Annotated in this window: 105 protein-coding genes and 1 pseudogene (1 of these 106 running past the window's edge); 44 read left to right on the top strand and 62 right to left on the bottom strand. The window is 59.6% G+C overall.

The window, feature by feature from the left end:
• The 7 genes from FHT97_RS09180 to FHT97_RS09210 all read right to left on the bottom strand — a co-directional run.
• A protein-coding gene (locus FHT97_RS09180; protein ID WP_183861524.1) for a D-glycerate dehydrogenase crosses the window boundary here: on the bottom strand, positions 1-118 show its 5' end (the start). It extends 854 nt beyond the left edge of the window; only the first 118 of its 972 coding nucleotides appear in the window; the start codon lies at positions 116-118; its stop codon lies beyond the left edge, outside the window.
• A 125-nt stretch (positions 119-243) separates the two neighbouring features.
• A complete protein-coding gene (locus FHT97_RS09185) occupies positions 244-1,368 on the bottom strand; it encodes a branched-chain amino acid ABC transporter substrate-binding protein (protein ID WP_016554923.1) in 1,125 nt (374 codons plus the stop codon).
• A 119-nt stretch (positions 1,369-1,487) separates the two neighbouring features.
• On the bottom strand, positions 1,488-1,841 hold the full coding sequence (locus FHT97_RS09190) for a DUF6867 family protein (RefSeq protein WP_114713530.1): 354 nt from the start codon (positions 1,839-1,841) through the stop codon (positions 1,488-1,490).
• A gap of 24 nt (positions 1,842-1,865) precedes the next feature.
• Positions 1,866-2,594: an ABC transporter ATP-binding protein gene (locus FHT97_RS09195; protein ID WP_016554925.1), complete on the bottom strand. Its 729-nt coding sequence runs from the start codon at positions 2,592-2,594 to the stop codon at positions 1,866-1,868.
• Entirely contained in the window at positions 2,594-3,469 is an 876-nt protein-coding gene (locus FHT97_RS09200) for an ABC transporter ATP-binding protein (protein WP_016554926.1), read from the bottom strand. Before FHT97_RS09200 ends, FHT97_RS09195 begins: the two co-directional genes overlap by 1 nt.
• Positions 3,469-4,863 carry a high-affinity branched-chain amino acid ABC transporter permease LivM gene (gene livM, locus FHT97_RS09205; protein ID WP_183861531.1) on the bottom strand — a complete coding sequence of 465 codons (1,395 nt, stop codon included), beginning with the start codon at positions 4,861-4,863 and terminating at the stop codon, positions 3,469-3,471. Before livM ends, FHT97_RS09200 begins: the two co-directional genes overlap by 1 nt.
• A gap of 4 nt (positions 4,864-4,867) precedes the next feature.
• The gene (locus FHT97_RS09210; RefSeq protein WP_016554928.1) at positions 4,868-5,770 is read right to left on the bottom strand and encodes a branched-chain amino acid ABC transporter permease; all 903 of its coding nucleotides are present in this window, start codon (positions 5,768-5,770) and stop codon (positions 4,868-4,870) included.
• A gap of 446 nt (positions 5,771-6,216) precedes the next feature.
• On the opposite strand from FHT97_RS09210, the gene cysQ reads away from it, so the two are divergent.
• Both cysQ and FHT97_RS09220 read left to right on the top strand, forming a co-directional pair.
• Positions 6,217-7,011, top strand: a complete 795-nt coding sequence (gene cysQ, locus FHT97_RS09215; protein ID WP_183861533.1) for a 3'(2'),5'-bisphosphate nucleotidase CysQ — start codon at positions 6,217-6,219, stop codon at positions 7,009-7,011.
• Between the two features lie 134 nt (positions 7,012-7,145).
• Entirely contained in the window at positions 7,146-8,183 is a 1,038-nt protein-coding gene (locus FHT97_RS09220) for a DUF2793 domain-containing protein (RefSeq protein ID WP_183861535.1), read from the top strand.
• A 17-nt stretch (positions 8,184-8,200) separates the two neighbouring features.
• Here FHT97_RS09220 and FHT97_RS09225 read toward each other — a convergent pair whose 3' ends face one another.
• The gene (locus tag FHT97_RS09225; protein ID WP_183861537.1) at positions 8,201-8,941 is read right to left on the bottom strand and encodes a LuxR family transcriptional regulator; all 741 of its coding nucleotides are present in this window, start codon (positions 8,939-8,941) and stop codon (positions 8,201-8,203) included.
• Between the two features lie 399 nt (positions 8,942-9,340).
• On the opposite strand from FHT97_RS09225, the gene FHT97_RS09230 reads away from it, so the two are divergent.
• Positions 9,341-9,616: a DUF1153 domain-containing protein gene (locus tag FHT97_RS09230; RefSeq protein WP_007533628.1), complete on the top strand. Its 276-nt coding sequence runs from the start codon at positions 9,341-9,343 to the stop codon at positions 9,614-9,616.
• A gap of 313 nt (positions 9,617-9,929) precedes the next feature.
• Positions 9,930-10,211, top strand: a complete 282-nt coding sequence (locus tag FHT97_RS09235; RefSeq protein WP_183861539.1) for a GNAT family N-acetyltransferase — start codon at positions 9,930-9,932, stop codon at positions 10,209-10,211.
• A gap of 101 nt (positions 10,212-10,312) precedes the next feature.
• On the opposite strand, the gene FHT97_RS09240 is transcribed toward FHT97_RS09235, so the two are convergent.
• Positions 10,313-10,663 carry a hypothetical protein gene (locus tag FHT97_RS09240; RefSeq protein WP_016554933.1) on the bottom strand — a complete coding sequence of 117 codons (351 nt, stop codon included), beginning with the start codon at positions 10,661-10,663 and terminating at the stop codon, positions 10,313-10,315.
• Positions 10,664-11,105: 442 nt separating this feature from the next.
• On the opposite strand from FHT97_RS09240, the gene ctrA reads away from it, so the two are divergent.
• On the top strand, positions 11,106-11,807 hold the full coding sequence (ctrA, locus tag FHT97_RS09245) for a cell cycle two-component system response regulator CtrA (protein ID WP_003542362.1): 702 nt from the start codon (positions 11,106-11,108) through the stop codon (positions 11,805-11,807).
• A 115-nt stretch (positions 11,808-11,922) separates the two neighbouring features.
• Here the strand turns inward: ctrA and FHT97_RS09250 are convergent, their stop codons facing one another.
• On the bottom strand, positions 11,923-12,285 hold the full coding sequence (locus tag FHT97_RS09250) for a response regulator (protein WP_183861542.1): 363 nt from the start codon (positions 12,283-12,285) through the stop codon (positions 11,923-11,925).
• A 112-nt stretch (positions 12,286-12,397) separates the two neighbouring features.
• A complete protein-coding gene (locus tag FHT97_RS09255) occupies positions 12,398-13,045 on the bottom strand; it encodes a histidine phosphotransferase family protein (RefSeq protein WP_183862006.1) in 648 nt (215 codons plus the stop codon).
• Between the two features lie 191 nt (positions 13,046-13,236).
• Between FHT97_RS09255 and FHT97_RS09260 the strand changes: the two genes are divergently transcribed.
• Both FHT97_RS09260 and FHT97_RS09265 read left to right on the top strand, forming a co-directional pair.
• Entirely contained in the window at positions 13,237-13,833 is a 597-nt protein-coding gene (locus tag FHT97_RS09260; protein WP_183861543.1) for an EipA family protein, read from the top strand.
• Between the two features lie 119 nt (positions 13,834-13,952).
• Positions 13,953-15,110 carry a hypothetical protein gene (locus tag FHT97_RS09265; RefSeq protein WP_183861545.1) on the top strand — a complete coding sequence of 386 codons (1,158 nt, stop codon included), beginning with the start codon at positions 13,953-13,955 and terminating at the stop codon, positions 15,108-15,110.
• Between the two features lie 2 nt (positions 15,111-15,112).
• Here the strand turns inward: FHT97_RS09265 and FHT97_RS09270 are convergent, their stop codons facing one another.
• On the bottom strand, positions 15,113-15,931 hold the full coding sequence (locus FHT97_RS09270; RefSeq protein WP_183861547.1) for an RNA methyltransferase: 819 nt from the start codon (positions 15,929-15,931) through the stop codon (positions 15,113-15,115).
• Between the two features lie 4 nt (positions 15,932-15,935).
• Positions 15,936-16,322 carry a hypothetical protein gene (locus FHT97_RS09275; RefSeq protein ID WP_183755591.1) on the bottom strand — a complete coding sequence of 129 codons (387 nt, stop codon included), beginning with the start codon at positions 16,320-16,322 and terminating at the stop codon, positions 15,936-15,938.
• A gap of 42 nt (positions 16,323-16,364) precedes the next feature.
• Between FHT97_RS09275 and FHT97_RS09280 the strand changes: the two genes are divergently transcribed.
• Both FHT97_RS09280 and rpoH read left to right on the top strand, forming a co-directional pair.
• The gene (locus FHT97_RS09280) at positions 16,365-17,399 is read left to right on the top strand and encodes an RluA family pseudouridine synthase (protein WP_183861549.1); all 1,035 of its coding nucleotides are present in this window, start codon (positions 16,365-16,367) and stop codon (positions 17,397-17,399) included.
• Between the two features lie 162 nt (positions 17,400-17,561).
• On the top strand, positions 17,562-18,470 hold the full coding sequence (rpoH, locus tag FHT97_RS09285) for an RNA polymerase sigma factor RpoH (RefSeq protein WP_016554940.1): 909 nt from the start codon (positions 17,562-17,564) through the stop codon (positions 18,468-18,470).
• A gap of 73 nt (positions 18,471-18,543) precedes the next feature.
• Here the strand turns inward: rpoH and FHT97_RS09290 are convergent, their stop codons facing one another.
• Both FHT97_RS09290 and FHT97_RS09295 read right to left on the bottom strand, forming a co-directional pair.
• The gene (locus tag FHT97_RS09290; protein ID WP_183861551.1) at positions 18,544-20,880 is read right to left on the bottom strand and encodes a hypothetical protein; all 2,337 of its coding nucleotides are present in this window, start codon (positions 20,878-20,880) and stop codon (positions 18,544-18,546) included.
• 60 nt (positions 20,881-20,940) lie between these two features.
• Positions 20,941-22,239 (bottom strand): adenylosuccinate synthase, encoded by a 1,299-nt coding sequence (locus tag FHT97_RS09295; protein WP_183861553.1) that lies wholly within the window; start codon positions 22,237-22,239, stop codon positions 20,941-20,943.
• Positions 22,240-22,435: 196 nt separating this feature from the next.
• On the opposite strand from FHT97_RS09295, the gene FHT97_RS09300 reads away from it, so the two are divergent.
• On the top strand, positions 22,436-23,353 hold the full coding sequence (locus FHT97_RS09300; protein ID WP_183861555.1) for a DMT family transporter: 918 nt from the start codon (positions 22,436-22,438) through the stop codon (positions 23,351-23,353).
• On the opposite strand, the gene FHT97_RS09305 is transcribed toward FHT97_RS09300, so the two are convergent.
• On the bottom strand, positions 23,350-24,195 hold the full coding sequence (locus FHT97_RS09305; protein ID WP_183861557.1) for a GNAT family N-acetyltransferase: 846 nt from the start codon (positions 24,193-24,195) through the stop codon (positions 23,350-23,352). The genes FHT97_RS09300 and FHT97_RS09305 overlap by 4 nt on opposite strands.
• Before the next feature lie 327 nt (positions 24,196-24,522).
• The gene (gene greA, locus FHT97_RS09310) at positions 24,523-25,005 is read right to left on the bottom strand and encodes a transcription elongation factor GreA (protein ID WP_183861559.1); all 483 of its coding nucleotides are present in this window, start codon (positions 25,003-25,005) and stop codon (positions 24,523-24,525) included.
• 290 nt (positions 25,006-25,295) lie between these two features.
• Between greA and FHT97_RS09315 the strand changes: the two genes are divergently transcribed.
• Entirely contained in the window at positions 25,296-27,149 is a 1,854-nt protein-coding gene (locus FHT97_RS09315) for an SGNH/GDSL hydrolase family protein (protein ID WP_183861561.1), read from the top strand.
• Here FHT97_RS09315 and FHT97_RS09320 read toward each other — a convergent pair.
• From FHT97_RS09320 to ung, 9 genes are all read right to left on the bottom strand, one after another.
• A complete protein-coding gene (locus FHT97_RS09320; protein ID WP_183861563.1) occupies positions 27,127-27,720 on the bottom strand; it encodes a DapH/DapD/GlmU-related protein in 594 nt (197 codons plus the stop codon). The genes FHT97_RS09315 and FHT97_RS09320 overlap by 23 nt on opposite strands.
• Positions 27,721-27,722: 2 nt before the next feature.
• Positions 27,723-29,054 carry a hypothetical protein gene (locus tag FHT97_RS09325; protein ID WP_183861565.1) on the bottom strand — a complete coding sequence of 444 codons (1,332 nt, stop codon included), beginning with the start codon at positions 29,052-29,054 and terminating at the stop codon, positions 27,723-27,725.
• Positions 29,054-30,352: an oligosaccharide flippase family protein gene (locus FHT97_RS09330; RefSeq protein ID WP_183861567.1), complete on the bottom strand. Its 1,299-nt coding sequence runs from the start codon at positions 30,350-30,352 to the stop codon at positions 29,054-29,056. Before FHT97_RS09330 ends, FHT97_RS09325 begins: the two co-directional genes overlap by 1 nt.
• The gene (locus FHT97_RS09335) at positions 30,349-31,323 is read right to left on the bottom strand and encodes an NAD-dependent epimerase/dehydratase family protein (protein ID WP_183861569.1); all 975 of its coding nucleotides are present in this window, start codon (positions 31,321-31,323) and stop codon (positions 30,349-30,351) included. The genes FHT97_RS09330 and FHT97_RS09335 overlap by 4 nt, the downstream gene beginning before the upstream one ends.
• Positions 31,324-31,339: 16 nt before the next feature.
• Entirely contained in the window at positions 31,340-32,605 is a 1,266-nt protein-coding gene (locus FHT97_RS09340) for a glycosyltransferase family 4 protein (protein ID WP_259127156.1), read from the bottom strand.
• A gap of 66 nt (positions 32,606-32,671) precedes the next feature.
• Positions 32,672-34,507, bottom strand: coding sequence for a GNVR domain-containing protein (locus FHT97_RS09345; protein ID WP_246712588.1), 1,836 nt, complete (start codon positions 34,505-34,507; stop codon positions 32,672-32,674).
• 169 nt (positions 34,508-34,676) lie between these two features.
• Positions 34,677-35,285: an alpha/beta hydrolase gene (locus FHT97_RS09350; protein ID WP_183861571.1), complete on the bottom strand. Its 609-nt coding sequence runs from the start codon at positions 35,283-35,285 to the stop codon at positions 34,677-34,679.
• 11 nt (positions 35,286-35,296) lie between these two features.
• Positions 35,297-36,229 (bottom strand): VOC family protein, encoded by a 933-nt coding sequence (locus FHT97_RS09355; protein ID WP_183755579.1) that lies wholly within the window; start codon positions 36,227-36,229, stop codon positions 35,297-35,299.
• Between the two features lie 139 nt (positions 36,230-36,368).
• Positions 36,369-37,070, bottom strand: coding sequence for a uracil-DNA glycosylase (ung, locus tag FHT97_RS09360; RefSeq protein WP_183861573.1), 702 nt, complete (start codon positions 37,068-37,070; stop codon positions 36,369-36,371).
• A 152-nt stretch (positions 37,071-37,222) separates the two neighbouring features.
• Between ung and FHT97_RS09365 the strand changes: the two genes are divergently transcribed.
• From FHT97_RS09365 to FHT97_RS09380, 4 genes are all read left to right on the top strand, one after another.
• On the top strand, positions 37,223-38,647 hold the full coding sequence (locus FHT97_RS09365; protein ID WP_183861575.1) for a phosphomannomutase: 1,425 nt from the start codon (positions 37,223-37,225) through the stop codon (positions 38,645-38,647).
• 34 nt (positions 38,648-38,681) lie between these two features.
• Complete coding sequence (locus FHT97_RS09370; RefSeq protein ID WP_183755576.1) at positions 38,682-40,109, top strand: mannose-1-phosphate guanylyltransferase/mannose-6-phosphate isomerase; 1,428 nt, start codon at positions 38,682-38,684, stop codon at positions 40,107-40,109.
• 95 nt (positions 40,110-40,204) lie between these two features.
• Positions 40,205-41,521 (top strand): UDP-glucose/GDP-mannose dehydrogenase family protein, encoded by a 1,317-nt coding sequence (locus tag FHT97_RS09375; RefSeq protein ID WP_183861577.1) that lies wholly within the window; start codon positions 40,205-40,207, stop codon positions 41,519-41,521.
• Positions 41,522-42,538: an NAD-dependent epimerase/dehydratase family protein gene (locus FHT97_RS09380; RefSeq protein WP_183861579.1), complete on the top strand. Its 1,017-nt coding sequence runs from the start codon at positions 41,522-41,524 to the stop codon at positions 42,536-42,538.
• A gap of 13 nt (positions 42,539-42,551) precedes the next feature.
• On the opposite strand, the gene FHT97_RS09385 is transcribed toward FHT97_RS09380, so the two are convergent.
• The 6 genes from FHT97_RS09385 to FHT97_RS09410 all read right to left on the bottom strand — a co-directional run bounded on the left by FHT97_RS09385 (position 42,552) and on the right by FHT97_RS09410 (position 51,912).
• Entirely contained in the window at positions 42,552-44,333 is a 1,782-nt protein-coding gene (locus tag FHT97_RS09385; RefSeq protein WP_183861581.1) for a GGDEF domain-containing phosphodiesterase, read from the bottom strand.
• Positions 44,334-44,517: 184 nt separating this feature from the next.
• Entirely contained in the window at positions 44,518-45,414 is an 897-nt protein-coding gene (locus tag FHT97_RS09390; protein ID WP_183861583.1) for an NAD(P)-dependent oxidoreductase, read from the bottom strand.
• Positions 45,411-46,394, bottom strand: coding sequence for a D-erythronate dehydrogenase (denD, locus tag FHT97_RS09395; RefSeq protein WP_183861585.1), 984 nt, complete (start codon positions 46,392-46,394; stop codon positions 45,411-45,413). The genes FHT97_RS09390 and denD overlap by 4 nt, the downstream gene beginning before the upstream one ends.
• Before the next feature lie 139 nt (positions 46,395-46,533).
• Positions 46,534-49,734: an efflux RND transporter permease subunit gene (locus tag FHT97_RS09400; RefSeq protein ID WP_183861587.1), complete on the bottom strand. Its 3,201-nt coding sequence runs from the start codon at positions 49,732-49,734 to the stop codon at positions 46,534-46,536.
• Positions 49,735-49,858: 124 nt separating this feature from the next.
• Positions 49,859-51,049, bottom strand: coding sequence for an efflux RND transporter periplasmic adaptor subunit (locus FHT97_RS09405; protein ID WP_183861589.1), 1,191 nt, complete (start codon positions 51,047-51,049; stop codon positions 49,859-49,861).
• Between the two features lie 41 nt (positions 51,050-51,090).
• Positions 51,091-51,912: an alpha/beta hydrolase gene (locus FHT97_RS09410; protein WP_183755569.1), complete on the bottom strand. Its 822-nt coding sequence runs from the start codon at positions 51,910-51,912 to the stop codon at positions 51,091-51,093.
• A 167-nt stretch (positions 51,913-52,079) separates the two neighbouring features.
• Between FHT97_RS09410 and FHT97_RS09415 the strand changes: the two genes are divergently transcribed.
• Positions 52,080-52,991: a LysR family transcriptional regulator gene (locus FHT97_RS09415; RefSeq protein ID WP_183861590.1), complete on the top strand. Its 912-nt coding sequence runs from the start codon at positions 52,080-52,082 to the stop codon at positions 52,989-52,991.
• A gap of 240 nt (positions 52,992-53,231) precedes the next feature.
• Here FHT97_RS09415 and FHT97_RS09420 read toward each other — a convergent pair whose 3' ends face one another.
• Both FHT97_RS09420 and FHT97_RS09425 read right to left on the bottom strand, forming a co-directional pair.
• Positions 53,232-54,131, bottom strand: coding sequence for an SDR family oxidoreductase (locus tag FHT97_RS09420; protein ID WP_183861592.1), 900 nt, complete (start codon positions 54,129-54,131; stop codon positions 53,232-53,234).
• 83 nt (positions 54,132-54,214) lie between these two features.
• Positions 54,215-54,955: an SDR family oxidoreductase gene (locus FHT97_RS09425; RefSeq protein WP_183861594.1), complete on the bottom strand. Its 741-nt coding sequence runs from the start codon at positions 54,953-54,955 to the stop codon at positions 54,215-54,217.
• Between the two features lie 122 nt (positions 54,956-55,077).
• Between FHT97_RS09425 and FHT97_RS09430 the strand changes: the two genes are divergently transcribed.
• From FHT97_RS09430 to FHT97_RS09440, 3 genes are read left to right on the top strand one after another with little or no spacing between them, the layout of a single operon-like run.
• Entirely contained in the window at positions 55,078-55,968 is an 891-nt protein-coding gene (locus FHT97_RS09430) for a LysR family transcriptional regulator (RefSeq protein WP_183861596.1), read from the top strand.
• A 46-nt stretch (positions 55,969-56,014) separates the two neighbouring features.
• On the top strand, positions 56,015-56,335 hold the full coding sequence (locus FHT97_RS09435; RefSeq protein WP_040674664.1) for a hypothetical protein: 321 nt from the start codon (positions 56,015-56,017) through the stop codon (positions 56,333-56,335).
• Positions 56,336-56,365: 30 nt separating this feature from the next.
• Positions 56,366-56,956, top strand: coding sequence for a DNA-3-methyladenine glycosylase (locus FHT97_RS09440; protein ID WP_183861598.1), 591 nt, complete (start codon positions 56,366-56,368; stop codon positions 56,954-56,956).
• Positions 56,957-56,959: 3 nt separating this feature from the next.
• Here the strand turns inward: FHT97_RS09440 and FHT97_RS09445 are convergent, their stop codons facing one another.
• The 3 genes from FHT97_RS09445 to FHT97_RS09455 are packed head-to-tail and all read right to left on the bottom strand — an operon-like array spanning position 56,960 to position 60,177.
• Positions 56,960-58,501 carry a DHA2 family efflux MFS transporter permease subunit gene (locus FHT97_RS09445; RefSeq protein WP_183861600.1) on the bottom strand — a complete coding sequence of 514 codons (1,542 nt, stop codon included), beginning with the start codon at positions 58,499-58,501 and terminating at the stop codon, positions 56,960-56,962.
• Positions 58,494-59,720 carry an HlyD family secretion protein gene (locus tag FHT97_RS09450; RefSeq protein WP_183861602.1) on the bottom strand — a complete coding sequence of 409 codons (1,227 nt, stop codon included), beginning with the start codon at positions 59,718-59,720 and terminating at the stop codon, positions 58,494-58,496. Before FHT97_RS09450 ends, FHT97_RS09445 begins: the two co-directional genes overlap by 8 nt.
• Positions 59,713-60,177 (bottom strand): MarR family transcriptional regulator, encoded by a 465-nt coding sequence (locus FHT97_RS09455; RefSeq protein WP_016554984.1) that lies wholly within the window; start codon positions 60,175-60,177, stop codon positions 59,713-59,715. Before FHT97_RS09455 ends, FHT97_RS09450 begins: the two co-directional genes overlap by 8 nt.
• Positions 60,178-60,580: 403 nt before the next feature.
• On the opposite strand from FHT97_RS09455, the gene FHT97_RS09460 reads away from it, so the two are divergent.
• Both FHT97_RS09460 and FHT97_RS09465 read left to right on the top strand, forming a co-directional pair.
• Complete coding sequence (locus FHT97_RS09460; protein WP_183861604.1) at positions 60,581-61,756, top strand: efflux RND transporter periplasmic adaptor subunit; 1,176 nt, start codon at positions 60,581-60,583, stop codon at positions 61,754-61,756.
• Positions 61,753-64,950, top strand: a complete 3,198-nt coding sequence (locus tag FHT97_RS09465) for a multidrug efflux RND transporter permease subunit (protein ID WP_183861606.1) — start codon at positions 61,753-61,755, stop codon at positions 64,948-64,950. Before FHT97_RS09460 ends, FHT97_RS09465 begins: the two co-directional genes overlap by 4 nt.
• Here FHT97_RS09465 and FHT97_RS09470 read toward each other — a convergent pair.
• From FHT97_RS09470 to FHT97_RS09485, 4 genes are all read right to left on the bottom strand, one after another.
• Complete coding sequence (locus FHT97_RS09470; RefSeq protein ID WP_183861608.1) at positions 64,945-65,952, bottom strand: acyltransferase; 1,008 nt, start codon at positions 65,950-65,952, stop codon at positions 64,945-64,947. The two genes, FHT97_RS09465 and FHT97_RS09470, sit on opposite strands and share 6 nt — an antisense overlap.
• Positions 65,953-65,997: 45 nt before the next feature.
• Positions 65,998-67,263 carry an O-antigen ligase gene (locus tag FHT97_RS09475; protein ID WP_183861610.1) on the bottom strand — a complete coding sequence of 422 codons (1,266 nt, stop codon included), beginning with the start codon at positions 67,261-67,263 and terminating at the stop codon, positions 65,998-66,000.
• A gap of 10 nt (positions 67,264-67,273) precedes the next feature.
• A complete protein-coding gene (locus FHT97_RS09480) occupies positions 67,274-68,545 on the bottom strand; it encodes a polysaccharide biosynthesis/export family protein (protein WP_183861612.1) in 1,272 nt (423 codons plus the stop codon).
• 74 nt (positions 68,546-68,619) lie between these two features.
• Positions 68,620-69,300, bottom strand: a complete 681-nt coding sequence (locus FHT97_RS09485; protein ID WP_114713575.1) for a sugar transferase — start codon at positions 69,298-69,300, stop codon at positions 68,620-68,622.
• 776 nt (positions 69,301-70,076) lie between these two features.
• On the opposite strand from FHT97_RS09485, the gene FHT97_RS09490 reads away from it, so the two are divergent.
• Positions 70,077-70,343, top strand: coding sequence for an exopolysaccharide production repressor protein (locus FHT97_RS09490; protein WP_183755555.1), 267 nt, complete (start codon positions 70,077-70,079; stop codon positions 70,341-70,343).
• Positions 70,344-70,477: 134 nt separating this feature from the next.
• Positions 70,478-71,479: a glycosyltransferase family 2 protein gene (locus FHT97_RS09495; RefSeq protein WP_183861614.1), complete on the top strand. Its 1,002-nt coding sequence runs from the start codon at positions 70,478-70,480 to the stop codon at positions 71,477-71,479.
• Between the two features lie 11 nt (positions 71,480-71,490).
• Here the strand turns inward: FHT97_RS09495 and FHT97_RS09500 are convergent, their stop codons facing one another.
• Positions 71,491-72,450, bottom strand: coding sequence for a glycosyltransferase family 2 protein (locus FHT97_RS09500; protein ID WP_183755553.1), 960 nt, complete (start codon positions 72,448-72,450; stop codon positions 71,491-71,493).
• Positions 72,451-72,997: 547 nt separating this feature from the next.
• Here FHT97_RS09500 and FHT97_RS09505 point away from each other — a divergent pair.
• The 7 genes and pseudogenes from FHT97_RS09505 (at position 72,998) to FHT97_RS09535 (ending at position 81,446) form a co-directional block, all read left to right on the top strand.
• Positions 72,998-74,116, top strand: coding sequence for an acyltransferase (locus FHT97_RS09505; protein ID WP_183861616.1), 1,119 nt, complete (start codon positions 72,998-73,000; stop codon positions 74,114-74,116).
• A 3-nt stretch (positions 74,117-74,119) separates the two neighbouring features.
• On the top strand, positions 74,120-74,914 hold the full coding sequence (locus FHT97_RS09510; RefSeq protein ID WP_183861618.1) for a glycoside hydrolase family 16 protein: 795 nt from the start codon (positions 74,120-74,122) through the stop codon (positions 74,912-74,914).
• Positions 74,915-74,952: 38 nt separating this feature from the next.
• A pseudogene (locus FHT97_RS31540) lies at positions 74,953-76,086 on the top strand (glycosyl transferase); the annotation flags it as partial.
• A 75-nt stretch (positions 76,087-76,161) separates the two neighbouring features.
• Positions 76,162-77,160, top strand: coding sequence for a glycosyltransferase family 2 protein (locus FHT97_RS09520; RefSeq protein WP_183862011.1), 999 nt, complete (start codon positions 76,162-76,164; stop codon positions 77,158-77,160).
• Positions 77,157-78,083 (top strand): glycosyltransferase, encoded by a 927-nt coding sequence (locus FHT97_RS09525; RefSeq protein ID WP_183861620.1) that lies wholly within the window; start codon positions 77,157-77,159, stop codon positions 78,081-78,083. The genes FHT97_RS09520 and FHT97_RS09525 overlap by 4 nt, the downstream gene beginning before the upstream one ends.
• Positions 78,080-79,087, top strand: a complete 1,008-nt coding sequence (locus FHT97_RS09530) for a glycosyltransferase family 2 protein (protein ID WP_183861622.1) — start codon at positions 78,080-78,082, stop codon at positions 79,085-79,087. Before FHT97_RS09525 ends, FHT97_RS09530 begins: the two co-directional genes overlap by 4 nt.
• Before the next feature lie 4 nt (positions 79,088-79,091).
• Positions 79,092-81,446 carry a polysaccharide biosynthesis tyrosine autokinase gene (locus FHT97_RS09535; RefSeq protein WP_183861624.1) on the top strand — a complete coding sequence of 785 codons (2,355 nt, stop codon included), beginning with the start codon at positions 79,092-79,094 and terminating at the stop codon, positions 81,444-81,446.
• On the opposite strand, the gene FHT97_RS09540 is transcribed toward FHT97_RS09535, so the two are convergent.
• Positions 81,447-82,184 (bottom strand): metallophosphoesterase, encoded by a 738-nt coding sequence (locus FHT97_RS09540; RefSeq protein WP_183861626.1) that lies wholly within the window; start codon positions 82,182-82,184, stop codon positions 81,447-81,449.
• A gap of 160 nt (positions 82,185-82,344) precedes the next feature.
• On the opposite strand from FHT97_RS09540, the gene FHT97_RS09545 reads away from it, so the two are divergent.
• Complete coding sequence (locus FHT97_RS09545; protein WP_183861628.1) at positions 82,345-83,430, top strand: monooxygenase; 1,086 nt, start codon at positions 82,345-82,347, stop codon at positions 83,428-83,430.
• Between the two features lie 4 nt (positions 83,431-83,434).
• Here FHT97_RS09545 and FHT97_RS09550 read toward each other — a convergent pair whose 3' ends face one another.
• The 4 genes from FHT97_RS09550 to FHT97_RS09565 form a co-directional block, all read right to left on the bottom strand.
• Positions 83,435-83,899 carry an Rrf2 family transcriptional regulator gene (locus tag FHT97_RS09550; RefSeq protein WP_183861630.1) on the bottom strand — a complete coding sequence of 155 codons (465 nt, stop codon included), beginning with the start codon at positions 83,897-83,899 and terminating at the stop codon, positions 83,435-83,437.
• Positions 83,900-84,161: 262 nt separating this feature from the next.
• Positions 84,162-85,328 (bottom strand): adenylate/guanylate cyclase domain-containing protein, encoded by a 1,167-nt coding sequence (locus FHT97_RS09555; RefSeq protein WP_246712599.1) that lies wholly within the window; start codon positions 85,326-85,328, stop codon positions 84,162-84,164.
• A gap of 69 nt (positions 85,329-85,397) precedes the next feature.
• Positions 85,398-87,005, bottom strand: a complete 1,608-nt coding sequence (locus FHT97_RS09560; RefSeq protein WP_183861632.1) for an MDR family MFS transporter — start codon at positions 87,003-87,005, stop codon at positions 85,398-85,400.
• Between the two features lie 114 nt (positions 87,006-87,119).
• Entirely contained in the window at positions 87,120-88,280 is a 1,161-nt protein-coding gene (locus FHT97_RS09565; RefSeq protein ID WP_183861634.1) for an HlyD family secretion protein, read from the bottom strand.
• A gap of 135 nt (positions 88,281-88,415) precedes the next feature.
• On the opposite strand from FHT97_RS09565, the gene FHT97_RS09570 reads away from it, so the two are divergent.
• On the top strand, positions 88,416-89,318 hold the full coding sequence (locus FHT97_RS09570) for a LysR family transcriptional regulator (RefSeq protein ID WP_183755541.1): 903 nt from the start codon (positions 88,416-88,418) through the stop codon (positions 89,316-89,318).
• Positions 89,319-89,327: 9 nt separating this feature from the next.
• Here the strand turns inward: FHT97_RS09570 and FHT97_RS09575 are convergent, their stop codons facing one another.
• From FHT97_RS09575 to FHT97_RS09585, 3 genes are all read right to left on the bottom strand, one after another.
• The gene (locus tag FHT97_RS09575) at positions 89,328-89,585 is read right to left on the bottom strand and encodes a hypothetical protein (protein ID WP_183755540.1); all 258 of its coding nucleotides are present in this window, start codon (positions 89,583-89,585) and stop codon (positions 89,328-89,330) included.
• A gap of 59 nt (positions 89,586-89,644) precedes the next feature.
• Positions 89,645-89,854, bottom strand: coding sequence for a hypothetical protein (locus FHT97_RS09580; RefSeq protein ID WP_183861636.1), 210 nt, complete (start codon positions 89,852-89,854; stop codon positions 89,645-89,647).
• A 73-nt stretch (positions 89,855-89,927) separates the two neighbouring features.
• Positions 89,928-91,979, bottom strand: coding sequence for an NAD(+) synthase (locus FHT97_RS09585; RefSeq protein ID WP_183861638.1), 2,052 nt, complete (start codon positions 91,977-91,979; stop codon positions 89,928-89,930).
• 279 nt (positions 91,980-92,258) lie between these two features.
• On the opposite strand from FHT97_RS09585, the gene FHT97_RS09590 reads away from it, so the two are divergent.
• Positions 92,259-93,326 (top strand): NAD/NADP transhydrogenase subunit alpha, encoded by a 1,068-nt coding sequence (locus FHT97_RS09590; RefSeq protein WP_183861640.1) that lies wholly within the window; start codon positions 92,259-92,261, stop codon positions 93,324-93,326.
• Positions 93,327-93,688: 362 nt separating this feature from the next.
• Positions 93,689-94,735: a porin gene (locus tag FHT97_RS09595; protein WP_183861642.1), complete on the top strand. Its 1,047-nt coding sequence runs from the start codon at positions 93,689-93,691 to the stop codon at positions 94,733-94,735.
• Between the two features lie 158 nt (positions 94,736-94,893).
• Here the strand turns inward: FHT97_RS09595 and FHT97_RS09600 are convergent, their stop codons facing one another.
• The gene (locus tag FHT97_RS09600; protein ID WP_183861644.1) at positions 94,894-95,388 is read right to left on the bottom strand and encodes an Rrf2 family transcriptional regulator; all 495 of its coding nucleotides are present in this window, start codon (positions 95,386-95,388) and stop codon (positions 94,894-94,896) included.
• A 118-nt stretch (positions 95,389-95,506) separates the two neighbouring features.
• Positions 95,507-95,995, bottom strand: coding sequence for an Lrp/AsnC family transcriptional regulator (locus FHT97_RS09605; RefSeq protein ID WP_246712589.1), 489 nt, complete (start codon positions 95,993-95,995; stop codon positions 95,507-95,509).
• Positions 95,996-96,121: 126 nt separating this feature from the next.
• On the opposite strand from FHT97_RS09605, the gene FHT97_RS09610 reads away from it, so the two are divergent.
• The gene (locus tag FHT97_RS09610) at positions 96,122-96,874 is read left to right on the top strand and encodes a tryptophan 2,3-dioxygenase family protein (protein WP_183861646.1); all 753 of its coding nucleotides are present in this window, start codon (positions 96,122-96,124) and stop codon (positions 96,872-96,874) included.
• A gap of 153 nt (positions 96,875-97,027) precedes the next feature.
• Positions 97,028-97,654 carry a hypothetical protein gene (locus FHT97_RS09615; protein WP_183755533.1) on the top strand — a complete coding sequence of 209 codons (627 nt, stop codon included), beginning with the start codon at positions 97,028-97,030 and terminating at the stop codon, positions 97,652-97,654.
• Positions 97,655-97,723: 69 nt separating this feature from the next.
• Here FHT97_RS09615 and FHT97_RS09620 read toward each other — a convergent pair whose 3' ends face one another.
• Entirely contained in the window at positions 97,724-98,752 is a 1,029-nt protein-coding gene (locus FHT97_RS09620; protein ID WP_183755532.1) for a CorA family divalent cation transporter, read from the bottom strand.
• Between the two features lie 244 nt (positions 98,753-98,996).
• Between FHT97_RS09620 and FHT97_RS09625 the strand changes: the two genes are divergently transcribed.
• The 4 genes from FHT97_RS09625 to FHT97_RS09640 all read left to right on the top strand — a co-directional run bounded on the left by FHT97_RS09625 (position 98,997) and on the right by FHT97_RS09640 (position 103,387).
• The gene (locus FHT97_RS09625) at positions 98,997-99,899 is read left to right on the top strand and encodes a universal stress protein (protein ID WP_183861648.1); all 903 of its coding nucleotides are present in this window, start codon (positions 98,997-98,999) and stop codon (positions 99,897-99,899) included.
• Positions 99,900-100,084: 185 nt separating this feature from the next.
• On the top strand, positions 100,085-101,134 hold the full coding sequence (locus FHT97_RS09630) for a nitronate monooxygenase (RefSeq protein ID WP_183861650.1): 1,050 nt from the start codon (positions 100,085-100,087) through the stop codon (positions 101,132-101,134).
• A gap of 193 nt (positions 101,135-101,327) precedes the next feature.
• Positions 101,328-102,065 carry a response regulator gene (locus tag FHT97_RS09635; RefSeq protein ID WP_183861652.1) on the top strand — a complete coding sequence of 246 codons (738 nt, stop codon included), beginning with the start codon at positions 101,328-101,330 and terminating at the stop codon, positions 102,063-102,065.
• A complete protein-coding gene (locus FHT97_RS09640) occupies positions 102,065-103,387 on the top strand; it encodes an ATP-binding protein (RefSeq protein ID WP_183861654.1) in 1,323 nt (440 codons plus the stop codon). Before FHT97_RS09635 ends, FHT97_RS09640 begins: the two co-directional genes overlap by 1 nt.
• 126 nt (positions 103,388-103,513) lie before the next feature.
• Here the strand turns inward: FHT97_RS09640 and FHT97_RS09645 are convergent, their stop codons facing one another.
• The 8 genes from FHT97_RS09645 to FHT97_RS09680 all read right to left on the bottom strand — a co-directional run bounded on the left by FHT97_RS09645 (position 103,514) and on the right by FHT97_RS09680 (position 111,298).
• Positions 103,514-103,930 carry an organic hydroperoxide resistance protein gene (locus FHT97_RS09645; RefSeq protein ID WP_183861655.1) on the bottom strand — a complete coding sequence of 139 codons (417 nt, stop codon included), beginning with the start codon at positions 103,928-103,930 and terminating at the stop codon, positions 103,514-103,516.
• A gap of 281 nt (positions 103,931-104,211) precedes the next feature.
• Positions 104,212-105,264 carry an alpha/beta hydrolase gene (locus tag FHT97_RS09650; protein WP_183755526.1) on the bottom strand — a complete coding sequence of 351 codons (1,053 nt, stop codon included), beginning with the start codon at positions 105,262-105,264 and terminating at the stop codon, positions 104,212-104,214.
• A 255-nt stretch (positions 105,265-105,519) separates the two neighbouring features.
• Entirely contained in the window at positions 105,520-106,860 is a 1,341-nt protein-coding gene (locus FHT97_RS09655) for an acetamidase/formamidase family protein (RefSeq protein WP_183861657.1), read from the bottom strand.
• 65 nt (positions 106,861-106,925) lie between these two features.
• Entirely contained in the window at positions 106,926-107,558 is a 633-nt protein-coding gene (maiA, locus tag FHT97_RS09660; RefSeq protein ID WP_183861659.1) for a maleylacetoacetate isomerase, read from the bottom strand.
• A complete protein-coding gene (locus FHT97_RS09665) occupies positions 107,555-107,770 on the bottom strand; it encodes a hypothetical protein (protein ID WP_183861661.1) in 216 nt (71 codons plus the stop codon). Before FHT97_RS09665 ends, maiA begins: the two co-directional genes overlap by 4 nt.
• A gap of 207 nt (positions 107,771-107,977) precedes the next feature.
• The gene (gene msrA, locus FHT97_RS09670) at positions 107,978-108,718 is read right to left on the bottom strand and encodes a peptide-methionine (S)-S-oxide reductase MsrA (protein WP_183861663.1); all 741 of its coding nucleotides are present in this window, start codon (positions 108,716-108,718) and stop codon (positions 107,978-107,980) included.
• A 12-nt stretch (positions 108,719-108,730) separates the two neighbouring features.
• On the bottom strand, positions 108,731-110,491 hold the full coding sequence (locus FHT97_RS09675) for a cytochrome c biogenesis protein DipZ (RefSeq protein ID WP_183861665.1): 1,761 nt from the start codon (positions 110,489-110,491) through the stop codon (positions 108,731-108,733).
• A gap of 129 nt (positions 110,492-110,620) precedes the next feature.
• Positions 110,621-111,298: a type 1 glutamine amidotransferase domain-containing protein gene (locus FHT97_RS09680; RefSeq protein ID WP_183861667.1), complete on the bottom strand. Its 678-nt coding sequence runs from the start codon at positions 111,296-111,298 to the stop codon at positions 110,621-110,623.
• 241 nt (positions 111,299-111,539) lie between these two features.
• Between FHT97_RS09680 and FHT97_RS09685 the strand changes: the two genes are divergently transcribed.
• The 4 genes from FHT97_RS09685 (at position 111,540) to FHT97_RS09700 (ending at position 114,327) form a co-directional block, all read left to right on the top strand.
• On the top strand, positions 111,540-112,472 hold the full coding sequence (locus FHT97_RS09685) for a LysR family transcriptional regulator (RefSeq protein ID WP_183755519.1): 933 nt from the start codon (positions 111,540-111,542) through the stop codon (positions 112,470-112,472).
• 140 nt (positions 112,473-112,612) lie between these two features.
• Positions 112,613-113,326 (top strand): SDR family oxidoreductase, encoded by a 714-nt coding sequence (locus tag FHT97_RS09690; protein WP_183861669.1) that lies wholly within the window; start codon positions 112,613-112,615, stop codon positions 113,324-113,326.
• 95 nt (positions 113,327-113,421) lie between these two features.
• On the top strand, positions 113,422-114,057 hold the full coding sequence (locus tag FHT97_RS09695) for a DsbA family protein (protein WP_183861671.1): 636 nt from the start codon (positions 113,422-113,424) through the stop codon (positions 114,055-114,057).
• A 36-nt stretch (positions 114,058-114,093) separates the two neighbouring features.
• Positions 114,094-114,327, top strand: coding sequence for a 4-oxalocrotonate tautomerase family protein (locus FHT97_RS09700; protein WP_183755517.1), 234 nt, complete (start codon positions 114,094-114,096; stop codon positions 114,325-114,327).
• Between the two features lie 109 nt (positions 114,328-114,436).
• On the opposite strand, the gene FHT97_RS09705 is transcribed toward FHT97_RS09700, so the two are convergent.
• Positions 114,437-114,766, bottom strand: coding sequence for a hypothetical protein (locus FHT97_RS09705; protein WP_183861673.1), 330 nt, complete (start codon positions 114,764-114,766; stop codon positions 114,437-114,439).
• Positions 114,767-114,789: the final 23 nt, after the last annotated feature.

Genomic DNA, 114,789 nt, shown 5'->3' on the forward strand with positions numbered 1-114,789 from the left:
GTGCCTCCCCACTCATGGCGATATCATCCGCATTCAGCGTCGTGTCAAAACGGTCCGAGAGGATCTTTTCTACCGTTGCAGGCCAGCGACGCGTGACGAGAATGCGTGGTTTGGACATGAGAACCGTTCCGATTGCCGTGATTGACTTCCTACCCAGTAGCGCAAAAAAACGCCGAGGGCCAAACGGAAGAAGCCCGGTCTTGCGACCGGGCTTCCAAAATCCGCACAAGCGGGGATGAACCCTTACTTGGCTTCCTGCGGGAAGTAGCTGTACTTGCCGTCCGGACCCTTCTTCCACTCGTACATGATGTAGCCAGGAAGCTTCGGGTCGCCCTTTTCGTCGAACGACATGTCGCCGAGAACGGTCGGGAACGGGCCCTTTGCCTTCATTGCCGCAGCAACGGCTTCAGCGTCGTTGGAACCGGCAGCCTTTGCGCCACCAGCGATCGACTGCAGCGCAGCGTAGGAGTAGAGCGTGTAAGCTTCCGGGTTGAAGCCAGCAGCCTTGAACTTCGCAACGAGGTCCTTGTTGGCCGGGTTCAGCGTCGGATCGGGGCCGAAGGTGTTCAGCGTACCGGCGACTGCGTCGCCAGCGATCGATGCCAGTTCGTTCGAAACGATACCATCACCGGAAACCAGCGTAGCCTTGAGGCCCTGGTCGGCAGCCTGACGGATGATCAGACCAGCTTCGGTGTGAAGTCCACCCCAGTAGATGATCGAGACGCCGGCTTCCTTCATCTTAGCGATGAGGGCCGAGAAGTCCTTGTCACCAACGTTGATGCCTTCGTAGACGACTTCGGTAACACCGGCAGCGTTCAGAGACTTCTTGGTTTCGTCAGCGAGACCCTGGCCGTAAGGCGTCTTGTCGTGAACGACGGCGATCTTGGCGTCCTTGAAGTGGTCAGCAAGATACTTGCCGGCGATTGCACCCTGCTGGTCGTCACGGCCGCAAGTACGGAACGTGTTCCAGAGACCGCGCTCGGTGAACTTCGGGTTCGTAGCAGCCGGGGTGATTTCGAGCATGCCGTTTTCAGCGTAGACTTCGGAAGCCGGGATCGAAACGCCCGAGTTGAAGTGGCCGATAACGAACTTGACGCCGTCAGCAGCGAACTTGTTCGCAACCGAGATGCCCTGCTTCGGGTCGGAGACGTCGTCGCCGAGTACGACCTTGATCTGCTCGCCGTTGATGCCGCCGGCAGCGTTGATGTCAGCGGCCGCCTGCTCTGCGCCCTTCTGGAGCTGAGCCCCGAACGCAGCGTTCGGGCCGGTCAGCGGACCAGCAACGCCAACGATGATGTCGGCCCATGCGTTGCCGCTGAAGGCGACCATCGCCGTCAGAGCTACAGCCGACAGGAGAGACTTTTTCATTCTATTACTCCCAATTTTTTAGCGGGTTCTGTTCCACCACCCAGCGCATTACCCACTTTACTGCGCCAGGAAACTTGTTCCACTCGAAGGGGCAATCTGTCCCTAGATTCAACCGGCTGTCAATGTTTTGCCTTCCAGGAGAAGGGGGAAGTCTTTTCGTATAGCCAGTAGTAGTTGTTGACCATCTGGTTGGTCCGGCGATAGCGATAGCCGGCCGTCGAGAAGATCGAGAGAAGGACGAGGTCGATCACATAGTAAAAGAGGCTGAGGACCGGTCCATCAAACAGTGCGTGATGCAGAAACTGCATCGCAGCGGCGAGCAGAACCGTGTAGGCGATCACCAGCGGATAGTCGCTCCAGCTGTCCGCCGCAGCCTTGCCTGCTCGCCAAGCGGTCCAGAATCCGATCAGCACGACGAAAAGCCGAATGGCACTGCGAACGCCGGTATCGCCCTCAAAGAAAAGTCCCTGCATATCAAAGTCTCCCCTTCGTCATGCTCAATGCCGTCCGCCTTCGAGATAGGCGGCACGCACTTCCGGATTCGCCAGCAGTTCCGCGCCGGAACCGCTCATGGTCACTTTGCCGTTGACCATGACATAAGCACGGTCGGACAGGCGAAGTGCCGCGAAGGCGTTCTGCTCTACGAGGAAGACAGTGAGCCCCTCCTCCTTGTTCAACTTCTTGATCGCCTCGAAAATGCCCTTGACGATCAGCGGCGCGAGACCGAGTGACGGTTCGTCGAGAAGCAGCAGTTTCGGACGCGCCATCAGCGCGCGACCGATCGACAGCATCTGCTGCTCGCCGCCAGACAGCGTGCCGCCGCGCTGGGTCTGGCGTTCCTTCAACCGCGGGAACATCGTAAAGACCTTTTCGACGTCCTCGTTGAAGTACTTCAGGTTATCCAGGCCGGCACCCATCTGGAGGTTTTCCATGACGGTCATGCGCGGGAATATCCGACGTCCTTCGGGCGACTGCGCGATGCGAAGCCGGGCGATCTCGTGTGTCGGCATACGCGTGATGTCGCGACCGTCGAAAACCACCGAACCGTTGCGCGCCTGCGGGCTGCCGCAAATTGTCATCATCAACGTCGACTTGCCGGCACCGTTGGCGCCGATCAAGCTGACGATCTCGCCGCGATGGACTTCGACATCGATTCCGGCCAGAGCCCGAATGTTGCCGTAATAGGTTTCGACGCCCTGGACTTTGAGAAGTGGCTGACCAGTCATCAGTGCGAGCCTCCTTCGAGGTTCTCTACGGCTGCAATCACTTCTTCCACTTCCTCGTCTTCGACGCCGAGATAGGCTGCGATAACCTTCGGGTCATTCTTCACCTCATCAGGCGTGCCGTCGGAGATCTTCTGGCCATATTCCAGAACGACGACATGGTCGGAAATTTCCATAACCACCGACATATCGTGTTCGATCAGAAGAATCGACGTGCCGCTGTCAGTACGAATGCTGCGCAGCAGCGCATTCAGCGCAGCCGACTCTCTTGGATTGAGTCCAGCGGCAGGCTCATCCAGGCACAGAAGTTCCGGTTCCGTGCACATTGCGCGCGCGATCTCAAGCCGGCGCTGTGCGCCGTAGGGCAGATCACCAGCCGGGTCATCGGCCCGATCCATAAGATCGGCCTTTTCAAGCCAATGGCGCGCCAGTTCGATGGCATTCTTCGCCTCGGCCCGATACGGTCCGATGCCCACCAGCCCCATCACCGTGTAGCCGGACGCCTTCATCAACTTGTTGTGCTGGGCGACGAGCAGGTTTTCGAGAACGGTCAGGCCGGAAAACAGCCGGATGTTCTGGAAGGTACGGGCAACCCTGGCCTCTTTGGTGATCCGGAAGTCCGGAAGCCGTTCCAGCAGGAACTCCTTGCCGCTCTTCTGCTTCAGCGTGATCATCCCCATCGTCGGCTTGTAGAAGCCTGTGATGCAGTTGAAGACCGTCGTCTTGCCGGCGCCGTTCGGGCCGATGAGCGCGGTAATGTCGCCGCGCTTGGCTTCGAACGAAAAGTCGTTGATCGCCATCAGGCCGCCGAACTTCATCGACAGGTGCTCGACCTTGAGCAAAGTATCGCTGGTCATGTTTGTTTCCTGAGGGCTCATCAACCGTGGCCCTCCTTGGTAAAGCTGCCGGAAACTGCCTTGCGCTCCTTGAGGAAGGCCGTCGGTTCACGCGATCCCACGAAGCCACGCGGCTTGATCAACATCACAACGACCATCGCCAGACCGAACAACAGCATGCGGTAGAGCTCTGGCGTGAAGTCCGGTCCGAAAATCATCTTCAGGAAAGCCATCTCACGCAACAATTCCGTGCCGCCAACCATGACGATTGCCGCAATCGCGATGCCCGTCAGTGACCCCATGCCGCCCAGAACGACGATGGCCAGAATGACCGCCGATTCCAGGAAGACGAACGATTCCGGAGAAACAAAGCCTTGGCGAGCGGCAAAGAACGAGCCGGCGAAACCACCGAACATCGCACCCGTCGCAAAGGCCGTGAGTTTCGTTGTCACGGTATTGATCCCAAGCGAGCGGCAGGCGATTTCGTCTTCGCGCATCGCCTCCCACGCACGGCCGATCGGCATCCGGCGCAGACGGATCGTCACATAGGCGGTCAGCATGCAAAGCGCCAAAATCAGGTAGAAAAGGAAGATCTTGTAGTAGGCCGATGAAATTGGCAGGTGGAAAAGCTTCGCAAAGCCGCCGGCACTTGCATCGAACGGAATGCCGAAAAGCGTCGCCTTCGGAATGCCCGAGATCCCAAACGTCCCCTTGGTGAGATCCGTCCAGTTGATGATCACCAGGCGAATGATTTCACCGAAAGCCAGCGTTACGATCGCGAGATAGTCACCGCGCAGTCGCAGAACCGGGAAGCCCAGAATGACACCCCACAGTGCAGCCAGAATACCGGACAGAGGCAGCAGCACCCAGAACGAGAGGCCGAAATAGCTGGATAGAAGCGCGTAAGAATACGCCCCAATCGCGTAGAAGGCGACGTAACCGAGATCGAGCAGGCCGGCGAGACCGACGACGATGTTCAATCCCCAGGCCAGCATCACGTAGATCAGGATCTGGATACCAAAGTTGTCCACCCACTTCAGCGAGCCCTGTGGACCGGCAACGGCATAGATAAACACCGGATAGAGCAGCAGCGCGATGAGCGCGATCTTCAAGAAGTGCGTGTGAAAAAAGCCCTTCTCGGTCGAGATATCAAGCTCGCCGCTACGAGCCTTCGCCAACTTGCGCGCATCGAGATGTGGCCTCAAGAAGACCACCGTCAAGAAACGACCGACGGCAGCAATTGCCACGAAGATGGCCAGGAGGCCCCAGCGCTGAACGATGATGAGTTCGTTGCTGATGTTCTGGTCGGTCTTCAGGCCGACGTAGAGCACGAACATGCCGAACGAGATGAGAGCCGCGAACAGAGCTTCTTTAATACCCTTCTGAACAAGTCCGGCGTTTGCGGACTTGTCAGCGGAACGTACAGCATTTTCCATGACGTTATACCTTCTCGACTTCCGGCCGGCCCAGGATACCTGTCGGCTTGAAGATCAGCACGAAAGCGAGGATGGCGAATGTCGCCACATCCTTGTACGCGATGGTGAAGTAAGCCGACCACAGCGACTCGATGAGACCGATCATCAGCCCGCCGAGAACAGCACCCGGCAAGGAGCCGATGCCGCCAAGAACAGCCGCGGTGAACGCCTTCACACCCGGTACGAAGCCGTCGTTGAAGTTCACGACACCATAATACATCAGATACATCGTACCTGCGACGGCAGCGAGCGCCGCACCCATGATGAAGGTAACGGAAATCGTCTGATCGACATTGACGCCCAGCAGCGCTGCCATCTTGCGGTCCTGCTCGGTTGCGCGTTGGGCGCGCCCGAGGGACGTGTGATTGACGAGATACCAGAACACCGTCAGCAGCACGACCGTGATGAGGATGATTACGATCTGCTTCAGCGAAATCGAAATGCCCGCAACGTTGTAAACGGTGCTGACAAGCGGCGGGATCGGCTTGTTGCGCGGACCTTGCGTCACCTGAATGAAGTTCGACAGCGTGATCGACATGCCGATCGCGGTGATCAGAGGCGCGAGGCGGAAAGATCCACGCAGCGGACGATACGCAACGCGCTCGATCGTCCAGTTCCACAAGCTCGTCATCAGCATCGCAATGAGCAGCATTACCAACAGCAGAACCGCTACCGGAAGGCCCGCGAACATGGATGTGAGAACGAGAAAGACAATAAGGCCGGCAAAGCCGCCGAGCATGAAGATATCGCCGTGGGCGAAGTTGATCATGCCGATAATGCCGTAAACCATCGTATAGCCAATAGCCACAAGGCCATAGATGGATCCAAGAGTCAGCCCATTAACGAGCTGCTGGACAAAATATTCCATATGTCATTTCCCCTGGATGCAAGCCAGTTCAGCCAGCATCTCTTGTTATTAGGACCTTAAATGAGCCCTTGATTAAGGATTTCATACCGCTTTCAAACCAAAAGGGAAGTGCAAAATCGCAAAGCCCCAAAGTTCTTTGCCGTTTTGGTGAAAATGACTTTTTTGCGGTCAGGAATTCGCTTTTTTTAGCATGCTAAGCCTAAGAAAGCGCTTTTTGACTTTTAACGGCGCAAGCAACCGAAATTTTTCGCTCGGCGCCAGGCGATGCAGCATATGAAGACGACCGCAGAGATTCTTTTCCGGGAGTGCTGCGCGCATTCGATACATGATTGCACGCATTCGACGGCAACCCGTTGCGCTGATACGATTCACATCGTCGAGGGAATTCCCTATATAAGAAAAGGCGCTCGAGGTGAGCGCAGTGCGGAAGATCCGGAAGGCGAGCAATGCTCGAAACATTTGAGCGCGCCGCTCTCGAAGCGGGCAAGGCAATTATGCAGGTCTATCTGGAGGGGTGCCCGTCCGCCAGGAAAGCAGACAACAGCCCGGTCACCATCGCCGACGAGCGCGCCGAGCGCATCATCATTGCACAGCTTGAAGCAGCCTTCCCCGATACCCCGATCATTGCGGAAGAGTCGGTGGCCGCCGGCAACGTTCCCGCGATCGGCGCGTCTTTCTTCCTTGTGGATCCGCTCGACGGCACTCGGGAATTCATCGACAAGCGTCGCGAGTTCACGGTGAACATCGCCTACATCGGAGACGGGCGGCCCCTCGCCGGGATCGTCTATGCCCCTGCCCTCGGCATCGCGTTTTCTGCAGAGAACGACAAGGCCGAGAAGCTTCTTGTCAACGAGCATTTTCAAGTGATCCGGCGAACCGCCATCCGTGTGCGGCCGCAACCGGCCGACCGGACGGCTTTGGCGAGCCGATCGCACAACAGCCCTGAGACGGATGTCTTTCTGAGCGCGAATGCGATCTCCCGCTGTACCAACATCGGTTCATCGCTAAAGTTCTGCATGCTGGCTGAAGGGCTGGCCGACGTCTATCCGCGCTTCACGCGGACGATGGAGTGGGATACGGCCGCCGGCGACGCCGTGCTACGCGCCGCAGGCGGCTCGACCGTAACGCTGGACGGACTGCCGCTCACCTATGGCAAGACGTCACAGCCGCATGACAGCGACTTCGCCAACCCTAATTTCATATCCTGGGGCGGCGCGAGATCCGCGCTCGAGCGGGCATAACCTTTTCGAAAAGACACGGAAAATCAGCGAAGCGCGGCTTCCACCGTCCACGCCCCATTAGCAGCATCTAGGATTTTCGGCGAAATTAATCCGTGCCGGGCGCAAGCTCCGGCCAATCCGGGAGCCGCAAAACCGTGTCTGACCAGACCAACAATCTCGCCCTGCCCTATATCCTGCCATCCCAGGCACAAAAGCACGTTACCCACAACGAAGCGCTGCAGCGTCTCGATGCCATTGTCCAACTGAGCGTCACCGGAGAATCCTCCCTTCCTCCACCCGACGTCTCCGAAGGACAATGCTATCTGGTCTCCGAAGGGGCCGGCGGTGCTTGGTCCGGCCGGGACGGAATGCTGGCACTCCGCCAGGACGCCGCCTGGATCTATATCGAGCCGAGGCCGGGCTGGCGCGCCTTCTTCATGGCGCAGGGCCAACTCCGCGCATTGAGCACCGACGGGTGGCATGCGATAGCGCTGGATAACGATAATTCTCTACCGATGGTCGGCATCAATACCTCGCCGGATGCCTTCAACCGCCTCTCGGTGGCGTCCGACGCAAGCCTCTTCAGTCACTCCGGCCACGGGCACCAATTGAAGATCAACAAGTCTGCCGCCGGCGAGACGGGAACGCTGCTCTTCCAGACAGCATGGTCCGGCCGGGCGGAACTAGGCCTCGCCGGCAACGACGATTTCTCGATCAAGATCAGCGGCAACGGCAGCGATTGGCTGACGGCTCTGACAATTTCGCCGCGAGGGATTGTAAGAACGCCAGCCAAACCCGCCGCTCGTGTCTCCTTGGCGGCGGGAGCATCCACGCCGGCATCCGGCAGCCGAACTGGCTTCAACGAATTCCATCTGCTGCAAGGCGGCTTCTCTCTTGGCCCGGTCATTTCACCCGGCATTGGCAACCGCCTGCTCATCCCCGAGACCGGCCTATATCTCCTGCTGCTCACAGCAAGCACGCTGTCTTCGTCCGGACATGAGGCCGTCCTCGAGGCAAATGGCACGGTGGCGCTTGCGGCCGCTGTCGGTCCTGCTTCGACCGGCGCGGCACGTCATACTGCCTGCACTTTAGCATCGCTGAATGAGGGAGACTCGCTGGCGCTGCTGCACCACGGCAACGCACAGTATGAGTTCGGATCTGCGAAAACCGAGCTTTCGGTCGTGATGCTTTAGATCAAAGCAACAACCGTCTAGAGCAACCTGTAGCGAAACGCGCGGGCGATGGCCTGCATGCGATTGACGGAATTGAGCTTTCGCATCGCGCTCTTCAAGTAGCCGACCACGGTATGCGCGGAGAGATCAAGGATGATCGCGATCTCTTCGCTGCTCTTTCCAGCGGCCGACCAACGCAAGCATTCGATTTCGCGACTGCTGAGGCTTTCCGCGGGCTGCTCTACAGGGTTCTGATGGCCGAGTTGCTGCAGGAGTTCCATCGCGCGGAAGACCAGCCTCATCGCCTCATCGCGAGCAGGTGACTCGCGCTCACCCGAAAATGCGAACACATAGTGGCGCAGGTGCACATCATGCAGCGCAAAGGCAAATGTATTTTTCAGGCCATATCTTTTGAAGACGGCCGTCTGGAGCTGGCCGCCCTGGTTGGTCGCCGCACTCTCGAAGGCCGCAATGTCATGGAAGACCGGCATCGTCGTCGTCTTCAAAGCTACAAGAAGCTTGCAGCAGTAGAAGAAATCAACCTCTTCGTAGATATCAAGTAGCTCTTGCGGCCAGTTGCTTGCCAGATGGTTGCTGAGGAAGCCACTGCGGTCGCCGCGTGGAAACTCCGCCAGCAAGTAGTGGTTGAAGTCCGCCTCACTCGCCATCTCGGCCATGCCATCGCTGAATCGCTGTACAGACATGTTCTGCCCAGACGCGATCCGCGAAAAAACAGCATGCTCCGCGCCATCGCGACTGGCGCGCTCTTGTTTCTTCATTGTCTTATCCCCGGCTCGCTCCGACCCCACCTGCTGCGTTTGTCGACCCATAAAAGGCCGCGCGGCACCGAGCGAAAAGCAAAGGGCGTCGTATCAAAAGGACACGAAGCAAACAGCTTTAGTCATTCCGGGCGCCACAAGAAGAACGGAGACGGGATCTTGCGCTCACATATGTTGCGCCGCTTATAAATTGGCGAATATCAATTGCCCATCAACCATTACGCATGGCTCCTATGCGCCAGTTACAAATTAACGTTGCGGAAGGCAGCTAAAGCGCAAATCGCTTCTTAGGGCTCCGACGCCTAAATTTCTTATCAAAGTGTTACGATGCGCTTAGGCAATTCTTAAATGTGACAAGCTAGAGTGACTGCCGTGGTCTTGAGTTGTGTAGAGAGTCCAATGACCGAAATGATACGTCCCCGAGTAAAATATGTCATCGGCCCCGATGGCAGCCCGCTGACGATTGCTGATCTGCCGCCGCCGAATACACGGCGCTGGGTGATCCGCCGCAAAGCTGAGGTTGTAGCGGCGGTTCGCGGTGGCCTGCTGAGCTTGGAAGAAGCCTGCGAGCGTTACACGCTGACTGTTGAAGAGTTCCTCTCCTGGCAGTCTTCGATCAACAGCCATGGTCTTGCCGGTTTGCGCACGACCCGCATCCAGCAGTATCGCCACTGACTAGCCCTTTTTGGGCAACGAATTTTACAAGTCGGGCCGCTTGCATGTCCTGAGGGGGATATACAGACGGCCCGAATTCGCGACGCAGCGAACTTGCTTCGTCTCGCCATCACCGACAAGCTTCACCGCGAATTCCCGCTTCATGGACCACTCAGCTGGAAACTCGATCGGTGACGCTGGAACCGCTGCCGGCCCATACCGGCAGCCCTCTCCCCGCCGACCTCATCGAACACTGTGTTCTCGTCTACCGTCTTGGCGTATGCAATGTGACATGCCACTTTCCCGAACAGCACACTGTTGATGAGGAATGGCAATGAACATCAAGAACGAAGCAACGACTTCCGGCGGTCGCTACGTTGCAGAGCTAGAGGGCCATCAGGCCGAGATGACCTACTCCCGCACGTCGCCTAAGCTCGTCATCATCGACCACACCGGGGTACCCGATGCACTGCGCGGCAAGGGCGTCGGCCAGGCACTGGCTCTGCACGCCGTCGAGGAAGCGCGCAAGGGCGGATGGAAGATCTTCCCGCTCTGCCCGTTCTTCAAAGCCCAATCCCAACGCCACGCGGAATGGGCAGATGTCATCAACAGCTGACATCGCAACGCCAAAAGCCATGTATGACGGACGCGGCAGCCCATCATGCATGGCTTTTTCGAGGCGATGTCGAGGCGCCCTAGCGGCGCCCGATTCCTGCCTTAGGCTCTTGCCCGGACCGCGCTGTCGCGCTCTTCCAGCGCGGCCGCACGTGCGTACTCCGCCTGCATCTCTTCGAGCGCCTGTTCCAGCGACTCTTCCTGCATCTTCAGCTCCTTGATCGAAACCTGAAGATTGTCCGCCCGCTGGCGCGCTGCCTTTGCGAAAGTCGGATAGGCGAAGTGATTCGGATCGGAAATGCCGGATTTCTTTTCTTCAACGAGGATCTGGCTCTCCAAATCCTTCGTCATCCGTTCAAATTCGGACATCATCATCTGCAATTGCTGCAGTTGGCGACGTTTTTCGTTCACCTGAAACTCCTTCAGGCGAGTTAGGCTCTCACGCGACTTCATACGCATTACTCCAGTGATGCGAGACCCCTGCTCCACTCAAAACCGCCCCTGCGAGCCGCTTTGAAACGGCCTGCCCAAAAAATTTCCGTCGGTATTAACAAAAACCTACCGCTGGTAACCTTTCGTTTACGGGCATCGTTAATGATAGTGCCGATGATTTAAGGGTCGGTAAACACAACTACGCGATTTCCGATACCGCTTCATTGGTGAGTCGAATGAATCGCTTACCGGCCATTCTTAATGTAAAAGTTAAGAAGTAGGCTTTGCGGATTCTCGTTGGAAAACAGCGGAATGGACAAAATATTTAATAAATTGATTACCTCTTGCCAGAGTGAATCAGAATTTGTTAACCATTTCGTGGCAGCTTCCAAATCACGCAGTGACATATTCGGTATCGTGTAGGGGGCCAGACCACCTTTCGGCGGCGGTAAAGGGGATAAGAATGCGGGTACTACTCATCGAAGATGATAGCGCGACAGCGCAGAGCATCGAATTGATGCTCAAATCAGAAAGTTTTAACGTCTACACCACCGATCTGGGTGAAGAAGGCGTGGATCTCGGGAAGTTGTATGATTACGACATCATCCTTCTCGATTTGAACCTTCCCGACATGTCCGGATATGAAGTGCTCCGCACTCTCCGTCTGTCCAAGGTCAAGACACCGATCCTGATTCTCTCCGGCATGGCCGGCATTGAGGACAAGGTTCGCGGCCTCGGTTTCGGCGCCGACGACTACATGACCAAGCCGTTCCACAAGGACGAACTGGTTGCCCGCATTCATGCGATCGTGCGCCGCTCCAAGGGTCATGCCCAGTCCGTCATCATGACCGGCGAACTGATCGTCAACCTCGACGCCAAGACCGTCGAAGTCGGTGGCCAGCGCGTTCACCTGACCGGCAAGGAATACCAGATGCTGGAGCTGCTCTCGCTCCGCAAGGGCACCACCCTTACCAAGGAAATGTTCCTGAACCACCTCTATGGCGGCATGGACGAACCGGAACTGAAGATCATCGACGTCTTCATTTGCAAGCTGCGCAAGAAGCTGGCCAACGCCGCTGGCGGCGCGAACTACATCGAAACCGTCTGGGGCCGGGGCTATGTTCTGCGCGAGCCGGATGGCGCTGAGTACGCCGAGACTGCCTGAGTTTTCATCCCCTTTGCCAAATAGAAAAAGTCCCGTCCTTGTGGCGGGATTTTTTTCGTTTCCGGCATAAAAAAGCCGCCCAGGGCGGCCTTGATTGGTGAAAGGAGGTTCGCAATTATGCGGCGATAGCGCGATTGCCGAAAACGGCAGTCAAAATCTTGCGGTCGAACGGCTTGAGCAGAAAATCCGTCGCCCCTGCCCGTTTCCCCATCATCAGCTTCTTGAGATCGGCTTCGACCACGCAGTAGTAGATCTTGACCTCGTTGCCGCCTTCCATACCGCGGATGGTGGAGATCAGTTCAAGCGCACCGTCCATTCCGGAATCGACAATCAGGTAGTCCGGAAGTTCGACCTGGCAATTGGAAAGGGCTTCATAGACATTCGAGGCTTCGCTGACGAGGAAATCCAGCTCAGACAGGATACGCTTCCCGACCTTGCGAACAACGTCCGACGAGTCGGCGATCATAAACCTCTGCATGGCTGCTCCTTGCCCCAGCTTCTGTCCCGGCTGGCGAATTACTAGCCAAGGATAAAAACATTAGGCTAAGGATTTATTACCTCGGGGTGCCGAATCGCCGTCGAGGCTTGTATCAAGCCGCGATAACGTCAGCGGTGAAGGTCAGTTCTTCGGTGGTTGCACCATGGCCCAGCGTCATGCCGCATTCATCGGCAAGCAGCACCGTATAGTACGGCTGAATCGTATGGGCATCGATTGCCTCCTCGACTTCCCCGGTCGAAATTTCCACGAACTTCGGCGGCAGGCGCATCAACTTGCCCTTTGCGACAATCTTGAATTTTGCGTCCAGCTCCGGGTTTTCCAGTGTGACTTCAATGGTGCCGCCACGCGGAATGGACGAATAGGCCACGAGAAACAGATTGAGCAGCAGCTTGACGCGGTTTTTGGCGATGATCGCACGCGGGCCACTCCAAGTAACCTCGGTCTTCTTCTCGGCAGCCGCAAAATCCTTCGCCGCGCGTTCGGCTTCACCGGTATCGATCGAGGCGCCGACCGAGCCTGAGGCGCCGAAGGCAAGCCGGGCGAACTTCAGGCGCACAGACGCGTTGAGCGCGCTTGTCCTGATAAGATCCATCGCATCGGCGTCGGCGCCGCCCTCGTCCAGAAGCTCCAGACCATTGTTGATTGCGCCGACCGGCGAAATGACATCATGGCAGACGCGGCTGCACAGAAGCGCGGCCAAGTCGGGACCGGTCAGGGTGAGGTTTGGATTCTTCGACATCATCGTCTCCAGGGGCGGCAGGGTCATTCCGCCGTCTATCTTGCGTCATCAAAATTGCGCGAAGTTTGCGGCCGTACTCGGCGCCATAATGACACCATATTTGGTAAACCGATTGTTAAGACCATACGCGCAAAATGAATCAAACGCCGGAAACGGCTCATCGTACCGACCATGATGAACGGATGACACCCATGCGCGCCCATTTCCTCGGAAGACTCCCGGTCCTCTGCCGGCTTCTCGTTGCGCTGATATTCTCGCCCCTCGTGCTTATCCCCATGCAGGCGGCGGCGCAGCAGGCCAACAATGGCCAGTACACGATGCAGGAGATCGTTGACGCCGGACACTCGTTTTTCGGCTCAACCAGCGGCGGGCTCGCAAAGGTGGTCGAAGCGGCCTTTCAGAAATACGGCCTTCCGAACGGCTACATCCTCGGCCAGGAAGGCTCCGGTGCCTTCATCGCCGGACTTACCTATGGCGAAGGTCAGCTGAACACCAAGAATGCCGGCGAGCATCCGCTCTACTGGCAAGGCCCGTCGCTCGGCATCGACTATGGTGGCCAGGGCACACGCGTCATGATGCTGGTCTATGACCTGCCCTCGACCGACGCCATCTATGCCCGTTTCGGCGGCGTCAGCGGTCAGGCCTTCGTCATCGCCGGCTTCGGTATGACGCTTCTCAAGAATGAAAACGTCCTAGTGGTGCCGATCCGCACCGGTGTCGGGGCGCGCCTTGGACTGAATGTCGGATACCTCAAGGTCACGCCGAATCCGACCTGGAATCCCTTCTGATTCTATCGGCGCTGTCGAACTCTCGCTCGCCGTTACCTTTCCGCCACTTGCTCTACGCGTCAGGTCCGCTTAATCATTGGTCCTGACGCAAATCAACTTTTGGAAGCCGTGGCAACTCCGTGATCGAATATGCTCTCTTGTTCGGACTGGGCTTCCTGACGGCAGCGTTCCTCGTTTTCCTGGTGTCGCCCGCTGTCCACCGTCGCATCGTCTGGTATACAGAAAATCGGATGCGCGCGACCATGCCGCTCAGCCCGCAGGAGGTGCGGGCGCAGAAGGACATGGTCCGAGCCTTCTATGCCGCGGAAAACGCCAAAACGACGCAACAGCTGGTGCGCGAGCGCGAGAAGTCGCTGGCGCTGCAGTTGAAACACGATTCACTGGCGCTCGACGCCGGACGATTTGCGGCTGAAATCGGCGGATTGCAGGCGCAGATCAGCGACATGAGTGTCGAAGCAGCGGAACAGCGCTCGCATCTGCGCAAGGATGAAAACTACATCAGCCAGCTGAAGACGAGCCTCCACATCGCGGAGCAGGCAAGTGCGGCCAAGGAAGGCGAACTTGAAGCGCTTCGCACGCGCCTCAACAGACTTGCGGAACAGAGCGACAATTTGAAGATCGATTTGGCGGCGCGCGAGACCGAAATCGAAAGCATGAGCTTCAAGGCGAATGCGGTCCGCATCGAGCGCGACACGCTTCGCCAGGACGTGAGCTTGCTGCAGAAGCGCGCAAAGGATGCGGAGCAGACCCTCGCCCAGCACGAGCACGCGGTCATCAGGCTGGAAGATCAGGCAGACCGCGATGCGGCGTCGGTGGCCGACAAGGATACGCTACTCGGACGCCGCCAGCAGGAAATTGCGAAGCTGAAAGAACAGATCAAGGCGGCGAACGCCGAACTGCGCAAGGCAAACCGTGCACTGCGCAATGCCGGTCTTCAACCCGTAGCCGCAGATGCGGTTTCAGAGGAGCGGGCAACCGAGGAAACGATGGCAGCCGAACTCGATACCGCGGCGATCGCGGCACGCCTGAGCGAAGAAGTGCGCAAGCGCAGCGCCGCCGTTTCGGAACAGTTGAAAGCAAAGTCGGACACGTATCAGGATGAAGCCGCACGCGAAGAGATCGCCGACATAGCCGCAAGAATGGTCGCGTTGACAGCGATCAATGAAGGCCCCACGTCGCCGATCCGAGACCTTCTGCCGGATGCCGCAGACCATCAGGATGGTGAGCGCATCAACCTTGCGCAGCGCGCAGCGACGATCCTGTCGGAACCAGGCTGAGATCAGATCCGCTTCACTGCTGACGCCATGGCGAAAAGAGCGATGCCCGTGGCCGTCGCCACATTGAGGCTGTCCAATCCCTCCGATTGCGGAATGCGCGCGCTGTTGAAGCGCTCAAGGACAACAGGCGGCAATCCCTCGCCTTCCGTGCCTACGACCAACGCCATCCTGCCGGCTGGCGGTATCGCCCGGATGTCGGTCTCGCCGCGCGGCGAGAGTGTCCAGATGGCGAAGCCGTTCGCGGCAAGCCGCGCCAGTATATCAAGTCCAGTGCCCTTCCGCTGGTAAGGCACACTGAGGACGGAGCCGACGGAGACGCGCAATGCCTTGCGATACAGCGGATCGCAGGACGTTTCATCGAGGAAGATGGCATCGGCCTTGAAGGCGGCCGCGTTGCGGAACATGGATCCGGCATTGTCATGATTGGAAATGCCGCAACCGACAAGGACCAGCGAACGCTTAGACAATCGGTCGACGAGATCGACTTCCGCTACCTCGCGCCTGCCGAGGGCCAATACGCCGCGATGGAGATGAAATCCGACGATCCGGTCCAGAACTTCGGCCTCGGCAACATAGACGGGCACCTCGATCGGCAGCCGCTCGAGAATGGGAGCGACGCCATCGACGCGGTTCCTGAGCAACAGCACCTTTTCGGTTGTAAAGCTGCCGCTGTGGCTGGCTTCCGCCAACATGCGAAGCACGACCGTACCCTCCGCAATGAAGCGGTTCTGCCGACCGGTCAGATCCCGTTCGCGGATATCGCGGAACTCAGCGATGCGAGCATCGTCCGCGCTCTCGATCGCAACGAGCCGAGAAGCCATCGCCCTAGCCGCCGTTGATGGTCACATCGGCGACAATGCGTCCTGCCTTGATATCGAAGACGAGCGACTTCATGATCCCGTCGGCCGTGGCCCCAAAGAACATGATCTGCCCTCCCGAGAACGACGACGACTGAATGATGAAGCCCGGCGGCAACACGGCCGTCACGGATATAGGCGCATCCGACGGTACGCCGGCCGATGTCACGGCTGTTGGTTCGCTCGCGGGAGTCCGCATCGTCTTGTAGACAATGGCGCCGAAGACCGCCATAAGGCTCACGAACATGATGATGCCTGAAACAATCTGCAGGCGGATCATCTTGCGCCGGACACGTTCCATCACCGGATCAAGGGGCTTTTCGTCCTGATCACCTTCTGGCTGGATATTCGTCATATGTGGCGTTCCGTTCTATAAATCATTCGGAGAAGAAGCGTCTTGAGCGACCCCTTTAAACAAGCATCCGGCATTAGAAAAGTCCTCACGGCCGACGAGAGTGCCGAAGGCCGTCTCGATGCGTGGATGACGGCACAGCTTGGGGAAGAGTTTTCGCGCAGTCGCGTGAAGGTGCTGATCAAGGAAGGCCAGGTCTCGGCGGGCGGCAAGGTCGTCGCCGATCCGCAGAAAAAAGTGCGTCCAGGCGATGTCTTCGAGATAGTCCTACCGGAACCGCAAGACCCGACGCCCCAGGGCGAAAACATTCCGCTCGATATTCTGTTCGAAGACGACGATGTCATCGTCATCTCCAAGCCTGCGGGCCTCGTCGTCCATCCAGCGGCAGGGAACTGGACCGGTACGCTCGTCAATGCGCTGATCTACCATTGTGGCGACAGTCTTTCCGGTATCGGCGGCGTCCGTCGTCCGGGGATCGTTCACCGCCTGGACAAAGACACCACAGGTGTAATGGTCGTCGCCAAGAACGACATCTCTCATCGCCACCTCTCGCTGCAGTTTGCCGATCACGGGCGCACCATGCCCTTGGAGCGCGCCTATCAGGCAATCGTCTGGGGGCGTCCTCGCGCGCTGACGGGGACGATCAATGCCCCGCTGGGGCGCTCCGTCGGCGACCGTACGCGTCGTGCCGTCAAACGGCCCGAGACGCAGGATGCCGACGAGGCGATCACACATTATGAAGTGCTCGAGCGCTTTCATGAGAATCCCGACGCGACTTCGCTCGCCTCACTCATCGAGTGTCATCTCGAAACCGGCCGCACGCATCAAATCCGCGTGCACATGGCACATATCGGCCACCCGCTGCTCGGTGACACGGTCTACGGCGCAGGTTTCAAGACAAAGGCAAATCTCCTTCCGGATGCTGCCAGGAAGACTGTGAATGCCTTTGGCAGGCAGGCCCTCCATGCCTATATGCTGCAATTCGAGCACCCCCGCACCAACGAGGTGATGCACTTTGAAGTGCCTCTGCCTGAGGACATGGAAGAGTTGGCAAGCGCCCTGCGGGCCAAGGCGGAGTAACGCCTTCGTGAAACGGTGTGCGGCCTTGAACCCCTGTTCGGCCATACTTATCTGTACATTGACTTAGTGCGGGCTCCGATAAAGCCGCACGTCCCCGGTTCGCCTTTTTAACGCAGGGGCGCGTTCCATCGGGAACCGGAATTCAGATAGGAGGGTGCTTTTATGGCCCGAAATAACTTGCCGTCCATTACCGCCGGCGAAGCCGGTCTCAATCGCTATCTCGACGAGATCCGCAAGTTCCCGATGTTGGAACCGCAGCAGGAATATATGCTTGCGAAGCGCTATGCGGAACATGGCGATCGCGAAGCCGCTCACAAACTCGTCACCAGTCACCTGCGCCTCGTTGCGAAGATCGCGATGGGATACCGCGGCTATGGCCTGCCGATCGGCGAAGTCGTATCCGAAGGGAACGTCGGCCTGATGCAGGCCGTCAAAAAGTTTGATCCGGAACGCGGCTTCCGTCTTGCCACCTATGCCATGTGGTGGATCAAGGCGTCGATCCAGGAGTACATCCTGCGTTCGTGGTCTCTGGTGAAAATGGGCACGACCGCCAACCAGAAGCGACTGTTCTTCAACTTGCGTCGTCTCAAGGGCCGCATTCAGGCCATTGACGACGGTGACTTGAAGCCGGAACACGTCGCTGAGATTGCCACGAAGCTGAACGTCTCCGAGGAGGAGGTCGTCTCGATGAACCGTCGCCTGTCGGGCGACGCGTCGCTGAACGCACCGATCAAGGCCTCGGAAGGCGAATCCGGGCAATGGCAGGATTGGCTCGTCGACGACCACGATAGCCAAGAGGCGGTTCTGATCGAGCAGGACGAACTCGACACGCGTCGCCGTATGCTGGCGAAGGCGATGAGCGTTCTGAACGATCGCGAACGCCGTATCTTCGAGGCGCGTCGTCTCGCTGAAGATCCGGTAACGCTGGAGGACCTCTCGTCAGAGTTCGACATCAGCCGCGAACGCGTTCGTCAGATCGAAGTCCGCGCCTTCGAAAAAGTCCAGGATGCCGTGCGCAAGGAAGCTCTGGAGCGCGCCAAGGCCGTTCGGGTCGTGGAAGCGACAGCCTAAAGCGCAAGTTTCCTCAAATGAAAAAGGGCGGGACCGTTTGGTCTCGCCCTTTTTTATTTACTCCAACCAGTGATTATTGGCTGGTCGATACGTCGCCAAATGCGGCCCATTCCTTGATCGCGGCGTTGAACGCCTCCGCGCCCGTCGAGCCTTTCTGCATCGTCAGAAGGGCACGGCGGCCGTTGCGATAGGTGATCGGGATATCGATCCAGTCGCGGCTTCCGAGGAGATCGAGGTTCGCCTTGCGCGCATCCGGATAGTCATTCAGCGCGATCATATGGAAATCGTCCGTGATCTTTGCGGGAACGGCAATCAACGCGTCGCCGCGATCCTGCTCGGTCCGCTTCATCGAAATGCGCTGAACGCTCTCGATGGCGCCGCCTTCGAAGTTTGGCGGCAACGAGAAGACGACTTCGACGATGTGGCTTGCAGGCAGCGACGGATCCGAATTGCGTTTGAAGGTGAGCTGCGCCGACAGGTTGCGTTCCGGAACGGTCACGGTCGCCTGCACGGATGCTTCCTGCCTGCCGTCCGAGCCTGCCTCGTGCTGGAGGCTCCAAACCACCGACCCCTGGATAGCAGTCGGCGAACTCTGCCCGATACGCTCTTCATAGAGGAACATTTTCTCATTTGACCCGACCGGCGCGGTTTGTGCTGCACCGTCCGCCGGCGGCGTCGCCGCTGACGTGGCTGCCGGAGGGGTAGCGCTCGTCGAGGGCGGCGTCGTCGAGGTCGCAGGCGGCGTCGGATCGGCCGCAGCAACGTTCTGCTCGGCTACCGACTTTCCTTCGGCCGTCGGCGTTCCTGGAACAGCAGCGGGGCCGCTGTCGACCTCGGTGCCGTCGGCACGAAGCCGCTGGTTGAACTTGTTGTTGACGGCAGCGCCGTCATTCAACGAGGCGACTTCCTTGTTTGCGTCTGCCGGCTTGGCGTCGCTGGTCTGTGGCGCCGCGGCTGGCGTCGAAGCATCCGGCTTGGCCGGCGCCTGCTCGTTCTTCGCACTCTGCGACGGAGCGGCGCTGACAAGGTTCTTCAACATCGTCGACAGCGCATCCTGATGGGTCCAGGCGGCATACCCGCCGCCGCCAACAACGCCCAGCGCAATGAGGATGGTTACGATGGAGCCGATGCCGAACCGGCGGCGCTTCGGCTCCATGCGCAGATTCTTGCCCTGGAACTTCGCGGCAACGGCGCTGTCGAGATCGGGCGGCGCAGTGCCGTCGTCGTCTTCGGCAACAACGCCGCGGTTGTCGTAGCCACGAAGCGGCCGTGCCTCCTGCCACGCAGGATTGGTTTCCGGCGCAGCTTTCGCGGTGCCATGGATCTCCGAGAAGAGATCGCCATCGTCGAAATGCGCGTTGATCGGAACCTTCTTGCCGCTTTCGATCGGTGGGAGATCGTCGAAGGCTGCTGCCTCCCAGGAGAACCCCTCGTTGGCGGCAGGCATCTTCACGCTAGCCGGTGCATGGTCGATGCCGGCGATGACGTCCTCGAACGCGCGCGCGGCTTCGTTTGCCGGAGCAACGGGCGCTGCCTCGGAAAACTGCCTCAATTCCTCGAGCGCCCAGTCTGTCGGGGCATCCTTGGCCGGCGGCGCCGGCGTTTCCTCGACGGGCTCAGCCCATACCGGATCGAAATGCCCGGCGGCGTCCGCATGGAGCGGCTCTTCCTGGCTGCGATCCACGAATTCTTCCGGCGAGCGATCCAAGCCATAGACTGGTTCGACCAGACGGTTGGTCAGATCGTAGTCGCGCGCCGCTGGCTGCAAAGCCGGCTCCACGTACGGAGGCTCGGTGGGCTCGGCAACAGGCTCTTCTATGCCCACATGCTCGTCAGAGCCCTGCCGTTCCTCGTGAGCGACCTCTTCGGAAGGAGCGGAGCGCAGGTGCTCGACGGGTTCGACTTCTTCAGCGGGAGCCGACGGCTCTTCATGCGGCCAATGCGTGTCGTGCTGGGCAGCATATTCCGGCTCGGCAGCGGCAGGCTCTTCGTGATAATGCGCAGGCTCTTCGCGCGGCTCCTGATAGGCAGGCGCAGGCTCTTCAGCTTCTACATGCTCTTGGTGAACCGATGTCTCGTCTGCCGGCTCGTCAACAGTGGGTTCGGCGGCGACCGGTTCAGGAGCGGTGGCCTCCGGCTCATGGGCGGTCTCGACTTCGGGCGCAGCCGCCGCGGCAACATCGTCCGCGGACGGAACGGCTTCGGCGTGTTCCGCTTCGACTTCGCGGATTGCAGCCTCGAGCTTTTCAAGCTGCCGTTGCAGCATCGCTTCCGGCGGACGCGGCTTCATGTTCTCGAGCTGCCGCTGCACAGCACCGCGAGCGCGCTCGTAGACTTTCACCCGCATCTCGGGAGTATTTTCAGACAGGCCGTCAACCGCCCGCCGGATAACTGCGATAAAATCCGCCATTCGTACTTTCTCTAAGAGTGCGGTCCGCCACGCGAACCGCACAAATAATGACCCGCGACCTTAGTCCTCAAAAGGATCGGTCACAAGTATCGTGTCGTCTCGCTCAGGACTTGTAGACAGGAGAGCGACGGGCGCCCCGATCAACTCTTCAACCTGGCGAACATACTTGATTGCCTGGGCCGGCAGATCGGCCCAACTGCGCGCGCCGACCGTCGATTCTTTCCAGCCTTCGAGCGTCACATAGATCGGCTCGACGCGAGCTTGCGCGCCCTGGCTGGCAGGAAGATGATCGATCTCTTCGCCGTCCAGCTTGTAGCCGACGCAGATCTTCAGTTCGTCGAGGCCGTCGAGAACATCAAGCTTCGTCAGCGCAATGCCGGTAATGCCGTTGGTGGCAACCGACTGGCGCACCAGCGCTGCATCGAACCAGCCGCAACGACGCTTGCGGCCCGTCACCGTACCGAATTCGTGACCTTTTTCACCGAGGAACTGGCCGATCTCGTCATGCAGCTCGGTCGGGAACGGTCCCTCGCCAACGCGCGTCGTATAGGCCTTGGTGATGCCGAGGATATAGCCGAGCGATCCCGGGCCCATGCCAGAACCAGCCGCGGCCTGGCCGGCGACGGTGTTCGAAGACGTGACGAACGGATACGTGCCATGATCGATGTCGAGCAGGCTGCCCTGCGCACCTTCAAAGAGGATACGAGCGCCCTTGCGGCGTTCCTTGTCGAGGAAGAGCCAAACCGTATCGCGGTACGGAAGCACGCGGTCGGCGATCGACGTCAGTTCCGTCATGATCGTATCATGGCTGACCTCGGCAACGCCAAGGCCGCGACGCAGTGCATTGTGGTGCGTCAGGATGCGGTCGACCTTGCCCGGCAGCGTGTCGAGATCGGCGAGGTCCATCACACGGATCGCACGGCGGCCAACCTTGTCTTCATAGGCCGGGCCGATGCCACGGCGCGTGGTGCCGATCTTCGTACCGCTGTTGGACGCAGCGTCTTCACGGTAGGCGTCGAGCTCGCGGTGCAGTGAGAGAATAAGCGTCGCGTTGTCGGCGATGCGCAAGTTCTCGGGGGAAATCTTGACGCCCTGCTTTCCCAGCTTCTCGATTTCGGCAATCAGTGCGTGCGGATCGACGACGACGCCGTTGCCGATCACAGCCATCTTGCCGGGACGCACGACGCCGGATGGCAACAGCGAGAGCTTGTAGCTGGTTCCATCGATTACCAGCGTATGGCCTGCATTGTGTCCGCCCTGATAGCGCACAACGATGTCCGCACGTTCCGAAAGCCAATCGACAATCTTGCCCTTGCCTTCGTCACCCCATTGCGAACCGACCACGACTACGTTCGTCATTCACGTCTTCCTGTTAAAGGCGGATTTAACCGCACCCTTCTCAAACCCGCGCATCTATAAAGCTTTGTCACGGGGAAAGCGACCCTGTTATGCCGCCGGAATCGGCTTTTTACGTGACAAATCAGCCATCATCGGGCTATTGGCCAATCATATCCTGGGGTTGAGAACGCATCGCCGTCATCTGGAAGAATCGCCTGTGCAGGTTGCCGCTTATATTTCTCTCGTCGTCGCGGCATTGTGCTGGGGCGGAAACGCGGTAGCGGGCAAGCTCGCGCTCGGGCACGTCAGCCCGATGACGTTGACATTTCTGCGCTGGTTCCTTGCAACAGCGCTCATTGCCGCCGTTTCGGTCCCGCAATTGAAGCGCGACTGGCCGATCGTTCGCAAGAACCTGCCGCTTCTCTTCTTCTACGGCGTCGTCGGCTACACGCTTTTCAACGCGATGCTCTACTCCGCCGTCCAGTATACGACCGTGATCAATGTTGCGATCGAGCAGGCCGGCATCCCGATGCTGATCTTCCTCTTGAACTTTGTTTTCTTCCGCACAGGCGTTTCTACGGCGCAAGTCGTCGGCTTCGCGATGACCTTGGTCGGGGTCGCATTGACCGCCGCGCACGGCGACCTGAGGACGCTGCTACAGCTCGGCCTCAACCGCGGCGACGGACTCATGCTGATCGCCGTCGCCGCCTATTCGGTCTATACGATTTTTCTTCGCTGGAAGCCGCCACTCGATTGGCGCACGCTGATGGCCGTTCCCGCACTCGGCGCGACGCTCACTGCCGTGCCGCTACTCATCTGGGAGGGCAGTCAAGGCGCCATTCAACTGCCCGACAACAGCGGCTGGCTGATCGCCTTTTACACCGCGATCTTCGCCTCACTCCTCGCGCAAATCCTCTACATCAAAGGCGTTGAGGCGATCGGCGCAAACCGGGCCGGTCTCTTCATCAATCTCGTGCCAGTTTTCGGAACGCTGTTGTCGGTCGCCCTGCTTGGCGAGCATTTGCAGGCCTTTCACATCGTTGCGTTGGCGCTTGCATTGGGCGGCATCGCCATTGCCGAAAAGGGCCGCCCCCAGACAGCCGTCTCCACCGCCCCTGCATCACCAATGGATTAGCCGAGTTCCAGCGTCGTTACACCAAAGACGTTCTTCAGCGGAACGACCGGCGCGGCGCCGCGATACATTCGAGCCGTTTCGAAGACGGGCGCCAAGCCCATCTCCTCTGCAAGCGCAATCGCCTCGCCGTTGCTGGCGGGGATGTCGATGAAGACCCTCGCTCCTTTTGCCTGCGGTGCCAGCAACGAAAGCAACGCTGCGGCGCTATCCTTGTCGGCAGCAAACAGCGGGCCGAGCTTGTAGCCGTCGTAACAACGACGGATCGTGCCATACCCGCGGATCTTGCCGCTCCTGCGCACCACGGCCGAGTGCCTGTCCCTGCGGGCCGCACACCACGACGCCACAAATGCTGGCCGCGGGGCGGGAAAGATGGTCGCGTCATAGCGCAACAATCCGTCAAGTTTGTCGGAGACAGCCTGCGCGACAAGCGTCGAGGCCGGCAGGGCTGATATCACGCCGCCGTAGCGAACCGTCCGATAGGCCTCTTCGAAGCCGGCCTTGCGGTAGTTACCCTGCTGAGCGGCGACGCCATCCAGGCCGATGCTGCGGCCCTCCGCGGACGCCATGCCGGCATTCCAGATGGCTTTGCCGTAGCCGCGGCCGCGAAAATCCGGATGCACGATATAGAGTCCGAGGAAAGCAAAGTCGTCGCCATACTTGACGACCGAAATCGAGGCGACCGGCACCTCCCCGAGCACGCCAACGAAAAATCCGGAGGGGTCCGCATCGTGAAAGGCAATCGAGTCGTCGAGGCCAGGATTCCAGCCCTCCTGACGCGCCCATTCGAGCACTAGCTCCAACTCACCGGGTCGCATCGGGCGAACGGCAAACTCCGAATTCATGCAACGTCCTTAAATCAGATCGACCGCAAGCCTATACCCGCGGCAAAAGACAAGAATGAAAGTCTAACGGCGCAAAGTCGGCCGGGAGCGAAGAAACATGTTCATGGCCGAGGCGATCTACATCGATCGTCATGAGGCACGACCCGAAATTCTTCGCATCGCAATCATCATGGAACAGGGAGAATACAATCTCAAGGGAATTACTTAAGAGAACATAAAGACATGGTAAGTTCTCAGTAACGACCATCAGACGAGCAACTGGATTTTATATCGTGCCAGGATGCCCATCTTCGATAAAAACGCTCCGCAGGACGCGGAAGCGACGCCCTACGCGATCGCGATAACCTCGAGTTCCTGGCCACCGACAGTGGCGACATCTCCAATCGACTTGCCGATTAGGGACCTTGCCACTGGGGACACGAAGGATATCGATCCCGCTTTGGGATCAGCCTCGTCCTCTCCAACAACGCGATATGTCTGCACACGCCCGTCGTCGCGGCTGAACGTCACGGTGCTTCCAAAGGCCACTTGATCGAACGAAGACGGGTCGGGAATAACCTCGGCGGTGCGAACGCGAGTCGCGAGGTAGCGTAGGTCTCGCAAGGGATTCGCAGCCTGCCGCCGTCGCTCATTGATGTCCTCGATAGTGCTTGCGGCATCGAATGCGTCGCGCGCCTGCTGGAGCTGCAATTCCAGAGCCTTCAATCCCGCTTCGGTCACAAGGTTCGGATGCGGCGAAATTGGACGATCCGGCAGCAAAGTTTCAGATGCGGCTTCAGCACTTTCTTCTTTGACGAAAGCAACACTCAATTTCGCAACTCCGTTTGGGCGCCTCGTGGTCTCCCGGCGCACCGGCGACAGGTCATCCCGACTGATGGAACGACAATACCCTGTCCATGTTATAGCATCTCTTCCAGTGGTCCCAGCGGGAAGAACGCCGGCTCGGACAAAACCACACCTCCCAACTTGAGCACCGCCGGCGACCACCGCAATGCGCGGCAAATGCCCGCCGACGCAATCTGGTCATGTGCGCGAACGTCCCCGCCCGCCCAACATGAAATAGGATCATAGTCCCATTTACTGTTGTGGAGGTCTCAATAATGTTTCTCGGTCTCGATATCAGTGCCGGCTGCCCCGCCCATCGCGACGGGACCAGGCCGCGCTCCATCGTCGCCTTCGGCGACAGTCTGACGGCAGGCGCGGGCGCGTCTTCGTCAGACCACTCCTATCCCGCTCTGGCAGCTTCGCTATTCAACCCACCTCGCACTGTCATTAATCGCGGGGTCGGCGGCCAGACCTCGACCCAGATCGCTTCCCGTCAGGGAGGCACGCCCCTGCTGCTCGCCGTCCAGGGTACTGAAACCAAGAACCTCTATCCCCGCAGCCGAGACTGGATGACCTCGTTTGATGCAGGCGTCATCAACGGACTCACTCACGAATTGGTAGCGGCAGGGGTTGATGAAAACGGACTTCCCTATGGCGACGTTCGCGTTCACGGAATGGCAACCGGATCGTTCACGGATGTCGGTCGACAGATATACAGCTCCATCGCCGCAAACCTGAAAGTCGAAGCTGGCAGCCGCTGGACTATCTCTGGCGAGGCTCAACTGGTTGGCGGCTCCACCAGCGGCGTGAACGGTTTCAATCTCCTGCTCATTCAAGCTGACGAGGCCGGCGGCTACCTCAACGAAATCGCGTCGCCAGGTTTTCCACTCGATGGTGCGCGCAATTCCGTATCGGAAAGCGGTGAAGCAACCCACGCCTTTATTCGCTCGACCTTCCTGCTGAATGTTGCCGTCGGCAGCACTATCGACATCACGCTTCGCATCTTTCCGGGCCAGTTCGAGGCCGGCCCGCTGCGAACCTCCCTGCAACTCACACCTGGCGACGGAACGATCAACCTCTACAATCCGACCTTCTCTACGACATCCCGCTTCGGCACCAGCGCGAACGGCTGGACCCCGCGCGTCCAGGATGGCCACACAACCCCGCTACGGGTGGAAAGCAGCAAACTACTGGTCAGCAACGACGACGCCGGAATCCTTCGCGGCTGCGAGATCGCCCTGGCGGCGGTGCCACAGGGCAAAACCATTCGCGTCGGCTTCGATCTCGACTTCATCGAGGGTGGCGGCCTTGTCCAGATCGGCGGCCTCAATGCACCCGGTGGCAGTTGGGCGGCGGAAACCGCCGAAGGAAATGCAACCTCGGTTATCAGCTACCGTGGCCACCACGAAGTGATCTTAACCAGTGGCAACAGCACTTTCGGTAACGAGTCGTGCGGTGCGATCGCGTTTGTCAGCAGCGACAGCTATGTCACCTGGTCGCTTGACAACATCTCCATCGAGTGGGGCGATAGCAGCCCGCAAATTCCCGTCACCTACAAATCCGCGGACATCTTCATCGATTCCGGCGCTCACCGCGGCAGCGCTTCCGGCACGCTGGTCGGCATCAAAGGATCGATCTCCGCCGATGCCGCAGGCAATTGGAGCTTTACGCGAAGGTCCGCAGGCGACAGCGCCGGCGTGCCCTATTCCGCAACCTTCCTTTTGGACGACGCCATCGCGACACGAGGAGACGTCCAGTGGATCTGGGCCGGCCGCAACAACGCCAGCGCTCCAGCTACGGTTATGTCCGATATCGCAGCAATGGCAAATCGGGTAGCACGCGGGCGATATCTCGTTGGCTCGATCCTGCCTGCGGCAAGCGACACACCCGAGGCGATGCAGCAGATATCGGAGCTGAATGCGGCTCTCAAGACCGTCTACCAAAACCACTTTGTCGATCTTCAAGCTGCCCTTCAGTCCGCAGCCAACCAGACTTCTGGCGATCAGGAGGACGTGGCGGCCGGCCTGGTGCCACGATCGCTGCGGGCTGATGCAATCCACCTCAATGATCTAGGCTATGCGGTCGTCGCCGCCGCCTGGGCTGGCGCTACGATCGTCCAGGGCTGGTAAACAGCACGCGCTTGCGCAGGAAACGCGCCGGGTTGCCGGCAAAGATCGTCCAGGCCGGGATGTTGCTGAAGGCGACGCCACGCGCACCGAGGACAGAGCCCTCTTCTAAAATTACGCCGGGGCCGACAAAGGCCTCGGCCGCCACCCAGGCATTGGCCCCGATCGTGATCGGATGTGCCTCCAGCTGGAAATAGGGATCGTCCACTACATGACTACCGGCGCAAAGATGCGCGCCTTGTGAGATCACGGCATTCCGGCAGATGCGGATCGGCGCCATCGCATAGCAAATGACACGCGGGCCAATCAGTGCGTTCTCTTCCATCACCAGGTTCGGTGGATACCAGATCCTTGCCGAACCATGAACGCGGGCGTTGGCCGCCAGTTGTGCGCCGAACATGCGGAGCAGCATCGCCCGCCATCGATGCAAGGGGGCCGGCGTCCAACCAGCGAGAAGCATCCACGCGACCGCCCACGCGGCCCGTAACATCCTGTGCTGCAGCGAAAAGCTTGGGCCGCCGGTGCGCGAGCCGCTTTTCCTTGCGTCGAGGATGCCCAAGGCATGCTGTTCCATTATCATCGCCTCCAAGCTCGAACGGCGGCTAACTGTGCCGGTGGCTGGACGAACCGCCGGAGCGAGACCGAAAGCAGCTTCGCGACAAACAGTTGACAGACGAAAAGCGGAAGCACCGCACCCACCGGCCCACGCAGAAGAATGGGCAAGGACGCTGCGATGAAGAATTGGAGTACGCGAACCCCGAAGAACCTGTCCTGGTTGAACCGGATCATCGCTCCCAGCAGAAATGCACATGCGAAGCCGCCAAGCACGACGCCCACAAACCCGAAATCCATGTAGAAATCGCAGCCGAGAAAGAGGGAGAGGTTTGGCGTCCCGTACATGCCGGCGGCAAAGAGATCATTGCCGATATCAAGCCCGCCGACGATCGGTTTACCCGGCCAGACGGCGCGGGGAACGAAGAACAGTACGACAGCGGTCAGCTTTTCGCCCCACATGAGATCATGCGTCGACATGTAGCGGACGGAGTGGACAGCCATGTCAAACACATCGACGGAAGGGATGTCAAAGAAGTTCCCGACAACCGAGACCTGCGACAGATCCTGCAATCCCTCCAATCCTGAGCGTGTCGTTATATTGAGGATCGGAAACAGGATCGTCAGCGCCACCAGGCCACAAAGGTAGAATTTCGCCGCCGATAGCTTGCCACCAGCGAGTGCCAGGAACACGGGTCCCCACACCGCCAGCAGCACGAAGCGTGGTGCATTGAACGGGTTTCTGGCGACCGCCAGCAAAACCAGAACGAGCAGCAGCATCGACACCGCGGTAAGCCTACGCGGCGATAAGCGACAGTATGCTGCCACCAGGCAAGCACTCGCAGATTGAACGGCCAGAAATAGCATGCTCGCGATGAAGGGCTGCGAGCCATCCTGCTCCAAGCGCGATGAAAGCAGCCTTTCGAAGCCACCTTCGGACATGGCGAACAGGATGAAGGCAACGACGTTGAGGAAGAGGATGAAAGGTATAGCAGGTCGGACATCGGTCGCCGCCGGCTGTTCATCGGATTGCATCGACACGAAGAGGAATGGGAAGGCAAAGACAACGACGACCAGCATCGCCAGAGCGTACTCGGCCGGATCGTAGGCGTAGGCCGTTATCGCAGTCGCGCCACCGATCCGGTCCCCATGAATTCGCTGCAACGGCGAGATCACAAAATAGATAAACAGACAGAACCAGAAAATGTCGCCAATCTCGAAATCGCGCGATCGCAGGCGCCCCAAACCGACGATCACAATGGCGAACAGCGGCAAGCTCAGGCCGACCACGAAAAGACTGTCGGCGAAAGGCAAGTTGAGGAGGTAGAGTGCCAGCACCGTCCCGAGCCTGATCATCACTTCCCTCGCCATGCCGGTAGACCACGACGAAAGAGCAGATACCAAAGGCCCAACGCGCCCGCGGCATGCGAGACCACCTCGGCAACCGCAAGCCCAGCAAGACCAAGCCAGTAGCCGAGCGCGGCAGTTGCGACGAAACAGATCAGCATGGCGCCATTGGCCGACAAGGCGACCGCGCGGTAGTGCCCCAGTGCCTGTGCCGCCTGGGATAGCGTCGACACCAATGCACCGCTCAGTATCCCAAACGAGAAAAGACTGACAACACCGGCCGCTGCGGCGATCGCAGCATGTGTCGATCCGGCGATCAGCAAACCGGCTATCAAAAGGCCAGATGAACCAGATACGGAAATCCATGTGGCCAAGCGCTGAACGCCGAATGCTGTCCAAACCGGGCTGACGCTCGTGGCAATCCTGTGTACGAGCAGAGGAAAATGCGCTCGGCGGACAGATTCCAGGACCTGCGAGCCCGCTGCCGTAATCTGCCGACCGTAGAGAAAAATCGCCGTCGGTCCCTGGCCAAAAAGCAGTGAGCAGATAATGAGCTGGAATCGAAACGACAGCTGCCCCGGCAGTAGCGCAAGCAAGACCGACACTCCTTCGCGGACAAGGTCCGTGCAGCGTCGCCATGTCACCGATATCCTCCCAGGAGGGCGGCCGACATGGCAAAGGGTCAACAACTGCATGGTGACGGCGATGCCGCATCCCATCGACAAGGCCGCCCCGAGAATCAGACCAGACTGGTTGGCCGAAAGACCGCTCGCAGGCAGCAGCGCTGCCCCAGAGCAGAGGTACGTCGCCATGCCGGTCACCCCGCTCAGTCCACTCAGCTTCAGTCCATCAAGAATGCCGCCGGCGTTGAAAGCCCAGAATATGAGGGCCGGAGTGGCCGCTGTGAGGTAGGCGCAGCTGAAGTCATCCCACGACCACAGCGCGTACGACAAACCAATCAATGCGACAGCAATGGCCACGCAAAGCCGCACCATGCTTCCGGACCAGAAGCAGTGTCGGATCTCCGCACCGTCACCCTTGACATCTGCTAAGGCAACTCTGCGGGCGACCGAGGTCATGCATCCAAAATCGACAATCATCAGCGCGAGAACAGCAAAGGAAAAACATGTCCCGAAGCGCGCCAGTAGCTCGAGTTCCCCCCGACTGACCAGCAGGGTCTGCGCGAGAAAGATCGATCCCTGCCCTATCCCGAAGCTCGCAATCAACAGCGCTGCGTTGCCGGTTCCCCGCCACGACAGGCCTCGCTCACCACGTACCTTTGCCTGGTGAGCACCGATCGCCGTCATGCGGCCACTCGGATCAACTGGCTCTCGATCCAGGCATAAGTTGCCTCCAAACCGGTAATGAGGCTTTGCGCTGGTCGCCAGCCCAGCTTCTCCTCGATCAAACGATTATCGGAGTTCCGCCCGCGGACACCAAGGGGACCGGGAATATGTCGCTTCTGAAGCCGCTTGCCGGCGATGGCACAGACCATGTCAACGAGCTGGTTGATAGTCACCATCTCGTCCGACCCGATGTTGACCGGTCCCTCGAAACCGGAGCGCATCAGGCGTGTCGTTCCCTCCAGACATTCGTCTATGTAGAGGAAAGAGCGGGTCTGCAGGCCATCACCCCAGATCTCGATTTCATCGCCATGCGAGGCGATCGCAACCTTGCGGCAGATTGCAGCTGGCGCTTTTTCCTTGCCGCCTTGCCATGTACCGGAAGGTCCGAAGATGTTGTGGTATCGCGCAACGCGGTTCTTCATTCCATGGTTGCGGTTGTAGGCGAGAAAGAGGCGCTCGGAGATGAGTTTCTCCCACCCATATTCGCTGTCTGGCGCGGCGGGATAGGCCGATGATTCCGCGCAATTGGGATTGTCCGGATCTTCCTGATTGTACGCAGGATAGATGCAGGCCGAAGAGGAGTAGAAAATTCGCTCGACATTCTGACGGCGGCAGATTTCGGCGACATTGAGGTTGATGGTTGCAGAATTGTGGATGATGTCGGCGTCGTGCTCGCCGGTGAAGATATACCCAGCCCCGCCCATGTCAGCGGCCATCTGGTAGACCTCGTCGAAGCGACCGTCGATGACCCTCTCGCAAACATCCTGCCGGCGAAGGTCACCCGCAATGAATTCGTCGGCTACCGTCGCTTCATATTCCGGATACTTGAGATCGACGCCGCGAACCCAGAACCCCTCATGCTTCAACCGTCGGACAAGGTGGCTGCCGATGAAGCCTCCGGCACCACAGACAAGAGCAGTTTTCCCCAGCACCTTACGCCCCCCAGCGCTATTTTGCCTGCAACTCCATCAAGAACAGCCGTTCAAGAATTCCCTCAAATCGATCCGCAATCCGATCAATCCCGAAACTTCTCTCGGCATACGCGCGACCATTTGCGCCAAGCTTCGCCCGGACCTCCGCACGCTCAGCCAACTGACGAAAATTGGTCACGAAATCTGCGTGATTGCCGGGTTCCGAAACGAGCCCGGCTTGCTCCCGCTCGAGGATTCTCCGAGCGAGATTTCCTGCGGGGATGGCGGCGAGTACTGGCTTCCCGGAGCAGAGGTAAGTGAGTACCTTCGACGGCACCGAAAAGATCCCAGCATCGGCTTCGATCATGGCGATCAGTATGTCGGCATCAGCCAACACCCCCGGCAGATCCGAGAATCGAACCCACGGTCGGACCACGAGGTTGGTTATGCCTTCGGTCTTTGCACGATGCGCGAGCTCGTCTGCCGCGCGGCCCTCGGAGAGGACGTCAATCGTCACGGTCAGCGCTTTCGCCGCAGAAAGAAGAACCTCGGGATTGTGCTTGTAGCCCAACGTTCCCGCGTAAACGGCGTGTATCGTTCCATTTCCCGGCTTCGCTCGCCCTTGCGCGCTCACATCATTCAGCGGCGCCCAATTTTCAATGACGGAAATATCGTGAGTTGAGACGCCGTTGTTGCAAAGAAACGGGACAAAGTCGTCCGTGATCGCGACGATATGGTCGCTTCCCCTCAAGAGGTCGTATTCGAGCTTGCGATAGCGCTTGGCGACAAGGCTGCCGAGCACCGGAAGCTTACGGGGCAAGATGCGGCCGATCGCTTCGCTATAGATATCCTGAAGCCAGAAGACGAATTTTGCTCCGATCGCCCGTGTCGCTTTGTAGATCACGGCTTGGGTATCCAGCGGGGCGTTGGAGGAAATAACGACCTCCGGCCGAAATTGCTGGATTTGAACTGCAACCAACCGTCCGGTTTCGATCTCTTGGGACCTTCGCCTGAGGAAACTGTTCTTGTGAAAGACTCCGTCCAGACGAACACCTGCGATCTGCAAGCTCGTGGGATCATCCGAACGGTTCGTCAGGTCGCCCTTAGGGGTTTGAAAGCTCTCTGAATGGACGTGGAAAACCTGATGGCCGCGTTCTGCAAGACAGCGCGACAGCTCGACCTGAAAAGGGTGACCCGAGTAATCATGAATAAGTATACGCCGTCGGCAATTCATGTCTTTTCTCAGATGAAATGAAGAAAAAGATGCCGCAAATTGACCGCCCCAGCAGAAAGCCGCCGCCACTGCTGTATTCCAACCACCCCCGCGCAGCCTGCTGCTCGGCTGAAGCCTACGCCACGCACGCAGTTCTTAGGCACTTGCAAGAACATAATGCCCTCCAACCGCGAACCACTTGCGTTGATCCCGTCTGTTCAGCACCGCGATGATTGGCGCTGCATCTCTCGTATGGCCCCTTAGGGCGGTGACTGCCTTTCGCGCGGCCTTTTGAGGCGTAGTCGCCCACTGCACGACGAAGAGCACAGCGTCGCTCAGCCGCGCGAGATAGAGGGCATCAACAGCCGCCTCCATTGGAGGCGTGTCGACGATAATGTAGTCGAAGTGCTGGCGTGCTCGCTCCAGCAGTTTCCTGACCCGCGGCCCCATCAGAAGCTCGTCCGTCGGAAATTCGGCGGGCCGTGCGCCGAGGATCACGGAGAGGTTGGTAGCGTGATCTGTCACCACCATGTTCGCGAGACCGGGATCAGGCTCGCCACGCAAAAGATTGACGAATGCCGATGTCGGCTCGCGATCGACATGCCGATGGATGCTGGGCTTGCGAAGGTCGCAATCGACGAGCAGTGTCCGCTTTCCGGCCAAAGCATAGGTACGTGCCAGGGAGGTCGCGAGCGTTGACCTTCCCTCTCCAGAGAGCGCCGAAGCAACCATAACGACGACGCCTGTTTCGGTCTCAGGTTCGAGGAGCCCGGCATTTCGCAATAACGTCTGATCCAGCGACACGCGGATGCGTCGCAGTGATTCAGAGAAGAGCGAGAGCGGGGCTGACATGATTGTGTCGGAAAGGCCTCGCCCGTGCGGCTTTTCAACTTCGCTGCCTGCCTGATCCGGCGTTACCGAGGCGAGCGGAATGTTCAGTACTGCGCTTACCTGATCCTCACTTGTAAAGCCGCCTATAAAGAATTCCCGGAGCAAGGCGCCTCCAATGCCCAGACCCAGCGCCAGGATGGCCATCACTGCGAGCACAAGACCTTTCCTCGGATACGATGGCTCGATCGGGGCGAGCGCTGCGGATACTATGCGACTGTCGGCGACCTGGAGACTCGCCTGCGCCTCGAAATCCTGCAGTCGCGTCAAAAGGTTCTGATATTGGGTCCTTGCGACCTGCGCCGATTGCTGCAGCGCATAGTATTGGGTGAGGATTTCCGAGGATACACCGCGCCCGTAGCTTGGACCGCGCGCATCGGAGGCGGTTTCGCCAAATTGCGCGTCCGCCAGCCGCAACTGCTGCAGCGATCCGGCGGCTTGGAGATTGCCATGGGAGGTGACGAACAGATCGAGATTTCGCTCATTCTGCGCAAGGACGTCTCGAGCGGCCGTGACCTGATGCTCGAGAATCTTGCCGGCCGAGACTGTATTCGCGACTTTTGCCTCGACCTGTTTCTTGATGTAGACAGCCGTCACAAGATTTGCGAGCCGCGCCGCCTTCTCGGCATCCTTCGACGTCACACCGACGGTGATAAGATAGGTCAGACCTTCGCGGCGAACCCGGACCGCGTACCTGAAAGAGTTAAGAACGGCCCCAATCGCCTTGTCGCCCGACGACGCCGTCCGCTTGAGGCCAACGACGGCCAGTAGCGGTTCCATGAAACCATTGGATGTAAACTCCGGGTCGGAGAGGAGATTGCCGTCCCTTATGACGTCGAGGAGCACTGCATCGGATCGAACGATGCGAACCTCGCCCTCTACTCGGGAGTTGTCGGTCAGGCCGCTTGTGGCGGCAGTATTGGGGTCGAGAAGATTCTTTGAACTCGTATCGACAAGAACCAGCGACTGAGCGGTATACCGCGGTGAGAGAGAGAAGAGGACAGCAACACTCAGCAGGAAGATCGGCAGAGCCACCGCCAATATTGTACGGACTTGCCGGTGGGCTAGTCCAATCAGCATTCGAGGGTCTGCGACATCGTTCATGCGAATGCAAACCCTCAACCGATACAGCCGAATACTCGCTCAGGTTTTATCGCGCAAACAATTACCACAGCAGGGACGCTTCACAACCACAGATAATCCTATTGGATTATCACCCCCTGCATTTGAATGAAGCCTGCCGGATGGTCGAGGGCCATCCGACAGGAGTTGCTTAGCGATATGGCTCGAAGAACCTCTGAATGGCATCGATTTCGTTCTGCCTGATATCGTGCCCACCGGCATGCCATTCCGTCGTGGTGGAAGCATTCTGCGCCTCAAAATACTCCGCCAAGGCCCTCGTCACGGGCGCAGGACTGATCGGGTCGCGCTCACCGGCAGTGATCAGTACCTTTCGTCCGCCGAGCGCTGGATTTGCCTTCGGTTGAAACGGGATCAGCGGGTGCATCAGAACCGAAGCATTGAACAATCCCTTTTCGATCAGCACGTTGGCAAGGATATTTGCGCCGTTCGAGAAGCCAAGCCCGAGGACATCGGTCGCCTCATGTTCTTTCGCAAGCGTTGCGACAAAGGACACCATCTTTTCCGTTGCTCGAGCAAGATCCGCCATATCGTAGACGCCCTCGCCGGTACGCTTGAAAAAGCGTGCTGCGCCGAACTCGGAAACATCGCCGCGCGGCGATACGATCGTCGCTTCCGGCAACAAGCGTCGCCCAAAATCAAAAAACTGGTTCTCGTCGCCGCCCGTTCCGTGCAGTACGACAAGAATGGGCTTTCCGGGTGCACCGGCCTGGAGCCGGTGCACATAGCTGTTATCGGTCATCGTGTGTCCCCTTAGGCTTCCAACGGCTGCAGGTGCTGCTCGATAAGAGCGCGCATGTGCTGATGTTGCTGCGGCAGTTTCAGTGCTTCACCGAGATGCGCCGTGTCCTCGTCACGGTTGAAGCCGGGTTCGTTGGTCGCAATCTCAAACAAGATGCCACCTGGGGTGCGGAAGTAGATCGCCCAGAAGTAATCGCGGTCGATGACAGGCGTAACCTGATATCCCGTATCCATCAGCGCTTTGCGCACTTCGAGCTGCTTCTCGCGGTTCTCCACGGCGAAAGCGACATGGTGCACCGAACCTGCGCCTGGCAGAGCTCGCGAGAGGTTTGGCATGGTTTCCAGGTCGACGAGATGGGCACCGTTTCCGCCGGGAATGGTCAGGCGCTTCACGCCATCGCGCTCTTCCTGGACTTCGTAGCCCATGAATCTAAGCAGCTCGGACGTGGCGCCGTCATCGCGCAGTCGCATGGCGACCGAGTGAAACCCGCGGATCGCGTGGTCCTCGCTGATGCCGCCGTGCGTCCAGGGCAGACGATCGTCTTCCTTGACTTCAACCAGCGCAAAGCCGTCGCCATCGGGACCGCCAAAGTTCAGGCGCTTTTCGCCGAATGCTTCCTCGGTCTTCAGGCCGGTGACATTCAATTTGTTCAAACGATCGCTCCAGAAACCGAGCGAACCCTGCGGGACAGAGAAAACGGTGGTCCCGACCTCACCGGTTCCCGGACGTCCTTGCGGCATCTTCGGGAATGGGAAGTACGTCATGATCGTACCTGGCGCGCCGGTCTCGTCACCATAGTAGAGGTGATAGACGTCAGGTGCGTCGAAGTTCACGGTCTTCTTGACGCGACGCAGACCGAGCGCATTGGTGAAAAACTGGTTGTTGGTGCGGGCATCCTCCGCCATCGATGTGACGTGGTGCAGACCCTTGATTTGATCGAGCATTTGAGACCCCTTTCTTGCCCGCCTCGCGGGCTTCGGATGGGATATAGATGATCGCTAAGGGTCGATCGGAATAGCCCCGACGACCAGAACGCATTGTCTCCTTTTAGTGAACGACAAATAAAGATCGTTCAGAAAGAGCCTAAAGATCAGTTGGGTTCGTGGGCAACTGCCAGTCGATCGGCGCCCGGCCGCGCGCCTGCAAGAAGGCATTGGCCTTGGAAAAATGGCCAGAGCCAAAGAAGCCGCTGTGTGCGGAAAGTGGCGACGGATGCGGCGCCTTCAACACCAGATGACGCGACGTATCCACGAAGGCGGCCTTCCTTTGCGCATAGGAGCCCCAAAGCATGAAGACCACCGCGTCGCATTCGTCGTTGACCTTGCGAATGACAGCGTCGGTGAAGCGCTCCCACCCCTTGCCCTGGTGCGATGCAGCCTGAGCCTCCTCGACCGTCAGCACGCTGTTCAGCAACAGCACGCCCTGCCGCGCCCAATGTTCCAGAAATCCATGCCGCGCCGGCTGAACTCCCAGGTCGCTTTGCATTTCCTTGTAAATATTGACGAGTGAGGGCGGAATTCGCACGCCCGGTCGGACGCTGAAGCAAAGGCCATGCGCTTGCCCGAGTCCATGATAAGGGTCCTGCCCGAGGATCACGACCTTGACGTCCGCCAGTGGCGTGAGGTCGAGAGCGCGGAAGTACTCAGACCCCTTCGGAAAGATCCTTTTTCCTCCCTGCTTCTGGGCGAGGAGGAACGCCTTTAGCTGCTGCATGTAGAGACTGGAGAATTCGCCAGCGAGTGCGTTCTTCCAGCTCTCCTCCAGCGCGATCGATTGTTCATCCATTGACAGTCCTCATCCGCTTCTGCGCGCTTTCAACTTGCCTCGAGGCGGGAATTGGCGGACATTTTATTGTTGGCCGTCGGCAATATTTACAAATGCGGGGTAGATTGCGTTCAAATCGCAGGTGAATTCAAGCGCGTCGGGAACCTTTCAAGATGAAATTCGGAACAAGTGGACTTCGCGGCCTGTCTGTCGACCTCAAGGGGCGCGCTTCGGCACTTTATGCCACCGCGTTCGGACGCTACCTGCTCGACAGCGGACTGGCGCGCGCGGGCGACGCCATCCTGATCGGCCGGGACTACCGGGATTCGAGTCCAGAAATCACGGCCAACTGCACTGATGCCCTTGTCAGCCTCGGTTTCGATGTCCAGGACTGCGGCACGCCGCCGACGCCAGCCCTTGCGCTTTATGGTCTCCAGCAAAAGGCCGCCTGTCTGATGGTGACCGGTTCGCACATACCTGCTGATCGTAACGGCATCAAGTTCTATCGGCCGGACGGCGAGATCGACAAAGCAGACGAGGCGGCAATCACCGCTTTGGCAACAGAACTCGATCGTACCGGCTTTGCGTTTGCGCCCCGCGGCACACGTCCGCACGAGGTTTCGTCCGAATGCCTGACGGCCTTCCGCGAACGGAATGCCAATATTCTTCCCGCGGGCGCGCTTGCTGGCCTCAAGGTCGGCATCTACCAGCATAGCACGGTCGCCCGCGACCTGCTTGTGGATCTCTTGAAGCATTACGGCGCGACAGTTGTCCCGTTTGGCCGGTCAGAGACATTCAATCCTGTCGACACCGAAGCCGTTTCCGAAGAAACGATTGCCAAACTGACGGATGCCGCCAGACAACATGACCTCGATGCGATCGTCTCCGCCGATGGGGATGGCGATCGTCCGCTGGTGACAGATGAGACGGGCACGCCGCTGCGCGGTGATCTTCTTGGATTGATCGCCACAAACTTCCTCGGTGCGACCGCAGTGGTTACACCGGTTACGTCGAATTCCGGGATCGAATCTGCGGGGCGCTTTAGCGTCATTCGCACCCGCGTCGGCTCCCCCTTTGTGATATCGGGCATGCAAGAGGCAATCACAGCGGGCCAGAACCATGTCGCAGGCTTCGAGGCGAATGGCGGCGTGCTGACGGCGAGCGATTCCGAAGTCAACGGCCACACGCTGCGCGCCCTGCCGACGCGCGATTGCTTCGTGCCCATCCTGGCGACGCTGTTTCTTGCAGCATCCAGACGGCAGCCGCTTTCGGTCATCGTTGCTTCCTACGGCCTGCCGTTTACCATGGCTGACCGTCTCGAAGACTTTCCGGTTGAGACAAGTGCCCGTCTGATGGCGCATCTCCGTTCCGGGTCTTCCAACCTCGCGGCGTTTCTGGAGCCGATCGGCAAAGTTGGCAGCGTCAGCGATATCGACGGGCTGCGTGTCACGCTGAAGGACCGACGAATCATTCATTTCCGTCCCTCCGGCAATGCTCCGGAAATGCGCTGCTACGTTGAGGCAGAAGGCGAAGCCGCCGCCGCAGCGTTGCTCGGTGCCGGACTGCAACGCATCCGCTGGTGGGCCAAGACGAACTGATCGACCAAGCAAGAGATAGTCAAGGATATTAGAGATGACGAAGAAGATCGTTCCCGTGATCATGGCAGGCGGCAAAGGTACTCGGCTTTGGCCATTGTCACGCGCTGCAGCACCGAAGCAGTTCATCCGTTTCGTTGGCGACAAGACACTTTTTCAGGAAACGCTGCGGCGCGTGTCCGATCCCGCGCTCTACGAAGCGCCCGTGATTCTTACCAACGAAGAATTCCGCTTTCTCGTCGCCGAGCAAGCGCGTGAGCTGGACATCGACCTCGCCGCCATCTTGCTCGAACCGGTTGCCCGCAATACCGCCGCCGCCGTAGCCGCCGCTGCGACGCTGGTACGCGACCGTTTTGACGAGGACACCATTATGCACGTGCTCGGCTCCGACTACGAAATCGTTGCCGACGACACCTACTTTGGCTGTGTCAACATTGCTGCCGCAACGGCGGCCGAGGGAAAGCTGGCAACTTTCGGCATACAGCCGACCGAGCCTGCAACGGGCTACGGCTACATCGAGGGTGGGGAGCAGCTTCCTTCGGGTGCTCGGGTGGTGGCACGATTCATCGAAAAGCCGCCACTCGCCAATGCAGAAGAAATGCTCGCCGCTGGCGGTTTCTATTGGAATTCCGGCATGTTCATGTTTTCGGTTTCGCGTCTGCTCGCCGAAATGCGCACCTATGCTGCACCGGTATTGAAGGCAGCAGCCGACTCGCTCGCAAAAAGCGTCAGGGATCTCGACTTCATCCGTCTCGACAAGGCAGCGTTCTCCGCGGCCCCGAACATCTCGATCGACTACGCGATCATGGAGAAGACGAGCAACGCCGCCGTCGTCCCCTCGCCGTTCAAGTGGTCCGACCTCGGCAGCTGGGATTCCGTCTGGAAGAGCGGTAGCCGCGATGAATATGGCAATGTGGCAGCCGGCAATACGACGGTCGTCAACACCAAGAACTCGCTCATCATGACACATGGTGTACACCTAGCCGTCCAGGGCATGGACGATATCGCTGTCATCGCCAGCGAGGACGCCGTGTATGTCGGCCGACTGCAGGACAGCCAGGACGTCGGCAACCTCGTGAAGATGCTCGCCTCCGCCCCCACGACATCGCAGCTGACCGAGACCCATCCCACCTCCTACCGGCCTTGGGGCGGCTATACCTCGGTGCTGAACGGCGACCGCTTCCAGGTGAAACGCATCTTCGTCACGCCGGGCAAGAAACTGTCACTACAGAAGCACCACCACCGCTCCGAGCATTGGATCGTCGTCAAGGGCACGGCCGAGGTGACCATCGGCGAGAACGTGCAGATGCTGAGAGAGAACGAATCCGTCTACATCCCGCTCGGCGAAATCCATCGCCTGGCCAACCCGGGCAAGATCATGCTCGAGCTGATCGAAGTGCAGACCGGATCCTATCTCGGCGAAGACGATATCATCCGTATCGTGGACGAGTTCGGCCGCAGCTGATCACTGTTGTCTTGAACTTATAAACTTCCCCCTGTAACACCATCGCGGCTCCGCCAACCGGCCGGGCCGCGATCGCCGTCTCAGGGAATGAATCCATGCGTATTGTGATGATTGGCTCGGGCTATGTCGGCCTTGTCTCCGGTGCCTGCCTCGCCGATTTCGGCCATCATGTCACCTGCGTCGACAAATCGGCCGCGAAGATCGACGCGCTGGAAGCCGGCCAAGTTCCGATTTTTGAACCCGGTCTCGACGCCATCATCGAGCATAACCGCACTGCCGGCCGCCTCGACTTTTCCAAGGATCTGGCGTCTCCAGTTGCCGAGGCGGATGTCGTCTTCATCGCGGTCGGAACACCTTCGCGCCGCGGCGATGGCCACGCCGACTTGAGCTACGTCTATGCCGCGACCCGCGAGATCGCGGCAGCCGTTTCCGGGTTTACCGTTATCGTCACCAAGTCCACTGTTCCTGTCGGCACCGGTGATGAAATCGAGCGCATTTTCCGCGACGAGTTCCCGGAGAAGGATATTGCGGTCGTCTCCAACCCCGAATTCCTGCGCGAAGGCGCGGCGATCACGGACTTCAAACGCCCGGATCGCATCGTCATCGGCACTGAAGAGCCGCGCGCCGTGGAAGTCATGCGTGAAGTCTATCGCCCGCTCTACCTCAACGAAGCGCCGCTTTATTTCTGCGAACGCCGCACCTCTGAGCTCATCAAGTACGCCGCCAACGCCTTCCTGGCGATGAAGATCACCTTCATCAACGAGATCGCAGACCTCTGCGAACAGCTCGGCGCCGATGTGCAGAAGGTCGCCAAGGGCATCGGGATGGACAAGCGCATCGGCGACAAGTTTCTGCATGCCGGCCCCGGTTACGGCGGTTCATGCTTCCCCAAGGATACGCTGGCACTGGTCAAGACCGCACAGGATCATGACAGCCCGGTTCGCCTGATCGAGACGACAGTCGCGATCAATGACAACCGCAAGCGCGCCATGGGCCGCAAGGTCATCGCAGCCTGCGACGGTAATGTTCGGGGCAAGAAGATCGCTATCCTCGGCCTGACCTTCAAGCCGAATACCGACGACATGCGTGACGCACCGTCGATCACCATCATCCAGGCGCTGCTGGACGGTGGCGCCAAGGTTCACGCCTTCGACCCGGAAGGCATGGAGATGGCGAAGGAAGTCATCGGCCCGATCACCTACGGCAAGGACCCATACGACATTGCTGACGGTGCCGACGCCATTGTCATCGTGACAGAATGGGACGAGTTCCGCGCGCTCGATTTCAAGCGGCTGAAGTCTATGGTGAGAACCCCTGTTGTCGTCGACCTGCGCAACATCTACCCGGTCGCCGAAGTGACAAAGCACGGCTTCAGCTACTTTGCAGTCGGAAAGAAGAACGAGAAGAAGTAGATGCGTTATTTCATCACCGGCACCGCAGGCTTCATCGGTTTTCATCTCGCCCGCCGCCTGCTGCAGGAGGGCAACGAAGTCACCGGCTTCGATGGCATGACGCACTACTACAACATCAAGCTGAAGCACATGCGCAATGCCGCGCTGGCACAGTTTCCTGCCTTCCGCCCGGTGACGGCGATGCTGGAAGACCGCAATGCCCTGGAAGGCGCCATCGCGGACGCAAGGCCGGATGTGCTGGTCCACCTCGCAGCACAGGCCGGTGTGCGCTACAGCCTGGAAAATCCGCGCGCTTACCTGACATCAAATCTGGAAGGCTCCTGGAACATCCTGGAGATTGCCAAGGATGTCGGTGTCAGCCATCTCATGCTGGCATCGACGTCGTCCATCTATGGCGCCAATCCGACCGTTCCATTTCGCGAGACAGACCGTGCGGACGAACCGCTGACCTTCTACGCGGCGACGAAGAAATCGATGGAACTGATGGCGCACAGCTACGCCCATCTCCACAAGGTCCCGACGACAGCCTTCCGCTTCTTCACTGTCTACGGCCCTTGGGGACGTCCCGATATGGCCCTCTTCAAGTTCGTCAAGAGCATGATGGAAGACCAGCCGATCGAGATCTACGGCGAAGGCAAGATGAGCCGCGACTTCACCTATATCGATGACCTCGTGGAGGCGATCCTCCGGCTTTCTTCCGTCGTTCCCTCGGAAGCGAATCGCGTGACCGACGAACGGGTGGAGACCCTCTCACATCAGGCGCCGTTCCGCGTCGTCAACATCGGTGGCGGTCAGCCCGAAAACCTGATGACCTTTGTCGAGACCGTCGAAAGGGCACTCGGCCAGCCGGCCAAGCGCAAGATGCTGCCGATGCAGAAGGGTGACGTGCCGCGCACCTTTGCCAGCCCCGACCTGTTGATGGCGCTGACCGGCTACAAGCCGGAGACAACGCTGGATATCGGCGTCAAGGCATTCGTCGACTGGTATCTGGAAGCGCGCGGCGAACTCGAACCGTAGACCTACCGTCTGGCTAACGGCGGAGGTTGGCGGCCAGCGCCTCCTTTTTCGATGCAAAAATCCCATCGATCTCGGACGCCGGCAGCGGATGGCCGAGCGCGAAGCCTTGCAACGTGTGACAGCCGAGCTTCGCGAGCGTCACCGCATGGTTTTCAGTCTCGACGCCTTCCGCAATCACGTCGACGCCGAGCGCCTTGCCGATCTCGACGATCGACTTGACGACGCGGCGTTGCTCGGACGAAGTATCCACCTCGCTGACCAGCTGCCGATCGATCTTCAGCCGGGCCGGTCGCAGCCGCACGAGGCCGATCAGCGACGCGTGGCCCGAGCCGAAATCATCGATCTCGATTTCGATACCCATTTGCTTGATGCGATCGACAGCCTGCAGAAGTTCATCGTCGCAATCATCCAGAAAGATCGTCTCGACGAGCTCGAAAACCAAAGCCCCTTCCGGTATCTCCAGCGTCTCCAAATCTTCGATCAATTGCGGATCGTAGAGCCGCTGTCCGGAGATATTGACCGAAATTCGCGGTAGGGCAGTTCCGTGCTGCCCCCAGCTCAGCCGATCCGCGAGCACGCGTCGCAGGATCGAAGCATCGATCTCGGAGGACAAGCCGAACTCGTCGGCGATTTTCAGGAATATACCGGGTGAGAGCGTGCCGCGCTCGCTATGATGCCAACGCGCCAATGCCTCGATTCCGACGATCTCCCGGGTGTGGGCATCGAGCTGCGGTTGGTAGAATGGAATGATGTCGCCCTGTTCCAGCGCGAGCTTCAACTCTTCGGCAAGACGCCGCTTACCCATCAAATCGTCTTTGAGCTGCTGCGAGAAGAACTCGATGCGGTCGCGCCCTGATGTTTTTGCCTGATAGAGCGCGATGTCCGACTCTGCGAGGAGGTTGGAACCCGAGCGATCCGATGACCAGGAAATGCCGATTGAAGCTCCGGATTGCAACATTTCGTGGCCGAAGCGAATCTTCTTCTTCAAGCGTCGCTGCACGTCGCGCGCCATCCGGTTTAGATCTGTCAGACCACCGAAATTGACCAGCAGGATGACGAATTCATCTCCGCCGATACGCGCCGCCATGGCCGCCTTCGGAACAGCCGTCTCGATCCGCAAGGCGGCAGCCCGCAACACGGTGTCGCCCGCGACATGGCCATGGCTGTCGTTGATCTGCTTGAACTCATCGAGGTCGAGATGCAGGACTGCAAGCGTAGAGACCGAGGCATCCTCCGCCAGTTCCGCCAGACGCTTGTCGAAAAGACGACGGTTGGGAAGTCCCGTCAAGTAGTCGTGTTCCGCTGCATGTTCGATGCGGGCACTGCTCTCCTCCAAGGCCAAGGCACGCGCCTCGGCAACGGTGCGCTGACGGGCAGCCTCGTTCGCGAGCAGGACGTCCGCCGTAACGTCCCATTCGGCACCAATGAAGAAGGGGGATCCTTCCTCGTTGACATAGAAATGGGCCCGTGACCGGATATGCCGTATCTCACCGTTCGGCCAAACGATCCGGAACTCTGAATTGTATAGCCCACGCCGCGCAGTCGCTTCCTCGAATTCCAGTTCGGCGCGCTCGCGATCGTCGGGATGAATTGCATCCGACCAGACAGCCGTCGGGACCGGACCATTGCCTCGTCCGGTCTGGTACAGTCGATGCATCTGGACGTCCCAGGAAATCTCATTCTGAGCGAGATTGTGCTCCCACACACCAATCTGGGACGCATCGAGCGCAAGCTCAAGGCGCCGCAGGATGTCCTGGAACTCTCGTTCGGACCGTGTGGGACTGCTCGATGCCAACGCCGTTCAAGCCTCATACAGCTTTCAGTAACAGTAGGGTATCGGTCCTCGTGCGAGGAATCTCATTATGCGGGCAGAACCAACCTTTTGGCGAGAGATTAATTAGGATGCACTAAAAATCCATCAACAACTGTAGGCGAAACACAGCACTCGATCTTGGCAGAGATCCAGTGGACTAGGCAATTCAGCCTTTCGAGGAACGAAGATTCTTTTGTTCGAGTTGCAACAGCAAGCCGCTATGATCGGTTTCGCCACCGCCATGTTCGACGAACTCCGCAAATTCGGCACGCACCGCTTGCGTCAACGGCAGGGCTAGAGCGAGACCGTCGGCAGTCGCGATGATGTTGTTCAGATCCTTGAGTTGCAGTTTGGAGGGACCTGCGATTCCGAAATCGCGATCAACCATTCGCTGACCGTGAACATCCAGGATCCGGCTTTCGGCAAAACCGCCCCGGATCGCGCGGCGAAATGCCTCACGCGAACCGCCCCCCGCCTCGACGAGCAGCATAGCCTCGGCAACGGCGCCGATCGTTATGGCAACGATCTGCTGGTTCCCAAGCTTTGCGAGCTGCCCGCAACCGCTCGGTCCAACATGCGTAACGCGGCCAAGCGGCGCAAAGACGTCCGCCAGCTCTTCAATCAGCTTGGCGTCGCCGCCTGCCATGATCGCAAGCGTACCGGCAGCCGCGCCGACCACACCGCCCGACACCGGCGCATCGAGATGTGCAATGCCACGCTCGGCGAGTTTCGAGGAATGCTCTCGCGCCGCATCCGGGGCAATGGAACTGGAATCGATGACGACCGCGCCGGTATCGAGCGCCTCTGCGGCGCCTTGCTTGAACAACACGTCCTCTACTGCCGTTCCGTCAGTGAGCATCGTGAAAACCACCGATGCTCCCTCGACCGCAGCAGCTGGCGTATCGGCAACCACCGCGCCGTCCCCGGCAAGTTCCTGCGCCTTGGCATGATTGCGATTCCAGACCGTGACGGCAAAGCCGGCGTGGAGCAAGCGGCGAGCCATCGGTGCGCCCATCAGCCCTGTCCCCAGGAATGCAATGCTGCGCGATTTGCTGGTCGTCATAGCCGTCCTCCCAGTTCATCCTCGATATGCACGCGAATAATGTCGTCGAAAGAAGCATCGGCGACGAAACCCAACTTTCTCGCGCGCTCGGCCGCGAATGCCTGCGGCCAACCGGACACGATCTTCATGACTAGCTCATCGGGTTCGCGTCGGATCAGAGTGACGGCCTTTTCTCCTGCGATCTTGCGCAACGCTTCAATCTGCTCCCCCACCGTAGCGCTGACACCCGGCATCGTCAGGCTGCGGCGGGCGCCAAGCGGCTCGAGATCGATACTGGCGGCATGGATGAGAAAGCCGACGGCCGAACGCGGCGACGCATGCCAATGACGGACAGTTTCCGGCACCGGCAGGATTGCCTCCTGCCCGGCCAATGGTTCGCGCACGATGCCGGAGAAGAAACCGGAGGCAGCTTTATTCGGTTTGCCGGGACGGACGCAGATCGTCGGCAACCGGACGCCGATGCCGTCGATGAAGCCCCGGCGCGTATAATCTGCCAGGAGCAATTCGCCCATCGCCTTCTGCGTGCCATAGCTCGTCAACGGTGTGAGATTGAAATCGTCAGGGATCACCTCGGGGAATGGTGCTCCGAAGACCGCGATGGACGAGGTGAAAACGACGCAGGGCCGATAGCCGTCCTGAAGATGTGCCTCCCGGATCGCCTCAAGAAGCGCACGCGTGCCTTCTAGATTAATGCCGTAACCTTTTTCGAAATCCAGCTCAGCCTCGCCCGACACGATTGCGGCGAGATGAAACACCACATCGGGCCGCGAGGCGATAATTCGCGCGGCTTGCCCTGGACCAGAAACGTCGATCGCGCTGGTCTCGACACGCCCGTTGAACCCTTCAGGCGCGGCGGGAATGACGACATCAACAAGAGAAAGCCGATTGATCGACTGGCCTACTAGCCGTCCATCCGAGACAAGCCGCGCCGTCAATTTGCGCCCGATCATTCCAGCTGCGCCGATAATCGCGATATGCACTGGCTGCCTCCATCAATCGTTGCAGTGTGCGACTCCCCTCGCCCTGCATCCCTTTTGAGACATAGCCGTATGGCTCTCCCATGAAAACAGGAAAGGCGGAGCATTGCTCCGCCTTTCCACGTCTCGCCGCTCGGAGGGGCTATTCGGCAGCGAGTCGTATGATTTCGGCTTCCTCCGCATCGTGCTCGTGCTCCTTGTGCTGGATCAGCGGGCGGTTGCCCGACAGCTTGCGGACCAGCACGTAGAAGACGGGCGTCATGAAGATGCCGAAGAAGGTGACCCCGATCATGCCCGAGAACACCGCCACACCCATGGCGGCGCGCATCTCGGCACCCGCACCGGTCGAGGTGACCAGCGGCACGACACCCATGATGAACGCCATTGATGTCATCAGGATCGGGCGCAGACGCAGGCGGCTTGCCTCGATGGCAGCCTGAACCGGAGTCCGTCCTTCGAATTCCAGCTCGCGGGCGAATTCCACGATCAGGATCGCGTTCTTCGCCGAGAGGCCGACAAGGACCACCAGACCGATCTGCGTGAAGATGTTGTTGTCTCCACCGGTCAGCCAGACGCCCGTCAACGCCGCCAGCACGCCCATCGGCACGATCATGATGATCGCGATCGGCAAGGCAAGGCTCTCGTACTGCGCAGCGAGCACCAGGAACACCAGCAGCAGCGCCAGCGGGAAGACGATCACGCCCGAGTTGCCGGCCAGGATCTGCTGATAGGTCAGATCCGTCCATTCGAAGCTGATGCCCTTCGGCAAGGTCTCTTCGGCGATCTTTTCGATCGCTGCCTGAGCCTGGCCGGAGGAGAAGCCCGGAGCAGGACCGCCGTTGATATCGGCGGAGAGGAAACCGTTATAACGGTTGGTCCGCTCCGGCCCGGTTGTCGCGTTCACCTTCAGGAGCGCAGACAGCGGGATCATCTGGCCCGATGCCGAACGAACCTTCAGCTTGCCGATATCCTCGGGCTGCGCCCGGAACTTGGCATCGGCCTGGACGCGCACGCTGTAGGTACGGCCGAAGGCGTTGAAGTCGTTGACATAGAGCGAACCGAGGTAGATCTGCAGCGTCTCGAAAACGTCGGTTACCGGGACGCCAAGCTGTTCCGCCTTCTCACGGTCGAGATCGGCATAGAGCTGCGGAACATTGATCTGGTAGGCAGAGAAGATGCCCGTCAGCTCAGGCGTCTGGTAGGCCTTGGCGATCATCGCCTTGTTGGCCTCGTCGAGCACCTGATAGCCGAGACCGGCGCGGTCTTCGAGCTGCATCTTGAAGCCACCGGTCGTGCCGAGACCATTGACCGGCGGCGGCGGGAACATCGCGATGAAGGCATCCTGGATCGCCCCGAACTTCTGGTTCAGGGACATGGCAATCGCGCCGCCCGAAAGCGCCGGCGACTTGCGCTCCTCGAAATCCTTCAGCGTCACAAAGACGATGCCGGCGTTCGAGGAGTTGGTGAAGCCGTTGATCGACAGGCCCGGGAAGGCGATCGCATGCGCGACGCCAGGCTCTGCCATGGCGATGTCGCTCATCCGCTTGATGACGTCTTCGGTACGGTCAAGGCTGGCGGCATCCGGCAGCTGGGCAAAGCCGATCAGATACTGCTTGTCCTGCGCCGGCACGAAGCCGCCCGGCACGGCATTGAAGAGCCCGTAGGTCGCGCCTGCCAGCACGACATACACAAGCATGACGATGCTCTTGCGCGACAGCAGACCGCCGACGCCCTTGCCATAGCCTCGCGAACCGGCGCCAAAGGCCTTGTTGAAGCCACGGAAGAACCAGCCGAAGACGGCGTCCATGGCGCGGGTCAGCCAGTCACGCTTGGCGTGATGGTCCTGCAGCAGCAGCGAAGCCAGAGCCGGAGACAGCGTCAGCGAGTTGAAGGCCGAAATGACCGTCGAGATCGCAATCGTCAGCGCGAACTGGCGATAGAACTGTCCGGACAGACCGGAGATGAAGGCGAGCGGCACGAAGACCGCGACAAGCACCAGCGCGATCGCGATGATCGGACCAGACACTTCCTTCATGGCCTTGTAGGTGGCAGCCCGCGGGCTGAGACCATTTTCGATGTTTCGCTCGACGTTTTCGACAACGACGATCGCGTCGTCCACCACGATACCGATCGCCAATACGAGGCCGAAGAGACTGAGCGCGTTGATCGAGAAGCCGAAGACATACATCACCGCGAACGTGCCGATGATCGAAACCGGAACGGCAATCAGCGGGATGATCGAGGCGCGCCATGTCTGCAGGAACAGAATGACGACGATGACCACGAGCGCGATGGCTTCGAGCAGCGTATCGACGACCTTCTCGATCGACGAACGGACGAACTTCGTCGTGTCATAGACGATCTCGTAGCTGACGCCGTCAGGCATGGCGGTCTTCAGCTCTTCCATCGTCTTCTGGACTTCGTCCGAGATGGTGATGGCGTTGGAACCAGGAGACTGGAAGACCGGAATGGCGACCGCCGGCTTGCCGTCGAGAATCGAGCGCAGCGAATAATCGGCAGCGCCGAGTTCGATACGGGCGACGTCGCGCAGGCGGGTGATCTCTCCGTTCGTGCCGGTCTTGACGATGATGTTGCCGAACTGCTCAGGCGTCTGCAGACGGCCCTGCGCATTGACGTTCAGCTGCAGGTCGACACCCGACAGGCTGGGCGAAGCGCCGATGGTGCCGGCTGCGGCCTGGACGTTCTGGCCACGGATCGCATTGGTGACGTCGCTGGCGGCAAGGCCATGCTCGGCCGCCTTCTGCGGGTCGATCCAGACGCGCATCGAATAGTCGCCCGAACCGAACACTTGTACCTGGCCGACGCCATCGATGCGCGCCAACCGGTCCTTGATGTTGAGGACGCCGTAGTTGCGCAGATAGGTGATGTCGTAGCGGTTGTCAGGCGAGATCAGGTTCACGACCATCATCAGGTCGGGAGAGCTCTTGACCGTCGTGATGCCGATGGTCTTCACCTCTTCCGGCAGACGCGGTTCGGCCTGCGACACGCGGTTCTGGACGAGCTGCTGTGCCTTGTCGGGGTCGGTGCCAAGCTTGAAGGTGACCGTCAGCGTCATGACGCCGTCCGAGGTCGCCTGGCTGGACATGTAGAGCATGCCCTCGACGCCGTTGATCTGCTCTTCGAGCGGTGTCGCGACCGTCTGCGCGATGACCTCCGGGTTTGCACCGGGATAGGTGGCGCGCACGACGATCGATGGCGGAACGACTTCCGGATATTCGGAAATCGGCAGTGAACGCAGGCCAAGCAGGCCGGCGACCACGATGAGGACCGATAGAACTCCGGCGAACACCGGACGGTCGACAAAGAATCTGGAGAAATTCATTTCAAAGCCCTCTCCGGGATGAAATTTTGGATGCAACGACCCTCTCCGGCGGTTGGGAGGCCGCCGGTGGGTCGGGTCATTTCGGAATTAACGCGGAGCGCCGGGACGCTCCGGATGCTTCGACTTACTGAGCCGTCGCGACTTTTTCTTCCGCCTGTGGTGCAACCACTGCACCCGGACGGATACGCTGCAGACCGTTGACGACGATCTTGTCGCCGACAGCAAGACCGCTTTCGACGATGCGCTGGCCATCCGCCGACGGGCCGAGCTGGACCGGCCGGTAGCTGACCTTGTTTTCGGCATCGACGACGAACACGAACTTCTTGTCCTGGTCGGTGCCGATCGCGCGGTCGCTGATCAGGATCTTGTTCTCGGCCTTCGGCTCGCCCATGCGGACGCGGACGAACTGGCCGGGGATCAGCTTGCCGCCGGGATTGTCGAAGACGGCGCGAACGCCGATCGTGCCGCTGGCAGCGTCAACCTGGTTGTCGATCAGCTGCAGCTTGCCCTTGATCGGCGTGCCCTGGTCGGCGAGCGTGCCGACCTCGACGGGGATCTGCTCGACAGCGGGAACGGCACCGTCGCCAGCAGGAAGCTGGGCAAGCGCATTTGTCACCATCTCTTCGCTGGCGTTGAAGCTGGCGTAGATCGGATCGACGGACACGAGCGTCGTCAACGCGGGAGATGCGCTGCCTTCGGCAACGAGGTTACCGACCGTCACCTCGATCTTGCCGACACGGCCGGCAACCGGGGCGCGGACCTCGGTGTAGCCGAGCTCAAGCTGTGCCGAGCGAAGCGCCGCCTGGGCGGTGCGGAGACCGGCCTGCGCCTCGGTGAAGGCATTCTGCCGCTGGTCGAAATCGCTTTGCGAAATCGTCTTGTTGTCGGAAAGCCTGCGGCCACGCTCCAGCTCGATCTGAGCAAGATTGACCTTGGCCTCGGCAGAGGCAGTCTGTCCTTCAGCCTGCGAAACCGCCGCCTGGTAGGGCTCCGGATCGATGGTGAAGAGCAGATCGCCGGCCTTGACCAGCGCGCCTTCGCGGAAGTGCACGGACTGGACGGCGCCGGCTACACGTGAACGGACCTGCACGCGGTCGACGGCCTCAAGCCGCCCCGAAAACTCCTGCCATGTCGTGACGTCACGGCTGGCGACGACGGCAACCGTGACCGGCACAGCGGGAGCCTGCGCAGGTGTGGAAGCCGCCGTTGCAGTCGTGCTCATCGGCAGTTCGAAAAAGATGGCTGCGGCCGAAACGGACGCAGCAAGTCCCAAGCCGGCGCCCACAAGGGCCCAGCGCTTTTTACTGGACGTCATTGGTACTCTCCTTACGGCCCTCTCTCAGTGGCCGAATTCAATCAGTTCGTCTTCAATGCAATAGGTTGGCTGCTAATATCCCGAACGAAGCTTTCGAATTGGTCCGTGATCGTCCGTTCCCAATTCGGTGCCTGTTCGCACTTCCCGCCATAAAGCAACGGCCAGCCTGCCCCGGCGGGGAGGACATTCCGGCGAACTGGAACGCCAGCCTGTTTCAGGCGGTCTGCGTAACCGAGCGTTTCGTCGCGAAGTGGATCATCTTCTGCGGTCAGAACGAGCGCGGGCGCGACCCCTGAAATCCGCGAACAGAGACACGGCGCCGCATAGGGATGACAACCGCCGCCGCTGAGATAATGACTCCAGCCCTCGGCCCAGCGCTGACGCATACCGATGCCGTCCGCCTTGCGGATCGACGACGTACCCATGAAAGGATCAAGCAGTGGCGAAATCAGAATTTGGCCATCGAGCGCATCCGCATAATGGTCTCGCGCCTTGAAAGCGACACCGGCAGCAATATTGCCGCCCGCCTCTTCGCCAGCAACGATCAGCAACGAATTGCGATCGCCAATGCCGGACGCCCGCTTGTTGGCGAGATAGGAAAAAACAGAGTAGCCGACTTCGAGCGGCTTCGGAAAGACGTTGCCAAGTGGGGCGTTGTAGTCGGGCACGGCGACGATGGCGCCCGCTTTCGCCAGGCTCTCGGCAACCACGCTGTCCCTAACGCCCGACTGCAGAAAAGCACCGCCGTGGAAAAACAGCACGATCGGCGACCCCTTGCCGAACTCGGCGCCCTGATAGACGCGTGCGGAAACGGGGCCAGTGGCCACCTTTTCCATCACTATGTCTTTCACCTGCACCGTCATCGTTTCGGCTCGCGTCTGACCCACATAACGTATTGCGAGCCAAGACGGCTTGCAATTTCTGAAGAAAACATATTGTTATTCCATTGTCGGAATAAGAAGCGATAGAGCAATTACACTGTTCCGAATTTCGAACAATACCGCAGTGCAACCTGCTTAGGTGATTTCCGATGGACCAGCTCTCGGCAATGCGCGCTTTCATCCGCGTCGTAGAGACGGGCAATTTCACACGGGCCGCCGACACACTCGCCATGCCCAAGGCGACGGTGACCAATCTCATTCAGGGGCTTGAAGCGCACCTGCACACCAAGCTTCTCAACCGCACCACACGCCGCGTCATGGTGACGACCGATGGCGCACTCTACTATGAGCGAGCGGCGCAGATCGTCTCCGAACTCGAGGAGTTGGACGGCAGCCTTTCGAACTCCCAGGGCCTGCCGACCGGCCGCTTGCGCGTCGAAATGGCAGGCGCCTTCGCCGACTGGATCGTCGTGCCCGCACTTTGCGATTTCTACCAGAAATATCCTGATATTCGTGTCGATCTCGGCGTCGGCGACCGCACCGTCGACTACCTCGCGGAGAACGTCGACTGCGCCCTTCGCGGCGGCACGCCGGCCGACCAGTCACTAATCGCGAGACGCGTATCAGAGGTTGAATTGGTGACCTGCGCAGCGCCACTTTACATCGAGAAATTCGGCGTTCCCGCCCGTCCGGAAGAGCTGGAAAACGACCACTATTCAGTAAGTTACTTCCGCGCCCAGACGAACAGGACGCTTCCCTTCGAATTCCGCAAGGACAATGAGGATCTGGAGATCAATCCGCGCTACCTGCTATCGGTCAACGACAGCCGGACCTTCGTGACAGCGGCATTGAGGGGGCTCGGCATTGCTCAACTGCCGCGCTTCATGATCCGCGACGCCTTGGCCAAGGGCGACCTCGTGGAAATCCTGCCGGAATGGAGCCGCGAACCCCTTCCTCTCTACATCGTCTATCCGCCGAATCGGCACCTCAGCAACAAGGTCCGCGTCTTCGTCGACTGGCTGGTGAAACTGCTCTCGGATGCGAAGTTGAACGATGCGTGACGCAGTTGCGGCCCGGAAGGGAGTTCCTTCGACGGGCCGCAACTGTCTGTCTTCAAATTCCTTTCAGACCTCGTCGCGCCACCAGGGAAATGGCTCGGCCGGTATCTGAGGTTGGCGCCCGGAGTTGGAGGTCTTCCAGTCGCCCTTACATCACAAATATAAGCCTGCTTTTTGCCGTTTGTTAAGTGCTGATTCCTGCACAGCAGGTTCGCAAAAACGGAACAATGGCAAATATCACGACTAGTGAACAGCTGGCTTGAGGAGATCTTCCAGCCCGATCCGCCGGAACATTTCGGCGCGAACACGATCAGCAACACCATTGACCACCTCGGCGCCATCTTCGGACGGATCGACATGGGTACGGAACGGACGCTTGCCGAAAGGCATCGCGACAACCTCTGCAATTGCCGTCGCAACCGAACCGGCATCGGCATCAATAGGTTCGAGCGCAGCAAGCCCCTGCAGCGCCTGCTCCGGCACACCCTTGTAAGGTCCGTCGTTGTATTCGGCCGCGCGCGCCGCATCAGCCGGCGAGCCGGAATGCGCGAAGTGGTTGGTGCCCTTGGTGAAGGCGCCGGGCACGATGATCGCGGTCTCGATGCCCCAGCGAGTAAGCTCGGACGCATAGGAAACGGCAACCGAGTCCATCGCCGCCTTGGCCGCGAAATAGGGTGCGAGATAGGGCGGCGTGCCGCCGCGCGTGCTGGAAGAAGACACCCAGACGACAAGCCCCTTGCCCCGCTTGCGCATATGGGGAAGCACGGCGCGGTTCACCCGTTGCGTCGATAGCACGTTGATGTCGAACAGCTCGGCATATTGCTCCGGCGTGAATGCTTCGGCCGGTCCGAAGGACATATGACCGGCATTGTGGATGATGACATCCAGCCTACCCGCCTCTTCGAGCACCTTGGCAATTCCGGCTGCGATGGAAGCATCCGAGACGACATCGAGCTCGACTGAGCGGAGATCGACCTTGTTGTCCCCCGAGAACGTTGCGATATCGGCGACGGCCTTTGCGTTGCGGCCCGCCGTATCGCGGATGCCGGCATAGACGATGTGCCCTTCCTTGGCGAGTGTACGGGCGGTGAGAGCGCCGAAGCCGCTGGATGCTCCAGTAATGACGATGACCTGCTTTTCCATTGTCCTATTCCTTCGAGAAGTGACCGATGACGTCTGATGCGGGAGATCGGCGCCGGGCCGACCCCGCCGCTGCAACGCTGGAGTCAGATGATGCCGCCGTTGGCGCGCAGCACCTGACCGTTGATCCAGGAACCATCGGGGCCTGCCAGGAACGAAACAGAAGCGGCGATATCCTCGGGCGTCCCCAAGCGCTCCAGCGGGTTCATCTTGGCCATGCGGGCGATCAGTTCATCCGACTTGCCATCGAGGAAAAGGTCGGTCGCTGTCGGCCCCGGAGCCACTGCGTTCACGGTGATTTCGCGACCACGCATTTCCTTCGACATGATCGCCGTCAGCGTTTCGACAGCCACCTTGGTCGCGGCGTAAACGCCGTAGTTTTCAAGCTTCAGACCGACGACGCTTGTCGAAAAGTTGATGATGCGGCCGCCGTTGCGCAGACGCTTTGCGGCTTCGCGCAGAGTGTTGAAGGTGCCCTTCAGGTTGACGCTGACCTGGCGATCGAAATTTGCATCGTCGGCATCGGCAATCGACGAGAGCTGCATGATACCGGCATTGTTGACCAGCACATCAACACCGCCGAAGGCTGCTTCCGCAGCGTCGAACATGCGGCGGACGGCTGCGGGATCGCTGACATCGGCCTGCGCCGTCAACGCCCTGCCGCCGCTCTGCTCGATCTTTTCCACCAGCGCCTCGGCGAGTGCTGCGTTACCGGCATAGTTGACGACGACGGTGAAACCGTCCCTGGCCAGCCGTTCGGCGATTGCGGCGCCGATGCCCCTCGATGCGCCTGTGACCAGTGCGACCTTGTTCTCGTTGTTGCTCATTACCTTTCTCCTTCACTGGGTGCGGCTCGCCGCGTTTTGGATGAGGAGAAGATGCCACTTTTCGAATAGCGGATAATCAGCCATTATTCGGCATCACTATCCGGACATGACGAACAAACAAGATGGACAGATTCGATGCCATGCGGGTGTTTTCCCGCGTCGTGGAGAGGCGGAGCTTCACGCTCGCCGCCGAGGACACCGGCCTTCCGCGCTCCACGGTCACGGATGCGGTCAAGCAGCTGGAAGCCCGCCTCGGCGTACGATTGCTGCAGAGAACGACGCGCCATGTCAGCCCCACGCTTGATGGCGAAGCTTACTACCAGCGCTGTCTTTCCATACTCGCCGACATCGAGGACGCAGAGGGCGCCTTCGCCGGCGCCAAGCCGAAAGGCATGCTGCGCGTCGACGTGCATGGCACGCTTGCCCGCCATTTCGTGCTGCCAAGTCTTCCGTCCTTCCTCGAGACCTATCCCGATATCGAGTTCTACATGAGCGAGGGTGACCGGCTGGTCGATGTCGTCCGCGAAGGCATCGATTGCGTGCTGCGCGTCGGCGTTCCCCAGGACAGCGACATGGTGGCGCGACGCGTCGCCATGCTGGAAGAGATCACGCTGGCGTCTCCCGGCTATCTTGAAAAGCATGGTGTGCCCGAGCATCCCGACAGGCTCGACGGTCATCGCATGGTGGGCTTTCGCTCGACCGCGACGGGTGGTGTCCTGCCCCTGGAATTCCTCGTCGGCGGCAATATCCACAACGTCACCCTGCCGGCGCCGGTCACCGTCAACGCCGCCGAAAGCTTCATGTCGGCAGCCCGGCTCGGCCTCGGTCTCATTCAGGTGCCGCGGTATCATGCCGAGAAGGATCTGTTCGATGGCACGCTGGTTCATGTGCTGCCGGATTTTCCGCCGACGGAGACACCCGTCTCCCTGCTCTATCCGCGAAACAGGCAGCTCTCTCCGCGCGTTCGCGTTTTCATCGACTGGCTGGTGAAGGTCTTTGCTCGACAATCCTAGCGAAAAGCGTTTCACTTGGAGCAACTGTCAGAACCCGGAGATTTCCATGGCCATCACAGACGTCACCGTACATCCGAAGGACGGCGGCTTCGTTGTCATCTTTACGGATCAGTCCGGCAACAACATATCGGTCACGCTCTATGCTGCAGCCTCTCCCGGACTGACGAGCGACAACGCGATTACTCGCGCAAGGGCGCTGCTTGCCGCAACGCTACAGAGTTCGCAGGTCGACGGAGCACGCGGCAAGGATGCCGCACTTCTGGAAGAGGAACTGGAAGAAGGCCTCGAGGACACCTTCCCCGCCAGCGATCCCGTATCGGTCACCGGATCATCGATTTCCGCGCACGACCCGAAGGTCGGCCACTAGAGTGTCCGAGCGATCGAAAGCCTGAACCAGATGGCACATGCCGCCGGTGCGATCGGCGCCGCTCCCCTCACCGGCCCTGATCTCACGCGCTTTTTCGAACGCGATGCGATTGCTGTTGCCCGTGATTTGCTTGGCTGCCATCTCCGTGTCGGTGATGTCGGCGGTCGCATAACCGAAACCGAAGCCTATTTCCCCGACGATGCAGCCTCGCATGCCTTCCGCGGCCCTACACCGCGCAACGGCGCGATGTTCGGCAAACCGGGCAACGTCTACATCTACCGTATCTACGGCATGCATTGGTGCGTAAATTTCGTGTGCACGACGGGCTCCGCCGTGCTGATCCGCGCACTCGAGCCGGAAGCCGGCATCGCGACCATGATCGACCGGCGCAACAACGATGCGTTGACCCAACTCTGCAGCGGCCCTGGCAAGCTCTGCCAGGCGCTCGGCATCGATCTGTCCCTGAACGACAGGCTCCTCGACGAGCCGCCCTTTTCGATCGCCCCTTCCGCCCCCGTCGAGATTGTCGCCGGCAAACGCATAGGCATAACGAAAAATGCCGAAGCACCTTGGCGCTTCGGCATCTCCGGGTCTCGCTATCTCAGCAAACCGTTTCGCTGAGCATCATTCCATGACGGCGCTGTGGTCCATCACAGGCGCTACCTTCGGCTTGCGCAGCAGCAGCGCAAGCGGAATGACCGCAAGCGACATCAGCATCAGCAGCTTGAAATCGTCGATATAGGCGATGATCGTCGACTGCAGGGTGATCACTTCGTTGAGCGCCGCGCGACCGGCTGCGGTCAGCGGGTTCATCCCTTGCGCCGCCGTTGCCTCGAAGGCGCGGTTGAACGGGGTCACATAAGCGGCGATGTTCTCATGGTTGACCTGTGCGTTCTCCACCAGCAGCGCCGAAACGATCGAGATACCGACGCTCGAACCGATGTTACGCGACAGGTTGTAGAGGCCGGTGCCGTCGCCGCGCATGTGCGCCGGCAGCGTCGAGAAGGCGATCGTCGTCAGCGGCACGAACAGGAAGCCCAGACCGGCGCCCTGAATGAAGCCGACGGACACGATCGTCCACTGCGAGACATCGGGCGTCCAGCCGGTCATGTCGTACATCGCCCAGGCTGTCAGACCGAGACCCAGCACCAGGAGCAGGCGCGTATCGACCTTGCCGATCAGCTTGCCGACGATGAACATGCAAAGCATTGTGCCAAGCCCGCGCGGCCCCATAACGATGCCCGCGGTGATGACGGGGTAGCCCATCAGGGTCTGCAGGTATGGCGTCATCAGCGCCAGGGAGGCGAGATAGGTTATGCCGATCACGAAGATAAAGAGCATGCTCACCGCGAAGTTCCGGTCAAGGAACAGCCGCGGATTCACGAAGGACTTCTCCGCCGTCAGCGTATGCACGATCAGCAGGTAAAAGGCGGCGGCGCAGACGATTGCCTCGATCATGATCTCGCCCGATGCAAACCAGTTGAGCTGTTCGCCGCGATCGAGAAACAGCTGCAGCGACGCGATGCCGAGACTCATCATCCCGAACCCGAACCAGTCGAGCTTCGCCAACGCGTCCAGCTTCGTTTCCGTGACGTAGATCACGATGCCAGCGAATGCCAGCGCACCAATCGGGACGTTGATATAGAACACCCAGCGCCAGCTGATGTTGTCGGTCAGCCAGCCGCCGATGACAGGTCCCAGTACCGGCCCGACCATGACCGAGACGCCAAATAAGGCCATGGCCGAGCCGCGCTCCTCGACACTATAAATGTCGAGGAGGATGCCCTGAGAGAGGGGAACCAGAGACGCGCCGAACAGGCCCTGCAACAGGCGGAAGGCGACGATCTGGTTCAGCGATTGCGCAAGGCCGCACAGGACGGAGGCGAAGACGAAGCCGGCGATCGCCGCCAGCAACACCCGCTTGCGCCCGAACTTGGCGGCGAGAAAGCCCGACGGCGGTGTCATGATCGCAGCCGCCACGATGTAGGAAGTCAACACCCAGTTGATCTGGTCGGCGCTCGCCGAAACGCTGCCCTGGATATAGGGCAGCGCAACGTTGGCGATAGTCGTATCCAGCGCCTGCATGATGACGGCGAGAATGACGCAGGCCGTGATCGCGCCGCGATTGGCAACCGGGGTAGCCGGAGATGATGCAACGTTACTCATGGTCCTTGCCGCCCGAGCGGCCCAAAAGCTTGGAAACGAAATCCGGAAGACCGCGGGCGCGACCGGTATCAACGTCGACGACCGTGCTCATGCCGACGCGAAGCGGCGGCTTGCCGGCAGCGTCATCGATGCTGACGCGCATCGGAATACGCTGCACGACCTTCACCCAGTTGCCGGTCGTATTCTGCGCCGGCAACAGCGAGAAGCTGGAACCTGAGGCCGGGCTGATGCTCTCGACCTTGCCCTTCCACTCGACGCCCGGATAGGTGTCGACATAGATCGTCACCGGCTGGCCGGGCTTGACGTAGGTCAGCTCGGTTTCCTTGGGGCTCGCCGCAATCCAGAGATTGTTGTCCGAAACCAGCGAGAAGGCTTGTGTCGACGCCTGCAGATAGGAGCCCGGCTGCAGCGAGTTGACGTTCGTCGCGACGCCGTCGAACGGCGCCTTGACGACGCTGTGGTCGAGTTGGCGCTGAGCGTCATCGACCTTCGCCTTGGCCTCGAGGTAAAGCGGGTTCTGGTCCACCGGCTGATCGGCATTGCCGCCGAGCTGTGCCAGCGTCGCGGCCGCTTCGGCCTTCGCAACGGCGACCTTCTGGTGGCCGGCGTCGAGATTGTGCTTGGCCTGATCATAGGCGGTCCGCGTCGCGGCAGAGCTGTTCAGCAGGCTCTGCTGGCGATCGAACTCGGTCTGATAATAGGGAATGTCGGCTTCCGCCTGGGTGATCTCGGCAAGAGACTGCTGGTAGCTGGCCTGCATGTTCAGGATCTGGTTGCGCACAGCGCCAAGCTGCGCCTCAGCGCCTTCAAGGGCGATCTTGAAGGCATCCTGCTGCAGGCTGAAGAGCACCTGGCCCTTCTTCACCGCCTCGTTCTCACGCACGTTGATCTGGTCGACGATACCGGAAACGTCGGTCGTCAGCCCGACCATGTCAGCCTGGATATAGGCATTGTCGGTCGACATGATACGACCGCCGTTGACATAGTAGTATCCACCGACGACGAGCGCGACCGGCAGCAGGGCGAAGAGAACGGGCCGCGTGAGACTGCGCCGGCGGCGGACCTGTGTGCCGCCGGGCGCAGCCACTGCAGTAGCGGGCGCTGAATTGGATGAAGGCGCCTCGGCTACCGTCTCCCCGCGGGGGGAAGTGTCGTTTTCTTCAACTGGGTTCTTGGCATTTGCGTCTGCTACGACGCGCAGGGAGGACTTCTCAGCCATGTTTTGTCTCATCTTCGGCTACCGGGGTTCGGCAAGCCTGCACTAGGTTCGTCTTCATTGCGGTTAGGATACCGAACAACTGATCGCGCTGCTCGGAAGGGATGCCATCAAAAGCTTCGCCGCGTGTCAGGTCGCCCAGTTCACGCATCTCGGCCAGAAGCGGATGCGCTTCCTCGCGCACATAGAGAAGCCAGATGCGGCGGTCAGTCGGATGCTGGCGGCGCTCGATGAGACCACGATCGGCCAACTTGTCGAGAATGCGGACCAGCGTGATCGGTTCGATTTCCAGGATCTCCGCAAGTCCGCCCTGGTGGATTCCCTCATTGCTGCGGAGATAGGCGAGCGTCTGCCACTGCGACCGCGTCAGCCCAAGGCAACGCGCGCGCTGCTCGAACCGCTTGCGAAGCAGCCGTGCAACGTCGTGCAGCAGAAAGCCGAGAGTGGGATTGTCGTTCATTGATATTCGCGCCAATTGTAAGCACACTTATAATACGCTCAGATATATTAAGCGTGTGCGCTGCACAAGTCTGTCGGCCACGAAATCGTGTGTTGCGAGCAAAATGCCGCACCAGCATTCTGGTCGGACTTACACGCATGGCTTCCAGCAGCCCGTGAAATTGCAACCGGTCGGCATTTGCAATTTCTGCCGGAGGCAGTTTATATACGTCCTACAGGTACTTAGCGGGTCTCCGCATTATTCTTTTCTAGCAATCGCAGATCGACCGCGCGCCCAGAATGGCGCTCAGGTGCAGAATATCGATACGGGCGACGCTTTTTCGCTCGGACGCAGCAAGACGTGACACGCATTATCTTATCGACATAGTGGGCTCGCTGGCAGCGGCCCAAATTGGGAGACTGCTATGCCTTTCTCAATTAGAAACATGCTTTTGCTGAGCAGCATGATCCTTTTGCCTGCAGCAAGCGCAGTCGCCCAGGGTGCCCCGCCTCCCCCACCCGTCACCGTTGCCAAGCCTGTCGTGCGCGATGTCGTCGACAACGATGAATTCATCGGCCGCTTCGAACCGGTGGATGAGGTGTCTGTCCGTTCTCGCGTCGGCGGCTACCTGCAGGAAGTGCATTTCACGGACGGCGCCGTTGTCAAAGAAGGCGACCTCCTTTTCGTCATCGATCAGCGGCCTTTCATCACTGCGCTCAATGAGGCAAACGCTGCGCTGGAGGTGGCCAAGTCCACACAGACCTATGCTGAAGCGCAGTTCAAGCGCGCGGAGTCGCTGGCGACCAGCGGCAGCCAATCGGTCTCTACTTTGGACGACCGTCGCCGGGAATGGCTTTCGTCGCAGGCGAACGTCCGCGGTGCCCAGGCGACTGCCGACCGCGCTGCTCTCGATATGGACTATACCAAAATCACGGCACCCTTGAGCGGCCGTATCGATCGCCGCCTGATCTCGATCGGCAACCTGGTTCAAGCCGACCAATCGGTACTGACGACAATCGTTTCACTCGACCCGATCGACTTCTATTTCGATGTCGACGAGCGCCGGCTCCTGAATTTCGCTGACACTGCTCGCAGGAAGGGCCAGGTGCTTCAGCAGGGCGGCGGAGGCGTCGACGTGACGGTGACGATCAGCGACCCGAACGCCAAGCCCTTCACGGGAAAGCTCGACTTTGCGGAGAACAGGATCGACAACCAGAGCGGCACGATCCGGCTTCGCGCCCGCTTCGCCAACCCGGATCTCGTGCTTCAGCCTGGCCTGTTTGGGCGCATCCAGGTCGCGGCCTCCAATACCTATAAAGCCGTCCTCGTCCCCGACGAAGCGATCGGCTCCGACCAGAATGAGCGCGTCGTGTTTGTCGTCGGCACCGACGGCAAGGTTTCGACTATGCCGGTACGGCCGGGTCCGCGAATCTACGGCTATCGGGTCATTCGCGAAGGCCTCGACGGCACCGAGACGATCGTCGTCAATGGCCTGATGCGCGTCCGGCCCGGCGCAACGATCACGCCGAAGATGATAGAACTGCCGCAAGAACGGCGCGATACGCCGCCCGATTCCCCGGTCCCGGAGAGCGGCCAATGAGATTTGCCCATTTCTTTGTGGACCGGCCGATCTTTGCGGCCGTCATCTCGATCGTCTTCCTCGTCGTCGGCAGCATTGCTTATACGCAATTGCCGGTATCTCAGTACCCGGAGATCGCACCACCGACTATCGTCGTACGCACGTCCTATCCCGGCGCCGACCCGCAGACTATCGCCGACACCGTGTCAACGCCACTCGAGCAGCAGATCAACGGCGTCGAGGACATGCTTTATATGTCCTCCTATTCCAGCGCCGACGGCGCCATGTCGCTGACGATTACCTTCAAGCTGGGCACCGACCTGGACAAGGTGCAGGTTCTTGTCCAGAACCGCGTCTCGATCGCCTTGCCCCGCCTTCCCGAAGAGGTGCAGCGGCTCGGTGTCACCACAGACAAGAGTTCTCCCGACCTGATGATGGTCGTGCATCTGCTGTCACCGTCGCACCGCTACGACCAGCTTTACGTCTCGAACTACGCGCGCAACCGCATCCGCGACGTTCTCGTTCGTCTAGATGGCGTTGGTGACGTACAGATCTTTGGCGAGCGCCAATATTCGATGCGAATCTGGCTCGATCCGGAAAAACTCTCCGCCTATCAGATGACATCGGATGACGTTGTCGCAGCGCTCCGCGACCAGAACGTCCAGGTATCTGGCGGCAAGATCGGCGCGCCTCCCGTTACCGGCAAGAATGCGTTCGAATACACGGTGCGCACCGAGGGACGTTTTTCCGATGTCCGCCAATTTCGCTATGTCATTGTTAAATCAACCGCCAGCGGCCGGCTGGTCGCGCTGCAGGATGTCGCTCGTATCGAGCTCGGCGCGCAAGACTACGTCACCAATAGCTATCTGAACAACGATCCGGCCGTTGCCCTCGGTGTCTTCGCCCGGCCCGGAACCAATGCACTGGATACCGCGCATCAGGTCCAGGCGATCATGAAGGACATCTCGCAGAATTTCCCGCCGGGATTGGAATATCGGATCGTCTACGACACGACCGAATTCATCTCGGATTCGATTGCGGAGGTCTATCGAACCATTGCCGAAGCGGCGATTCTGGTGGCCATTGTCGTGCTGGTCTTCCTGCAATCCTGGCGCACGGCGATCATTCCGATCGTTGCAATACCGGTATCGCTGATCGGCACCTTCGCGGTGCTGCTGGCATTCGGCTTCTCCCTCAACATGCTGACCCTGTTCGGTCTCGTGCTTGCCATCGGTATCGTCGTCGACGATGCGATCGTCGTGGTGGAGAACGTCGAACGCAATCTGGCGCGCGGGATGTCTCCGAAGGAAGCGGCTCATGTCACCATGGATGAAGTCGGCACCGCGGTCGTTGCGATTTCGTTGGTCCTTATCGCCGTGTTCGTACCGACGGCCTTTATTCCGGGCATATCTGGCCAGTTCTACAGGCAATTCGCGGTTACGATCTCGGTCACCACGGCAATCTCGGCGTTGAATTCCCTGACGCTTTCACCAGCGCTGGCCGGGATCCTGCTGAAAAGCCATGACCACGAAACCAAGCGTGTCAGCATAGCAACGCGTTTCGTGCGCAGCCTGGCCAACGGCTTCAACCACGGCTTCGATCGAATGAGTGCCGGCTACTCATGGATCATCCGGCATCTCGTCAGCAGCTGGGTGGGGCTGACCTGCTCGCTTCTCGTCTTCGCAGGGCTCTTGGGAGCAACGTGGTACATGGGCACTAAAGTCCCTTCGGGCTTCATTCCGACCATGGACCAGGGTTACGCAATCATCGTCATACAGCTTCCCGATGGCGCCTCGCTCGCGCGTACCGATGCCGTCGTCAAGCAGGTCGGCGACATCGCCCGGCAAGTTCCCGGCGTCGGCAACGCCGTCCAGTTTGCTGGCTTCAGCGGTGCGACCTTCACGAATGCCTCGAATGCGGGTGTGGTCTTCGTTCCGTTCAAGTCTTTCGCCGAACGCGAGGAAGGCGGCGAGACCGCAAACAAGATTATCGGAGAACTCTTCGGCAAGCTGCAGAGCATCCAGGAGGCCTTTATCATCGCCATCCCACCGCCCTCGGTACGAGGCGTCGGCAACTCTGGCGGCTTCAAGATGCAGGTTTCCGATCTTGAAAACGCCGACATGACCCGCGCGCTTGGACTCGCGCGGCAGATGATGGGCGCCGCCGCCACAACTGAGGGGCTGACCGGCGTCTTCACAACCTTCTCGGACGCCAGCCCGCAATACTTCCTCGAGATCGACCGTGATAAGGCGCGCTTCCTGAACGTGCCGATCCCCAATATCTTCAACGCCCTGTCGATCAATCTCGGCGTTTCCTATGTGAACGATTTCAATGCGTTCGGCCGCGTTTACCAGGTCAGGGCTCAGGCCGACCGACAATACCGCATGGACCGAGACGACATCCTTGCCCTGAAGGTCCGGTCGGCGACAGGTGCGCTCGTGCCCCTCGGAACCCTGATGGAGATCAAGGATGCAAGCGGCCCGGCGCTTGTCCAGCGTTACAACATGTACGTTTCGGTGCCGCTGCAGGGAAATCCGACGCCGGGCACATCGACCGGCGATGCCATCAAGAAGATGGAAGCGCTGGCGGCAAAGATCCTGCCACCGGGAACCACGTTCGAATGGACGGAACTGGCCTACCAGGAAACCCACACCGGAAACACGGCGATTTACATATTTATTCTGTCGGTGGTCTTCGTCTTCCTGGCTCTGGCGGCGCAATATGAAAGCTGGGTGTTGCCTCTGGCCATCATCCTCATCGTTCCACTTGCCGTGCTCGCTGCTCTGATCGGTGTTTGGTTGAGAGGAATGGACAATAACGTCCTGACGCAGATCGGTCTGATCGTCCTCATCGGTCTTGCCGCCAAGAACGCGATTCTGATCGTCGAGTTCGCCCGGCAGGCGGAAGAGGAAGGCAAATCGCCGGTGGAGGCCGCAGTGGAGGCCAGCCATCTTCGCTTGCGCCCGATCCTAATGACGGCGTTCGCCTTTATCTTCGGCGTATTGCCGCTCGCGATCGCCACCGGCCCCGGAGCCGAAATGCGTCAGTCACTCGGGACGGCCGTTTTCTCAGGGATGCTTGGCGTAACGATTTTCGGCCTGTTCCTGACGCCCGTTTTCTACGTCGTGCTGCGCGGGCGCCGGAAAAAGCCTGCTGTTGCGCAGACCGAAGCCGCGCAACCCTCCGAGGAGGCTGCCACCGGGACTTCTTCATGAAGGGCGCCGCTCGACCACGTTCTGTTTGAGCAGGTCTGACGACAGGATCTTCCGGAGCGGCTTCTCGACAAGCTCGTAGGCTGCCGCTCCGAGAACCGTTCCGCCAACAGCGGCGAGCCCGATCGTCGACGTGGTCGACAACCCGATCATGCCGGCAGCCTTGACGATCACCGAGATCGCCAGCGTGTGCCAGAGGTAGATCGAATAGGACGCATCGCCGAGATACGTGAGAAGCGGCACACGGCCAATGCTGCCATCTGTCTCGAGCGACACCATGCCGTAGACCAGCGCCATGGCGAGCGGCCCGCAGATCGTTTCGTCGAAATCGGCACCGATCAGGAAAATCGTCGCAAAGCCGGAGAGCGAGGCACCGACACAAGCAAGCCCCAGGCTAGTTCCTGCGATCCACCGCTTGATCCACAATTCCGCAATGAAGACGCCTCCGAGGAATTCCAGAATGATCGGCCGGGTATAGGTTTTGAGCACCGGCGACGCCGGCTCGAAGAGAAGGCCGATCAGGAAAAAGCCACCGAAGATCGCCGTTAGATACAGCAGCCGCCAGCGACGTGGCAGGAAAAGCGCCCCAGCAAACAACACGTAAAAGAACATCTCGAAACTCAGCGTCCAACCCTGGACGAGGACCGGCCAGATGTCGCCGGTGCTTGGCGACAGGGCCGGAATGAAGAACAGCGAGGCAAGGATGTGGGCGCCGGTCAGCTTCAGGTTCGGGAACAGGCCGACCACAGCGCCGGCGATCATCACGCTCGTCACCAGCCAGTAGGAGGGCGCGATACGCCTAATGCGATCGAGCAGGAACCCTTGGGGTGTCATCGGGCGGCGATCACTGATGACCCACATGATGAAGCCGCTGATCACGAAGAAAACATCAACGCCAGCGGCACCGATTGCAAAATGCTCACCGGTCTTTTCGGCAGCGTGGAAGACCACGACGGCAAGTGCCGCAAAGGCGCGCAGATATTGGATGCCGTAAAGTGTCTTCATCGGTTTCCTCGGGGAGCCGGTCAGGCCGGTCGAAATGTTATGGCGTTATTGAGCGATGGGCTCAGGCAACTTGTGGTGTCGCCAAGAGCTCACCGCCGGCAGTCGACGCGCAGTCGCCAGCTTTCCAGCGGTGAAGTAGAAAAGAAACGTCCCGACGTTGTATGGCGTCAGAATATCAATCTCGACGAAGGAGCGGATCGTCAGCAGGACAGCAATCGAGAAAAGCAGATAGGATTCAACATTCCTGAAATCCTCGATGACGCGCCGCAAATGCCCCCAGAGGATCCGCAGCAGCATCGCCGCGAGGATAAAGACGCCCGCGAGGCCCAGTTCGACGGCCGTTTCGATATAGGTGTTGTGGAAATGGAAGCCGCTCCGCGACCCGATAAAGAACTCTTCCCACAGCCGCTCCGGCTCGGAGAAGCCCTGGACCCAATAGGCCTGGTAGCCGATGCCGAAGATCGGATTCTGTTTTGCCGCCTCGATCCCCTGTTGCCAGAGATAGGTGCGCCCGGTCAGCGTCGAATCCTTGCCGAAGATGCCTAGAACGGCGTCGACCGCTCCGAGATAAACGCCGGCAACGGCGAGAACGATAACGGCGACGCCGCCGCCGACGACCAGCAGTTTTCGGTGATCAGGCGTCAGTGCGAGGACGACATGCAATCCCATCATCAAGGCCAGCACGACAGCCGTGGTCAGCACGGATGTCGCCGATTGGCAGGCGATGAGGCAATAGGCGGACAAAAGTCCAACGATGCCGGACGCAGCCATCCAGAGGCGTCTCTCGCCGAAGATGAAGACGGCTGCGAACGAGACGATCAACCCCAGCGACGCGTAGAAGCCGAGCTGGTTCTTTGAGGCGAAGGCCCCCACGAAACTGAAGGTTCCGTCCAGCGGATCGTACTCGTAGTAGCCGAACAACAACGAATAGATGAGGACGATCCCGACGCCGGCGATCATGCCGACCGTCAGGGTCCTGACGTCGAGCACCCGCACCGCAATCAGCGCACAGATGACCTGCGTCAGGTACTGAATGCTGGCTCGCACAGAGATGCTTGGAACGGCAGACCAGAACACCGACAGGAAGGCGAGCGCGGCGAAGGCGTAGATCCAGAGGTAACGACCGTGACTGCCGAGCACCTTCTTGTAGTCGACGGCGATCAGCGGCAGCCAGAGCGCATAGTAAAGCAGGATCGCCACCTGCCCGAACTTGATCGAGTAGGCGAAGCAAAAAAGTGACAGTGCCACGGCGGGAATGGCATAAGCCGCGTTCCCGCCTGGCTGAATGAGCGCCGATTTTGCGATCCGCATTGCGGCCTCGTTATCTCATCGCCAGTCCGGCAGTGACCTTGATCAGGTCGCCGGGCAGGAGCGCAGTATTTTCCTGAACCGGAATCTCCTTCGCCTTGCCGTCAACTTCGCGGACGATTGAATAGGCGATGCTCGCAGCCCCGGTGCTGGTGTCAAAACGGGCGGCATCGGTCGATTGCGTCAACGCCTCCGCCATCAGCGAGTTGCTGGTTTCGAGCTTGAGATTGAGTTCGTCGAGCTGAGCGTCGGCATTCTGGAGCTCCTGGGATAGCTGTGCATCCCAGTCGTTCCGAAGCGTGATCTCGTCTTGGTTGGCCTTGCTGATGTCCTGCTTGGCCTTCAGCGAATTGGTATCGATATCGAGGAGCGTCGCCTCGGTATCAGCTGCCCGCTGTTCAGCGGCCATCTTGCGGGCGCTCAACGCAAGGCCCTTCTCCGCAAGATCTTCGACCTTATCGCGATCCTCAGTCGCCAGCTGCAACTGCCGGGTCTGGGTTTCGCTCTTCTTGGCAAGTGTCTCGACTTCGCTTTGGAGCAACTGCTTGAGGTCGGCAAGCGCCTGAAGCTGCAGCGTCAGGCGTTTCCTGCGGGTGTTCATGAGAGCCGTTTCGCTGTCAAGCAGGGGCTTCGCCTCCGGCTTGTCCTGAAGCTCCTTCGGCATGTCAATCGTATCCTGGTTGGCGATCTCGGCCCGCAGCCGCGCCTGCTTCACCAATAGGCGTGCACGGTCTGCCATGTAGACGACCGCGTCACCCTTTGCATTGATGAAGTCACGGGCGAACCGTTGCCCGGCGTCTGCACGGCGCAGACCGCCGGCAAGGCTCACGGCCTTGATGATCGTCAGATTCGGCGCAAACGGGTATTCACCGGGCTTTTCGACGTCACCGGACAGATAAACCGGCCGGAATTCCGAGAGCTCGACCGAGGCAGATGGACGGTCCTTCAGAGCAAATTGCTTCTGCAGAGCCGTGCCGATCTCCTGGGCGATTGCGTCAGTCGTTTTGCCCGAAGCAGGCATGTCTCCGACGAAAGGCAAGGAAATGCTTCCTGAAGGCCCGACCGTGTAGTCCCCACTGACGACCGACCAGTCGCGGATGCTGCCATCCGCGGTCTGCCACTCGGCCACCCGAATCTTCAGCTTGTCCATGATACCAAGACGGTAGTCGTCGGCAGCAGCAAGCGATGAAGACGCCAGAAAAGCACCAAGTCCGGCTGCGACAACAACACCGGATCTTAGCGTGCGAAATCGTCCGGCCTTGCCGTCAAGAAAGCGTTTTTCCATTACCTTCCCCGTGTCTCGGCACGACAAGCCGCAAGGCGTTGCCGCGCAGTACTGTTTGGTTTTTGAGATGCGGCTTAGTAGCTGCCGCGTTGAGCGCATACCGCCGGAATTGTGCGTGCGATGATCACGACATCCCGAACCAGCGACCAGTTTTCGACGTAGTGTGTGTCGAAGGCGACGCGAGTTGCGTAAGAAACGTCATTGCGTCCGCTGATCTGCCACAGGCCCGTCAGGCCAGGGCGAGATTGCAGATAGTAGACGGCCGAATTCTCGTACATTTCGAGTTCGTCTCGAACGACAGGACGCGGACCGACGACGCTCATTTCGCCGCGGATGATATTGAAGAGCTGGGGAAGCTCATCAAGACTCAACTTGCGTAGAACGGCACCCACGGCAGTGACCCGGGGGTCATCCTGCAGTTTGCGCGTTGCACGCCACTCTTCCATGGCCTTCGGATTGTTGCGCAGGTGCTCCTGCAGAACCTTGTCACCATTGGTGACCATTGTCCGAAACTTCAGGCAACGGAACTCCTGGCCGTTATGGCCGATGCGGCGATGCCCATAGAAGATCGGTCCTTTGTCCGAGAGCTTCACAAGCAACATCACCATCAAAAAAAGCGGGCTCAGAAAGATGAGCCCGAGGCAGGCGGCGGACATGTCGAATGCCCGTTTCGCGATCCCGCCAGTCGGCGGAAACACGCTCTGATGAACTACGCCATAAAATGGCGAACTGTCCGATCTCGTCGCAGACTTCATAGAGGTAACTCCACTTATGTTTGCCGTTTGGTCGGGTAGGCTCAGGCCGCTTAGCTAGCGCTGACGAATTCGAAGTGTATGAGGTGATTTTGTTTTTTTAAGCCACAATTTTAAGACCGTGGCGTTACGGCATGTTTTTGGAGCCGCCGTTCAACTTTTTTGTTTTTAAGACTCTGCTGAAACAATCATACAATTCTTTGGCGATTTCGAACTAATCTCTGCGTGTACCAATAAAAGTCTCTGGCATTGCTATCCGAGCCAAAGATACTGAAGTCTAGGACGTCAGAGCGGGGTGCCGGCAATTGCTGGTTTCCACTGTCGGCTTCTGAGAAAGGCCCGGTTTCTATTTGCAAAAAGGAGCCACCTATTGCATTGCACCATGCATTTTGCGCTGCACCAGCTAACCGTTTGAAATTAAAACTTTGTAATAAAAGTTGAACAGAAAGCACTCCGAACGCACCCCACACCGCATACATTGTGGCACTAATAGGAGCGTGTATTGCCAAATTGTGCGCAACTACCGATGGACGCAATGTTTTTTAATCATCTTTCGAGAAAGCGATGCGGCGGCGGCAGTGCGTGGCATTTTTACCAATAGCCGGAAGAAACCTTTAAGATCGTGGCTGTACTACGCCTCTCGCAGACGCAAAAAAACGTCTCCAGACCTTCAGTTGAAACAGGAAGTCCTGTAAAACATTATCCTAGGAAGGATCCTGGTGGCGCTTTCGTCTTCAATGATTGTACATTGAACGAAGCTCCGATGGAGGAGGCAACAGATGTATGCACCTCGCGTTATCTTCAGCATGCTCGGCGCATTGGCCGTATTTGCTGTCGCGACGTATTGGTTGAGCGGTTCTCTCACCGGGACCGCAGTCAAGACGGCAATCTCTGCCGTCCTGCTTCAAATCGGTTATTTCGGCGGCGTCTTATACCTCGTCTGGAAGGAGAGCAGGAGCCGCACGATTCGCCCCTCAGTGAGGCGCGAAGAGACGGAAAAGCTGCCTGTGTCGCCATTCAAGGGTTCTGAACCTTTCAACCGCTAAGCCTCTTCGATTCGAAGCATTGCCATGCCTTCCCGGCATGAAGAGCATCCCGTTCGTAACATCATTTGAAGAGCGGACCGTTGTCCGCCACATTTTGACGTCTTAGTTGTTGGGCGAAACAACGGAGGTCACGCGTGGCAAAAACCGCAAACATTTGCGTCATCATCGCTGCCAAGAACGCAGCAGACACCATCGAAACTGCCGTTAGATCGGCCCTTCAAGAGCCTGAAGTGGCCGAAGTCGTCGTTGTCGATGACGGCTCCAGCGATGACACGGCGGGAACCGCAAGGCGGGCCGACGACGCCAGCGGCAGGTTGAACGTTGTCAGATTCGACCAAAACAAAGGGCCGTCGGCCGCCCGCAACCACGCCATCGCAATCTCTTCGGCGCCACTGATCGCAATCTTGGATGCGGACGATTTCTTTTTCGCAGGTCGCTTTCGCCGCATGCTTGCAGAAGACGACTGGGAATTCGTTGCCGACAACATCGCCTTCGTCGATGCCGATGCGGCAAGCCTGGCGCCGGGGCGGCTCCAGCAATTCGCCGAAAATCCGCTCTTCCTCGACCTGCCTACCTTCGTTGACGGCAACATTTCAAAGCGCGGTGTCCGCCGCGGCGAGATCGGCTTCCTCAAGCCGGTCATGCGACGCGCCTTTCTGGATAAGCACGGCCTGCGTTACCGTGAAGAAATGCGGCTCGGCGAAGACTACGATCTCTACATCCGGGCCTTGGCGCTCGGCGCGCGCTACAAGGTGATCCACAGCTGCGGCTACGGCGCGGTCGTGCGCGGCGACTCGCTCAGCGGACGCCATCGCACCGAGGATTTGCGCCGCTTGTATGAGGCCGATCGCACGCTCCTGAAGTCGGTGAAGTTGCCCCCACAGGCGGCGGAAGCCGTGCGCCGGCATGAGCGGCATGTACGCGGCAAATATGAGCTGCGGCGGTTTCTCGATATCAAGGGCCAGGCAGGGCCGCTAGCAGCGATCGCCTACGTTGCTGGGAACCCAGGAGCCTTCCCCGCGATTGCGACGGGCATCCTTGCCGACAAGACGGAACGCCTGCGCAACCCCGGCGGCGTCTCCGTCACGGCGCCGGGCAATGGCCTACGATATCTTTTGAGCGCCCCGGCAAAATAACCGGGAATCGACTACTTCGAGAGCTTCGCAGCAGCCAGCTGCAGCGCACTTCCCAACAAACGGGGATCGCGTGCCGCCCATCGTGCAAGCAATCTGAAATCTGGCGTCTTGCGCCGGCGCAGCAGGCCGATCTGGCTCCAGATGGCCTGCCTTCGCGCCGTATTCTTGTGTTTCTTGATGGTTTCGACCTCCTGCGGCCGGCGGGAGAACCGGCTTTCCAGCTGGTCAAGCGCCATCCAGGTGATGAATTGCTGCTTGAGAAATTCCGGTGAGGCGTTGTCGACGCCGTGGAAGATGTTGATGCCCTCGCCGCGCAGCGCACCCGGCTCCGCGCAGAGCAACACCTGTTTCGCCGCAATGATGCAATCGCAGAAGAACAGGACGTCCTCGGCGGCCAATCGCAAGGCGGCGTCGAAACGGACCTTCTCGAACAGCGGCCGACCGATGACCATGCAGGACATATGCAGGAAGGCCCAGTTCTTCAGCATGACGCCGGCAAGATCCGGCACGTCCAGGATCAGCGGCTTGTCCAGCAGGCGCCGCGCTCCCTCCTCTTTCTCGAGAGCGGCGATACCGAAGTGATAGTCAAACTCCTCGCCGCCTTCGATCGACGCCCAGTAGCAGTCGCCCCCGAAGGCCTCCATCGCCTTGGCTGCGTTCTCCAGGTGATCGGGAGTCCAGACATCATCGGAGTCGAGAAAGGCAACGTATCGCGTCGCCTTCGGCACATGATCGAGGCCAGTGTTTCTGGCGCCGCCAGGCCCGGCGTTCGGTTGGGCGATCACTGTCACGCGCGCCCTGTTCTCCTCCGACAAAAGAGCGAGGTCCGCATCTGGGGAACGTGGTGACTGGTCGTCGACGACGATGACATCAACATCCGTGTAGCTTTGCGAGAAGACCGACTCCAAGGCGCGGCTGAGAATGCCGTCCTCGCGCTGATAGAAGGGGATGATGATCGTGAAGGTCGCCATAGTCTCTCCCTTGAGATACGCGAATTTATGTTTTCGCCCCAGCGCATCTAGGGGTGAATGACAGGCGCAGCAAGTGTGCTGCACTGCAAAATGATGACGTTCATTTCGGCCGAAGTTTGTCAAAGCTGTCCAGTGATAGGATCGCATCAACCCGTATCGAAACGAAACGGCGGCTCGCTCTCAAGCCGCAATTCCGCCATGATCGGAGCCGTTCGTCAGCCTCTCGTTGTAACAATCGTTCACCAGTCAACAAAAACTTTTATGCCACTCGCGACGGAAAAGCCTAGAAATTGATGAATATCATCATGTTATGAAATGCACTGCTGACGTTGACGTTGAGGACCATTCGGCGGGCCGACACATAGGCTTTTTCTCATACTGAGCCAGGACAGGACGACTGTTACGAAGTGGGACCGCCGATCACTTTTTGCTGCACTGCCATATTTTCTTCCGTGAATCCGCCCTAACTTCGGGGTGCGGGCTCGAGTCTGCTCTGATTGAAAACGGTCGCAAGGGGAGGTGCGGCCCAAAAGGGGTGACTGATAGCGTGAATGTTGATGCGAATGTTTCGTCGCGGATAAATCTGATGCGCATCGTGCTCATATCGGGCATTGTGTTCGTCCATATACCGTTCGACGCCGCCAGCAGTCCCTACGAGGGGGCCTACGGCGCATTTGACTGGATACGGGTTTTTCTGACGGAGGCGCTGTTTCGCGTCGGCGTTCCATGCCTGAGCGCGATCTCGGGCTATCTGTTGTTTCGCAGCGGACAGGAGAACTTCAGCTACAAGAAAACCGTGCGCACGAAGGTGCAGACGGTGTTTGTGCCATTCCTGCTTTGGAACTGTGGATTCATCGCAGCAATCGTCCTCGCCACCAGTGTCGGGGTGGGTGACGGCTATCTGCCCGACCCGCTGCACGCGTCCGGCCGTGATCTGATGTCACAAGTGCTGGCGGTCGAGAATTTCCCGGCCAACGTACCCTTGTACTTCCTTCGCGATCTCTTCGTCTGCATCCTGCTTTCGCCAATCCTTGCCTGGCTGATCAGCCGGGCTCCTATATTGACGTTGACTGCCTTGCTGGTAATCGCGCTCATTCCGGAACTGTCGATCTACATCGTTCTAAAGCGCTCCATCCTTTTCACCTTTAGTCTCGGCATCTTCCTTGCCTTGCAGCAGTTTGACCTCAAGGCTCTTGATCGCTTTGCGTCGCTTGGCGTCCTTCTGCTGCTCGCTTCCTCGGCCCTTCTGGCAACCGCCATCTTTTTCACCGGACCTTCGCTACCTGATTGGGTGCAATTCTTCCGCAACGCGCTCGCAATCGGTGGTGCATTGGGCTTCTGGCTGCTCTCGGCTCCGCTGATCAAGACGCAGATTGGCCAACGACTCGCAAAGACCGGGAGCCTCAGCTTCTGGATCTTTTGCGCCCACTACCCGCTCCTCATTTTCCTCTGGATTCTGTGGGGCAAAGCAGACCTGAGCTTCTATCCGTTGTTCTTCGTTCTGTCCTTCGTCCTGCTGTTTCCATTGCTCGCTCTCTCAAACGGGCTGTGCCGGAAGAATTTTCCGCGCGTCTACGCCGTCCTGACGGGCGGCAGAACCAAACGGTCCGTGAACTCGGCGTCGCAGCGCGACGTCTCTCCCGAACTCGTTTCACAGCAAAGGTGACACATGACGACCAAAATCGCCCATGCGCGAAAACTTTGCCTGAGCCTAATTGCCATCGCGGCAATAGGCGTTTCAGTCCTGCCGGCCTCGGCACAACAGGCATCTGGAAAATCCTTCGTGGATGACTTTGACAAGATCAACCGCGGCTTCTGGTATGTTTCCGACGGCTGGAACAACGGCGCCCACCAGAACTGCACCTGGTCGAAGAACAACGTGAACGTCGAGAACGGCGTCCTTCAACTCTCCTTCGCGGACGGAAAGTCCAAGGACCGCAGCTATCTCTGCGGGGAGATCCAGACGACCAAGCGTTACAGCTATGGCACCTATGAAGCCCGTATCAAGGCCGGCACCGGCTCGGGTCTGAATTCGGCGTTCTTCACTTACATCGGCCCTGCCGACAAGCAGAAGCACGATGAGATCGACTTCGAAGTGTTGGGCAAGAACACCGGCGAAGTGCAGGTAAACCAGTATGTCCAGGCCAAGGGCGGCAACGAGAAACTCGTTCCGGTTGGCAGCAAAGCCGATGATGGCTTCAATGACTATGCATTCATCTGGGAAAAAGACCGATTGCGCTACTACCTGAACGGCAAGCTCGTTCAGGACGTTACCGATCCGTCGAAGATACCGTCCAACCCGCAGAAGATCTTCTTCAGCCTCTGGGGTTCCGACACGCTTGCGAACTGGATGGGGCGCTTCGACTACACGAAGCCAGCCGTTCTCAGCGTCGATCGGGTTGCCTTCACCGCGCTTGGCGACAAGTGCCAATTCCCTGAATCCATCGCATGCACGCTCAACTGACCAGCGCCGGCAGAGCCCACACAGGAAAAGGAACGTCGATGCTCAAAGTGCTCTACCTCGTGCACGACCTGGCAGACCCTGCCGTCCGACGGCGGGTGCTGATGCTGCGCGAGGGCGGTGCCGAAGTGGTGCTGGCCGGTTTTCGCCGCGGGGAAAACCGCCTTGCCGAAGTGCACGGTGTAACCCCGATCGAACTCGGACGCACGGCCGACGCCCAGTTTGCGCAGCGAATGAGCGCGGTTACAAAGGCGATGGTCGGCCTGAAGGCGCTGCTGAAGAACGTCGAGAAACCCGATCTCATCATCGGCCGCAATCTCGAGGCACTCGCCGTCGCCCACAGGGCCAACGCACTGTTCGGCGGCAGCGTTCCTGTCGTCTATGAATGTCTGGACATCCACCGCCTGTTGCTGCGCGACGATGTGGTCGGCAAGATGATCCGCCGCGCCGAAGGACACTTCGGCCAGGATGCAAAGCTGATCCTGACGAGTTCTCCCGCCTTCATTGACAACTATTTCCGTCCTCGCTCAGGCGTCCAAGCGGAAACGCTTCTGATCGAAAACAAGGTCATCGCTCTGGATGAAACCGCGATAGAGCCCGCCTTCGCCCGCCCGTTCAAGCAGCCCGGACAGCCTTGGAAGATCGGCTGGTTCGGTGCCCTTCGCTGCCGCAAGTCGCTCGGTCTCCTTGCCGAATTCTCACGCCAGATGGAAGGCAGGGTCGAGATCGTTTTGCGTGGCCGCCCTGCCTACTCCGAATTCGAGGATTTCGACGCTTTCGTGCGCGATGAACCCTATCTTCGCTTCGAAGGCGCCTATCGCAATCCCGAGGACTTGCGGGCGATCTACGACGACGTCCACTTTTCCTGGGCCATCGATTTCTTCGAAGAGGGCCTCAATTCAAGCTGGCTCCTGCCGAACCGGCTGTACGAGGGCTGCCTGTATGGAGCGGTCCCGATCGCTCTGGAAGGAACCGAGACGGCACGCTTCCTTCAAGCGCGCGACATTGGCCTTAGACTCTCCGAAGCGAACTTTTCGCAGCTCGAGGAGCTGTTCGAAAACATGTCCGGCGAGCGTTACGGCGCATTGAGCGAGGCTGTTGCCGCCAAGGATCGCAAGATATGGCTTGCCGACCGCAGCGATTGTGCGGCCCTCGTTTCAAGCCTTTCCCGCCTTGTCCCGGCAACCGCAGAGAGGGGCGGTGCCGGTGCAATTATTCCAACAAGAGTGACTCCAGAAGGGTGGACAACCATGAAGCCTGATGTCGGTGCCAGCGTCTCCAGTCTCATCATCATTCCCTGCCTGAACGAAGAGAGGCATATCGAGGCTTTGCTCGCTAAGCTGAGCCTCGAAATCGATCACATGGATGCCCGGATCGTCGTCGCCGACGGCGGTAGCACGGATGCGACGCGCGACATCGTCGCCCGCATCAGCGCCGCTGATCCGAGGATTGTGCTGCTCCACAATCCCCGGCGGATCCAGAGTGCGGCGATCAATCTCGCGGTCCAGACCTTTGGCCGCGACTATGACTACCTGATCCGCATCGACGCACACGGCGATTACCCCGCCGACTATTGCCGCCGCCTCGTCCAGGAGGCCGAACTGACCCAGGCGGACTCTGTCGTGGTCGCCATGGAAACCGTCGGCTTCGGAGTCTTTCAGAAGGCGACGGCCTTCGCCCAGAACTCGAAGCTCGGGAACGGTGGCTCCAAGCATCGCGAAGGCGCCAAGGGCCATTGGACCAATCACGGCCATCACGCATTGATGCGCATCGCAGCCTTCGACACTGTCGGCGGCTACGATGAAACCTTCAGCCACAACGAGGATGCAGAACTCGACTACCGCTTGAAACAGGCGGGCTTCGGCATCTGGATGACGGACAAGACGCGGATGACCTACTATCCGCGCTCGACCATCTCGACGCTGTTCCGCCAATATCTGGGCTACGGTCGCGGCCGCGCCAAGAACATCCTGAAGCACGGCAGCATGCCCAATCTTCGGCAGATGCTTCCGCTTCTCGTCGTACCGGTGTTCATCGGTGCGTTTCTCGCCGTTCTGAACTGGGCCGCCGTCATCCCGTTTAGCCTCTGGGCCGTTGCCTGCGTTGGCTACGGCTTCTGGATGGCCATCGGCCACAAGAATCCATACGGGCCCCTCGCCGCCGTTTCGGCAATGGTGATGCACTTTGCCTGGTCGGCCGGCTTCTGGATGGAGCTTCTGAGCTTCCGCGGCAGGAAGGTCTCTTCATGAACGATGTGAAGCCCATGCAGATCGATATCGGCGTCTGCACCTACCGCCGCGCTTCGCTCGACGAAGCGCTGCTTTCGCTTGCGATTCTTGCCGTTCCGGAAGGCGCGAAGCTGCGGATCATCGTTGCCGACAACGACAAGGTTCCGAGCGCCAAGGAACGGGTCGATGCGCTTCGTGCGACCATTCCGCACGAAATTGCCTATGTGCACTGCCCGGCATCGAACATCTCGATTGCCCGCAACGCATGCCTGGACAAAGCAACCGGCGACTTCCTGGCTTTCATCGATGATGATGAGGATGCCAGCGAAGAATGGCTGGTGGAATTACTTGCCGCTGCCAAGAAGACCAAGGCCGACGCCGTGCTTGGCCCCGTTCGCAGCGTCTACTCGTCCACGGCGCCGAACTGGATGCGCGAGGGTGACTTCCACTCGACCCTGCCCGTATGGGTCGGCGGTGAAATCCGCACCGGCTATACCTGCAACGTCCTCCTTCGCCTCGACTCACCTCACGTGGCCGGCCGCCGCTTCAATCTGGCCCTCGGTCGCACCGGCGGTGAGGACACCGAATTCTTCAGCCATATGCATACCGATGGCGGCGGGATTGCCTTTGCACCCGAAGCCTATGTCTATGAACCGGTAACCGAAAGCCGGGCTGGCCTGTCCTGGCTCGCCAAACGCCGCTTTCGCTTCGGCCAGACGCATGGGCGGTTGCTCCAGGAAAAGAACACCGGCCTGCAGCGTCTAAAGCAGATCGGCCTTGCCGCTGCCAAGGCGGCCTTCTGCTACGGCGCGGCGCTTGCCTGCATCTTTTCTCCGATTCCACGCTATCGCTACGCCCTTCGCGGCCTCATGCATACCGGCGTGGTGAGTGGTTTGCTGGGTGTCAGGGAAATCCGTCAGTACGGAACGGCGGAGGCTGCATGACGCAAACCCAGCCCGACGTCAGCTTCATCGTCGCCGCTTACAATGCGGAAGAAACGCTCGCCAAGGCGATCGACAGCGCCCTTGCACAACAGGGCGTGTCGGTGGAAGTGATCGTCGCCGATGACTGCTCGACGGATGAGACGAGAGCCATTGCCGAAAGCTATGCGAACAGGGGCGTGAAGCTTCTGGCGCTTGCGCGCAATGGCGGGCCAGCGGCAGCGCGCAACGCCGCGTTGTCGGCGGCGACCGGCCGATGGCTAGCTGTGCTCGACTCCGACGACACGGTCGAGCCGCGGCGACTGCAGCGCATAATCGAGCGCGCCGAGAATGCCGGTGCCCAGATTGCCGTCGACAATCTTCGCGTCATTCGCGCCGACGGGACGCCGCCGGAGACGATGTTTACCGAGCAATCGCTGGCCGAAACACCGGAACTGATACTTCCCGTATTTATACGGTCGAATGCCCTGTTTCAGACAACCCATAACTTTGGTTATCTCAAGCCGATCTTTCAGCGCGCTTTCATCGAACAGCATGAACTTCGCTTCAACGAGGCCCTGAAGGTTGGCGAGGACTACCTGTTCCTCGCCTCGGCCATGGCGCTTGGGGGGCGCTGCGTGATCGAGCCGGTCCCCGGCTACGACTACCAGATCCGCGAGGGATCGATTTCGCGCGTTCTTGCCCTTCATCACATCGATGCCATGATCGAGGGTGATAAGACCTTCCTTCGAGATCACACGCTGGATGCGGAGGCGGCGGCCGCACAGGAGTTTCGCGAACAAAGCCTCCGCCGAGGCCGCGCATTCCTCATCCTCGTACAGAACATCAAAGACCGGTCGATCTCCGGAGCGATCAAAACGGCCTGGAGCAATCCGTCGGCGGTGGCGCATCTCAAGATGCCGATCGCCATTCGGATCAATCGCGCACTCGCGCCGCTTCGCCATCTGATAAGCCCACGGACCGACCTAACAGCCATCGATGGCGTGACCCGCTCCCGCAAAGGATAGAGCCATGAACCAACGGAACCTGACCTTGCACAGCACCCTGCCCAAAGGGGCCGACGATTCCGATTCATTCATCGACATCGATCGCCTGATTGCCATTCTGATCCGCCGTGCCGGATCGATCGCGCTTTGCGTCGCCGCAACCGTGACGCTCGCCGTCATCTATCTGCTCTTTGCGACGGCGCAGTACACGTCGATGACCCAGATCCTGCTTGATGACAACATGGCGAAATACGCACAAGATGCGACCCCGGTCGCAAGCTCGCAGCAGGTCGACATGGAGATCGCCAGCGCCGTCGAAATCCTGAAATCGAACCAGCTTGCGCTTCGCGTGGTTGATGCCGAGAAGCTCCAGGACAATGATACGCTCCTCGATCCTCCGAAGTCCCCCGCCGCGCTGATCAAGTCGGGGATAAAGCTGGTCGTGAGCGCATTGGCTCCGGGTGGCCCACCGGCCACCGAAGCCGATGAGCGCAATGCCCGCCGCCAGAAGGCGGCCGCATTGCTTCAGGACGCCGTGACCGTATCGCGCGTCAACCGCAGTTCCGTTCTGGCGGTATCCTTCCGTTCGACCGACAAGCTTCTTGCCGCGCGGATCACCAAAGCCTATGCGAACGCCTATCTGAACGATCAGTTGAACGCCAATTTCGACGCAACGGAGAGCGCCTCCGTCTGGCTGCAGCAGCGCCTTTCCGATCTTCGCGAGCGGTCGCAGCAGGCGGCCCTCGATGTCGCAAAGTTCAAGGCTGAGAACGGCCTGACGTCCGCCAACGGCGAACTGATGTCGGAGCAACAGCTTGCCGACTTGAACAAGCAGTTGATCGTCGCCCAGGCCGACAGCGCCAGTGCATCGGCCCGGTACAACCAGTTCAAGTCCATCATCGATCTTGGTCCTGAGAGCGCCGTCAACAACGCCGCGATCTCGTCGGGCCAAGCGGATAATACGGTGATCAAGGACCTGCGCACGCGCTACGCGGCCGTAAACAAGCGTGAGCAGGAGGTCACGACGAATTTCGGGGAAGATCATCCGCAGGCCGTCGCTTTGCGTGCCGAAAAACAGGATCTGACCCGGCAGATCTATCAGGAACTGCAGCAACTGACCGCCAGCTACCGCAACGAGTTCGAAGTCACCCGCTCGCGCGAGGCCTCGCTTCGCCAGAACATCGAACACCTGACCGGCAAGAATTCGGAAGCCGACAGGTCGATCGTCCAACTCAGCGATCTCGAGCAACGCGCAGCTGCGCTGAAGACCCTCTATGAATCCTACCTCGGCAAGTACGAGGAGGCTTCACAGCAGCAGTCCTTCCCCATTGCCAAGGCTCGTGTGATCTCCGAAGCTGGAGTACCGGTATCGCCGTCGAGCCCGAAGAAGACCATGACGCTCGGCCTCGCGATCGTTCTTGGCCTGATGGCCGGCGGCGCGCTGACCGCCTTCCAGGAGTTCCGGGAGCGCTTCTTCCGCGTCGAGGGCGATGTCAGGACTATGCTTGGCCTCAAGTTCCTCGGTTATCTGCCCCGCATCGGCAAACCGACGCGAGACGGCACGATCTTCCGGCAGCGTACCAGCCCTTCCGTGGAGCCTGCCGAAGCCGCCGATTCCGACGCGACGTTCGAACGCATCATGCGCGTCGTCCTCGAAGCACCACGCTCGATCTTCGCCGAAACCCTGCGCAATGCGAAGCTTGCGAGCGACGTCATGTTCCAGGGCAAATCCGACCGCGTCATCGGCGTTGTCTCGGCAATGCCGGGAGAAGGCAAGTCGACGACGGCCGCCAATTTCGCGGCACTCCTCGCCTCCAGCGGCAAGCGCACGCTGCTCATCGACGCGGACCTTCGCAACCCGGGACTGACCCGGATGCTGAAGAATCCTCCGCAACAGGGACTTGTCGAAGCCGTTCTTGGTGAGGTTCCGTGGGCAAGCGCCGTCAAGATCGATCCGAGAACGAAGCTGGCAATCCTGCCGGTTCTGCCGAACGATCATCTAATGCACACCAGCGAACTGCTTGCTTCGCAGGGCATGTTCAATCTCATGGAGAATGCCCGCAAGATGTTCGACTACATCGTCGTCGACCTTGCGCCGCTTGGCCCGGTCATCGATGCCAAGGCATTTGCACCACAGGTGGACGGCTTCCTGTTTGTAACTGAGTGGGGCTCGACGCCGACATCAGTCGTGCGTGACCTCCTCAATGCAGAGCCGCAAATCAAGTCCAAGATTCTCGGTGTGATCCTCAACAAGACAGATATGACCGAACTCGGCAAGTTCACCAATTTCGGCGGCACGGAACGCTACCGTCATAAATACGTGAGCTACTATACCGACGAAAAGTCAAAGAAGCGGGAGCCAGCGGAAGCTGGCGCCTGATCAAGTCTGGAACAGATGCACACGCCCCTTCCACAGTCTGGCAACAGTCAGTTTGCCGCTGTGGTAGGCTGCGGTATCGAGGTTCAGTCTCTTCGGCAGCACCTCGGGCTCATCGTTCGGCGTATGGCCGTGGACGATCACCTTCGGCAGCGGCACGCGGCTCTCGAAGAAGCGATGACGGATGAAAACGAGGTCGTCGTCGCTTTGAGCGTCGATCGACAGCATGGGATCAATGCCCGCGTGCACGAAGAGCACATTCGGCGTATCGACGAGGATCGGCAAGGATCGCAGAAAGTCCACGTGCGGCTTCGGTATAGATTGCCTGATGAACCCATCGAGCTTCGCCGCGGTCGGGAAAATCCGCGGCAGTTGATCCGGATCAAGCCCATAGGACCGCAGCAGCGCGTCAGAACCCATTCGCATCCAATCCGAGAACGAAATCAGGCCATCGAGGTAATCGAGCATCGTCGTCTCATGGTTGCCGGTCAGGCAGATGCGGTCGAAGCTCTCGGGCGGAGGCGCCATCAGGTGAGAGATGACCTGCGCCGATGACGGGCCCCGGTCGATGTAGTCGCCAAGCGTGATGATCAGCTTGCGGCCTGGAATAGTCGCAGCATCATCGGTGATTGCCTGCTCTGCCTTCTGCAACAGGTCAAGCCTGCCATGAATATCGCCGATGGCGTAGATCGGAATATCGCCGGGATCCAGTTTCAGCCGCTCACGGACCGTCGAAGGCATATTGAACCTCTCATTGCGGGCGTCGAAGCGTCGTCACGCTTCGCATGTGTGCGATCAAGCGACAATAAAAATTCAATCGCTCGCGCATTCGTAGAAAAACGGCCCTTATCATTGCGCCCGTGATCCATCAATCCTACAGGCTCAACTGATCGGAGGAGCGATGGGTACCGTATCGCGGTTTCATGACCGGACAAGACCACCCGCGCACCGTATCGAAAGCGAGGAAGAGGCGATAGCCACTGCACGGCGCCTCGCCGTAGATTTCGCACTCCAGGCAAGCGAGCGGGATATCAACCGGGTCTTCCCTCGCGCTGAGCTCGATGCGCTTTTTCAGTCCGGCCTGGCCGCTGTGACAATCCCACCGGAGCATGAGGGCCTTGACGTTGCCAACGCGCTTCTCGGCGAAATTGTCGCCATCATCGCTCAGGGCGATTCTTCGATCGGCGAATGCCTGGAGCAACACTTCACCGCGCTGGAGGGGCTAAGGAATGAGCCCGACGACGAGCGCAAAACCCTCCTCTTCGCACGCGCCCTTGCCGGCGACCATTTCGTGGGTGCGACCTTCGCTGAAACGAGCGCGGCGACTCCCGTAGGGCGCCACTATCCATTGAGCGGCCGGAGCTCTCGGGTCCCCGGCATCCTTTTTGCCGATTGGATTGCCGCCGACGCCGTCGATGCCCAAGGACAGTCGCTTCGCTTCTACCTGTCTTGCGAAACCCCGGGGCTGCAGATCATCGACGATTGGGATGGTTTCGGGCAAAGAACGAACGGCGCCGGAACCGCAGTCGCCCATGATGTGACCGGCAACGGGGAAGCAGCGCGCCACACGACCGCTCCGGTCCTGGCGGCCCTGCTCCATGCGGGCACGGACCTCGGCATCGCCCGCGCCGCCCTTTCCAATCTTCGGGACGCGCCGCGTTCCGCCGCTGTTGGAAAGCTTGCGCTCTCCGTGCAGGCAGCGGCAGCGCTCGTGGAAAGCGCCGGCACCAAGTTGGATTTCGCCCAAGTAAGCCCGTCGACAGCAGCGACCGAGGCTGCCTTCTTCTCAGCGTCGGCCGCCAAGGTCATGGCGAGCAGGACGGCGCTGGACGTTGCGAACGCACTGTTCGAGTGGTCAGGTAACGATGCAACGAGCATCGGCCGGAACCTCGACCGGCACTGGAGAAACGCTCGGATTCGCGCGAACGCCACGGCCACCGACGATCTCTACCGGACCGCGGCGGCATACTATTTCGGCGATAACTGACGCCTTAGTTGGCGACCGAGATGCGGACTTCATCTTCGGCATCATCGAGCTTATTGCCCGAAGCGACGAATTGCTCGAGCGTCATGTTGTCCAAAATGTCAGCGATCGCATCCCGGACCTCGGTCATGGAACGCCGCACCTGACAGTTCTCGGGATCGGAACAGTCGTCACACGCCTCAAAGGCCGTGCGGCTGGCGCAGCGAATGGGCGCCAAAGGGCCGTCGAGGGTGCGGATAACGTGACCGATGCGGATCTCAGATGCCGGCCGCGATAGCGAGTAGCCGCCGCCAGGCCCCTTCTTCGATCGCAGAATGCCGACATTTCGCAATTCGAGCAGGATCGTATCCAGAAACTTCTTCGGAATGTTGTTGCGCGAGGCAACGTCGTTAATGAAGGCCGTTTCCCCCGGGGCAAGCCGTGCCAAGTCGACCAGCGCCTTCAACCCATACTTTCCCTTTTTCGTCAGCATTTTTTATTGCCTTGCGCCCCCCTACTCCATCCCCATTATTCAGCAAATAACGCCAAAAACGTGAACACACAACGAATAGCCATTATTTATATAGTTTATATCCGTGTTCGCCTTGCTGGGTCACAGCATAAGTGCCCAGTCGCAATTCTTGCGGCGTAACAACGTCCTCTGATCTCAATTGGTCATTGAAGCATTGACGAAGGCTGGGCACCGGCGGCCTCCAGAAGAGCCGGTGCGCCGACGTTTTGCGGCAACCTCACATTCACCGCTCGGGCAAGCAAAAGAGCTCGACCTTCTCAGCGAACCCCTTGAGCGTGTGCCAGCCGGCCGAGACAGCGGCCGCGCACGCTTCCTTCCGGAATCGGTCCGACATCAGAAGCGGAACACGAAGATCTCCGCATGCCGTCTGGATGCGGCTGACAAGATTGACATCGGGGCCGATCAACGTGAAATCGAGACGGCGGCCGGAGCCGATGTTGCCGTAGCTGACCTCGCCATGGTGTAGCGCGATGCCGACTTTCGGAGCAATTTCGCCAAACTCGAAGCGATCGATCTCCTGCAGAATATCCCGGGCGGCGCTCAATGCCGACGCACAGCTGCGGGCCGCATCGTAGCCGGGAAAGAAAGCGAGAACGGCATCGCCCATGAACTTCAGCACTTCGCCGCCTTCCCGCGTAATCGGCGGGATGACCTTGTCGAAATAGGCGTTCAGCAATTCAAGTACGCTGTTGCTGGGGAGCAGGTTCGAGATTTCGGTGAAACCGCGCAGGTCGCAAAGCAGCAGCGCGGCCTCCATGGACTCGATCTCGCCCTGCCGGATCTGCCCGGCGAGGATGCGTTGTGCCGTCAGCGGGCCAATATAGGTATCGAGCAGGCTAAGCTCGACCTGACGCATCACCCGCAATTCGCAGGTGTTACGCAAGGCCGGCAGGATTCGCTCGATAACCTGGATTTCTGCGGCCGTGAAGCCGCCTGGTCGCCGCGTACCGAAGGCGACCGCACTCACCGGCCCGTCGGCATTGCAGAGCGGCGCGATCATCAGTTGCACAAGCCCGCGGCCGGCAAAGATATCGATGCCCTGCCAGCGTCCGTGAACACTATCGCCCGGTCCGACGACAAGCGGCTCGCGACTATCCATGACTTTACGCAACGGGCTGTTGGCAAAGGTCTGACGCATGCCGTGGTTGCGATCGTGAATCTCCACCGGCTCGCCGGGTGCCCACGCAAGCGTTCGGCCGATGAGTTCCGGATGGAGCGTCATCAGGTGAAGCGTCAGGCGATCGATGGGCAGGCCGAGTGCCTGCAGGCGGCGGCCAAGACCCGATATCAAACCGGGCTCATCAAGGGCATGGCATTCATCGCCGGAGATCCACTCGATCAGCGACAGCAGCGAGTTGGTACTGCCCGCCATGCGGTCGGCTTTTGCCATCCGATTTTCGGCTTCGTCGATTTGGGCAATGCGGTTCATGGCATTTCTCCTTGGAAACGGCAGGCGACGCTAGTGAGCACCGCCTCCCGAAAGGTGGCCGGGCTTCTTCAACAGGAGCGTCGCAAGCAATGCGACGATCAGGGCGACGCCAAGCAGAAAGAAGGTGTCGCTGAAGGCCATGATGTTGGCCTGCTTGCGCAGCTTCAGCGCGATCGCAACGACGGCTTTGTGTGTGGCAACCGCCTGATCGCTGACACCATGGTTCATGAAGTAGGCTGTCAGTTTCGCGACACGATCCCGCGTGGCTTCCTCGAAGACCGAGACCGAGTTCGTCAGGATGTTCGAATGAAACTGCTCCCGCTTCGTCAGGAAGGTCTGCAGGCTTGCAATGCCGACAGCGCCGCCGAGATTGCGCATCATGTTGAACAGTGCGGACGCGGAACCCGCATTTTCCTGCTCGATACCCGCCGTTGCGATGGCCGAGAGCGGCACGAAGACAAGCGACTGTCCGATGGCGCGAATAACATTCGGCCAGAAGAGCTGATCGCTCCCATAGTCCCCGGTCATGTGGACGTTCATCAAGTTCGACGCTGCAAACAGAGCAAAACCGACGGCAATCAGCAACCGCACGTCAAAGCGCTTCATCAGGCGGGGCACCAGGGGAATCAACAACAACTGCGGGATACCTGTCCATGCCAACACCATGCCAATCTGCTCCGAATTGTATCCTTGGATGCGCGACAGATAGATCGGCAAGACGAAAGCCGAGCCATAGAGCGCGATGCCGAGCAGGACATTCGCCACAATGCCGAAGCCGAAGTTGCGTCGCGCTAGCAGCCGGAGGTTCAATAGCGGATTCGCAGTTCTGAATTCGATGATGAGGAAGAGCGCCAACGAGACAGCAGCAACGACCGAGAGCCGGACGATGAAGTCCGATCCGAACCAATCCTCCTTGTTACCTTCCTCGAGAACGGTTTGAAGTGCGGCGAGGCCGATGGCCATCGTGATGATACCGGGCCAATCGCCCTTGGCGAGCAGGCCGAGTTTCATCGGAGCGCGATCGAGCGAGGCCCAAAGCAATCCCACCATCAACGCGCCGGGAACCAGGTTGACGTAGAAGATGAACTCCCAGCCGTAATTCTCAGTCAGGTATCCACCGATGGTCGGCCCGATCGCGGGAGCGAAAGTTGCCGAGAGTGCAAAGAGCGCCAGACCGATCGGCTGCTTGGGCTTGGGCAGCAACGTGATGATAATCGTAAACGCCATCGGGATCAGAACGCCGCCAGCAAAACCTTGGATAGCACGCAGCACGATCATCTGTTGCAGGTTTGTTGCAAGCGCGCAGGCGACCGAGAACAACAGAAACAGAATGGCATTGGTCAGAAGATACTTCCGAAGGGAAAAGACCTGGGCAAGCCAGCCGCTGAGCGGGATAACCACGATCTCCGCGATGAGGTAGGACGTCGAAATCCAGCCTCCATCGTCCTTGCCCGCGCCGATCGCGCCCTGAATATCCGCGAGCGAAGCGTTGACGATCTGGATATTGAGAACGGCCATGAACGCACCGAGCGTCGAGCCGACGACTGCGCTCCACATTCTCAATGTGCTCATTGCGGGCGCGGGATTCGAAACAGCAGCGGAGGGTGCGCTGTTGCTGGTGGCCTGAATAGTAGACATGACGCTTCTCCTTCCGGCTCTACGGAAGAGAATCTCGCGAACGAGATTCGACTGATAATTCGGAAACCGAGGCAGGACATCCAGTCAGCGTGGATAGTCCCTGACGCAGGCGACTTATTTGACAGCGGCTTTGGTGTCGATTTCCGGCTCCACGGACATTCCCGCACGCAGCAACCCGCTCATGCCCTCGTCGTCGATCACGATCTTGACCGGGATGCGCTGAACGATCTTGGTAAAGTTGCCGGTCGCATTGTCCGGAGGCAGGAGAGAAAATTCCAATCCGCTCGCCGGCGAGATGCTGTCAACATGGCCCTTGATTTCCTCGTCGGGAAAGCCGTCGACTTTGACCTCGACAGGCTGGCCGGCGCGGACATGGGTTAGTTGGGTTTCCTTGAAGTTCGCAACCACATAGACGGAATGCAGCGGCACAACCGCCATAAGCTGTGTGCCCGACGTCACGAACTGCCCGACCCGAATGGTGCGCGCGCCGACGGTGCCGTCAACGGGAGCGATGATCTGAGTGTAGGACAGGTTGAGCTCAGCCTGGTGCTGGGCGGCAGCAGCGCGATCGCGCTGAGCAGCGGCTTGGTCGCGCTGTGTCTCCAGCACGGGGACTTTCCTCTCCGCCGCGACCAATGCCGCCTGGTCTCGTTCGACCGCCGCTTGCGCCTGGTCATGAACCGCCCGACTCTGTTCCGCCCGCGATTGCGTGCCGGCGCCATTGGTGATCAACCGCTGCGAGCGAGCCGCGTCAGAACGGGCGAAATCCAGCGTTGCCTGCGATGCATCGATCGTGGCCTTCGCCTGGCCAATGATCGACTGCTGCAGTTCGATTTGCGCATCGAGATTGGTAATGGCTGCTGTGGCTGCCTTTACATCCGCCCTGGCTTGCGACAGCGCAGCCTGCTGATCGCGATCATCTATCTTGGCGAGAACCTGGCCAGCCTTCACCGTATCGTTGTCGTTGACGAGGACTTCGGCGACATACCCTGAGACCTTCGGCGCAACGGTCGTATAGTCGGCTTTCACATAGGCATCGTCGGTGGATTCGATGAAGCGACCGACGGTCCAATAGTGATGGCCGTAGTCAACCATCAGGGCGACGCCGGCCAGGAGCGCAGTGGCAATGATCGTCCGCTTGAATGCTTTGCGGCTTTTCTTGCCTGCAGGTGAGCCGGGGACGTCCGCCTTCGGGGCGAGTGGCGCTTCGGCGACCTTTGCGACGTCAGCGTCGCCGGTAACTTCGAACGCTACCTTGCGAGGTAATTCGACCATTGTCCTTCTCCAGTACTTTGCCTCGCTGGGCGAGGTTCAATTCGATGAGACGGATATGCGCTGTCGCGTGCGTTCTGATAATCTGCTTAAATCGGGAAGGATCATCAACTCAGAGCGGATAATCGGGGAGATGCAATGGACCGGCTGACAAGCCTTGCAGTGTTTGGTCGCGTGGTGGAATGCGGCGGCTTTTCCGCGGCGGCTCGTCGTCTCAATATGTCCGTCACTATGGTCGGCAATCACGTTCAGTCGCTGGAAGACAGGCTGGGTGTCAGGTTGCTGAATCGTACGACGCGCAAGGTCAGCCTCACGGAAACCGGCAAATATTACTATGAGCGCTCGGCCCAGATCCTCGCCGATCTCGAGGAAGCCGACGGCACCGCCGGTGCGATGAGTTCGACACCGCGCGGCACGCTCAAGGTCTATACCAGCGCCGCGATCGTCCGCTTTCTGCTGCCCGTTGTAAGCGAGTTTCTTGAGCTTTACCCTTCGGTCGCCCTCGACCTGAGTGTCGGGGAACGGATGATCGATATGGTCGAGGAAGGTTGCGATCTAGCGATCCGCACCGTGCCGCCGCCGGATTCGAGCCTCATTGTCAGGAAGCTGACACCGTGGAGGCACATCCTCGTATGCTCGCCAAGCTATCTTGAAAACCACCCGATGCCGCAGGTGCCGGCTGATTTGGCCAACCACAACTGCCTTCAGTATACCTACTACCCCTATGGAGACGAGTGGCGCTTTGAAGACACCGATGGCGCGCAGGTGAGCATGAGGATCGGCGGCAACATCGTATCGAACAGCGCCGAGACGCTTCGGCACCTCACGGCAACCGGCCAGGGCATTTTCCTGGCTCCGAGCTTCGTGGTGTTCGATGACATTGCCTCGGGAAGTTTCGTTCGAATGATGACCGACTATCGTGCCGTCGAATTCAGCATCAATGCCATCTATCCGAACCGCAATCACCTGCCAACGAAGGTCCGACTCTTCCTCGACCTGCTCGTTGAGCGTTTTGCAGAGCACCGGAAATGGATGACCTGAAGGGTTAGCTCAGTTCGTGTTTTGCGTCGGCGGTGGAGCAGCGCTGGGGCTGCTGGCTCCTGCCGGCGCTCTCGGCGCCGGGCTGGTGCCGCCGCCCGTCCAAACGCTGAATGCCACGACGATCACCGCGACCACGAAGACAACCGCGATTAGCAACGCCCAGGCAGAAAGACTGCGCCCTTCTCTCGACAGAGCCCTTTCCTGCGCTTCGTAGGCGGTGTGCCGTTCGGTGGAATGGTCGTCCGGCCTGTTGTCATTGGCGGTCATCGTCGCACCTCTGGCACCGAAACGCGGCCGGTGTTCGGCAAGTTCCCTGAGAGGTCAGATCAGATCAGGGGATCACGGCCCTCGGCTGCGCTGAGGTTCAGTTCACGGGCGATGTCCTCCGCATCCCTCTTGCTGAGGCCAACGAAGTCCCTGCCGTCCGTTGCCGCCGGCAAGGAGGTCAATGTGTCGACAATCGTCCACCCGCCACGTGGTTCCTGGCGAATCTCGTAGCGAGGCAGATCATCAGGGGCACAAGTTTCATCTGTCACGTTTCACCGCGGCCTCAGTGTTCTTCTCGATCATATCTGCCGCGACGAATGGCTTTTGCAAGGCGCGTTCGCCCTACCCTTTTATCTCAGGAACGTTGGCCTTCAATTCCTTCAGCCATATCCGTGCGTTGCCGTCGGACGGCGCGCGCCAATCGCCACGCGGCGACAGCGAACCGCCCGACGTCACTTTCGGGCCGTTTGGCGATGCCGACCGCTTGAACTGGCTGATCGTGAAGAACCGGAAAAGGAAAACCTCCATCCAGTGCTTGATGACAGGCAGATCAAAACTGCGGCGCTTGTCGGCGGGAAAGTGTGGCGGCCAGATTCCGGCCTCGGCATCGCGCCAGGCATTGTAGGCAAGGAAGGCGATCTTCGAAGGACGCAGGCCGAAACGCGTCGTGTAGTAAAGTGCAAAGTCATGCAGATCGTAGGGTCCGATTTTGTCCTCCGTGCTCTGCATGACGCCATTCTCATCGGCAGGGACCAGCTCCGGCGAAATCAGCGTGCCAAGGATGCTTTCCAATGTCGCGTTTGCTTCGGCGTCGAAATCTCCGGAGCGAATAACCCAGCGGATCAGATGCTGGATCAATGTCTTCGGCACCGATGCGTTGACGTTGTAATGGCTCATCTGGTCGCCAACGCCATAGGTGGACCAGCCGAGCCCGATTTCCGACAGGTCTCCGGTTCCGAGCACCAGTGCACTGCGCTGGTTCGCGGCACGGAACAGAAAGTCTGTCCGCAGACCAGCCTGAACGTTTTCGAACGTCGTATCGTAGACCGGCTTGCCGCCTGCAAACGGATGCTTCAGGTCCTTGAGCAATTGAAGGGCCAACGGCTTTATGTCCACTTCCTCCGCCGTGACGCCTATGCTGCGCATCAGCGCCCAGGCGTTCGACTTGGTGGCGTCACCTGTCGCAAATCCCGGCATGGTGAAGCAGAGAATGTCAGAGCGCGGCCAGCCAAGCTGATCGAAGGCACGGGCCGCCACGAGCAACGCATGCGTGGAATCGAGACCGCCCGAAATGCCGATGCAAAGCCGCTTGACGCCGGTAGAACGCAGCCGCTTCATCAGCCCCTGAACCTGGATGTTGAAGGTTTCATAGCAATCCTGGTCAAGACGGCTTTCATCCGCCGGCACGAACGGGAAGCGGGCAACGTCGCGCTTCAGGCCGATATCGCCCTTCGGCTTCTTGAACTGGAAAGCCACACGCCGGAACGCTCGTTCGGCGGTCAGATTGAGCGTCGCCGCATCATTGAAGGTCCCGGTCCGCAGCCGCTCCAGCCGCAATCTCTCGACATCGATATCCGCCACGCACATCTGCGATGACATCGGGAAACGATCGGTTTCAGCAAGCATAGTACCGAGTTCGTAGATGCAGGCCTGACCATCCCATGCGAGGTCCGTCGTCGATTCGCCGGGGCCCGCTGCCGAATAGACATAGGCAGACAGGCTGCGCGCCGACTGCGCCGAGCACAGGAGCTTACGTGTATCGGCCTTTCCAACGGTGATGTTGCTGGCCGAAAGGTTGGCGAGAATCGTCGCACCTGCCAGTGCGCCAAAATCGCTCGGAGGCGCCGGTGCCCAAAGATCTTCGCAGATCTCGATATGGAGAACGAAATCATCCATATCCTCGGCTGCAAAGATCAGATCGGTTCCGAAAGGTACAGTCTCGCCGGCGACGCGAATGCTGTCGCCGCGGACGCCCCGCCCGGACGCAAACCAGCGTTTTTCGTAGAACTCGCGATAGTTCGGCAGGTGCATTTTCGGGACGACGCCAAGAATACGACCGGCGTGAATGGCGACGGCGCAGTTGTAGAGCCGACCGCCAGTCTGCAGCGGAGCGCCAACGAGAAGAACAGGTGTAAGATCGCGGCTTGACCGGGCGATCTCGGCTATTGCCGCGTCCACGCCCTTGAGCAGGGCATCCTGCCCCAGCAGGTCATCGATCGAGTAGCTGGAGATTCCAAGTTCGGGAAACACCATGAGGCCAACGCCCGCGGCATGTCCCTGACGGGCCAGTTCCAATGTTGCTTGCGCGTTAAAGTCTGGATCGCCGATTTCGCAGTTCGGCGTGCAGGCGGCCACGCGGACAAAACCCTGATCATAAACCGAATAGAAATTCACCAATGCCTCCAGCATCCACGCGCCCAATGACTGACCATTACATCCAAATGCTTCCGGGCAAAACCTGCGCTCGCACCGCGAGCAACCTTATTCGAAGTTACTCATGCAAGCTGCACACAGTATGCAATAAAATGAAAGACTTATCAGTAGTTGCGCGCGGGGAAAAATGATCGAAACTGCCCAAAATAAAATTACGAAACTGTCATAAAACTATGGAATAGACAGACTATATCGCTCGCGCGCCCACAGTCCCTGTTTACCCTTCTTTCAGAGCGATGAATGTCTAAGCTTATCCGAGTCCGTGCCGGGTTGCTTCGGGAAACACATCCCGGTGAGCGCCGCGTTGCGTTGACGCCGGATGACGTTGGGCGCCTTTCCGAGCGCATATCATTTCGTTTCGAGCCCGGCTGCGGCGTTGGCGCCGGCCATTCAGACGACGGCTACATTGCTGCCGGCGCAGAGCCCGCCGATTTTGCCGAGATGGCGTCCTCTTCGGATCTATTCGTGAGCGTGCGGCAGCCAATCGCCGCGCGAGTTTTCCCAGCGGCAGCGGTTCTGCTTTTCCTTGGCTCGAAACCGGGCCAGGTCGCCGTCCCGCTAGCCAGGCAACAGCCGCTCCATCTCGACATCGCCCGGCTTTCCGGGATGTCGGGCCAGAAGGGTGCCGATATTTCTTCGAGGCAGGCCGCCATCACGGGCCACGCGGCTGTCCTGGAGGCGGCGAGGCAGTTCGGCATTTCGCATCCGATGCTGTTGGCTGACGGAAGCTTCGTGCGGCCGGTTAAAATGGCCGCCTTGGGCAGCGACCCAGCAAGCCTGCAGGCACTGGCGACTGCACGTCGCCTCGGCGCCCTAACCTATGGCTTTGGCCTCGCGAAGGATTCGCAGGCAAAGATCGAGCGGCTTGGCGCTAAATTTCTCGGCACCTCTTCAGAGCAAGAACTTGCGCGGCTTCGTCAAGACCTCTCCGGTGCCTTGTCGAAGATGCAACTGATCACCACCAACATAATGTATCCCGGTCGCTCTGCCCCCGTGCTGCTTAACGAAGAGATGCTCTCACAGTTGAGCCCTGGAACGGTCATTGTGGATCTCGCCGCCGAAATTGGCGGGAATTGCGCGCTGACCAGAGCCGACGAGACGACCGACATCTTCGGCATTCGAATCATAGGTTCCACGACGCTTGCGAGCCAGGAAGCTGCCGAGGCGAGCCGCCACTTCAGTGACGGGCTGAGCAATCTGCTGGAACACTTGATCGACGCGCACGGCGCGTTGAGGCTCGACGGCGGCGATTCCGTCACGGCCGCCCTTCTCGATGAGAGGAGTCCAGCGAGGCACGCTTCGTTGTGATTCGGGGAGGGTTGAAGAAAGGATGGACGCAATCCCGTGGCGAAATGCTGCGACGCAGCATTATTGCCCAGATAACATCCATTACAAAAACGTGTTGAGTAACAACTGGTTATAGCCTGCGGTAGTAAATATGCTTTTGCGCGAGAGCCGATCGTTGCGTTTGCGCAACACCCAATTTCCGCCTTGCAGCAAAACTCAATTTTGACTGTATCTATTATTGATACATTTAATCGGAAATGTAATTTGGCGCCGCGGACGTACCGCGTTTCCCGCGAGGGCTTGTACGAAACAATTTGGGGTAGGTAGAGGCCGGTTTTCGGCAGTGATGACCTGTGCCCAATCGACAGAAGATTGGACTGAGAATGAACATTAAGATGATCCTTATGAGCTCGGCGGCGGCTTTGGCTGCCTTCTCGAGCGCCCAGGCCGCTGACGCCATCGTTGCTGCCGAGCCGGAGCCGGTTGAATACGTTCGCGTGTGCGACGCTTACGGCAGCGGTTACTTCTACATCCCCGGCACCGAAACCTGCCTGAAGATCAGCGGTTACATCCGTTTCCAGGTTAACGCCGGCCCGGACGCCGTCAACGGCAGTGTAAGCGGCAACCGGGGCGGTACGTCCGACTGGGATGCAGTGACCCGCGGCCAGGTTCAGTTTACCGCCAAGAGCGACACTGAATACGGCCCGCTCACAGGCGTGATCGTTCTGCAGCACAATGCTGACAACGCTCGTGATCAGAACGCGATCCTGGACTCCGCTTACATCGACATCGCCGGCTTCCGCGCCGGTCTGTTCTACAGCTGGTGGGACGATGGTCTCTCGGGCGAAACGGACGACATCGGCAGCAAGGTTACGCTGCACAACTCGATCCGTTATCAGTATGAAGCCACGGATTTCTACGCCGGCATCAGCGTCGACGAGCTGGAAGACAGCCCGTTCTACAACGGCGAAGTTCCGAACAACGTCGGCGTAGCAATCGGCATCGGCGGCAAGGCAGGCATCTTCTCCTACCAGGTAACCGCTGGTTACGACACCGACAACGAAGCCGGCGCTGTCCGCGCCATGGGCACCGTTACCGTTGGTCCGGGCACCCTCGGTCTCGCAGCCGTCTGGGCGTCCGATCCGGGCGCGTATTACTCTGCTTCCGAGTGGGCGATTGCCGCAGAATACGCTATCAAGGCCACCGACAAGCTGAAGATCACCCCGGCCGCTCAGTATTACGGCAGCTACGGCGTAGTTAACGCCGCTACCGACGCTGACTTCTCGGACAACGACGCTTGGAAGGTCGGTCTGACGGTTGACTATCAGATCGTCGACAACTTCTACGCCAAGGCAACCGTCAACTACCTCGACGGCGACAACATCGACGACGTGACGACGGGCTTCTTCCGCCTCCAGCGCGCATTCTAATCAAAAGCGGCGCCGCGTTTCCGCCTCTCTCTGTGGTTAAGGTCACAGGGAGTGGCAGCGCGGCGCCGCGCTTGAAAGTTTCTGATCAGATTGACCTCCGATCAGTTAGGAGGGGTGGCTCGGGTTCCCTGCCCGGCCGCCCCTTTCACTCTGTGAAGCTATTCGGCGGCGTGACGATCGGGGGCAAGGCTCGCATCCGCCGGCTGCTCGTGGTCGACAGATTTCTTCGCCTCGAGGCGACGCAGCTCCGCGACGCTATCATCGATGGTCACTGAACCCAGCATGTCGACGACGGCCTGTTCTGCCCGATCGCAAAGAAACTCCGAGAGGTCGCCGATATTCTCCCCTACGAGCCCCTCGTGCGGAATATCGTGGCGGGTTGCCCAGATTTTCTTGTCGCCGGTCACGGCAGCATAGATCTCGCTGAGCAATATCTGGTCGCGCGGTCGCGCTAGGTTGATACCGCCCTTGCCGCCTTGGGCAGTGGCGAGAATGCCGCTTTCATTGAGCGGCTGCAACAGCTTGCGGACGAAGCTCGCGCTTGTATCAAGGCCCTGCGCAAGTGATTGGCTTGTGGTCCGGAGGTTTGCCTCTTCGTTGACGGCCACACTGATGACAATCTGTAGAGCAGTCGAAAAGCGGGTGTCGATCATGCTGTGCTGAGGCCTTGCGTCTGAAGCCGGTCACCACAGATATTTGCCGGGCAAATCCATTGTCAAGAACGAGAAATTGAAATCACGGCGACTTGACTGAAACGAAAGGCTAGCTCGATCAGCGTTTCGTCGATTGTGTGCGGCTTTGCGCAGCGGCGAACGAGATTTCGCCTTTGATCTCGCGCATTGCCATTGACGTGATCGTGCGCCTCACTCCCGGCAGGCGGCTCAATTCTTCCCGAAGCATCCTGTCCAGGGCCGCCATGTCGACCGCGACGATATGCAGGAGATAGTCGGCTTCACCGGTCGTTGCGTGGCAACGCCAGATGAGCGGGTGCCGGCGGACCGCGGCCTCAAACTCCTCCGACACTTCGAAATCGATCGAGACCTGAATGAAGGCTTCGATGCCGAACCCAAGCTTTGCGGGATCAAGCCGGGCCGCATATCCGCGAATGATGCCCGCATCTTCCAACGCTTTCACACGTTTCCAGCAGGGCGTTTTGCTGAGACCGACATGATCCGCCAGCGCGGCAAAAGAAATCCTGGCATCGGCCTCCAGCGCACCGATGATCTTTCGATCAAGCGCATCGAGTGTCATTTGTTCCATGAATCGCCTTCTATGTTGGCAGTCGTTCTGCACATCTCTGCATTTTGATAACAGAAAGGACCAATGTTCAAGTCAAAGCGCCTAGACTGGATAGTTGTAGGCCAACGACACTCCGGAGCAGCATTCATGAACAAGGAAGATTACTACGCCCGCATCGAAGCGCCCGACATGCGCGACTACGGCGTCTACCTGCAGTGCGACAGGCTGCTCAGCTGTCAGAAGCCCCTGGCGGAGATGGCGAATGCGGATGAGCTGCAATTCCAGATTGTCCACCAGGTTGAAGAACTTTGGATGAAGCTGATTGCCTATTCACTGGTCGACGTCATCGATTATCTGGAGAAGGAAAACACGCATCGCGTCGTGACGCTGATGGGCCGCGTCCACCGCCTGATGCGGATGATGACGGCGCAACTCGACCTTCTCGAAACGATGTCGCCCAAGGAATACCAGCAAGTCCGGCTTCAGCTCGGCAACGGCAGCGGTCAGGAGTCGCCTGGCTTCAAGCTCCTGCTACGAATGCCACCCGATCTCTGGCGAGCTTTCCAGGCCGCCTATCTCGACGGCCGGAATCTGACGATCGACGATATCTATGATGGCAAATACGACCACGGGGACAGCTATGTCGTCGCGGAGGCCCTGGTTGAATTCGACGAGCTGTTCCAGAAATTCCGCGCAAACCACCTTTACCTGATCCACCGCTCGATCGGCCTTGGCTCCAAATCGCTCAAGGGTCGCCCCGTCGAAATGCTGGAAGGCGGCGCTCGGCACCGGTTCTTTCCCGAGCTATGGGATATCCGCTGCACGATGACCGATCGCTGGGGTAGCCAGTATGGTGTCGTTCGTGGCTCGATCAGCCACCCGGAAGAGGCCGCGGAATAGACTGCGCTGACAGTACCAAAACCAGCCCACCGCGCCTGCCCCTCCCCTTGACCCTACCAAGGGGGATCGCCCTATCACGCGATTTCGATTTTACGCCGAGGTTTACCTGCAATACCCTTCGTCCCGGTAGAAATTCAACCAGGGAGAGACGCCATGAAACGCAGGTTTGCCTATATCGCGGCCCTTTTGGCCCTTTCGGCCGGCGCAGTCTACGCTCAGGACAACGCCATGAGTTTCTTCGTGACCAGTGTAAATCCGGGCAAGGGCGGCGATCTCGGCGGCCTCGCCGGCGCGGACGCATATTGCAACACGCTTGCCACAGCCGCCGGTTCGACCGGCAAGACCTGGAAGGCCTATCTGTCTACCGACGCTGAAAACGCCAAGGATCGCATCGGTTCCGGGCCATGGTATAACGCCAAAGGCGAAAAAATCGCCGACGACGTGGCCTCCCTGCACAGCGACAAGAACAACCTGACCAAACAGACCGCGCTTAGCGAGAAAGGTGCGGTCATCAACGGCCGTGGGGACACGCCGAACCGCCACGACATGCTGACCGGTTCAAAGGCTGATGGTACTGCGGCGCCTGAGACCTGCGGAAATTGGACGATGGGCGGCGAAGACGGTGTCGCGATCGTGGGCCATAGCGACCGGACGGGACTGAACGACTCGGCGGAAGCCAAATCGTGGAACTCGTCGCATCCGACACGCGGCGGCTGCACGGTGAAAGCCTTCAACGGGACCGGAGGCGACGGCCTGTTCTACTGCTTTGCATCGAATTGATCGGCGCGGCATTGCGGGTGGCGCATGCTCACAACCCGCAATGCCATTCGCACCTGACGCGACCACTGCCTAAAGCCAACCGATCCGTCGAAGCACCCAAAGCGTTGCAATGGAGGTGATCGTCACAAACGCCACGATGATGACGAATGCCCAGGTGTCATTGACCCCCGGAATACCTCCGACATTCATCCCGAACAGGCCGGCGACGACGCTAGGCGGCAGCAGCAGGGCGGCCAGCGCCGCCAGCCGATTGGAATTTCGCGCGATACGCTCGCTGATCACTGTCGAGAGGTCGTCGTGGAGGATCCCCGTGCGGTCCCGGATCGCATCGAGGTACTCAATGAACCGCATCAGCTTGTCGATCACCTCACGCATCCGCAGCTTGTCACGCTCGAGCAGCCACGGCGCGTCGTCGTGTTCGATGCGGTTTAGTGCGTCGCGCTGCGGTGCCAGATAGCGGCGCAGCTGCACGGAACGCCGGCGCAGTAGCTTGAGACGCTCGCGCACCTCGCCAGCCTCACCGTGAAAGATCATGTCGTCGAGCTCATCCACTTCCTCGTCCATCGAGTCGAGCACCGGCTCCAAGTCACGGACAAGCTTGTCGCCGATCAGCGCCAACAGGTCTCCGGTGCGCTGTGGACCCTTGCCCTTCTCGAGGGCGAGGCGGATGTCGCGAAGTGCCGTGATATAATGTCCGCTGTCTCGAAGTGAGATGACCTTGTTGACGTCGACCCACAGGTGAAGCGGCACGAGATCGATGTCGGTCCTCTCCTCCGGTTCCTCGTCGGGGGCGGTCGCACATACGCCCCGAAGGATGATCAACAGGCCGTCATCGACAGGCTCGACACGCGGTCGCGTCTCCTCTTCGAGCAGGGCTTCCGTCACGAAGCTATCGAGGCCGCTTTCCTTCTTGACCCAATCGGCAGCTGCCGCATGGTCACGCTCGAGATGCAGCCAGATGATCCCGTCTTCCGGTTTCCATCGCCGCGCCTCAGCAATGTCCAACTGCGTGCAACCGCCACAGCCGTTCAAAAGCAGGGCGAAACGCAATCCGGGTTCCGCGCCGTAGCTCAGTTTTGGGATAACTGGCGTTTCCATCGCGCGCCCTACATGGCCAGAGGGAACAAAAAATGCAGCCAACACAAAAGCTTGCCGCAACAGATTCTAGCAGGTCGCAATCAAGGCGCAAGACCGCCGGAATTGGCGTCGCGACCGGTCTCGGCACTGGCTTTGGCGCTTAAAATAGATCGCCTTTGGGCGCCAAGACGATTTCAACACCGATCAGATTGGCGTATTGTTCCAGGGGTAGATTTTTCAGGCCGATCCACGAAGGAGGGCCACAGTGATCACGACAACGACCGACGGCAACTGGTCAAAAGGCTTCAACCCGCCTGATCCAGCCGCCGTGCCGCGCAACGTTCGTGATCTCACCGAACATGCCGATATCGTTGTGCTATTGCCCGATCCCGCCTCGGCACAGTCCTGCCTCGATCTGGCCGACGATGCGGCTGATGCGGTGCAGGACAGCATCGCCGCCGTCCATATCGGCGCCGATCCGCTGGCGATGCTGGTCTCAGCCGAGGAAATCGAATTGCAGATGCTGCGGGACCTGGACGAAGGCTCGCCGCACGAGCGGTTCGAGCGCGTCAAACAGCTGTTCGACGAATGGAAACTGAGCGCGCCGCACCGGCAAAGCCTGGTGCTTGGCGACTACCAGGGCGACCTCCGCCGCTGCGTGGGCAGCGTCTGCCGGAACGCATCACTTGTCGTCACTCCCTATCGGGGCAATCTCGATGCCCGTGATGTTTTCCATAACGTCCTCTTCCATGAGGGTAAGCTCGTGCTCATCCCGCCGGCCAATGGTTATCGCGGACGTCTGCTTGACCACGTGCTGATCGGCTGGAAGCCGCACGACCACGCACGGCGCACGATCGTCGCCGCCAGGCGCTGGCTTGCCGCTGCCGACCGCATTACGGTGCTCTGCGTCGACGACAAGCCGAACAGGCACTACGAAACCACCGCCAGGGAAATCTGCCGCCAGATGGGGCTCGATGCGGAGATCGTCGTGACCTCCTCAACAGGCCGCTCGGTCGGCAACACCATCCTCGACTTTGGTGCATCGGTGAATGCCACCTGCATTCTGACCGGAGCCTTCAAGCACGGCTATCTGCTCGAACTGCTTCTCGGCCGCGTCACCTATCGGCTGCTCTCCCACGCTACAGTTCCCCTGCTGATGAGCCACTAGCGCCAGCGTCGTGCCGTCCGCGATCGCTCCTCCGCCCTCGCGGCTGAAGTCAAGCTCCTTGTGAAAGCAAGACAATAGGCGCAAATAATCGCCGGACCGGCAGCCTGCGGCATTCCTCAGGCCTGTCCGGACAGCATAACCTGCCAAACCGACGAATTCCCCAGTGCTGGACAAGGAGATCGGACGTGCCAACAGAAGTCGACAGCGAACCCCTTCGCCAGCTCGGATTGAAATATCCCCTTATTGTCGCGCCAATGGCTGGCGGCCCCTCAACGCCGGAACTGGTGGTAGCAGCATCGGTTGCCGGCGCGCTGGGCTCCGTCGGCGCCGCCTACTCCAATCCCGCCACGATCGTCGAATTTGCCGACAAGGTCCGACAGCGCACAAACAAGCCCTTCGCGATCAACCTCTTCATTCCCCACCCCGCTCCAACGGTCGATCCGGCTGCGGTGAAGCGAGCGATTGCCGCCACTGCCGGCTATCGCTCAGAACTCGGGCTAGCGTCCCCACAGTTCTCCGCACCGTTCGAGGAGGATTTCGACGCCCAGTTCGAAGCCGTCCTAAAGATCCGGCCAGCTGTATTCAGCTTCGTCTTCGGCGTATTGGCAGCCGAACATACGAAAGCCGCACGAGAAGCCGGCATTCTGCTGATCGGGACCGCGACCTCACTCCAGGAAGCGCGGGCCCTCGAAGACAGCAATGTTGACGCGATCACGTTGCAAGGCTTCGAGGCCGGCGGCCATCGCGGCATCTTCGAGCCCGACGCCGCCGATCCGGAAGTCCGACTTCACGACCTTCTCGCTCAATGTAGGGGAAAGGTGCACGTGCCGTTGATTGCAGCAGGCGGCATCATGACCGCTGCGGACGTTCGCGCCGCCCTCGTCGCAGGCGCTCAGGCGGTTCAGATGGGAACGGCTTTTCTGGCAGCGCACGAGGCGGGAACGTCGGCCCCTTACAGGTCGGCACTCAGTGCGCCAAAGCGACAGACCCGAACGACGCGTGTCTTCTCCGGTCGATTCGCTCGAGGCATCGAGAACCGTTTCATGGAGGAGATGACGCCGAAGATGGACGCTGTCATGCCGTTTCCCGCCCAGAACAAGTTTACGCGCGACCTGCGTGGCGCGTCAGCAGCAAGGGGCTCGGCAGATTTCCTGTCGCTGTGGGCAGGAACCGGAGAAGGCGAGCTTTGGCAAGGCTCGACCACCGAACTGATCGACAGCCTGTTTGCCAAGTAGCTGCCAGCCAAGCATATCAGCAATGGCGACGTGAGCGATTTCCATTACTTACCAGGCGAAATGAACGTGCGGACATCGTATCAAAATGTATCTCAAGGTTGGCTGGATACAGCGCCATGCAAGCCATGAGGCGATAAACACACGGCGGACACATCAACGGCGTCACTAGCAGAAAAATCACGGAGATCGCGCGATGGAGCACATCGACCACATCCTGATCGTCGATGACGATCGCGAAATAAGGGAGCTCGTATCGAGCTACCTGAAGAAGAATGGCCTGCGCGTAACCGCAGTCGCTGACGGGCGGCACATGCGCTCCTTTCTCGAAGCAAACTCCGTCGATCTGATCATCCTCGATGTCATGATGCCGGGCGACGACGGCCTCGTGCTTAGCCGCGAGTTGCGTGCCGGACGACACAAGGCTGTTCCCATCGTCATGCTGACAGCACGCACAGACGAGATGGACCGCATCATCGGTCTGGAGATGGGTGCGGACGACTACCTCGCCAAGCCGTTCTCGGCGCGGGAGTTGTTGGCCCGCGTCAAGGCTGTCCTTCGACGCACGCGCATGCTACCGCCGAACCTGCAGGTGTCGGAAGCCGGCCAACTGCTGAGTTTCGGCCAATGGAAGCTCGACACGACGGCACGCCACCTCATCGATTCAGACGGGACGGTGATCGGCCTCAGCGGTGCCGAATACCGGCTGCTTCGCGTCTTCATCGACCACCCCCAGCGCGTGCTCAACCGCGATCAGCTGCTTAACCTGACACAGGGCCGCGACGCCGAGCTCTTTGACCGTTCGATCGATCTTCTCGTCAGCCGCGTCCGCCAGCGTCTTGGCGACGATGCCCGGGAACCGACCTATATCAAGACTGTCCGCAGCGAAGGCTATGTCTTCTCCATGCCGATCGAGATCACCGAGGCCCGCTGATGGCGACACGCGCCTTTCTGAATGGATTTCGCCTATGGCCGCGCACCTTGGGGGCGCGGCTATTTCTTATCCTGCTTGCCGGGGTAGCGATCGCGCATACCATGTCGTTCACGGTGCTGTTTTATGAACGATACGCGGCCGCCAAGTCCGTCATGTTCAACACGCTCGAAAACGACGTTGCAACGTCGATCGCCATTCTCGATCGGCTGCCGGCCGACGAACGAGCCGATTGGCTCGATCGTCTTGATCGAGGCAGTTATAGTTTCGTGCTGGGAGCGGGCCTGCCCGGCAATCCGGCGCTCGACGCACGCACCACCGAGATCGCTTCCATGGTTCGGGCGGCGATCGGTGCAAAATATCCCATCGAGGTGGAGACCGTTCCCGGCAACACCCTGAGGCTCCAGGCACATCTGACCCTGAGCGATGGCGCGCCGTTGACGATAGACATCAACCCGCATGGCGTCATGCCGTTGGCCGATTGGCTGCCCTACGTGTTGGCCGCGCAGTTGGCTTTGCTGGTGCTTTGCAGCTGGTTTGCGGTCCATCAGGCAATTCGTCCTCTCGTCAACCTCGCAAAAGCAGCCGATACGCTCGATCCGAATGTGAAAGCCCCTCGCCTCAGCGAAACGGGACCGAGGGAAGTCGCCTATGCCGCAACCGCCTTCAACGCAATGCGCGAGCGCATTGCCCAATATCTGGAGGAACGTGTGCAGATCCTCGCGGCAATATCGCACGATCTGCAAACGCCGATCACGCGCATGAAGCTGAGGGCGGAGATGGCCGAGGATTTCGGCGACAGGGACAAGCTGATGCAGGATCTCAGCGAGATCGAACGTCTCGTCAAGGAAGGCGTCGCCTATGCTCGCAGCGCCCATGGCAATGTCGAAAAAGCCTCGCGCATTGACCTTTCTTCGTTCATCGAGAGCCTCGTCTACGATTACCAGGATACCGGCAAGGACGTGACGATCACAGAGATGAGCGGCGGCGCGATCATGACCCGACCGCACGCCTTGAGACGAGTTCTGACCAATCTCATCGACAACGCGCTTAAGTTTGGTGGCAGCGCCGAGATCGAGGTACTGCGCCGTACCGATAGCGACGTGGTCGTTAGAGTGCTCGATCGCGGTCCCGGCATCCCCGAAGATCAATTGGAAGCTGTCCTCAAGCCCTTCTTCCGTCTCGAGCAATCGCGCAACCGCGACACTGGCGGGACTGGCCTCGGCCTCGCCATTGCCGTCCAACTGGTCACAGCGATCGGCGGATCGCTGACGTTGCGTAATCGCGACGGCGGCGGCCTCGTCGCCGAAATCGCCATCGGCTGAACGGCGGTTGAACCGCCTCGCACATCGGTGACATGCTGCTCGACCAGAAAAAAGCGGCAGCCCTTTGCGGCTGCCGCTTCTCAACATCACGTCCCGCCTGACGGGGGCATCGTTTTTCTTATCTCGTCAGACGAGGTTTATGGTGACGTTGATATTGCCGCGCGTGGCCTTGGAATACGGGCAGGTTTGATGCGCCGCATCGACAATCGCGCGAGCAGTTTCGTGATCGACGCCGGGCAGGCTGACGTTTAGGCGCGCCTGAAGTGCGTAACCGCCTGTATTGCTGCAGAGATCAACTTCGGTGTCGACCGCGAGATCGGTCGGAAGCGCAACGGCAAGGCTCTTCGCAGCAAAGCCCATCGCGCCGATGAAGCAGGCGGACCAACCGGCGGCGAACAGTTGCTCGGGGTTCGTTCCTTGTCCCGCGCTACCTGGTGAGGAAAGCTTGACATCGAGGCGGCCGTCGGAGCTACGCGATGCGCCATCGCGGCCGCCGGTCGTATGCGTCTTTCCGGTGTAGAGTACTTTCTGATTGTCGCTCATGATATTCTTCCTTTCGATAGAATGAACGGCTCGCTGCCGAGACGCAGATGGCGTCCCGCACGTGTCTGGAATGTTTCGTCGCGGTGCTAAAATGTAGCCAACTGCCGCGGAAACCTGATCCCGATACAATGTGATACGAACGGCCCGGCCGCTTCTTGGCGAGGCAATGGGCGCTCGAAACCAGACCTGGCGAAAGTGCATTGAAACGCCAACGCCGAGTGCAATGTCTGGAATGGAGGGATGTGGGGAGCCGCTTGCCGCGACCACCCCAAGGTGACCGGTTAGAGCCGGTCGACGTCGACCACGGCCTGTGCAAAGGCCTGCGGCGCTTCCTGTGGCAGATTGTGACCAATGCCGCCGGTAATCAGCCGATGCTCGTACTTGCCGGAGAACTTCTTGGCATAGGCAGCCGGCTCGGGATGGGGGGCACCGTTGGCATCGCCCTCCAGCGTAATAGTCGGTACGCCGATGACAGGGAACTTCGCGAGCCGCGCTTCGAGCTCATCGTACTTCTTCTCACCCTCGGCCGCGCTGATGCGCCAACGGTAGTTGTGAATGGTAATGTCGACGTGATCGGGGTTTTCGAATGCGGCAGCGCTGCGATTGAAGGTCGCATCATCGAAGTTCCATTTCGGCGATGCAAGCTGCCAGATCAACTTGGCGAACTCGCTGCGGTACTTCTCATAGCCCGCGCGGCCACGATCCGTGGCGAAGTAGAATTGATACCACCAGGCAAGCTCCGCCTTCGGCGGCAAGGGTGCCTTGTTTGCTTCCTGGCTACCGATGAGATAGCCGCTGACGGAAACCAGGGCCTTGCAGCGCTCGGGCCAGAGGGCGGCGATAATGCAGGCCGTGCGGGCTCCCCAATCGCAACCGGCAATCAGCGCCTTTTCGATCTTCAGCGCATCCATGAGCGCAACGATATCGGCGGCAATCGCCGACTGCTGGCCGTTGCGCATCGTCTTGTCCGAGAGGAACCGTGTTGCGCCGTAGCCGCGCAGATAAGGCACGATGACGCGATAGCCTGCGGCGGCAATCAGCGGTGCAACATCGACATAGGTATGGATATCGTAGGGCCAACCATGCAGGAGAATGACAGGAGGCGCGTCGCTCGCGCCCAGCTCGGCGTAGCCGACATTGAGCAGACCTGCGTCGATCTGCTTGATCGAGCCAAATGAGGTATTGGTGCCTGGCGCGATGGTGGGGATTCGAGCAGCCGCCGGCGCCGCGGCCTGAGCAACGCTCGTGCCGATTGCGCCAAATTGCGCGGCGGCAACGGTCAGCGCTGCCACGCCCACGAACCGCCGTCTTTGTTGATTGATTTCCTCTGCCATCACTGCTCTCCGATCTGTGTTAAAGACATCTGCATAAATCACTACCTGTGTGTATCAAATGTGTGTCCTATACCTGGAATTGAAAGCCAATGTAGGTATCGGTCTAGCGATACATTGGTATACATTCGCGCACTTTCGTGAGCAGTTCGCGACAACCCAGGCTTGCTGAAACAAGATTGGCCGGGCCAACGACATGACCCGATCTCAAATATCGCTGCGACCGGCATTGCCGGCGCATTTTGTCAGCGGATGACTTCAGGCACTGGCGGACGGAATGTTGTAAACACCCCGCGCGAACGCGCCGATACCCTTGGCGTCCAGCAAGTTGAGCGGTGCCCGGAACGTCACCCTGGCCACGCCGGGGTGACGGCCGATTTCGATGGCGCCGGCCAATGTGGCACGGTTCATCACTTCGGGGACGGTGATCCCCAGGAGTTCGGCGGCCCGTTCAAGGCCATTCGTGGTGGCATCGTTCAGGTTTGGACCGGTGCCGATGAAGCAGACGGGCGCATCGTCCTCGACCTTTCGCACCCCGTGCTTGCGGGCAAGCGCCTGGACCCTTGTCCGCTCGGCTTCGTCGAGCGGGCGCGCCAGAAACGGCACGTCATCGAGAACCGGAAAAAGGATGGGCCCATCGATGTCGAGCCCCTTGATGACATGCACCTCAAGGGTGACCGTTCCAGCCACGTCACACGTATGACCAGCGATCTCGCCGTCTCCCTGCAGCGCGTGCATATCGCCCAGATAGATGCCACCACCGGGAACCTTGACCGGGCAGATCAGAACGGCTCCTTCGCGGACCGTGTTCACGTCGAGGTGGCCGTCCGTCTTGTGCTCGGCGATCTCCTCTGCGGTCAGCGCGTAGATGTGGGGCGCATGATCCAGGAACGCGCCGAAATCGCCGGCATTGTGCGAGTCCGGCATGGCCTTCGACGGCGTGGTCCCCAACTGCCCGAGAAAAGGCCGCAAGCGCGTGGCGATACCAATGAGATCAGCCGGCGCGAAAGTCAGGATAGGATGCTGGATGGACGCATCCGGTAGCGCCATCAGGCGATCGGCATCTTCCGCGAAGGCTTCCGCCTCGGCCTTGCCCACCGTCAGACCGACCTGTCGCTCGTCGTCGAACGCGATCGTATAGCCATTGGTAAAGGTAAACGGTGACGCATCCGCCCCACATGCTTCGCAACGGATCGCCGTCGGCCCGATGCCTTCGACACGCGTGCGCGGCCACTCCACTCCGCAACCGGGGCACACGGCCGCACAGAACGGATCGCCGTTGAACCGGCCCACCATTGGCTCGTCGTTGCCGGATGCCGTGGCCGACGAGGTCACGACAATCGAGCGGATGCGGATGGCAATCGCGTCACCTACCTCCGCACCTGCCACCGCGACCGGGCGCGTCACCTCATGTCCTCCGCGAATTTCCGGCGTGATCATCGGACCCCAGCACCCGGGAGCGGTGTTGGCAATGATCGTGCCGCCATCGGCGACCGGCCCGAGCATCGGTGCCGCTGGGTCCAGAATGCCGTTGGTCAACTCGTTGACGAAAATCGTCTGCGATCCGATTTTTGGATACTGTTTTGCTTTATCAAGCATTTAGATTCCTCCTGTTGAATCTATCAGTGAGCGACTTGCGAGGGACGTTTAAATTCGGCGAATGCTCATGTTCGCGGCACGGGGCCGTTGTCGACAAAGGCCGGGATCTCGCGAAGGCTGGCGACAATAGTCGCTATGCGCGGCCATTGATCGAGGGAGAGGCTGTTCCTCTCAGCGTTCACGGCTTGCGGGAACAGGCAGATATCGGCCACCGTTGGAATATCGCCAACCGCGTATTTGCCGGTTGGTCTCCGCCGAAGAAGTTCTTCGACCGCCGTCAAGCCGACGCCGATCCAGTGGCGGCTCCAGTCCGCGACATCCGCCGACCCAACGCCAATCGCACTCAAGTGCGCGGTCACCCGGGGCGGAAGAAGTGGATGGATGTCGGCGGCGATCGCCAAGGCGACGGCCCGCGCAAAGGCGCGATCCTCAAGCCTGCCCGGCAGCAGCGGTGGCTCTGGGTAGCGTTCGTCCAGATATTCGATGATTGCCAGGGACTGTGTCAGCAGCACGCCCTCGTCGGTCAGCAGGGCGGGAACGAGTCCCTGCGGATTGACCTGCAGATATTCGGGCTTCCGATTGACGGCATCGGCACCAAGGATGCCGATTGTCTCGCGCTCAACGTCGAGCCCCTTCACCGCCAGCGCGATCCTGACGCGCGACGCCGCCGACGAGATCTTGTCCTCGAACAATTTCATTGCCGATCTCCTCGGTCGTTCAAGCTTTCGGGCGTCGCCTTGGCCAAGACAGTATCCGCGCTCTGCGCGAATTGCTTTGCGCCCGCATCGGCTGAAGGCGACAGTAGCGAGAAGAGCGCTGCAATCGGAGGCGGCTCGCCTGGAGCGCTGTCCCAGGCGCATGGTACGGCTGCCAGCGCAAGCATGGCGAAGGAAGTGACTAGAAGGCGCATTGCTTTCTCCTCAATTGCTTGACCCATCTGGGCCAACTCCCGGAAAATTCTGATCTTCCGGCGAGAACTCGAGCGTGACGACCGCGCGTATCCCGCATGTGTTCGAATCCCCGAAGAACTGTATCGTTGTGTAGGTGCGGCCTGGTCGCGGCCGGTCCAGGCCGCAATGTCGCGGGAGAAATATCCCGCGACATTGCCGCGGCAAAATCAGCCCGCCTGTTCTGCGGCAAGAACGGGACGCTCCCGATACTCTTCCGGGAAAAGCCGCTTCAGCGCCTCAATCTTTGGCTGCTCATAGACGTACACATAGGGCTGGTTGGGATTGTTGTAGACATAGTCCTGATGATAGGCCTCGGCACGATAGAACGTCTTCCCGACCTCGATCGAGGTCGCGATCGGGCGAACAAAAGCACCCTCGCCGCGGAGCTGAGCGATGTAGTCGGAGGCGACCTTCTCCTGTTCGTCGTTCAGCGGAAAGATTGCCGAGCGGTACTGCTTTCCGGCGTCGGGACCTTGCTGGTCGACCTGTGTCGGATCGTGAACCACGGAGAAGAAGATCTGCAGCAACTGACCGTAGCTGACCTGCTGCGGATTGAAGACGATCTCCACTGCTTCCGCATGACCGGTCTGCCCGGTCTCGGTCATCTCGTAGGTGGCTGTCGCGGCACTCCCGCCTGCGTAGCCTGCCGTCGCGCTGACAACCCCGGCGACATGTTGGAAAGCGCCTTGGACACCCCAGAAGCACCCGCCGGCAAGGACCAGCGATTGTGTAGCTGGGGTCGCGGCGACATCGTGGAGGACCGGAGGAACGCGCCTGGCCTCTTCCGCTGCCGCTCCGCCACTTAGCTTGAGCACAAGACCGCCGCCTCCGATCACGGCAAGGGTCACAATGCCTAGCTTTCCGATGGAGCCAAGCAACGACGAACGAGTTTTTTCTCGATGTTTCATGATCTTATCCTTTCATCCGAAGGTGAATACGAAGGCTTCGACACCGGGATCGAGGAAATGGATCTCGAACGTCCGCTCCCGCACCTCTCCCGACTGGCGCACCAGCTGGTAGAGCCGCGTTTCGGAAACCGTGCCATTGCCGTCTGCATCGATATCCGAGCCATGATCGGCTCCCGGTGCGGCCCCATCGACCTTCACCTGAAAGCGGACCTTCTTGCCGTCCGCCCCGGGTCCGAGGACCAGATGGAGATCTCGGGCACTGAACCGATATGTGATGCCGCCGCCAGCCTGATCGAGTGAGGCCTGCTCTCCGCCGACGGTCCACTTTCCGGTAAGCCCCCATTCGTTGAGGCCCGGCTCACCGACGGTGTAGTCGCGAGCGGCATCTGCCTTGACTCCTTCCGGCGAGATGAAGTTGGCAGCTCGGAGATAGCCGATGTAGGATTCTCCCGACTGCAGTCGGGCAAGGTCGGGCGCCGCCTCGGCACCCTTGGCGTCAGGCGCGACGGTGGCCGCATCTGCCTTCTTGCTACCTGCTGCTTCGGCCAGCAGATCCTGGATGACCCGTTCGGACTGCTCGTAGTCTCCTTCACCGAACTGGGTGTGCCTGATCTGGCCCTTCGCGTCGATGAAGTAGTGGGCCGGCCAGTAGTTGTTGGCGAACGACCTCCAGATCTTGAAGTTGTTGTCGATCGCGACAGGGTAGCCGATCTGGAACTTGTCGATTGCCTGACGGACATTGTCGATCCGCTTCTCGAAGGCGAACTCGGGCGAATGGACCCCGATCACGACCAGTCCCTGGTCCCGATACTTCTCCGCCCAGGCCCGAACGTAGGGGATTGTCCGAATGCAGTTGATGCAGGAGTAGGTCCAGAAGTCGACGAGAACGACCTTGCCGCGCAATTCTTCCGCGGTGAGCGGCTTGGAATTCAACCATTCTACGGCACCGTCGAGCGACTGCAGGCGTCCGAGGACGGGCAAATCGCTCTGGTATCCCTTCCGCGCATCGTTCGCGGCAAGTTGCATGGCATTGCCGCCCGGCTCTGCAACACCGCTCGAACCATGCAGTTTGTCCAGCAGCGACTGTTCGATGCCGGCACTGCTGGCATAGGAGAGACGCGACAGCAGTCCGGTATCAAGCCCAAGGGCAATGGCGGTAACGCCGGCCAGCACGGCTATACCAAGACCCTGGCGCAGACGCTCGCCAACGCCGAGCGATCGCTTCATCGCCGCAAACACCTTCTCCCCGGCAAGAACAGCCATCGCCAGCGAGGTCGCGGCACCTGCCGCGTAAGCGGTCAGCAAGAGCGTTGTCTGAACGTTCGCCCCCTGGAGGGCGGCACCGGTCAGGACCAGTCCAAGGATCGGGCCGGCGCAGGGCGCCCAGAGAAGGCCCGTTGCAACGCCGAGAAGGAAGGAGGTGCTGACGCCACCCTTGCCGCTCGCCTGCTGCGACAGGCGGCTGCCAAGGGCGACGGCTGGCCGCGTCACGACTGCCGCGATGCGCGGCGAGAGCAGCGTCACGCCGAAGCCGGCGATCAGCGCGATGGCGGCATATCGACCGATTTCGTTGGCGTGCACCGCCCAGCTGCCGCCGACGGCAGCAAGCGTTGCCACGCCCGCGAAAGTCACGATCATGCCGACCAGCATCGGCAGGATGCTTCTCGCAAAGGGCTGGCCTGCCCGCGACAGAACGAAGGGTAGGACCGGAAGGATGCAGGGGCTGACGATCGTCAGGGCCCCTGCAAGGTAGGCAATAAGGAACAGCAGCATAGTCATCCCCTGCAGTTGACCGATGCTTACGCATTGGTCGTTGATGGTGGCTGCAAGGGACCAGCCCGAAGTATCTCCGTTGTGTCGCTTTCCGCCCGATTTGTATCAGAATGCAAGCGGCCGGGCGGTTCAGGAGTTCAGGAGCTTCAGCAGTTTCTTCGCGGCCGAGCCTGATGAAGCCGGGTTCTGCCCCGTGATCAGCCGCCCATCGACAATCGTAAAATCGACCCAATCGGCGGCCTTCTCGTAATGCCCGCCCAGACGCTTCAATTCATCTTCGACGAGAAAGGGCACGACTTCGGTGAGATGGACAGCCTCTTCCTCGCTGTTTGCAAAACCGGTGACACGCTTGCCCTTGACCAACGGCTGCCCCTGGTAGGTTACCTTTTTCAGAACCCCGGGTGCGTGGCAGACCAAGGCGATCGGCTTGCCTGCAGTGTAGAAGCTTTCGATAAGGGCAATCGAGTCCTCGTCATTGGCGAGATCCCACATCGGGCCGTGTCCGCCGGGATAGAAGACTGTATCGAAACCATCTGTCTTGACCCCGCTGAGCCGCACCGTGTTTGCAAGCGCCCTTTGCGCCGCTGGATCGCCCTTGAAGCGCGCCATCGCCTCTGTCTGATTGGCTGGTTCGTCACTCTTCGGATCGATGGGAGGCTGCCCGCCTTTCGGAGATGCAAGGGTTACCTCGGCGCCGGCATCCTTGAACACGTAGTAGGGTGCGGCAAATTCCTCCAGCCAGAAGCCGGTCGGCTTGCCGGTGTTTCCGAGCTTATCATGCGAAGTCAAAACCATCAGGATCTTCATCGTCAGTTTCCCTTTGTTGAGCAACCATAAGACGTGGCTGGCATCTCACTTTGCCCGAACGTGAGCATGGCGCGTTGCAAGGCTTTGCCCCCTGAAAACCCGATCCTTCGAACCACCGCCGGGCCCATCCACAGATAGCGCACTGGCTCAGGCTTTCCTGGTTTCATCCCCGATATTTACTTCCGTCCAATTTCGGGTGAATACTCGCCGCCGGGCAATCACTATTCCGCGAGGCGGCACAATGGATCGCATCGACGCAATGAAGGTGTTTGTGACGGCAATTGACGAGGGCAGCCTCGCCGGCGCCGCCCGCAATCTGAAGCGATCGCCAACAGCGGTCAGCCGGGCGCTAAGCTTTTTGGAGGCGCATGTTGGTGTCGAGTTGCTGCATCGGACCACTCGAACGCTGAAGCTGAGCGAGGCGGGCCAACGCTATGCAGCAGCCTGCCGGCGCGTACTGGTCGATCTTGAAGAAGCCGACATGCTGGCGGGCGGCGAGCGCGCGGCTCCGCGCGGAACTCTGACCATCTCCGCACCACCGATCCTCGGCGAAGAGGTCCTGCGCCCTATACTGGACGACTTCCTCAACCTTCACCCGACCGTCTCTGTCCGCTTTCTCATGCTGGATCGCTTCGTCAACCTGGTCGATGAGGGCGTCGACCTCGCGGTGCGTATCGGCCACCTGTCGGACTCTTCGCACGTCTCCACCCGTCTCGGTGGCGATGTGCGACGCGTCGTGGTCGCCTCCCCCCGCTATCTGGCAGCTCATCCGCGCATCGACGAGCCGGGCGACGTGGCAAAACATCAGATCATCGCGTTCAGCAACTTCGGGCTGGATTCCTGGAGTTTCATACCGGCGAAGGGGACCACCATCCCCAGGGTCGTGCATTTCACGCCGCGCTGTATCTTCAACAGCGTTCGCGCTGCCGCGGCATCGGCGGCTGCAGGCGGCGGCCTGACGAGACTCTATTCCTACCATGTCGCATCCTACGTGCGCGACGGTCAGCTGAAGATCGTGCTCGCGGACGCGGAACACCCGCCCTTGCCTGTGCATCTGCTCGCACCACAAGGCCGCATGTCCGTGCCCAAGGTCCGCGCCTTTGTGGACTTCGCAACGCCGCGGCTGCGTTCCGAGTTCGCGCGCATGGCAACAGCGGCTGGTATGCTCGCCTGATTGTGCCGAAATACGGTTGATTGTTGATCAATCAACGTCAATTCTCTCAATGATCGGATGGATCTAAATCAAATGCACCAACGCCGAGGGCGTAGGGCGGCCAGCAACTGAAAGGCCGCTGCACTTGAAAGGATCCCATCATGAGCACGGAACAGAAGGTCGCCATTATCACCGGCGCATCACAAGGCATCGGCGCAGCATTGGTTCGAGCCTACCGCGACCGCAACTACCGCGTCGTCGCCACCTCACGCTCGGTCGAGCCTAGCTCCGACACCGGCATCATCGCCGTACCCGGGGATATCAGCAAACCGGAAACTGCCGAACGCGTCGTCCGCGAAGCACGCGAGCGTTTCGGTCGCATCGACACATTGGTGAACAATGCCGGTGTCTTTCTTGCCAAGCCGTTCACTGAATTCACCGAAGACGACTACAACCACAACATGGGCGTCAACGTCGCCGGTTTCTTCCACATCACGCAGCGCGCGGCGACCGAAATGCTGAAGCAGGGCTCCGGTCATATCGTCAGCATCACGACGAGCCTAGTGAACCAGCCTATCGCAGGGGTCCCGGCCGCCCTCGCCTCTCTGACGAAGGGAGGGTTGAACGCCGTTACCCAGTCGCTGGCTATCGAATACGCAAAGAGCGGCGTTCGCGTTAACGCAGTCTCGCCGGGCATCATCAAGACGCCGATGCATCCGCAGGAAACGCATGCAGCACTCTCCACGCTGCATCCGGTAGGCCGGATGGGCGAGATTCGCGATATCGTCGATGCCGTCCTTTATCTCGAGGGTGCGAGCTTCGTTACTGGCGAGATCCTCCACGTCGATGGCGGCCAGAACGCCGGTCGCTGGTAGACCGGGCGGCCCGGCTCGACCGGACCAATTTTATCCCGCGACTGCGAGCCCGGACGGCCGCAGTCGCCGTCGAGACAAAGCTCAATAGGTGAAAAATGAAACTGGTGTTGGTCGCCGATCCAATGTGCTCTTGGTGCTACGGCTTCGGAAAGGAAATGACGGCCCTGCAGGAGCGTCATCCCGACATGTCGCTTGAGATCGTCGTCGGAGGCTTGCGCGCCGGTGCGACCGACGTGCTTGATGATGCCGGCAAGCGTTTTCGCTTGGAACACTGGGCAAGGGTGGAACAGGCGAGCGGCCTGCCGTTCAATCGGGACGGATTGATGGCCCGTCAGGGCTTCGTCTATGACACCGAGCCCGTTTGCCGGGCGGTCGTGGCGGCGCGTATTCTCAAGCCGGAAGCCGATCTATTGCCGGTCTTCCGCGCCATCCAGCGCGCATTCTACGTCGATGCCCTCGATACGACCGATGGTGCGGTCCTCGCGCAAGTCGGTGCCGAGGCTCTGAGCGCTGCCGGTTATCCCATCACACAGGACGAGTTCCTCACGGTGTGGCAAGCCAAGAGCACGATCGATGCTACTGCTTCCGATTTCGTCAGGGCACGATCTATGGGAGTATCGAGTTTTCCGACTTTGTTTCTTTCTGACCAAGGCAAACTGCACCGGATTGGCAACGGATATGCCCATGTCGACACATTGGAGCAGGAGATCGGCGCCCTGCTCGCAGCATAGCCACCCTCAAGTTCAACCTCCAGAAAGGAGACTGCAATGCCCATTGTTACCGTACAAGTGACCCGCGAAGGAACGACGCCCGACCGCACTTCGGTCACCGCCGAGGAAAAGGCCGCGATCATCAAGGGCGTCAGCCAGGTATTGCTCGACGTCCTCAACAAGCCTCTTGAATCGACCTATGTAGTCATCGAGGAAGTCGATCTCGACAATTGGGGCTGGGGTGGACTGCCGACCGCGCAGTATCGAAAACAGCGAGCTGCAAAGTCTTGAAAAGCGAGACCCGCTGTCGGATACCGGCGGCGGGTTCGTTTGGCCTCCTCCTTCGACCACCGCAAAATCTTGCAGCTTGACGTTTGCCCGCACCGGTAGGCCCTCTCAGTCAACGCGCCGGCTGACTCTGCTGAAGATCTTGAAATCCGACCTCGGGGCACCCGCGCACATTGGCGAAAGTGATCTCGCGGCGATCACCCCACCCTGTCAGCCCTCGCAGCGTCAGAACATTCTCGTCGCGATAGACGAGATCCGTGCGGTAGATGCCGGCGCGTCGGGCCCTGTTGGTCGCTTGACTGACGTTACAGGTGCCCTCTGATGGCTCCACGTGCCAAGTGCTCGTACCCCTGCCATCGGGATTCCAGCCGTCCGCGGCACCTGCCACAACCGGTAGCAAGGCTGCGAAAGTCAACAAGGTTACACGGAACGCGGCTTTCATGATCCCTACCCGGTTGCGCTACA

Origin of the sequence: Rhizobium sp. BK399, assembly GCF_014194695.1 — a bacterium.
In the GTDB taxonomy this organism is placed as follows: domain Bacteria; phylum Pseudomonadota; class Alphaproteobacteria; order Rhizobiales; family Rhizobiaceae; genus Rhizobium.

Excerpts from the sequence above, each read along its gene's own strand:
- FHT97_RS09695 (WP_183861671.1), top strand. The coding sequence starts at position 113,422 with ATGAAACTGGTGTTGGTCGCCGATCCAATGTGCTCTTGGTGCTACGGC.
- FHT97_RS09685 (WP_183755519.1), top strand. The coding sequence starts at position 111,540 with ATGGATCGCATCGACGCAATGAAGGTGTTTGTGACGGCAATTGACGAG.
- FHT97_RS09675 (WP_183861665.1), bottom strand. The coding sequence starts at position 110,491 with ATGCTGCTGTTCCTTATTGCCTACCTTGCAGGGGCCCTGACGATCGTC.
- FHT97_RS09430 (WP_183861596.1), top strand. The coding sequence starts at position 55,078 with ATGGACAGATTCGATGCCATGCGGGTGTTTTCCCGCGTCGTGGAGAGG.
- FHT97_RS09450 (WP_183861602.1), bottom strand. The coding sequence starts at position 59,720 with ATGGCTGAGAAGTCCTCCCTGCGCGTCGTAGCAGACGCAAATGCCAAG.
- FHT97_RS09520 (WP_183862011.1), top strand. The coding sequence starts at position 76,162 with ATGAAGCCTGATGTCGGTGCCAGCGTCTCCAGTCTCATCATCATTCCC.
- FHT97_RS09240 (WP_016554933.1), bottom strand. The coding sequence starts at position 10,663 with ATGAAGTCGCGTGAGAGCCTAACTCGCCTGAAGGAGTTTCAGGTGAAC.
- FHT97_RS09295 (WP_183861553.1), bottom strand. The coding sequence starts at position 22,239 with ATGACGAACGTAGTCGTGGTCGGTTCGCAATGGGGTGACGAAGGCAAG.
- FHT97_RS09185 (WP_016554923.1), bottom strand. The coding sequence starts at position 1,368 with ATGAAAAAGTCTCTCCTGTCGGCTGTAGCTCTGACGGCGATGGTCGCC.
- FHT97_RS09355 (WP_183755579.1), bottom strand. The coding sequence starts at position 36,229 with ATGCTCGATCAAATCAAGGGTCTGCACCACGTCACATCGATGGCGGAG.
- FHT97_RS09645 (WP_183861655.1), bottom strand. The coding sequence starts at position 103,930 with ATGAGCGACAATCAGAAAGTACTCTACACCGGAAAGACGCATACGACC.
- FHT97_RS09700 (WP_183755517.1), top strand. The coding sequence starts at position 114,094 with ATGCCCATTGTTACCGTACAAGTGACCCGCGAAGGAACGACGCCCGAC.
- FHT97_RS09705 (WP_183861673.1), bottom strand. The coding sequence starts at position 114,766 with ATGAAAGCCGCGTTCCGTGTAACCTTGTTGACTTTCGCAGCCTTGCTA.
- rpoH (WP_016554940.1), top strand. The coding sequence starts at position 17,562 with ATGGCCCGAAATAACTTGCCGTCCATTACCGCCGGCGAAGCCGGTCTC.
- FHT97_RS09530 (WP_183861622.1), top strand. The coding sequence starts at position 78,080 with ATGACGCAAACCCAGCCCGACGTCAGCTTCATCGTCGCCGCTTACAAT.
- FHT97_RS09640 (WP_183861654.1), top strand. The coding sequence starts at position 102,065 with ATGGCGACACGCGCCTTTCTGAATGGATTTCGCCTATGGCCGCGCACC.
- FHT97_RS09655 (WP_183861657.1), bottom strand. The coding sequence starts at position 106,860 with ATGCTTGATAAAGCAAAACAGTATCCAAAAATCGGATCGCAGACGATT.
- FHT97_RS09575 (WP_183755540.1), bottom strand. The coding sequence starts at position 89,585 with ATGACCGCCAATGACAACAGGCCGGACGACCATTCCACCGAACGGCAC.
- FHT97_RS09255 (WP_183862006.1), bottom strand. The coding sequence starts at position 13,045 with ATGTCGAAGAATCCAAACCTCACCCTGACCGGTCCCGACTTGGCCGCG.
- FHT97_RS09405 (WP_183861589.1), bottom strand. The coding sequence starts at position 51,049 with ATGACGTCCAGTAAAAAGCGCTGGGCCCTTGTGGGCGCCGGCTTGGGA.
- FHT97_RS09435 (WP_040674664.1), top strand. The coding sequence starts at position 56,015 with ATGGCCATCACAGACGTCACCGTACATCCGAAGGACGGCGGCTTCGTT.
- FHT97_RS09470 (WP_183861608.1), bottom strand. The coding sequence starts at position 65,952 with ATGAAGACACTTTACGGCATCCAATATCTGCGCGCCTTTGCGGCACTT.
- FHT97_RS09480 (WP_183861612.1), bottom strand. The coding sequence starts at position 68,545 with ATGGAAAAACGCTTTCTTGACGGCAAGGCCGGACGATTTCGCACGCTA.
- FHT97_RS09415 (WP_183861590.1), top strand. The coding sequence starts at position 52,080 with ATGGACCAGCTCTCGGCAATGCGCGCTTTCATCCGCGTCGTAGAGACG.
- FHT97_RS09475 (WP_183861610.1), bottom strand. The coding sequence starts at position 67,263 with ATGCGGATCGCAAAATCGGCGCTCATTCAGCCAGGCGGGAACGCGGCT.
- FHT97_RS09190 (WP_114713530.1), bottom strand. The coding sequence starts at position 1,841 with ATGCAGGGACTTTTCTTTGAGGGCGATACCGGCGTTCGCAGTGCCATT.
- FHT97_RS09315 (WP_183861561.1), top strand. The coding sequence starts at position 25,296 with ATGTTTCTCGGTCTCGATATCAGTGCCGGCTGCCCCGCCCATCGCGAC.
- FHT97_RS09680 (WP_183861667.1), bottom strand. The coding sequence starts at position 111,298 with ATGAAGATCCTGATGGTTTTGACTTCGCATGATAAGCTCGGAAACACC.
- FHT97_RS09365 (WP_183861575.1), top strand. The coding sequence starts at position 37,223 with ATGAAATTCGGAACAAGTGGACTTCGCGGCCTGTCTGTCGACCTCAAG.
- FHT97_RS09565 (WP_183861634.1), bottom strand. The coding sequence starts at position 88,280 with ATGGTCGAATTACCTCGCAAGGTAGCGTTCGAAGTTACCGGCGACGCT.
- FHT97_RS09490 (WP_183755555.1), top strand. The coding sequence starts at position 70,077 with ATGTATGCACCTCGCGTTATCTTCAGCATGCTCGGCGCATTGGCCGTA.
- FHT97_RS09350 (WP_183861571.1), bottom strand. The coding sequence starts at position 35,285 with ATGACCGATAACAGCTATGTGCACCGGCTCCAGGCCGGTGCACCCGGA.
- FHT97_RS09570 (WP_183755541.1), top strand. The coding sequence starts at position 88,416 with ATGGACCGGCTGACAAGCCTTGCAGTGTTTGGTCGCGTGGTGGAATGC.
- FHT97_RS09330 (WP_183861567.1), bottom strand. The coding sequence starts at position 30,352 with ATGACGGCGATCGGTGCTCACCAGGCAAAGGTACGTGGTGAGCGAGGC.
- FHT97_RS09465 (WP_183861606.1), top strand. The coding sequence starts at position 61,753 with ATGAGATTTGCCCATTTCTTTGTGGACCGGCCGATCTTTGCGGCCGTC.
- FHT97_RS09260 (WP_183861543.1), top strand. The coding sequence starts at position 13,237 with ATGCGCGCCCATTTCCTCGGAAGACTCCCGGTCCTCTGCCGGCTTCTC.
- FHT97_RS09650 (WP_183755526.1), bottom strand. The coding sequence starts at position 105,264 with ATGGCAGAGGAAATCAATCAACAAAGACGGCGGTTCGTGGGCGTGGCA.
- FHT97_RS09440 (WP_183861598.1), top strand. The coding sequence starts at position 56,366 with ATGGCACATGCCGCCGGTGCGATCGGCGCCGCTCCCCTCACCGGCCCT.
- FHT97_RS09510 (WP_183861618.1), top strand. The coding sequence starts at position 74,120 with ATGACGACCAAAATCGCCCATGCGCGAAAACTTTGCCTGAGCCTAATT.
- FHT97_RS09600 (WP_183861644.1), bottom strand. The coding sequence starts at position 95,388 with ATGATCGACACCCGCTTTTCGACTGCTCTACAGATTGTCATCAGTGTG.
- FHT97_RS09605 (WP_246712589.1), bottom strand. The coding sequence starts at position 95,995 with ATGGAACAAATGACACTCGATGCGCTTGATCGAAAGATCATCGGTGCG.
- msrA (WP_183861663.1), bottom strand. The coding sequence starts at position 108,718 with ATGAAACATCGAGAAAAAACTCGTTCGTCGTTGCTTGGCTCCATCGGA.
- FHT97_RS09540 (WP_183861626.1), bottom strand. The coding sequence starts at position 82,184 with ATGCCTTCGACGGTCCGTGAGCGGCTGAAACTGGATCCCGGCGATATT.
- FHT97_RS09535 (WP_183861624.1), top strand. The coding sequence starts at position 79,092 with ATGAACCAACGGAACCTGACCTTGCACAGCACCCTGCCCAAAGGGGCC.
- FHT97_RS09325 (WP_183861565.1), bottom strand. The coding sequence starts at position 29,054 with ATGATCAGGCTCGGGACGGTGCTGGCACTCTACCTCCTCAACTTGCCT.
- FHT97_RS09545 (WP_183861628.1), top strand. The coding sequence starts at position 82,345 with ATGGGTACCGTATCGCGGTTTCATGACCGGACAAGACCACCCGCGCAC.
- FHT97_RS09485 (WP_114713575.1), bottom strand. The coding sequence starts at position 69,300 with ATGAAGTCTGCGACGAGATCGGACAGTTCGCCATTTTATGGCGTAGTT.
- FHT97_RS09500 (WP_183755553.1), bottom strand. The coding sequence starts at position 72,450 with ATGGCGACCTTCACGATCATCATCCCCTTCTATCAGCGCGAGGACGGC.
- ung (WP_183861573.1), bottom strand. The coding sequence starts at position 37,070 with ATGGATGAACAATCGATCGCGCTGGAGGAGAGCTGGAAGAACGCACTC.
- FHT97_RS09235 (WP_183861539.1), top strand. The coding sequence starts at position 9,930 with ATGAACATCAAGAACGAAGCAACGACTTCCGGCGGTCGCTACGTTGCA.
- FHT97_RS09555 (WP_246712599.1), bottom strand. The coding sequence starts at position 85,328 with ATGGCAAAAGCCGACCGCATGGCGGGCAGTACCAACTCGCTGCTGTCG.
- FHT97_RS09590 (WP_183861640.1), top strand. The coding sequence starts at position 92,259 with ATGTCTAAGCTTATCCGAGTCCGTGCCGGGTTGCTTCGGGAAACACAT.
- FHT97_RS09550 (WP_183861630.1), bottom strand. The coding sequence starts at position 83,899 with ATGCTGACGAAAAAGGGAAAGTATGGGTTGAAGGCGCTGGTCGACTTG.
- FHT97_RS09370 (WP_183755576.1), top strand. The coding sequence starts at position 38,682 with ATGACGAAGAAGATCGTTCCCGTGATCATGGCAGGCGGCAAAGGTACT.
- FHT97_RS09665 (WP_183861661.1), bottom strand. The coding sequence starts at position 107,770 with ATGCGCCTTCTAGTCACTTCCTTCGCCATGCTTGCGCTGGCAGCCGTA.
- livM (WP_183861531.1), bottom strand. The coding sequence starts at position 4,863 with ATGGAAAATGCTGTACGTTCCGCTGACAAGTCCGCAAACGCCGGACTT.
- FHT97_RS09460 (WP_183861604.1), top strand. The coding sequence starts at position 60,581 with ATGCCTTTCTCAATTAGAAACATGCTTTTGCTGAGCAGCATGATCCTT.
- FHT97_RS09230 (WP_007533628.1), top strand. The coding sequence starts at position 9,341 with ATGACCGAAATGATACGTCCCCGAGTAAAATATGTCATCGGCCCCGAT.
- FHT97_RS09390 (WP_183861583.1), bottom strand. The coding sequence starts at position 45,414 with ATGACGACCAGCAAATCGCGCAGCATTGCATTCCTGGGGACAGGGCTG.
- ctrA (WP_003542362.1), top strand. The coding sequence starts at position 11,106 with ATGCGGGTACTACTCATCGAAGATGATAGCGCGACAGCGCAGAGCATC.
- FHT97_RS09525 (WP_183861620.1), top strand. The coding sequence starts at position 77,157 with ATGAACGATGTGAAGCCCATGCAGATCGATATCGGCGTCTGCACCTAC.
- FHT97_RS09195 (WP_016554925.1), bottom strand. The coding sequence starts at position 2,594 with ATGACTGGTCAGCCACTTCTCAAAGTCCAGGGCGTCGAAACCTATTAC.
- FHT97_RS09420 (WP_183861592.1), bottom strand. The coding sequence starts at position 54,131 with ATGGAAAAGCAGGTCATCGTCATTACTGGAGCATCCAGCGGCTTCGGC.
- FHT97_RS09200 (WP_016554926.1), bottom strand. The coding sequence starts at position 3,469 with ATGAGCCCTCAGGAAACAAACATGACCAGCGATACTTTGCTCAAGGTC.
- cysQ (WP_183861533.1), top strand. The coding sequence starts at position 6,217 with ATGCTCGAAACATTTGAGCGCGCCGCTCTCGAAGCGGGCAAGGCAATT.
- FHT97_RS09615 (WP_183755533.1), top strand. The coding sequence starts at position 97,028 with ATGAAACGCAGGTTTGCCTATATCGCGGCCCTTTTGGCCCTTTCGGCC.
- FHT97_RS09560 (WP_183861632.1), bottom strand. The coding sequence starts at position 87,005 with ATGTCTACTATTCAGGCCACCAGCAACAGCGCACCCTCCGCTGCTGTT.
- FHT97_RS09620 (WP_183755532.1), bottom strand. The coding sequence starts at position 98,752 with ATGGAAACGCCAGTTATCCCAAAACTGAGCTACGGCGCGGAACCCGGA.
- FHT97_RS09445 (WP_183861600.1), bottom strand. The coding sequence starts at position 58,501 with ATGAGTAACGTTGCATCATCTCCGGCTACCCCGGTTGCCAATCGCGGC.
- FHT97_RS09320 (WP_183861563.1), bottom strand. The coding sequence starts at position 27,720 with ATGGAACAGCATGCCTTGGGCATCCTCGACGCAAGGAAAAGCGGCTCG.
- FHT97_RS09690 (WP_183861669.1), top strand. The coding sequence starts at position 112,613 with ATGAGCACGGAACAGAAGGTCGCCATTATCACCGGCGCATCACAAGGC.
- maiA (WP_183861659.1), bottom strand. The coding sequence starts at position 107,558 with ATGAAATTGTTCGAGGACAAGATCTCGTCGGCGGCGTCGCGCGTCAGG.
- FHT97_RS09250 (WP_183861542.1), bottom strand. The coding sequence starts at position 12,285 with ATGCAGAGGTTTATGATCGCCGACTCGTCGGACGTTGTTCGCAAGGTC.
- FHT97_RS09290 (WP_183861551.1), bottom strand. The coding sequence starts at position 20,880 with ATGGCGGATTTTATCGCAGTTATCCGGCGGGCGGTTGACGGCCTGTCT.
- FHT97_RS09455 (WP_016554984.1), bottom strand. The coding sequence starts at position 60,177 with ATGAACGACAATCCCACTCTCGGCTTTCTGCTGCACGACGTTGCACGG.
- FHT97_RS09595 (WP_183861642.1), top strand. The coding sequence starts at position 93,689 with ATGAACATTAAGATGATCCTTATGAGCTCGGCGGCGGCTTTGGCTGCC.
- FHT97_RS09225 (WP_183861537.1), bottom strand. The coding sequence starts at position 8,941 with ATGAAGAAACAAGAGCGCGCCAGTCGCGATGGCGCGGAGCATGCTGTT.
- FHT97_RS09270 (WP_183861547.1), bottom strand. The coding sequence starts at position 15,931 with ATGGCTTCTCGGCTCGTTGCGATCGAGAGCGCGGACGATGCTCGCATC.
- FHT97_RS09210 (WP_016554928.1), bottom strand. The coding sequence starts at position 5,770 with ATGGAATATTTTGTCCAGCAGCTCGTTAATGGGCTGACTCTTGGATCC.
- FHT97_RS09380 (WP_183861579.1), top strand. The coding sequence starts at position 41,522 with ATGCGTTATTTCATCACCGGCACCGCAGGCTTCATCGGTTTTCATCTC.
- FHT97_RS09410 (WP_183755569.1), bottom strand. The coding sequence starts at position 51,912 with ATGACGGTGCAGGTGAAAGACATAGTGATGGAAAAGGTGGCCACTGGC.
- FHT97_RS09345 (WP_246712588.1), bottom strand. The coding sequence starts at position 34,507 with ATGAACGATGTCGCAGACCCTCGAATGCTGATTGGACTAGCCCACCGG.
- FHT97_RS09610 (WP_183861646.1), top strand. The coding sequence starts at position 96,122 with ATGAACAAGGAAGATTACTACGCCCGCATCGAAGCGCCCGACATGCGC.
- FHT97_RS09425 (WP_183861594.1), bottom strand. The coding sequence starts at position 54,955 with ATGAGCAACAACGAGAACAAGGTCGCACTGGTCACAGGCGCATCGAGG.
- FHT97_RS09275 (WP_183755591.1), bottom strand. The coding sequence starts at position 16,322 with ATGACGAATATCCAGCCAGAAGGTGATCAGGACGAAAAGCCCCTTGAT.
- FHT97_RS09400 (WP_183861587.1), bottom strand. The coding sequence starts at position 49,734 with ATGAATTTCTCCAGATTCTTTGTCGACCGTCCGGTGTTCGCCGGAGTT.
- FHT97_RS09375 (WP_183861577.1), top strand. The coding sequence starts at position 40,205 with ATGCGTATTGTGATGATTGGCTCGGGCTATGTCGGCCTTGTCTCCGGT.
- FHT97_RS09635 (WP_183861652.1), top strand. The coding sequence starts at position 101,328 with ATGGAGCACATCGACCACATCCTGATCGTCGATGACGATCGCGAAATA.
- FHT97_RS09305 (WP_183861557.1), bottom strand. The coding sequence starts at position 24,195 with ATGAATTCGGAGTTTGCCGTTCGCCCGATGCGACCCGGTGAGTTGGAG.